The sequence below is a fragment of the Cellulomonas endometrii genome (assembly GCF_949769265.1).
Lineage (GTDB): Bacteria > Actinomycetota > Actinomycetes > Actinomycetales > Cellulomonadaceae > Cellulomonas > Cellulomonas endometrii.
The window spans coordinates 283024-393691 of record NZ_CATKPC010000001.1; the positions used below are offsets into that span (position 1 = coordinate 283024).

Genomic DNA, 110668 nt, shown 5'->3' on the forward strand with positions numbered 1-110668 from the left:
CGCGCAGCCGGCGGAGCCGCTCCTGGGCGACCTCGTCGTCGATCTCCGACCCGAGGGCGGTCAGCGTGGTGCCGGGCTCGACGTGCCGGACGCGCACCCCGCGGCCGGACAGCTCTGCTCGCAGGGTTCGGGCGAGGTGCGCGCGGGCGGCGGCCGTCGCGGCGTAGACGCTGAACTCCGGGAGCAGCAGGTGCGACGCCACCGAGCCGATGAGCACCAGGTCGGTCGGCAGGTCCTCGTCGGCCGCCCGCAGCAGGTCGTCGACGAAGACCCGTGCGGTGTTGACCGAGCCCACGAGGTTCACGTCGACCATCTGCGCCCACTGCGCCTCGGAGGCGCGCTCGAACGGGGCGCCGAACATCACGCCCGCGTTGGCGACGACGAGGTCGACGCGCCCCCAGGCCCGGTGCACGGTGTCGCGGGCGCGGTGCAGCGCCTGGACGTCGGTCACGTCCGCGACGATGCCCAGGGCGTCCGCGCCGGGGGCAGTGGTGGCCGTCCCGTCGGCCCGGAGCACGGACTCGCGGGTGTCGATCGACGCGACGCGGGCACCGGCGCGCCGCAGCGACCGGGCGATGGCCTGGCCGATGCCGCCGGCCGCGCCGGTCACGACAGCGGTCCGGCCGCGCAGCGGGAAGGGGTCGTCCTCCAGGCGGGCGTTCTGCACCAGCGACACGGTGGTCCTCCTCAGGTCCGGGCGAGATCGGGGTCGGGGTCGGGGTGCGGCTCGGCGGCAGGGCCGGCCGCGCGGTCCGCGGCGGGGTCCGCGGTGGTGTCGGTCGTGGGGGAGGCGGCGCCGGCCAGCAGCGCCGCCCGCAGCTCGTCCACGTCGACCGGGCCGTCGTAGCGCCGGTCGTCCACGAAGAACGCCGGCGGGCCCGGCAGGCGCATCGTCGCCGCGTCCGCGACGTCCTCCGTGACGCGGGCCAGGTGGGTGCCGCGCCGCAGGGCGTCGTCGAGGCGGTCCAGGTTCAGGCCGGCCTCGGCGCCGCACCGTCGCACCTCGCGCGAGGTGAGCCGTCCCGTGCGCGCGGCGAGCGCGTCGTGCATCGGCCAGAACCGGCCCTGCGCCGCTGCCTCCTCCGCGGCCTGCGCGGCCTCGAGCGCGACCGGGTCGTCGGTGGGCAGGTGCCGGAACGTGAACACCAGCCGGTCGCCGAGCTCGGACCGCAGCTCCTCGACGGTCTCCACCGCACGGCCCGCGTCCGGGAACGCGAACGAGGCGTAGACCGCGAGCCGGGTGGGCGCGCCGGGATCGCCGCGCAGGTGGTCCCGGGCGGGGTCGACCGGCCGGATCAGCGGGTCGGGCGCGGTGTGCCGGTGCCGGTCCGTCCTCGCGGCCAGCGCGAACGCCCCCGTGGCGAGCAGCGCGGCGAGCACCGAGGCGGCGAGCACCCCGATCCGCGCGTCGGCCCGGAGCACCGGGTCCGTCAGCGCCAGGTCGACGATGAACAGCGAGATCGTGAAGCCCATCCCCGAGACGAGCCCGCCCGCCACGAGGTGGCGCGTGTGCAGACCGGGGGCGAGCCGGCCGAGCCGCAGCGCGACGGCCGCGCGGGTGCCGAGGGTGATGCCGAACAGCTTCCCGCCCACGAGTCCCACCACGACGGCCCAGGTGACCGGGGAGACGGCCGCGGAGCGCAGGGTCGGCCCGTCCAGCGCGACGCCGGCGTTCGCCAGGGCGAACACGGGCACCACGACGAGGTTCACGTACGGCGCGTACAGGGTGTGCAGCCGCTCGTTCACCGACACGGCGCGCGCGATCCGCAGGGCGGCGTCGCGCCCTCGTCGCGGGTTCGGCGCCCGGGAGAACCGCACCGCGGCGTCCATCGCGGCCTCGACCTTCTCCCGGCGCGGCGGGTAGACGGGCATCGCCAGGCCGATCGCGACGCCCGCGATGGTCGCGTGCACGCCGGACTCCAGCACGGCGACCCAGGTGACGGCGGCCAGCACCAGGTACACCAGCCCGCGCCACACCCGCAGGTGCCGCAGCCCGGCGATGGCGAGGGTGGCTACTCCGGCGACGGCGAGCGGGCCGAGCCTCAGCTCGTCGGTGTAGGCGAGCGCGACCACCGCGAGCGCGCCGACGTCGTCGACGACGGCGAGGGTCAGCAGGAACAGCCGCAGGGCGGCCGGGGCGCGGCGGCCGACGACGGCCAGCAGCCCCAGCGCGAACGCCGTGTCCGTCGAGATGACGACGCCCCACGCGGAGACGGCCTCGCGCGGCGCGTCCGCCCAGGTGAGCAGCACGACGTACAGGCCGGCGGGGAGCAGCAGCCCGGTGACGGCCGCGATGACCGGGACCCGGGCGCGGCGCCGGTCGCGCAGCTCTCCCACGGCGAGCTCCCGCCGGGCCTCGAGGCTGACCATGAAGAAGAACAGCGCCATCAGCGCGTCGTTGACCCAGTGCCGCAGGTCCAGGGACACCCCGGCGCCGCCGACGGTCACCGCCGCCGGCGTGTGCCAGAAGTCCTCGTACGTCGAGCCGGGCAGGTTCGCCCAGACCAGCGCGGCGGCGGTCGCGGCGAGCAGGATCGCGGCGGCGGCGGCGGGGGAGGTGCGGAGCCGCGCGGGGACCGCACCCTCGCGGGTTCCCGCGCCGGTCACCGCAGGCTCCAGCGCCGGTGCGCGGGCTCGGGCGTGCCCTGCACCGTGGGCAGCGCCGCGTCCTGCCGGGTGGGCAGGACCACCATGTCGGTGACCGTCACGTGCGGCGGCTGGTCCAGCCCGAACAGGACCGCCCCGGCCACGGCCGTGGGGTCGACCGGGGGGAGGTCCCGGTGCAGGCTGCTCCACTCCCTGCGGGCCGCACGGTCGCTCATCGCCGACCCGAGCCGGGTTCCCGTGACCCCGGGCTGCACCTGGTGCACGCGGATCCCCTGGACGCCGAGCTCGGCGCGCAGCGTCCGGGCGAGCTGGCCGACGGCCGCCTCGACCGCCGAGTACACCGCGAACCGGGGGAAGCCCGCGGTGCCGGCGATGGCGCCCACCACGACCAGGTCGCTGCGCCCCTCGGCGGCCGCGAGCGCGAGGTCACGCACGAAGGTCTGCGCGGTCTGGAGCATCCCGGTGAGGTTGGAGTCGATCATGTCCGCCCACTCGCCCGGCACGCCCGCGGCGAACGCGCCGCCCGCCATGGTCCCCGCCCCGGCCACGACCGCGTCGACGGGCCCGGGCAGGCGCGCGGCGAGGTCGTCACGGGCCTCGCGGAGCGCGAAACCGTCCGCGACGTCGACCTCGGCGGTCGCCACCCGCTCCCCGGCGTGCGCCAGCTCGTCGGCCACCTCCCGCAGGGCGCGGCGGTCGCGGTCGACCAGGCCCACCGCGTCGCCCCGCTCGACGAGCAGGCGGGCGCAGGCCCGGCCGATCCCGCTGCCCGCGCCGGTGACGACGACCGTCCTCCTGGGGAGCAGGGTGCCCGTGCGGTCCATGGCTCGCGACCTCCTGTCTGGGGGGGTGATCTGTCAGTTGTGCGGGGCGTGCGGGGCGCCCGGCGCACCACCAGGAAACCGAGCCGCGCGCGGGCGTGCCTGGGTGCGTCACGGCCTGGTTGGCGGGGGGTCGCGGGGTGACGGTGGCCGCGGGGGAGCGGCTGCCCTGGCCCGCCCCGGCTCAGCCCGGACGAGAGGAACGCGATGGCACGGCAGGACGACCACAGTGGTGCGCCGGCGGGAGAGGCCGGTCGCTCGTCGGCGACCAGCGGGCACGCGTCCCGCGTCGTCCTGACCGGTGCGCTGGTCCGCACGCTCGACGACGCCGTCGGCGACCTGGCCGGCGGTGACGTGCTGGTCGAGGACGGCGTCGTGACGGCGGTCGGGCACGACCTCGTCGCCGCCGTCGGCCGCGGTGCCCGCGTCGTCGACTGCGCGGGCTCGACCCTGGTGCCCGCCGCCGGACCGGCCTCCCGCCGTGTGGGCGCGCTGACCCCCGGCAGCCCGGCGACGTTCGGCGTGCTGCCGACGCGGGCCGCGCGTCCCGGCCCGCTCGAGGAGGTCGTCTGGTGCGCCGACGAGGCGACGCTGTGGGTCGACGGCGCCCCCACTCGTCCGGGAGGTGGCCGCGGGCGGACGGATCGCGGTGCGGCGGCGCGGTTGGCCCGGTCCGTCGAGAGCCCGCTCGTCGGCGCCTGGTACGACGACCGGGCCGACGTCCTCCAGGAGCTCGGCGCCGACGGCCGGTACGACGAGACCCGTGGCGGGCGGCGGCACGCCTACCAGGGGTCCTACTGGGTGCAGGGCGACCGGGTGGTGTACCGGGATGACCTCGGGTTCTGGGCGTACGCGACGCTGCGCGGGGCCACGCTGCACCACGCGCACTTCCGGTTCCACCGCCGGGCCTGACGTCGAGCGCGCCGGCCCGGCCGGGGCAGGCCTGGTCAACGTGCGGGCGCACTGCCATGCTCGACGCAGGCTGTGCTGCCGACGGAGGTGCGTGGTGGGTCTCGATCCCTGTGCGACCGACCCGGACCACTACGCGGTGGTCTCCGAGAACGAGCAGGTGCGGGTGCTCGAGTACCGCGACCAGCCCGGCGTCCGGACCCATCCGCACGAGCACCCCGACAGCGTGATGTACGCGCTCAGCACCTTCCGGCGACGCCTGCACGCGCCCGGCGGCGGCTCGCGCGACGTGGCCGTGGAGGCCGGCAGCACCATGTGGCTGCCGGCGCAGCAGCACGCCGGCGAGAACATCGGCGACACCGACACCCACGTCGTCTTCGTCGAGCTGAAGGGCGCGGCGCGGCAGCCGGGCGCTCCGCTCGGGCCGGAGGCGCCCGGCTCAACTGCTAGGCGGTCCTGAGCACGTCGGGGAACCTGTCAGCCAGCGGTCTGGCGCTGAACCCGTGGACGAGGACGCTGACCAGGACGGTGAGCGAGATGACGGCGACGACCGGTTGGCCTTCGGTCCCGAGCCCTTCGAGGGCGACCAGCGCGAAGATGACCGAGGCGAGGCCACGGGGGCCGAACCATCCGATGAAGGCGACCGAGTAGCGGTCGAACCCGGCGCCGAGCAACGACACCGCGACGGGGAGCATCCGCACCAGCGTGAGGCTGAGGGCGACGTACGCGAGCACGGGCCAGCTCCACCGCTCGAGGATCACCGGCACGGCGAGCGCGCCGAAGACCAGCCAGCTGATCATCGACGCGAGGTCTCCCGACTGTGCGACGAGGGTCACCTCCTTCTCCCGCCGGTCTCCGGCGACGTTCCCGAAGACCAGCCCGGCGACGAACGCCGCGACGAAGCCGTTGCCGTCGACGAGCAGGGCGACGGCATAGGCCAGCAGGGCGAGGGCGAGGACGGCGATCCCGTCGAGCTCGTCGCCCAGCCATCCCCGCTCACGCGCGCGCTTGGTGCACCAGGCCCCGAGAGCACCGACCACCGCACCGACCGCGACGCCCACGATCAGCGACAGCACGGCGAGCCCGGGGCCTTCGATCCCGGTGATCCCCTCGTCCACCGCGGTTCCCGCGACGGCGACCAGGACGACCGGTGTCGCGATGCCGTCGTTGAGGCCGCTCTCGACGTTGAGGGCGCTGCGCACCTTGTCGGGCACGCGGGTGTTGGACATCACGCTCGCGCCCAGGGCGGCATCGGTGGGCGCGAGGGCAGCGCCGACCAGCAGGGCGGGCCACGGGTCCATGCCGAGGACCACCATCGCCGCGCTGGTGCCGAGTGCCACGGTGAGGGGTAGCCCGATGCCGAGCAGGCGGCCGTACGTGCCGAGATCGCGGCGGAACTCCCGCCACCGGACCCCGGACGCGTCCCCGAACAGCACCCAGACCAGCGTCACCTCGGCGATCAGCTTGACCAGCTCGGGCTCGGCACCGAGGTCCAGAGCATCGAAGACCTCGACCAGCACGAACCCCACCGCCACGAACACGATCGGGGCGGTCAGTCCGGTGCGTCGGAGACGACCGGCGAACGCGCACCAGGCGAAGATCGTGGCGAGGGCCACGGACACCGGCAGGACCTCCATGCGCGGCCTTCCCGTTGCCGTGACGCGGCCAGGGCCCGATCGACTCCATCAGACCGTCGCGAGCGCCGCGCTGGGCCACCCTGGACGGGTGAACCCACTGGGCGTCGGAGGGATCGCACCCGCGGCCGCCGTCATCGCGGCATGGCCGTTCGGTGGTGCCCGTACGGCCATCGAGGTGACTGGTACAGAGACGTATCGGCTCGAGACGCGTTGCCCCAGCGGGAGGCGTGCGTCCGCGGGTCGTCGGGCCGTTCCGGGCACGGTGCCGCGCGGCGCGCCGTAGAGTCCGCGCTCATGGGGGCGGAGCGCATGGCCGAGGTGCAGCTCGACGACCTGGCGCCGGTGCAGCCGCCGCGCGGGTCCGCGACGGCCGCCGCGATCGCGCTGCGTGTGCGAGCGTTGCTCCGGCGCTGGTGGCCGGTGCCCGTGGCGGTCGTCCTCGCCGCGGTGGCGTGGCAGGTGGTGTCCGACGGCCGGGCCGAGAGTCAGGCGGACCGGATCCGCACCACGCCAGGCGTGCTCGCGGAGACAGTGACAGCGCCGCTGGAAGCGACGCCCTGGGGCACGGGCGAGTCCATGGGCCTGCTCGTGTCGGCCACGCGGACCGCGGACGGCCGTCTCGCCGGCGTGGTCGTGCCGGGCACCGGATTGCCTGCCGCGGTGGTCGCGCTGGAGCCTGACTCCGGCGACGAGGCGTGGCGCGTCGAGATCGGGGAGCTGCCTGACGACCGCGGGTGGACCCGCGCCGCCGCGTGCACCGACGGGGGAGTGGAGCCGGCGACGACTCTGTGGTGCACCGTGACGGACGGCCCCGAGGGCGACGGCGGCCCCGTGACGACGCGGCTCGTCGAGGTGGACACCGCGGCGGGAGCCGTCGTCGGCTCTCATGAGCTGGCCCCAGGGTCCGAGGCCGTGGCGCTCGACGGCACGCTCGTGGTGGGCACCCCGCAGCCCGGCGCCGTCCTGCTGGTCGGCAGCGACCTGCCGAGTGGCACCGAGCGGTGGCGCACCGAGCTGCCGGACGCGGTCTCGTCGTCGTACTCGAGCGGGTGGCTCGGCTCCGCGAGCGGTCACGTGCTCATCCAGGGTGAGGGGGGCACCTGGGCAGTGGACCCGGCGGACGGCCGGGTGCAGGCCCATGACGACGGCGTGTACGTCGGTCGGGGCGCCGAGCTGGTCGACATCCCGACCGCAGGCGGCACGCGTACCCGGTTCCTGGGCGCGGACGGCTCGGGCACCGCTGAGGCGGAAGGATTCCCGATGTACGTGTGGCCCGACGACGGCTCGGCGCCGACCGTCCAGCCGATGACTGCGCCTGCCGGTTCCGACACAGTGCTGCGCGGCGTCGACACGGTGTCCGGTGACGTGCGATGGGAGCGTCCGGCCGAAACCGGGGCCCGGAGCGCCTCCATGGTGCTCGACGGTGTGCTCTACATCAGCGATCTGACCGCAGTGTCCGCCGTGGACCTCGAGACCGGCGCGGAGCTCTGGACCACGGCGGCTTCACCGGTGCTGGACAGCGGGGTGATGACCGACGGGCGGCACCTGCTGCGCTCCGAGACGGCCGGCCGCACGGAGGAGCTGGTGCTGTCCGCCTACACCTTGCACAACGGCAGCCTGGCGTGGTCGACCCCGGTCCCGGAACAGGTGACGCAGCTGTGGCCGATGGGCGGCGCGCTGTACGGGTACGCCCGCGACGGCTCGGAGATGTTCCTGGTCCGCTGACGTGTGCCGGACTGCGCCCGGGACTTCCTCGACGCCGACGCGTTGCTGGACGCGCTGGTCGTGACGCGGGCCTGGTTGGCACTCGCTCCAGTCGACTGGCACAGAGACGTATCGCGTTGAGACGAGCGTGGAACTGACTACGCCTCGGGCGGCCGTGGGTAGTTCCCCACGGACCAGGCTTCCCGTCGGTCGGATGAGTGCGTCCGGCGCTCACCCGCCCGTCGCGGTCGATCCGCTCCGCGCTCGCGTCACCGCTCCAAGGATCACCTTGATGCCGAGGCCGAGCACGACCAGGTTCAGGAGCATCTGCGCGGTGACGACCAGGCGGGCGGTCTCGGACTGGGCTGATATGTCACCGAACCCGACGGTGGTGAAGATCGTGACGGTGAGATAGATCCCGTCGGTCCGCGACAGCGCCTCGGTGAAGGACGCCGGATCGGTCTGGCTGAGGATGTAGTAGATGGCGGCGAACGAGAGCAGGTAGGTCGGCGTCGTGGCTGCCAGTGACTGGGTCGCTCGGATGGCGGGTTCCTTGGAGACGAGGATGGCTCTGACCTGCCACCCGATCATCGTGACCAGCACGGCGACGACCGCGACGAGTGCTGCGACGATCGAGTGGTCGGAGACTCGGCCGAGAGGTAGAAGGTAGTAGAGCGCGACCATCACCGCGGCGGTGGCGAGCGCGGACAGCAGGCCGCGTGCGATGAGCCGGCGGCGCTGCCGGGCGCTCGACTTGTCCGCGGGGTTCACGTGCGCGCCGTCACGCGTTGCTCCGGACCGAGGGCTGCCTGGGGCGCCAGTACCCAGAGCAGCATCCGGCCGGTGAGGGGCGTGGTCGCGATGAGCATCAGGTACACCTCTGCGACTGAGCCGTCGTGGCGGGCGAAGTCGGGTCTGCCGAGCCACGAGGACAGCAGGTAGAAGACGGCGTCGACGATGATCCAGGAGCCGATGTTGGCGAGGATCCACCAGGCCCAGCGGCTGGTGTGTGATCGAAGGGCCGCGGCCTGGGAGAGCCCGAGGAGCGGGCCGAGCGCCAGGGTCTGGCTGGCGGCGAGCAGGTAGGCGCCGTTGACGCTGGTGCCGGAGTCCTGCGCGGTGGTGACCGCGGGGATGATGACCAGCAGCCAGCCGAGGAGCGCTGGTCCGACGTTCGCCATGACCCATCGCCGGCGTGGGATCGGCGTGCGCTGCCGGATGACCTGCCACTGCAGGGCCCCGAGCACGTAACCGAACAGCAGCGCCCCGGCGGTGGCGATGAGCAGCGCCGCGATCCCGCCGCGATCGGCCCAGGACAGGTCGAGCACGTTCGTGCCGATCCACGACAGCAGTCCGACGGCGGTCAGCACCACCACGAAGGCGACGGTGTTGTTCAGGATCCACTGCCAGTACAGACGGGTGGACCATCCGGTCGACGGCGCGTTCATACGTGGCCTCCGAGTGAGCCTCGTGGGTGTGGCCGTGCCGCGCCGTCAGCTGCTGAGCACCGAGAGGCAGAAGCCCAGGGCGGTTGCGGCACCTGCCATCGCTCCGCCACGCTCGAACGAGAACGGCATGAGCGAGTTGGTCAGCATGGCGAGCAGGCCCCCCGCTGCGATCGCTGCGGCGCGGTCGCCGACGACGTCACTGGTGATGACGGTGCCGAGGTAGCCGATGACCGCGGCGACCCCGCACGCGAGGACTACGAGGGACCACAGGCCGGCGAGCTTGCGGGCGCTCCAACCGCTCTCCGCGAGGTCCGCCGAGGGCGCGATCGCCTGCGGGACGTTCGAGACGAACACGGCGACGACGAAGCCGAGACTGATCGTGATGCCGGTCCCGACCTGGATGCCCAGGATCGCGGACTCCGGAACGCCGTCGACGACCGAGCCGACGACGATGCCCATCGCACCGCCCGCGCCGGCGGAGCCGAAGCGCTTGTCGACGTAGGCGTCGGCCAGGAGGAAGACAGCGACGCCGATGAGCATCCAGAGGCCGGTCTGCCAGGACTCGATGTGCGCGGTCGCTTCCGGGAGCAGGTCGAACGAGACCGCAGCGATCATCGCGCCGGCGCCGAACCCGCCCAGGATGCCGATGATCTTCTTGGGGACCTTGATCCAGCAGACGATGACGCCGGCCACCAGCAGCGAGGACTGCGCGAGCAGTCCCCACCCGAACGCCTCGAGCACCTGGGGCACTAGTCCTCCGGCTCGATCTCACCCGGGCGCCAGGTCTTGGCGAAGAACGGCTCGAGTGGGCTGTAGAGACGCAGGATCGTCGACCACCCCTTGCCCGGAACCGTCTGGATCCAGTTGCCGTCGCTCACTCCCTCCGGCTTGGACGGGCCGAAGAACACGGTCGTCGACCCGTCGGGGTCCACTATCGCGGCGGGCGTCGGATAGCTCTGGCTGCCTGCGCGGGGGAACCGCTGCGGCGTGTCCAGCATGGAGCGCGACTGGTTGTCGTAGACGGTCAGCGACCAGAACCTGGCCGCCGGGATGTCGGGCGGAAGCGTCACCCTGTAGGTCGTGCTCCCATCGAAGTAGTCGCCGTTCACGTCGCGGAAAGCGCCGACGTAGGTCGACCCGATCCCCGTGAGCTTCATGACCATCGCGGGGGTGATCCCCGTGGCGTAGAAGAACATCGCGGTGCGCGCGTTGTGAACGCGATACCCGGTGGGGGCGTGTGGCGTGACGACACCTTCGGCGCTGACCTCCGGCGGCGGCGTCTCGAACTCGTAGCCACCGGCGAAGAGCATGTTCATCCAGGCGGAATCGGGGTAGTAGTAGAAGTTCTCCGATTCGCGCGCGTTCCAGTTCAGTGCTCGGCTCGTGGCGGTTCCGATCGCGGCCGCATCGGTCAGGATCCGCTTCATCCGCGCGTCGGGGCTGAACGGCCGGCCCTTGACGATGCCCACGGCTGCCAGCGATCCCATGATCTCCGGATCGAGGGACCCAGCCGGTTCGTGCTGGACCACGTCGTTGATCATGTCGAAGAAGCTGACGTCATTCGGCGGGATGGTGCTCATCACCTTGCCGCTGCCTTCGGTGAACGCTATCGGCTCAGCGGGCCGGAGAAAGCTCCAGTCCAGTTCGTGCTCGGGGGTGCGCCGCAGCGTCGCCTCGCCGGCGAGAGCCGAGGCGATGCTGGTGCCGTAGCCGCCGGGGAGGTAGGGGTAGGCCTTGAGCGTCTTCTTGATCAGCGCCACCGTGGGCTCGGGGTCGTCGTCCTGGAGGAAGGACCGGCCCAGCACGGTCGCGCGGGTCGCTCGCAGCCTGCACACGAAGAACCCGCCCTCGGGGAGCTCGCCGTCGTAGTCGGGGGGCACGAACAGGTACCGGCCACCTTCACCCCGGTCGGGGCCCGGCAGTCCGAAGTCCGTCACCCAGTGCCACCAGATGTCGTCGACGACACCCGGGGACATGGGCGGTGTCTCCAGCACCAGTGGTCCGTCGCCGAGGTCCAGGTTGATCCAGAAGTAGACGGTGTCGGCGTTCGCGGTCAGGAACTGGGACTTGCCGTCCATCATCTCCGACCAGATCAGGGCGGTGTTGTCGGGAACTCCGGCATCATGGAAGCCCTTGAACAGCGACGCCACCGACGCACCCTGGTAGGCGTTCAAGAATGCCTCGATGCCGTGCATCAGGTCGAGGTTGTCGTAGACCTTCGCGACGGTCTCCCTACTCGGCGCGCCGTCGGTGAACTCCAGGGTTCCGAGGCTGGTCTCGAGCCTGTCGGGGGTGGTGATGGCGTCGGCGAGCTCCCGGTCAGCGACCGCGCGTCCGGCATCTGCTACTCCTGCGCTTTCCACGGCGTGCTCCTTCAGTGGGGTGGGACGGTCGCCCGGGCGGGAATGTGCGAACTCGTCTCAGCGGGTCTCGACCGCCGGGGGAGCCCAGTCACCGGCCTCGATCGCGCCGCCGGGCCAGTACGCGCGAAGGAAGAGCTCGAACTCGGCCTCCGGCGCCGGGAGCCAGTTCGACAAGCGGTCCTCCTGGGGCCGTTCATGCTGGACGTAGATCGTGAGCGATCCGTCGTCGTCCAGTCGAAGGTCCTTGTTCTTCGTGCCGAGCGAGTAGCGGTCCAGCTCGTTGGGTGCGAAGAAGTGATGACGGTCGTAGAGAGTGAGTGACCAGAACCCGCGGACCGGCGGCAGCTGCCCTTCGTCGAACCGGACGGTGTAGGAGCTGCTACCCGAGAGGCGCTTCTCGTCCGCGTCGAAATCGGTGAAGAAGTAGGTCGACTCCTCGGGGCGGTTGGCGAAGATGTTGGCTTTCGCTGCCGCCGTCCGAGTGGTGTAGTCGGTGCCGAAGCGAGCGGCGTTCCGGAGGGTTCCCCAGCTGTGACCGACGTCGATGCCCTCGTTGCTGTACTGGAACAGCGGGCCGACGAGATCGCGGGCCGTGTCGACGGCGATCTGGCTGAGCGCGGCTCGGCGATCGGGATCGTCCCCGGCGTAGTCGAGCAGGGACTGCACCAGACGGTAGATCGCCTCCTCGCCCTCGAGCGGCGCGACCTCGCGAAGCACGTCGGGCAGGACGTCGAAGAACCGCTCCGGATCGACCCACTGGACCTCGGCGCCGTCGGCGTCCGCCGGCGGGGCGGGGAACGACGGGAGGTCGGTCCAGTCCGTCGTCCTCGGCTGTCCGGTGAACTCGCTCAACGGGTACGCGGTGACCTGCGACACGAGCGGGCGGACCGCCTCACGGTCGTCGCTGGTGTCGTCCATGAACACCCGGGGGATGAGGCAGCCGATGCTGGTCGGCGACCGAAAGACACCCTCGAAGCCGTCCGGAGCGTCCCCCAACCACCTCGGTCCGGCCAGGAGGTACAGGCCCGGCTTCGAGCCGTACATCTGGCCGAGGTCGCCGAATCCGTCGGTGCGCTGGTCACCGAGCTGGTACACCCAGAAGCGGTCGCCGAAGTCCGGGACCTGGACCACGACCGGGCCGTCGTCGAGCGACAGGATGCCGAACCCGTAGATGACGTCCTGGTTGGGGCTGGCGACGAAGCGCTGATCCGGGCGCGCGTAGTCCTGCAGCATCGTGATGTTGTTGAGTGGCGCGGCCGGCATCACGCCGCCGACGAGCCCATGCGACGGCACCTTGGCGAACGCCGCGTGGCGGTTGTGCATGTTGACCATCGGCCACGCCCACAGGACCGCGAACGAACCGACCTGGCGCAGAAGACCCTCGGTCCACCGGGTACGGGGGACCGGTCCTGGCACCACAGGGGAACTGCGTGTCGTCGCTGCTGGCTGAGCCATGGGTTCGACCTACCCGGGATCGCTTTCACGGACGTTCGGGCTCGCGATGAGTTCTGATCCGGCAGACCGTTGCGCGCGATGGCGAGTTCCGTGCCTGCGCGCGGTCGTCCTTGCAACGTAGGGACGCAGCCCGGGTGAGGCGTCACCCGCGACGGGTGCAGCCGGCACGGCATCGCCCACCGCGGGAACCCCCAGTGGACGTCGAGCGAACGCCGATAATGGACGTTATGTCAGAACGGAGTCTGCGCACTCTCCCGATCTCAGCTTCGCCCTCCGTACGCGTCGGCGGCCGTCCGCGCGGAACGTGGTCGGCCGCCGGGACCGCGTCAGCGGCCGATCGTTTCCAGGTCGGCGAGGTCCTGGTCAGACAATTCGATCGCCGCGGCGGCTATGTTCTCCCGCAGGTGCACCACCGACTTCGTTCCCGAGATGAGCAGGATGTTCGCCGATCGGCGCAGCAGCCAGCTCAGGGCCACGCCCATGGACGTGGTGCCCGTGCGCTCGGCGACGCGTGCGAGGGCGTCCGACTGCAGTGGCGTGAACCCGCCGAGCGGGAAGAACGGGACGTAGGCGATGCTGTCGCGCGCCAGGTCGTCGATCAGGTCGTCGTCGTGGCGGACGGCGAGGTTGTACATGTTCTGCACGCTGACGACGGGGGCGATGGCGCGGGCCTCGGCGACCTGCTCGGGCGTGACGTTGCTGACCCCGAGGTGGCGGATGAGGCCGTCCTGCTGCAGCTGCGCGAGGGTCTCGAACGCTTGGGCGATCGACCCGGGCTGCGGCCCGGTGGCGTCGCCCATGCGCATGTTCACGAGGTCGAGCGAGTCGACGCCGAGTGCCTCGAGGTTCGCCGTGACCTGCTGGCGAAGGTCCTCGGGGCGGCGCGCGGTCGGCCAGCCGCCCTCTGCGTCGCGCGCGGCGCCGACCTTGGTCGCCACGACGAGCGAGTCGTCGTACGGGTGCAGGGCCTCGCGGATCAGGTCGTTGGTGACGCGGGGCCCGTAGGCGTCGCTGGTGTCGATGTGGGTGATGCCGGCCGCGGCGGCCTCGCGCAGGACCGCCAGGGCGGCGTCGCGGTCAGTGGGTGGTCCCATCACCCAGGGGCCGGCGAGCTGCATGGCGCCGTAGCCGAAGCGGGTGACGGTCCGGTCCCCCAGGTTCCAGGTGCCGCCGGGAAGTGCGGTGGTGTTGCTCACGGTGCTGCCGTTTCTGTCGTCGGTCTGGCGCCGCGGCGGCGCCATGAGCCACACTCGCAAAGGTGCTCTCCGTCGGGAAGTAGGCACCTTCAAGTGCGTTACGCACCCAGCAACGGAGGCTCGATGACCACGACGGCGGCGAAGGCGCGCGCTCAGGCCAAGGTGGAGTACAACGCGTTCCTCGCGGGCTGCCCGAGTCGGCAGCTGCTGGACCGGATCTCCGACAAGTGGGTCACCCTCGTCCTGTGCGGGCTTGCCGGGGACAGCGCGGGCGGGCCGGACGCGCCGACAGGCGAGCCGCTGTCTATGCGCTACTCCGAGCTGTCCCGGCTCCTCGCCGGGGTGAGCCAGAAGATGCTGACCCAAACACTGCGCGGCCTGGAAGCGGACGGTCTCGTGACGCGGACGGTGACCCCGACCGTGCCGGTGACGGTCGCCTACGAGCTGACCGACTTGGGGCTGTCCCTGCACCGCACGGTCAGACCCCTCCGGATCTGGGCACAGGCGCACATGGATGAGGTTGCGGCTCGACGTGCCGCCGCCGCCACGGAGCCCTGATCACGCGAACGGATGCCCGCTCGACATCTCGAGTAGGACCCATCCTGATACGCAGGGGTGCCAGTAGTAGTTTGCGTATCGCTCTGACGTGCACGTTTACTGATCCGGCGCGCTCTATTCGGCTCGGAGCGATGCATCGCCGTCGGGGATCTCGTCTATCGCCGATGGGGCCCACGAGTCGGCGAGCCAATCAGCAACTGAGGGGTCGCATGCGTAGCGCGCTTCAGTGCAGCGTCACCTCTCGCCGGTGCGGGACGCCTAGACCGACGCCTCTGCGTCGTCGTAGGCGTCGGGTGTGACGTTCGCGATCAGGTCGCTGGCGACCGCCCGCAGCCGGGCGGCGTCCTCGGGGGCGGCCCCACCGTCCCGCTGGAGACCGAGCCGCATGGTGAGGTCGTCCCCCGACCAGGTGGCGTAGAGCTCCGATCCGGCGGCGTCGAAGGCGGTGTCCTGGCAGATGCTGCCGGTAGCGCCCTCGACGTCGAGCGGCTGAGGTGTCGCGCATCCCTCGGCCCACCGGGCGGCGGCCGCCGGGGCGTCGTCGTCCTGGGTGCGGGTGACGGTCACCGTGAGGGCGGTCCCGACCGCGGTTGTCCATCGACAGCCCAGCAAGTCGGGGGCGTCGGTGAGCCGGGTGGTGGCATCGGTGGGGTCGTTGACCGCGTCTCCGAGAGCCTCGCGGACCGTGGCGTCGTCGACGAAGCTGCACGCCGCGGGCTCTGTGGAGCGCACAGGGTCGGGTTCGTCCCCGGTGCAGGCACTCAGGGTCGTGACGCAGGCCATGCCCGCAACGATCGAGCGCACCACCACTCGCCAGGTACGGGGGGACCCCTTCGGGCAGCTATCGGTCGTGGGACAGTGCGCGGTACGGATCGACGTGCTCCCCTTCGATGAGGCCACCGGACGAGTCCGAGGGCCGACGCCCGTGGTGCAGACGGGAGGGATCAGCCCCCCGGCACACGAGACTAGGAGGTCCCAGGTGCAGCGGCCACCGCGTCGCATACGGGTTCGCTGCGCGAGCACGCACGCGAACTGGACCGATCGGTGCGGAGGTGCCGCGACCGAGTATGACCGAACGTGATACGCAGAGGTGCCAGTAGCAGTCTGCGTATGGCACCTGACGGAACACGCCACCAGGGCGGCATCTGGAACACGCAGCGGCCGATCGCAGGCTCGGCCCTCCCCGATCCGGGACCTGGCGCCCGCGCGGCGTCATGCCTCCAGCGAGCGCAGCGCCAGCTCGACGTACCGTCGCGAGGCGGCCTCCGCGAACGCCGCCGGCGTCGCTGCGATGACCCCGGCGTTCCCGGCAACCAGCAGCTCGAGGTCCGCGAGGCGGACGTCCGCCCGCACCGCACCGACGTCCCGGGCGCGCCGGATGAGCCCCGACAGCCGCTCGGCCTCGGCGGCGAACATCCCTGCAGTCCCCGGTGGTGCGTCGCCCGAGCACGCGCTGAGCACCACGCGGGCCGTGAACCCTCGGTCGCGCACCTGGTCGGCGCAGAACCGGCGGACGACCGCGCGCAGCGCGGCCCACGCGTCGGGGTGGTTGTCGGCGGCGGCGAGCAGCCGTGAGCACGCGGCGTGCTGCTCGGTGAAGGCTGCCGCGACCAGGTCCTCGCGGGTCGGGAACCGCCGGTAGAGGGTGGCCGGCGCGACGCCGGCGCGCCGGGCGACCCTCCTGATGGGGACGTCCGTGCCAGCCTCGGCGAACACGGCGCGCGCGGCGCTCACGATGGCGGTGCGGTTGCGCTCGGCATCCGCCCGCAGCCGCACCGGGGTGCCGTCGAGCAAGTGCGACGAAGTCACGCGGGCTCCTCCCACATCGCTCACGGTGGCCGTTCCCGAGGGCCGTGCCCTCGTACGTTCGAGATCCCACCGTACGTGTCCCACCTGGAGGTTCTCCCGTGCTCGCCGCCCGTTACCACCGCCCTGGTCCGCCCGATGTGCTCCGGCTCGAGGAGGTCCCGGACCCGGTGCCCCGTCCTGGCCAGGTGCTGGTGCGGGTGCGCGCCACGAGCGTGAACGGCGGCGAGGTCCACCTGCGGTCCGGCCGCATGCGGTTCGCGACCGTGGGGCGGCGGACGCTCGGCGTCGGCATGGACCTCGCCGGTGTCGTCGAAGCGGTGGGTGACGGCGTCACGGACCTCCGCAGCGGGCAGCGGGTGTGGGGCGTGCTGCCCGCCCTGGCGGCGCTCGCGCCGCTCGGTGCTGCCGCGGAGCTCGTCGTCGTGGACGCGGACCGGCTCGGGATCGTCCCGGACCTCCTGGACGACGCCGGCGCCGTCGCGCTGCTGGGTGGCGGGACCACCTCGATGACCGCCCTGTTCACGCACGGCCGGCTGCAAGAGGGCCACCGCGTCCTCGTCCGCGGCGCTGCCGGAGGGGTCGGTTACGTGGCCGTCCAGCTCGCCCACGCAGCGGGCGCACACGTCACCGCCGTGGCTCGGGGGTCGGCTGCCGGTCACGTCCGCGATCTCGGGGCCGACGTGGTGCTGGACTACCGCGCTCCCCTGCCGGTGCACCTGGAACGGTTCGACCTGGTGCTGGACACCGTCGGCGGCTCCGGGCTCGGACGGTTCCGGCGGCTGGTCGCACCCGGCGGTCGCATGGTGACGATCGCCGCCACCACCCTCCCTGCTGCCGCCGCCGTGGTCGCCTCTGCTGTGCACGGGTCGCGGCGGGTGCGGTTCTTCAGCGGCAACCCGACGCGCACCGATCTTGCAGCCTTGTCCGAGCACGTGCAGCAGGGTCACCTGCGACCCGTGGTCGCCACGTCGTGGCCCCTGGCGCAGATCGCCGACGCCCACCGGGCCATGGAGGCCGGCGGTGCGGTGGGCAAGCACGTCGTCATGGTCGCGTGACGCCCGCCGGCAGGACCGGGTTCAGCCGGGCTGTTCTGGGTCGGTCACGAGGCCAGGTGGGATAGGAGCGCGCGCCCCAGTGGCCGGCTGCGTGCCGATCTGCGCTCCTCTCCCCCGCCGCGGGCGTCCGCGCTGCTACCGGTGAGCGAGCAGTCCCAGGGCGAGCACCACGACCCCGATGAGTGCCTCCGCTGCGAGGATCACGATGCGGTGCCCCCGGGGCAGGTCGAGCCTGCGGACGGCCATGACACCGATGGTCGTCAACGTCGCCACGGTGAGCACCATCGCGAGCAGCAGTCCGGTCGACGTGTCGTAGATGCCGGTTCCTGCCAGCGCGATGCACCCGAGGGGTGGCATCGCCACCGCGCCGGCGCCCAGGGTGCTCGCGACCATGCGGCGGTGCTCGGGGTGCGCCGGCAGGTGCGCGTGCACGCTCATGTGGCTGAGCAGGTCGGCGAGGTAGACGGCGCAGACTGTCGACGCGACGGCGACGGCGAGGGTGCTCAGCGCCCCGTTGGTCGACGGGTGTGCGTCGTGGACCCGGAGCGTGATGATCACGGCCAGGGCCGTGAACGCCACGTAGATGCGCTCCCTGAGCGCCCCGGCCTGGTGTGTGCGGACGTCGGCGTCGCTCGCCGCCGGTGAGCCGGTCACGCGCCTGCGCCGCGCGCGCCGTAGGCGCGGATGAACGCCCGTGCGCCGTCGGTCATGATCTGGCGGACGTGCGCCTCCTCGGTGCGTCGGCGGGGCGGCTCGTTGAGCACGCGCAGCGCGGTCAGGGCGTGGAAGTGGGCGGCTGCGAGGCCGGGATCGCCGGCGTCGAGCAGGCCGGCGCGGGCGAAGTGGCTGACGCGGTCGGTGAGGACCTGCGCGTGGGCCACGTCGAGCGGATGGTCCTCGAGCTCCGGCAGCAGCGCCTCGTTCTCGTTGATCAGCCTGACCGCGGCCAGGTAGTCCGACGACAGCAGCAGAGATCGACCGAGGGCGGTGGCGAGCTCGGTGAGGGCCTGCCCGAGATCGTCGAGGTCTCGGATGTGTGCAGGGTCGAGGTGTTGCTCGACCAGCCCGCGCAACGTGGCCAGTGCCCTCTCCCCCGCGTCCTCCACGACGCCGAGCAGCAGGCCTCGCTTGTCCCCGTAGTAGTCGTAGACCGTCCGCTTCGACACCCCGGCGAGCGCAGCGACCGCATCCATGCTGGTGCGCTCCACGCTCGTCTGCACGAACAGCTCCTTCGCAGCCGTCAGGATGGCCGCGCGCTTGTGCGCCTGCCCCTGTCGCACGGTCCTGCTTCGTTCTGTCGCCATCGTTCTCCCCTGAGGTCTTCGGCGAGGCTACACCGCCCAGTGCAGATCTACACGACACGGTGTAGTTTACCGATGTGCACTCCTCGAATCCGGTGTTGTTGCAGGCTCACTCCCTGGTCAAGCGGTACGGACGACTCACTGCTGTCGACCGCTTGTCGTTCGCGGTCAGACCGGGCGTCGTCACCGGCTTCCTCGGCCCCAACGGGGCGGGCAAGTCCACGACGTTGCGCATGTTCCTCGGCCTGGACAGGCCGACCAGTGGTGCGGCGACGGTCGGTGGGCTGCGGCTCGCCGAGACGCCGCATCCCATGCGTGTCGTCGGCGCGATGCTCGACGCCCGGGCGGTCCACCCCCGGCGTACGGCCGGGGACCATCTCGCGGCGGTCGCACGTGCCGGAGGCGTCGCGCGGTCCCGGGTGGCTCCGATCCTCGAGCTCGTCGGCCTCGGTGATGTCGGGAACCGGCCGGCCGGCGACTTCTCCCTGGGGATGAAGCAGCGGCTGGGGATCGCCACCGCGCTGATCGGGAACCCGTCGGTCGTGATCTTCGACGAGCCGCTGAACGGCCTCGATCCCGAGGGGATCCGGTGGGCGCGCTCGCTCATGCGCGACCTGGCGGCGGAGGGTCGCACCGTCCTGTTCTCCAGCCACCTCATGGGTGAGATGGAGCTGACCGCGGATCACCTGGTGGTCGTGCACCACGGGCGGCTTCTGGCCGACCAGTCCCTGACCGCGTTCATCGCCGATCGCACCACCGAGCACGTCCGCGCGCGCACACCGGACCGGCAAGGGCTTCTTCGGGCGCTCTCCCGCGCAGGTGTGCACGCCGCACCCGACGCGGCGAGCACCGACGGGCTCGACGTCCGGGGCACCACGACGGACCAGGTCGGTCGCATCGCCGCCGGCGCCGCCATCGAGCTGTCCGAGCTGAGCTCGGTCCGCGACTCGCTCGAGGACGTCTTCCTCACCATGACATCGACCCAGAAGAGAGCCGCCTGACATGGACCTCCTCGCCTCGGAGTGGATCAAGGCCCGCAGCGTCCGCACGACGTGGCTCCTGGCGGCAGGCACCGTCCTGGTCACCGTGGTGGTCAGCCTGCTCGGCATCAGCGGGCTCATGGCCGACTGGCAGGCCGACCTGCCCGCATACTTCGACCCGGTGGGCGTCAGCTTCAAGGGCATCCTCGTCGGGCAGATCCTCATCGCGACCCTGGGGGCCCAGACGTTCACCAGCGAGTACGCCACGGGTCAGATCGTCACGAGCCTGACGATCGCACCCCGGCGCGCCGTCCTGCTGGCCACGAAGGTGGCCGTCACCGCGCTCGTCGCCCTCGCGACCGCGGTGCTCACCGTGGCGTGCAGTGTCGGCGCGAGCCAGGCGGCTCTCGCCGCCGCGGGTCTGCCGACGGCGGACCTGGCCGACGCCGGCAGCGTCCGGGCGATCCTGTGCGCGGCCGGCTACCTGGTCCTCACCGCCGTCCTCGGCGTCGCGCTCGGGGCCATCACGCGATCGTCCTCCGGCGCGCTGGCCGTCGTCGTGACCGTGGCGCTGCTCGTGCCGGCGCTCGCGCCCGGGCTGCCCGGGACCGTGGGGGATCTCGCCGGTACCTACTGGCCCACCACCGCCGGACAGGCCTCGTACACGACGGTCGGCACCGGCGGCCTGACCGGCCCGGGAGGGCTCGCCGTGATGGCGGTGTTCACCCTCTGGACCACACTCGCTGCTCACCTCACACTCAGGACCCGGGACGCATGACGCTCGGTGCCGGTCGCGGGTGGTCGACTGCCCCCGAGTACGACCGATCGTGAGACGCCGAGGTGCCATTACGCGTGACATGCAGTCGCCGACCTGCCACGACGGCGCCCTTCGCGCCCCTACTGCAACGTGACGGTGTAGGGCCCTCCGACCGCGATCCTCGGTGACGGTGATCCTCCGGGACCGTCGCTGGCCAGGATGACGCTGTAGACGTACAGGTCGTACGACCCGGATGCGACTGACTCGTACCTGCCGCTGTCCGGGCAGGATGCGAACCACTGGTACACCTCGGCGGAGAACGACTCACCCTCGCCCAGGTCGAACGTCGCGCCGGAGTCGTAGTCCTGCCGCGTCGGGTCGTACACCTGGCTGACGACGGTGCCGTCCTGGTCGACGAGCACCGCATGCAGTGTCTGCGGCACGATGCCGACGAGCCTCCCGTCGCGGGCCGCGGTCACCGTCGCTCGAGCTCGCAGCCCTCCCCGGACGTCGTCGAGTCTCGTGTCCGGGTGCAGGGTGACGTCGAAGTCTGCGGCGAAGCGTCCGGCGATCAGGTCATCGGGAGCGGGGCGCCCGCACGTCGGTACCAGGTCGGGCCACTGCCCCGCCTGCGGAGCAGCCCCGAGTGCGAAGCTGACGGCCGCAAGCTGAACCACCTCGGCCGAGCCCGTGGTCGGATCAGTGGCGAAGGTGAAGGCGCGGTAGGTCCCTTCGAGCGGTTCGCCGGTGCGGCAGTCGGCCGCGTCGTAGAGGCCGTCCGCAGCGACCGCTCCACTGCCGTCGGTCGCTTCGAGCTGAAGCTGCCGGTGCGAGCTTCTCCGCGCCTGTGCACGAGGTCCGCAGAGGCGCCGTCGGGTAGGCGTCCTTGCGCAGGGTCCGTCACGCTCTGAGCGAGCGGGCAACCAGGTCGATGCACCGGTGTGAGGCGATCGCCGCCGACTCCGCCGGCGTCGCCGCGCTGACCCCGTGCGGGTGGCGACGCGTCAGGGAGTACGGCCGATCGTGATACGCAGAGGCGCCAACGGCGCTGCTCAACACCTCCCCGGGCGCTCAGGGTCTGCGCGCGGCTGTCGGCGCGGCATCTCAGGCGGGGCTCGTGAGGACCTGCGCGCGGCCGATGCCGTTGCCCCCGTACTCGACCCACACCGTGCAGGTGCGGCCGGCAGCGGAGTCCTCAGCCCACTCCTGCAGTGCAGGCAGATCCGGCGCATCGAACACACGAAACTCCCCCGTGGAGGCTCCGGTACGTTCGAGGGATGCGTCTTGCCCTCGAACGTCACCAATCCACCCGTGCCCGCGTGCTGACGGCGGTGGTCACCGCCGCGCTCGCACTGACCGCCTGCTCTGGCGGCGAGGCCGGCCTCGCGCTCGGCGAGACCGCGCCGCTGGAGGCGGACGCTCCGCTCGCCGTCGGCGTCGCCGTTCTGTCAGTCACGCAGAGCACTCTGGAGGATTCCGGCCTCACAGGCCTGTTCGGGACGTCGATCGAGGGGGTCCCGTGGTTCGTCGGTTACCGCCTCGACCTCACCTCCGGCACGCGTGAGGACTTCTCCTGGGACGCCGTCACGGACATGACGACGCAGGCGTGGACGGCCGACGCCGACCGAGCGGGCGACATCGTCGCCACCAACGTCCAGGGTGGGGGCGCGCAGGAACTGCCATGCGCGGAGCGCGGCCAGGAGACACCCGAGGGGTCGATCGGCTACTACTGCCAGCTGTTCATGCTCCCGGAGGGCGCGTCGATCGACTCCATCCAGCTGGCCGACGTCGCGACGTGGTCGGTCGAGGGCAGCGAGGCCTAGCTCTGCTCCGCTGATCCACCCGAGCAACCTCGCTGCTCAGCTGGTTCAGCACGTGTCAGAGCCCGCGACACCAGGGGGTGTGTCGCGGGCTCTTGCCCAGAGCATCGGCATTCCATCCCGGTGGCTTGAGTCTCGGTGCCGTGACGGACCGATCGGCTTCGCCCCGGTTCTCCCGCCTCAGGCCACGCTGGGTTCGAAGGTCCCGTCCGACCGCAGCGGGCACGGTCGCGATACTCCTCCTGCACGCTGAGCGAGTTCCTGACGCCGGCGCCCTCTCCTCGACGTCGAAGGCGGAGGGGACGCCACCACGACGAGTAGGGCGTGCGACCGATCTTCATACGCAGAGGCGCCAGTGGCGGTCCGGGTGCCGCATCTGATGCAACCCGCGGTCCGCTCAGTGCCCGTCCACGCGGGCTGCGACCTGGTGCGCCCGGCCTCGGATCTCCTCGTCAACCCCCGGTTCGGTGTCGCTGCCGCGCAACGCGGGCTCCGCATCGCCGGGCTCGGACCAGGCCGAGACCGTCGTTGCCTGGAGAGCCTGTCGGCGCGCCCCATGCGGGTGCGGACTCGCGCCAGTCCGCAGCGCGAGCAGGAGCGCGTCGCGTCGCGCCAGCCGGGACACGTCGATCGACCTGTCCCCCGCAGGCAGCGGCACCGGCTCCTCTGAGGTCACGCGCGCACCGCCGGATCGGCCCTGTGGCCCGTAGCGACCTTCAGCAGCTCGGACCGCACGAGGTCGAGAAGCTCCTGTGCTGTGACACCCTCGCGCGCCGCGAGTGTCACGAGCTCACGCGCGGCGTCCCTGGTGCGGCCACCTGCTCGTGTCGCGGAGGTGACCACGGTGCCGACCCGGCGCCGCGTGGTGACGACTCCCCCCGCCTCCAGGTCGCGGTACGCACGCGCGACGGTGCCGGCCGCGATGCCGAGATCCGTCGCAAGAGCCCGAACCGTCGGGAGCCGGTCCCCTTCGGTGAGCTCACCAGACACGACGAGCGCGGCGATCTGCTGTCGCAGCTGCTCGTACTGCGGTGTCCCGCTGGCCAGGTCGACGGAGATCCTCACGGCGCCGCCGCCTCAGTCGCCGAGCGGACGGACGCGCGCCAGGTCTGGCGGCGCGGGACGCGCAGCTGTGCGGCCAGCGCGGCGAGCGGCACGACGGCCGCGGCCGTGAGCAGGATCGAACCGAGTGTCACCGGCCCGACCGATCGGTGCCCGAGGCCGGCGAGGACGAGCATGCCCGTCAGCATCACGGCGAGTGCGAGCTGGGCGCCGCCGACCAGGTGCCGAGCCGACCTGCGCCGCAGGTGCAGGTCCCACTCCCTGGAGACACCGAGAACCGCCGGGCGCAAGACGACCAGCCGGAGCGCGAGCTCGGTTGCGGCGACGACGACCACCGCGGCCACCGCTACCGGGACGGAGTAGTACAGCCCCGGGTAGGGACCCCAGGTCAGGCGCTCCACGCCGGTCCCCCCGGCGACGGTGCGCGGCCCGGCCGCCAGCCTCGCGAACACCGCGAGCGACACCACCAGGGAGGCACCCCAGGCGACCAGGAGCCGGTGGGCGCTGACGGGGACCACGTCCGCGCGGCTCCGCCGCGTCAGGTCTGCCTCCCGCAGTGCTCCCGTCGGGCGCGGCCACGTCACCTGTGTGAGCACCTGCGCCGACACCAGACACAGGCCCGCCACAGCAGGGAGGACCGCCACGACGCGGCCGTCGTCCACGATCGGAGCGAACAGCGAGGTGAACGCGAACCCGCAGAGCACGGCCACGAGCAAGGTGGCCCCGGTGACCGATCCCAGAGTCGCGTGGCGGTTGGCACGCGCGGCGGCTCCCGACGCGGTCGGGGTGCGCCGGCTGCTGACGAGGAGCGGCACGAGAGCGATCGCGAGGACGGCAGCGAAGAGCAGCAGCATGGTCGCGGCAGTCGACCACGGCACGCACATCGAGCCGTTCCCGACCGTCCGAACGCACACTCCGTCGGAGATGTACACGGCGCCTCCTGTTCATTGAGTACGTGCAATGAACAATGGATCACCGCCGACCTCACGTCAAGCGCCTCGAGGGCGAGACCCAGGAGGCTCCCGGAACGACCCACGACTGCGCTGTGGCCCTCAGACTCCCGAGTCAGCGCTGATCGACAGGTGTTCCTGGTGTTCCCGGGCCCTCCCACTCCTCGGCGAGCAGCGCGTAGACGACGCTGTCGAGCCACCGGCCGGAGCGGTGCAGGGAGTCGCGGACCGCGTGGGTCTCCCGACGCATCCCCACGCGTTCCATGAGTCGCCAGGAGGCGTCGTTGTCGAGGAAGCAGCTCGCGACGACACGGCGGACCCCCAGGGTGGCGAAGCAGTAGCTCAGGAGCGCGCGGACCGCTTCAGTGGCGAACCCGTGGGCGCTGTAGCCGGGGTCGAGGACCCAGCCGAGCTCGGCCTGGGTGCCCGCCGCCCGGTCGGTGACCTCGAGCTGAGCCCAGGCGTCCTCGCGGCGGAGCATGAAGTCGCCGATGACGGGGCCGTCGAGCAGCTCGACGACGACGGTGGTCGCCAGCCGCTCGGGGTCGGTGAACAACGCCCTGTAGCCGTCGAGGTCGGGCGGGCAGCCGGTGAGCCACTCGTTGACGGTCTCCAGCTGCCGGAAGGTCCAGGTGGCGTCGACGTCGCCGACGGTGGCCGGCCGCAGCCGGAGGCGCTCGGTGGTGAGTGCGTGGCCCAGGCCGCGAGTGGTGTCGCCGCGAACGGTGGTCATGCCGGTGCTCCTGCTGGGTGGGGTGACGGGCCGGTGGCTCGGGGACGATCTGCGGTCATCAATCGTGAGCGAGGGGTTCGACGCTCAGGCTCCGAGCGTCGCTCGGGGGCGGGTCGTCCGGGCGGCGCGCACCGCAGGCACGCCGAGTGCCCAGGCGAGCAGTCCCGCGCCGGCGAACACCGCGCCGAGAATGGCACAGCCGGCCCACCCTGCCGTGCCGTAGACCGCGGTCGTGCTCGCCGCGCCGGTCGCCGAGCCGAGCGAGTAGAAGACCATGTAGGCGCCGATCGTCGTGGAGACGCGGTCGGCGTGCCAGGCCACGAGGATGTGCTGGTTGCCGACGTGGACGGCCTGCACCGCGAAGTCGAGCACGACCACACCGATCGTCAGCAGGGTCAGCGTCCAGGGCAGCTGCCCGATCAGCATCCACGAGGCGAGCAGGACCGCCAGGGCGATGCCGCTGACCGCGTTCGCCTGCCCGGCGTCCGCCCGCCGGCCGGCACGGCTGGCACCGAGGGCACCGGCGAGGCCGGCGAGACCGAAGAGGCCGATCTGCACCTGGGTCAGGTGCCACGGAGCGCCGGACAGCGGCAAGGCCATCCCGCTCCACAGCGTCCCGAACGACGCGAAGAGGAAGAACGCGATCAGTCCTCGGCTCAGGAACGCCGGGTCGACGAACAGCCGGCCGGCCTCCCGGAGCAGGTCGGCGTACCGCCGCGAGGGTGACCGCACGTCAGCAGGGAGCAGGAGGAGTGCGGCCGCTGCCGACGACGCGGCCACCACCGACAGGGTGAGGTAGACGCTGCGCCACCCCCACAGGTCCGCCACTCCCCCGGCGAGCAGCCGGGAGCCGAGGATGCCGATGACGACTCCCGACGTCACGAAACCGAGGGTCCGGCCGCGCTCGCCCGGGGCGGATGCGGCGGCGGCATAGGCGACGGTGGTCTGCACGACCACGGCGAACAGGCCGGCCGACGCGAGGCCACCGAAGGCGACCCAGGCGACGGGGGCGACCGCGACCGTCAGCAGCCCGACCGCGACCACCACCAGGTGCACCGCGATCAGACGCCTCCGGTCGACGAGGTCGCCGAGCGGCACCAGGAGGACCAGGCCCAGCAGGTAGCCGACCTGCCCCGCGGCGACGAGCCAGCCGAGCGCGTCGGTCGGTACGCCGAGGCCGCGGCCCATGTCGGTGAGGATGGGCTGAGCCGCGTACACGGCCGCCACCGCGACGGCGCAGATGACGGCCAGCAGCGTCGTGGTCCTGAGCGTCACGGCACCTCTACAATGGTTGCACATCGATACTCAACGGACCGTAGGGCACGATGGTTGCGAATCGCAACTCTTGGGAGGTGTCATGGCCGAGCCGAGCGGCGGCGCGCGGTGGACCGACCCGGAGTGCCCCGTCGCCCGGGCGACCGACCTGGTCGGCGACCGGTGGAGCATCCTGATCGTCCGGGACGCGATGGCCGGCGCGCGCACCTTCACCGACTTCCAGAAGCGCACCGGCATCGCGCGCAACATCCTCACCGACCGCCTTCGCAAGCTGTCGGCCGCCGGGCTCATCGACCAGGTCGACGCGCCGCCCGGCAAGCGCAAGCACTACGAGCTCACGGCAGCCGGCGAGGACCTGTTTCCCGTCGTCCTCGCGCTTCGTCACTGGGGAGAGCGACACGCCTTCGCCGAGGGCGAGACCCACTCGACGCTCGTCGACGAACGCGGCACCCCGGTCGCCCACGCTGTGCCCGTCGGCGTCGACGGCACTCCCCTGACGAGCCGGAACACGCGCGTCGTCTCCGTCGCCGAGGAGACCGCGCGCGTCAGAGCGACCGCTGACCAACCGCGCGCAACCGTCAGCCGACCTGGGAGCCCGCTGCCGTGGCGATGACGCGGGCCAGGTCCTCCGGGCGGCTCCACATGGGCCAGTGGCCGGTCGGCAGATCGACGACGTCGACGTGCTCCAGCTTCGCGACCTCGGCGAACATCGGGTGGGCGGCGCCGGCCAGCTCCATCACCTGGGCACCCGGGATCGAGCAGCACACCAGCGTGGTCGGTATCCGCAGGCGGGCGTCGTCGGTCAGCTCCACCGGCTGGCGCAGCACCGGGCCCGGCTCCGGGACTGCTCGCGCGCGGAAGCGCTCGAGGTCGTCGGTGCTCAACCCGTCGAGGCTCGCCTGCTCCCGCAGCACCTCGAAGGGCGGCAGGGGCAGCTCGTCCAGGTCGTCCGGGGCGAAGACGGTCCCGGGCGCGACCGGCCCGCTGTCGACCCAGACCACGCGGCGCACGCGCGCGGGGTGGCAGTCGAGCGCGAGGCTGACCGGCGCGTTCGCTCCGCTGTGCGCCACGATCACCACCGGCTGCCCGGCCCCAGCGTCGTGGATGGCGTGCTCGATCGCCGCTGCCTGGTCGTCCAGCGTCCTGGACGCGCGCTCGGGGTCGGTCGGGTCGAGGCCGGGGAGCGTCATCGGGACCGCGCGCCTGCCGGCGGCTGTCATGTGCTCCACCACCTCGTCCCAGGCCCACGCCCCCAGCCAGTGGCCGGCGATGAGGAGGATGGTCGGTTCGCTCGTCGTGCTCGTCGTACTTGTCATGCGGCGATGCTCGCAAGCCCGCAGGACAGCGGTGTGTCACCATTTGTGACATGAATTCCGGAGGCCGGCCGTGAGGCGGGCAGAGCGGCTGCACGCGCTGTCCGAGATGCTGCGCCGTCACGGATCCCGCGGGTGCACCGCCGAGCGTTTGGCTGCGGAGTTCGGGGTGTCGGTGCGGACGGTGAAGCGGGACCTCGCGGCCCTCGAGAGCGCCGGTGCGCCGATCTGGTCGCGCCCGGGGCCCGGTGGCGGGTACGGTCTCGCCGCTCGGGCGAGCCTCCCGCCGATCAGCCTGTCTCCCGCGCAGGCGGTCGCCCTGCTCGCGGCCGTCTCCGCCGCCCCCGAGGCCCCGTACGCGGATCTCGCCTCGGCGGGCGTCCGGAAGATCGTGGACGTCCTGGACCCCGCCACCCGGACGAAGGCGGACGAGCTCGCGAGCCGCGTGTGGGTGGACGCGCCCCGGTCGTCGTCGCGCGCGGTCCGATCCGCGCTCGAGGAGGCGATGGCCGAGCAGCGCGTCGTGCGGATCCGGTACGTCGCGGGCGACGGCAGTGCGTCGACTCGTGACGTCGAGCCGGTCATGTTCGGCTCCAGGGGTGGCCGGTGGTACCTGATCGGCTGGTGCCGCCTGCGCAGCGACATCCGCTGGTTCCTCGTCACGCGGATCGAGCACGCCAGCGTGACCACGACCCCCTGCGGTGACCACGGCGTCGAGGAGGTCGGCACTCCCCCGCCGACGGCTCGCTCCGTGCAGACGGTCCGCTAGCGTCGGCGGCATGCTGCCGGAGGCACCGCCGAGCGACTACGTCCTGCTGACCTTGATCGTCGTCGTGACCGGGGTGGTGCCGTTCGTCGTGACCCTCGCGGCGCGTCGGGTCCAACGTCACCGCGGCGGGGGTGCCGACCGGTCCGCGCCTGCGTGGACCCCGTGGGCGGTACCCGTCGTCCTGGTGGCGTGGTGGTTCGCCGCGGCCTGGCTGTTCCTCAGGGACTGAGCTCGCGGCACGGCGCCGACCTGGCGGCGACGACGGCCGTGGCCCCGATCAACGGTGAGCACATGTCGGGCGCCGGCTCCGGTCTCCTGCTCGTCTCGCTCACGACGTTCCTGGATGAGGACGGGTTGCAGTCGGTGCCCTGGGGAGGTACCTCCCGGAAGGTGTCCGTCGATCTTGCCCCCGGCACACCCTGGATTCCTGCCCACGCGTTCACGCGTCGCCTCGCCGGCAGATGACGGCTCCGTGCGGCCGAGAGTCGCATCCGGTCCTGCGGTGCGACTCCACCACGTCGAATCCGTGGCGCCGCAACACCTCGTGCAGCGTGCGCATCGGCCATCGGTACGCCGGCGCTACCGCGTGGTCGAACTCCTCGATCGACGCGCCGCCGTCGAAATATCCGACGAGAAGCGCGCCCCCGGGGCGGATCGTGCGTGCGAACTCGGCGAGCGGCACCGCGATGCGACCCGGGGTGTGGTGGATGGTCGAGTACCAGGACAGGATCCCGCCGAGCGACGCGGTGGGCTCGTCGATCCGGTCGATGCTCGCTACGGCGAACGGAACATCGGGGTAGCTCGATCGGGCGCGCTCGATGAAGGCCGGCACGAGGTCGATCCCGCGGACGGCTTTCCCTCGACGCGCGAGGTGGTTCGTCCAGTGGCCCGGGCCGCATCCGGCGTCGAGGATGCGGCCATCCACCGTGTCGGCCCAGCTCTCGACAAGCTGCCTGTCCGAGGGGTGCACCGCCCTCATGGAGCCGAAAAGGTCGGCGTACTCCGCCGCCCTCCGGGAGTAGGCCTCGTCGACGGTGGTCACCACGTCGACGCTAGCGCCCCGGCCGCATGAGCGTCACGACACCGGCTCAGCTCGGCGACCCGGGGGCCTGGTCGTGCTGCTGCTCGGGACGCTTCAGACGCGACCACGGCACCAGGGCGATCCACGCGACCGACGCGATCGCGGCGCCCATGATCATCGACGCGATATCCATCCCGCCGACTCTAGAGGGGCCGGTCCCCCGGCTGCAGCGACCGACCCCCAGGCAGCAGCGACGGGTCGTCCAGGTCGATGCGCACCAGCGGGCTCCCGGCGATCCAGTCGTCTGCCGATCCGATGACGTCCTGCACGCCGCCGCGGTTGTCCGGGTGCCGGAGCTCGTCGACGATCTCGCGGAGCACCCGTGCGCGCTCAGCCGGGTCGGTGATGGCGACGCCCGTGGCCGGCAGGTCGGCCCGCACGCCGTTCTTCAGGTGCACGACGATCCTCGGGTCGGCGAGGATGTTGGCGTACCAGTCGCGCCGCGCGGGCGCGGTGCTGAGGTACAGCTCGTCGCCGGCCCGGTAGAACCAGATCTCGATCCTGCGCGGGCGCCCGGACCGGGCGCCGGTCGTGGTGAGGTCGATCGTGCGTGCCGCGGCGCTCGACGACCGGTCGAGGGACAGGGCTGCCGTGACGGCGGCGCGGTCAGCCACCGGAGCTCTCCCCTGCCGGCAGTGCGGGTCCGAGGAGCAGTCCGCCGTCGACCACGAACTCGGCGCCGGTGACGAAGGCGGCCTCGCGGGACGTCAGCCACAGCAGCATGGCGGTCACCTCGTGCGGCTCGCCCAGGCGCGGGACGGCGAAGACGTCCGGCGAGTAGGCGTCGGCGATCGCGATGTCGGACCCGGGGACGGGTGCGTGGACGAACGGCGTGGACACCACGCCCGGGTGCACCGCGTTCACCCGGATGCGGTCACGGCCGAGCTCCAGCGCGGCGGTGCGGGTCAGCCCTCGGACCGCCCACTTGGCGGCGGTGTAGGGCGCGAACAGGGCGGTGCCGACGTGGGCCATCGTCGAGACGATGTTGACGATCGAGCCGCCTCCGGCACGGCGGAGCGACGGCGCCACCGCCCGGATCCCGAGGAAGGCACCGGTGGCGTTGACCGCGAGCGCGCGCGACCAGTCGGCGGGGTCGGTGTGCTCGATCGGCGCCGGTGGCGTCTGCAGGCCGGCGTTGTTCACCAGGACGGAGATCGGCCCGAACTCCGCCTCGGCCGCGTCGACCGCGCGCGACCAGTTGTCGGGCTCGGTGACGTCGAGGTGGACGAACGCGGCGCGCGCTCCGAGCTCGTCGGCCAGGGCCTCCCCCGCGTCGTCGCGGCGGCCCGCGATCACGACGCGTGCGCCGTCGGCGTGGTAGCCGCGGACGTGGGACGAACCCATCCCGCCCGTGGCTCCGGTGACGAGGACGACGTCCTCGCTGTAGCGCGTTCCCATGCTGGTTCCCTCCACGTGCCGCGAGTCGGCCGACTCGCCTCATGAAGCGTGCACCGCCACGTGAGGCGAGTCAAGCGACTCGCGACCCGGTAGGCTGGCGCCCGTGCCGGGTATGTCGTCGTTCCACCAGCGCGTCGCCGCCGACAAGCGGGCCGCGATCCTCGCCGCCGCCACCACGCTCTTCGGGACGCAGGGGTTCGCGCGCACCTCCCTCGCGCAGGTCGCCACGGCCGCGCAGGTGTCGACGTCCACGCTGTTCAAGCAGTTCCCCACCAAGGACTCGCTGTTCGACGCCATCGTCGACGACGTGTGGACGCCCCGGACGCAGCTCACCGCAGACCTCGATCCCGCCGACCCGGAGGCGGGCATCCGAGCGCTCGGGACGGTGTACGCGGAGCTGCTGAGCCGGCCGGGGATGGCCGACCTGTTCCGGCTCGTCATCAGCGAGGCGCCGTCATCGCCGGAGCTCGGCCGCCGGCAGTTCGACCTCGGCAAGCTGCCGTTCTTCGAGGAGGTGCGCCGCTACCTCGAGGCCGCCGCGCGGGCGGGGACGCTGAGGGTCGAGGACCCCACCATGGCGGCCACCCACATGATGGGCATGATCTCGAACTTCGTGCTGTGGCCGCGGATGTTCCTGCTCGACTGGGACCCCGGGGCCGACGCGGTCGCCCGTGCGGTCGAGGAGGCGGCGCTGACCATGTCGGCGCGCTACGGGAAGCGCTGACGATCGCCTGACGTCGGCGCGCGGAGCGGCAGGGTGGGGTGGACACTGCGCCGGTGGGCGCTCAATGCGTCCGTCGGAGCCGAAGTCGTCCTCGTGAGCCCCCGGCGCCGCTAGCGTGCCCTCGTGACCTGGACGCGCGCCCGTGGATCGGTCCTGGGTGCCGCCCTGGTGGGCGGATCGGCCGACGTCCTGGACTTCCTGCTGCCGCTCTGGGCCGGGGCGGAGCTCGGTGGGACGTCCGCACAGGTCGGCGCGCTCGTCGCGCTCGAGCTCGTGTGCTCGTTCCTCGCCCGGCCCGTGGCTGGGCGGTGGGTGGACACGCAGGAGCGGACCCGAGTGGCCGCATCCGGCGCCGTCCTCTCCGCAGTCGCGTGCCTCGGGTACGCGCTCGCTCCGGGGCTCGGGGTCGCGTACGCCGCAGCAGTGGCGGGCGGGGTCGGCGGGGCGCTGCTCTGGGTCGCGGTCCGTGCGATCACCGCGGAGCGACTGGAGCACGACAGCGGTGCCTTCGCGGGGCTGTTCTCCTCCGTCGCCCTCGCGTCGTGGTTCTTCTGGGTCCCGGCCCTCGTGCTGCTTCCGGCGATCGGGTACCGCGGAGTGTTCGGGGCCCTCGGTGCGACCTGCTGCCTGGCGGCTGCGGCGCTGCTGAGGGCGCCCCGGGTCGCGCGGGCCGCGGGCGGACCCGCCGCCTCGGATCATCGCGCCGTCCGTCGTCTGGCGCCGCTGCTCGGGGTCGTCGCGCTGATGGCGGTCGCCGAGGCCGGTATCGGGCTCCTCCTGCTGCTGCACCTGCAGGCCGAAGGGCTCGAGGTCTACCAGATCGCCCTGGTCCAGATCCCTGCCGGCATCGCCCTGACCGTCCTCCCCCGCCCGCTCCACCGGCTCACCGCGCGCCGCGGACGCCGTCAGGTCTATGCGACGTCCGCGCTCGGGTCGGCCCTCTGCGCCGCGGGCCTCGCGTTCGCGCCCGCGCCCGCTGTGATCGCCGCGCTGTGGATTCTGACCGGCGTCGCCTGGGCGGCCGCGACACCGATCCACGAGGCCGCGGTCGCGCAGGTCAGCGGGAGCCGCGCGGGACGCGGGATGAGCGCGATCGGCAACGCCGGCCTCGCAGGCGCTGCCGTGGGCTCGGTCGCCGCCGGGGCGTTGTACGGGGCGGCGTCCTGGCCGCTGGTGTGCGGGGTGTTCGCGGGCGTCATCGCGCTCGGAGCGGTCGCCGGACCGGGAGCGCTCGCCCGGATGCGGATCGACGACCGGCCGCCGTCCCCGGCGCGGACGGATGCCGGCTGACCGGGAATCTCGCTCATCGCCGCAGGTCAGCGCGGTCCACGGTGCGAGACGGTCGCACGACCGGCCTGGTCGGCGCCCCGAGCTCGCCGCTAGGTTCGCGGCATGCGTCGCCCCCTTCGCGCCCCGCTCGTCGTCGTCCCCGTCGTGCTGCTCGCGCTCGCCGGGTGCACCGCGGACCCCGTCGCGCCCACCGCGTCGAGCACGCCGATGACCACCGCGTCGACAGATCCGTCGGCGTCGGCCGCTCCGTCCGGGCCGGGACCGGTCGTCGTCACCGCGCCGGCCGAGTGCGACGAGGTCGAGCTGGCCCCCGGCGCAACGGTGACCGGGACCGCGCTGGCCGCGTGCGTGGAGGGGTTCTCCCGCGCCGCCGGGTCCGGGCACGAGTACCTGCTCTCGGGGGACTCGTCGGGCGAGGTCGACTTCGTGTACGGCGACGCCTCGCAGATGGCGGGCACGATGACGAGCGCCGACGGCGAGACCTCGTTCGTGCTCACCGCCGACGACGCCTGGGTCACGATCGACGGCGCGTGGGTGCACGGCGACCCGACGAGCAGCGACCCCGAGGAGATGCTCGCCGGGACCATCGGCCAGGCCTACCGTGCCGCGTCGGACCCGTCGCTCGGCGCAGCCCTGATCGCGGCCGCCGCGACCTGGACGGTGCAGACCGACCAGGACGTCGTCACCCTGCAGGACGGCTCGGAGGTGCACGCGTGGCGGCTGCAGGCCGACGCGCCGTTCGCCGCCCTCGGTGGCGCACAGGTGCAGGAGATGATCGTGTGGCTGGCGCCCGGTCACGTCGTGGTCGGCAACCAGGCGACGGTCGACGTGGGCGGGGTGCAGACCACGACGCTGCAGCAGTACTCCGACTGGGGCGCGCCCGTCACCGTCACACCCCCGCTCGACTGAGTCGCGCCCTGCACGTGATGTCCCACCCCAGGTGGATGCACGTCTCCGCGGGTCACTGCGACGCTGGCTCGTCGTCGGGTCGTGCCGACGTGCCGCCGTCGCCCGCCCGAGAGGTCCATCCGCCCGTGTTCCGCCAGGTCCCCGTTCTCCCGGTCGTCGTCCCGCTGGCCGCGGCCACCCTGACGGCGCTGCTGTGGTCCCTGGCGCGGCGTGGGCGGTTCTCGGTCCCGCGCGCCGCGCTCGCTCTCGCGCTCTGCGTGTACGCGGCGGGGATCGTCGCGAACACGGTGTTCCCGATCTTCCTCGACAAGCCCGCCAGCAGCGCCGCCTGGGGCGACCACCTGGCCCTCGTGCCGCTGGCGGGGTACGAGGTGGCCGATGCGGTCATGAACATCGTGGTCTTCGTCCCGCTGGGGATGCTGGTGCCGCTGCTCATGGTCCGGCCCTCGTGGTCGCGGACCGTGGCGGTGGCGGCGTGCGTCAGCCTGGGGATCGAGGTGACGCAGCTCGTCACCGCGCACCTGCTGGGTGGCGGCCACCTCGCGGACGTCAACGACCTGCTCTTCAACGTCGTCGGCGGCGCGGTCGGCTACCTCGTGCTCGCCGCGGTCACGCGCGTCCCCCGGGCCCGCGCCCTCGTCGACCGGTTCCGCTGGCACGGCACCGGTGCTGAGGGCCCGGCCGCTCGGGACACCGTCGCTCCGGACACCGGGCCGACGCATGCACCGGCGTCCTCAGCGGCGCGGACGAGGGGCTGAGGCGCGGGTCGGCGCGCCGGCGCGGGGTCGGACGTCCCGAGCCGCTCCGGCTCATCGGATGAGCGTCTGGGCGTGCTGCTCGACCCACGCCGCGTCGCGCAGGTACAGGTCGGTGTGCCGCCGCAGCTCGGGGTCGCCGTCGGCTCGATCCCGCGTGAACCGCGCGAGCTCGCGCAGGCGCACGACGACGGTGTGGACGAGACCCGGCAGGTCGGCGGTCCCGTAGGCGTCGCACAGCAGCCTCGGGCGTCGTCGTACGGGGCTGCGTCGTTGTGGCACACCACCTCGGCGGGCTCCCGGGCCGGCAGCCGCCGCACGCCGCCGGCCCGGTCGAACGACGTGGAGGCGTCGTGCACGCGACGCAGCGGGACCTCGACGCCGTGCGCGACGCTGGATCGTGGGCCCCGTCAGCGTTGCGCGACGACCCGCAGGCGCCAGCCGACCACGGCGGCGACGACCGCCACCACCAGCAGGGCGAGCCCGCGCACCAGGGCGTCGTGCGCGTGCACGACCATCGCGTCGCCCCCGCCGGCATCCGTCCGCGCGAGCTGCGTGGCGACGTACCAGCGGTTGCCCCACCGGAACCCGTCCGCGACGGCGAGCACGAGCGCCACCACGGCGAGCACCCGTGCCGCCGCTCGGACGCGAGTCCGCACCGCCCGCTCCCCTGCCGCCGACCGCACGCCCACGACGTCCCCCTCGTCCGACCGGGGCCGTGCCCGGTGCTGCCGGCACCGTAGCGGACGACGGACTCCTCGCGAGGAAGGACGACCGACCCCGGTCGTCGGCGTGCGCTCGCGGCGGTCGTGGGCTCAGAGGAGCGTCGTGAGGACCCCTCCGTCGGCGCGCAGGGCGGCGCCGTTGGTGGCGGAGGAGACGGGGCTCGCCAGGTAGGTGGCGAGGCTGGCGATCTCCGCGGGGTCGATGAACCGCTGCAGGAGCGAGGTCGCGTTCCCGGCCGCGATCGCGCGCTTCATCTCGTCCACGGGCACGCCCTGTCCGCGGGAGATCTCCTCGACGGCGCGGGCGACGCCGTCGGAGTACGTCGGGCCGCCGAGGATCGTGTTGACGGTGACACCGGTTCCCCGGGTGAGCTTGGCCAGGCCGTTCGCGAGGGCGAGCGCCGCGGCCTTGGACACGCCGTAGGGCAGCATGTCGCCGGGCACGTCCACGCCGGACTCGCTGCTGATGAAGAGGATCCTGCCCCAGCCGCGCGCGAGCATGCCGGGGAGCACGTGCCGGGACAGGCGCACGCCGCTCATGACGTTGACGTCGACGTACCGCTGCCACTCCTCGTCGGCGACGTCCTCGAACGCGCCGACGCCGAAGACGCCCACGTTGTTCACGAGCACGTCCACCTCGCCGAGCGACCCCAGCAGCCGCCGGACCTGCGCGGGGTCCGCGACGTCGGCCGCGGCACCGGAGACCGTGGCGCCCGGGACGGACGCCTCGAGCGACCGCACGGCCGCCTGCACCCGCTCCTGGCTCCGCCCGTGGACGACGACCTCCGCACCCTCGGCCAGCAGCGCCTCGGCGATCGCGTAGCCGATCCCCTGCGTCGACCCGCTCACGAACGCGCGCTTCCCCACCAGATCCAGATCCACGACTGCTCTCCCCGTTCGTCGAGTCACGTGCTCAGGCAAGCGACAGCGAGGAACGTATCACTTTCCCGAGCAAGTGATAGTGGCGTGACCGGAGGCGGTGTCCGCGTAGGCTCATCGCCATGCCGGACCCCGACGCCCCCGCGAGCGCGCCCACGGAGCTGACGGGCGACGAGCTCGAGACGTGGGCCGCCCTGGCGACCGTCCTGGAGTGGCTCCCCGCTGCGCTGGACGGCCAGCTCCAGCGCGACGCGCAGCTCTCCCACTTCGAGTACGGCGTCCTGTACGCGCTGGCCACGGCGCCCGACCGCACGCTGCGGATGAGCGTCCTGGCGGGGTACGCCAACAGCACCCTGTCGCGGCTGTCCCGCGCGGCCACGCGGCTGGAGACGCAGGGCTGGCTGCGACGCACACCGGACCCCGCCGACGGGCGCTACACCCTGGCCGTCCTCACGGACCTCGGGGCGGAGAAGGTGCGGAGCGCGACCCCCGGCCACGCGGAGGTCGTCCACCGGCTCGTGCTCGACCGCCTGACGGCGCGGCAGGCCCGGCAGCTGCGCGAGATCAGCCAGCGGATCAGCCGTGCCGTCCGGGAGGACGGCGGCTGGCGACCGCGGTGAGGTGCCCGGTCGCGCAGGACGCGTCCCGACCCCGACACTCGACCCGTGGACCACGCACTGGTGACCTGGGCGCTGGCCGTCGTCGGCGGCGCGCTGCTCCTGTGGCTCGCGCTGGTCGTCGCTCTGTGGGTCGGGCGCCCCGAGGAGGGCACGGCGCGTGAGGCGCTGCGGCTGCTGCCCGACGTGCTGCGACTGGTCCGGCGGCTCGCCGGGGACCCCTCGCTCCCCCGCGGCGTCCGGGTCCGGTTGTGGCTGCTGATGGCGTACCTCGCCCTGCCGTTCGACCTGGTGCCGGACGTCATCCCGGTGATCGGCTTCGCGGACGACGCGGTGGTCGTCGCCCTGGTGCTGCGCGCGGTGGTCCGGCGCTCGGGCGCGGGGGCGCTGGAGCGGCACTGGCCGGGCAGCGCCGACGGGCTGGCGGCGGTGCGCCGGCTCGCGCGGCTGCCGGTCCCCGGGGCGCAGGCGCCCTCCTGACCACCGCGGGCACGGTCGTCAGGAGGGCCGCGCGGGCTCGGCCGGCGCCGGTCAGCCCGCGTCCGGGAGCACCGGCAGTCCCGCGAACCGCGGATCCGTGACGTCCGCGGGCACCGTGCGGCGGGCAAGCTCCGCGAGCTCCTCGACCGGCAGCGCGCCCGACACCGTGTAGCGGACACCGTCGGCCTGCCAGCTCAGCCACCCGCCCACGTCGGAGTCGGGGTCGCCCCAGGGGCTGAACACGGCCCGGTGACCGGCGACGTCGACCAGCACCGTCTCCTGCGCCCAGTAGCTCACCGCGACCTCCGGCGGTGCGGTCGCGAGCTGTGCCTGCAGCTCCACCCCGCCACCGAGGGGCGGCTCCGCCGTGCCGTCGGAGCTCTCGACGGACGCCGTGTCGCCGTAGGTGACCCACCAGGTGCGCGTGGTGCGGTCGGCGGGCCCGTCCGGGACCGGGACCGACTCGTAGGCGGCGGGTGCGGACGCGGCGTCGACGTGGACGCCGTCGACGGCGAGCCCGTCGACGACGGCGACCAGGTCGTCGGGGGTCATCCCGCTGCCGTTGACGAGCCACCGGACCCCGGCCTCGTCGACCCAGGTCATGAGGATCCCGGCGCCGAGGTCACGCAGCCGCCCGTCGACGCCTCGGACGCTGACGTCCGTGACCCCGTCGGTGCCGGCGGGGAACGGGTCCGCCACGTCGGCGTACACGGCGATCCCCCGCAGCGGGTCGGTGTCGAGCAGCACCGCGACGGGCACGGCGTCCGGGCAGTCCATCGTCTGGTCGTGCACGCCGACGCTCGCGAGCGGCCACGGGGCGTCCCCGAGCAGGGCCGCCGCGCGGGTGATGCGGCTGTCGGCGGCCCACTCGTCGGGGTCGGCCCACTCGGCGTAGCCGGAGCCGCAGCCGGTGGCAGCGTCCGACGCGCGAGCGGGTGCGACGCCCAGCGCCAGGGCGACGGCGGGCGCGCCGGGCACTCCGGGCGTCTGTCCGCCCAGCTGCGGGACGACGACGCCGCCGACCGTCAGCACGGCGGCGAGGCCGACCGTCCCCACGGTCAGGCGCGTGCGTCGGCGGGCCGTCCGCAGGGCCCGGGCACGGCGCTGCACCGCCGCGAGGTCGGGGACGGGGCTGACCGTCTCGAGGTCGGCGAGCCGGGACAGGGGGTCGGTGCTCATCGGGCGAGCTCCTCACGGGTGGGGCCGCACGTGGCGGCGAGCAGCGGCACCAGGACGTCGCTGATCGGCGTGGGGATGCCGAGCTCCCTGCCGCGTCGCTGGACGACGCCGTTGCGGATGTCCCACTCGAGCGGTCGACCGTTCTCGCGGTCGGCGAGGATCGAGGTCCCCCGGTCGGCCGGGGACGCCCGGAACGCGTCGAGGATCCGCTGGGGCTCGTCGTCCCCCAGCCGCGCGCCCTCGGCCCGCGCGACCGCGAGGCACTCGGCGAGGTAGGCGAGAGTCAGACCGCCCATGTCCTCGCGGCGGAACACGCCCGAACGCCGGCCCGTGATCGCCATGAGCCCGGCCGCCGCGTTCTGCAGGAGCTTCCGCCACGCCATCGTCGGGAAGTCGGCGGCGACCTCCACCGCGCAGCGGGTCCCGTCCAGCGCAGCGCCGATCGTCGCGGACCCGGGGGCGTCCGGCACGGTGAGGCGCGGGTCGGCCAGGAGGCGGACGGCGCCGCCGGGCTCGCGGACCGCCGGGAACCAGACCACGGCCGGCACGACGACGGCTCCGCGGACGAGCGGCGTCACGGTGCCGAGCTGCTCCACGCCGTTCTGCAGCACGCAGACGACCGTGCCCGGGCCGCACAGCGCCGCGAGCCAGGGCGCGGCGGACGCCGTCTGCGTCGCCTTCACCGCGAGGAAGACGACGTCGGCCGTCTCGGCGACGCCGTCCGGGTCGGTGCGGACCGGTCCGGGGACGACCACGTCCCCCTGGTCGGACTCGAGCCGGAGCTCGCGTGCCGGCGTGCGGCCGGCGACCAGCGGGGTGCGCCCCTGCTCGTGGAGCGCGGCAGCGATGGTGGTGCCGATCGCGCCGGGCCCGATGACCGCGAACCGCGACCGCCGTGGGGTCGTCATCCCGTCCTCCTGACGTGTGGTGACGCGCGGCGAGGCCTCGGACGCCGCCGTCTCCGCCCAGAGCCGAGCGTGCCCTACACCTGCTCGAGCATCACGGATGCCGCCCCCGGCGCGCCGCCGGAGCAGAGGGCGCCCGAGGCGCACCGGTCAGGACATCGTGGCCAGCAGGTCCCGACAGGCGCGCTCGCAGGCGCGGCACGCCTCGGCGCAGACCCGGCAGTGCTCGTGCATGTCCGCGTGCTGGGCGCACTCGTCGCCGCACGCCCGGCAGGCCGCGATGCACGCCTCCAGGTGGGCGCGGGTGGTGGTCGGGTCGTAGCCGGTGTGGCGCGACAGGATCCGGGCGGTGGCGCCGCAGCTGTCGGCGCAGTCCAGGTTCCTCCGGATGCAGGTGCGCAGGTCGGCGACCATCTCCTCGCTCAGGCACGCGTCCGCGCACGCGGTGCACGCCTGGGCGCACTCGGCGAGCGACTCGATCGCGTGCGCGAGCCTGTCGCGGTCGAGGTGCAGCGTGGCGGGGTAGGTCCGCAGCATGTCGGTGGTGCGCATCGCGTTCTCCCTCGAGCTCGGTGTCCGCAGGTCCGCCCGTGGTCCGGGCGTCCGACCACGCTAGGAGCGTGCCTGATTCCTCGCACGTGGCCACGAAAAGCGGGGGCCGTCCAGTCGGGCATAGGTTACGGTGGACGAATGACGGTGGAGATCTACGCACTCAGCGTGCTGCGGGGCGGGCCGGTCCACGGCTACGAGCTGAAGAACCGGATCCGGCGCCCCTCGATCGCACCGGTCAACAACAACGCGCTGTACCCCGCGCTGCGGCGGCTGGAGCGCGACGGCGCGGTGACCAAGGTCGTGGAGCAGCAGGAGGGCCGCCCGCCGCGCAACGTCTACACGATCACGGAGTCCGGCCGGGCGCTGCTGATCGACCTGGTGTCGACGCTCCCCCGCGACCTCGCGGACGACGACGAGGAGTTCCTGCTCCGCGTCAGCTTCTTCGACGAGCTCCCGGTCCCGGCGCGGCTCGGCGTCCTCGCCGTGCGACGCGGAGTCGTCGAGCAGGCGCTCGCGCAGGTGCAGGGCCTGCTCGCCGGGCCGGCGCCGGGACCCGGTCGACCCTGGCGCCGCCGCGCGCAGGAGCAGCTCGTCGACCGCCTGGAGCAGGAGCTGCGGTGGCTCGAGGCCCTGCGCTCCGAGGCGGAGCGGCCGTGACCGTCGCCGGCGAGGACGCACGCACCACCGGCACGACGCTCGGCACGGTCGCGCGCTACGGGCTGCTCGTCGGGCCCGCGCTGAGCATGCTGGACTCGAGCATCGTCAACGTCGCGGTGCCGGACATCGCGCACGACCTGGCGGTCGGGCTCGACACCGTCCAGTGGGTCGTGTCCGGCTACCTGCTGTCGCTCGCGGTGGGCCTCGCCCTCACGGCGTACGCCTCGCGCCGCTTCGGCACGATGCGGGTCTACCTGGTCAGCATGGCGTGCTTCGTCGTCGTGTCGGCGGTGTGCGCCCTCGCCCCGACGATCGAGCTGCTCGTCATCGCCCGGGTCGTCCAGGGCTTCGTCGGCGCTCCCCTGGTCCCGCTGGCCCTGAGCATCCTGCTCGGCAAGGACGGCGTCGGCGGCGGCAAGGTCCCCGTGTCGGCGGCCGTCGTGCTGTTCCTGGCCCCGGCGCTCGGGCCGTCGCTCGGCGGTCTCCTGATCGGCGCCGGCGGGTGGCGGTGGGTCTTCCTGGTCAACGTGCCGGTGGGTGCCCTCGGCCTGCTGCTCGCCCTGCGGCTGCGGGACGTCGGGGAGCGCGCCCGCAGCGGCACGCGCTTCGACCCGGCGGGGTTCGTCCTGCTCTCCGGCGGCCTGGTCGCGGTGCTTCTCGGCGCCACCCGCGGCGCGGCGGACGGGTGGAGTCGGGCGCAGCCCCTCACGCTGCTCGTCGTCGGCGTCCTCCTGCTCGCGGCCTACGTCCGGTGGGCGGTGAGCCGGGAGTCCCCCGCCGTGCGGCTCGACGTCGTCCGCGGCGGCCAGTCCGTCCTCGCCCTGGCGCTCCAGGTCCTCGCGTCGGTCATCGCCTTCGGCACCGTGTTCCTCATGCCCGTGTTCACCCAGCAGGTGCAGGGCCACTCGGCGCTGGCGACGGGGGTCGCCCTGCTCCCCCAGGGCGTCGTCATGGGGCTGGGGACCGCGCTCGGCCAGCGCATCTCGGCGCACATGCCGCTGCGGACCCTCGTCACGCTCGGGTTCGCGGTGCTGGCTGCGTCGAGCGCGGTCATGCTGCTGCTCACGCGGGACACGCCGCTGTGGGCCACCGCGATCATGCTCTGCGGCCGGGCGCTCGCCGCGGGGTTCGTGACGACGCCCCTGCTCAGCGCGTTCCTCGCACCGCTCCAGGAGCGCGAGCTCGCCGACGGCAACACGCTGTACAACATCGTCCAGCGGCTCGGCGGCGCGGTGGGGGTCAGCGTGCTCGGCTCGATCGCCGCGGCGGGCGGCGACGGGTCGGCCGCCCTCGCCGCGTTCCACCAGGTGGGCGCCGTGCTCGTCGGGCTCGCGGTCGCGGCGGGCGTCCTCGCCCGGGCGCTGTCGCGTGAGTGAGCTGTCGGGCGGCCGCAGCCGCCTCACCCCCGTGCGGCGCCCGGACCGTCGTCGTCGCCGGTGATGGCGACCCGCGCCCCGAGCGGCCGGCTGAGCCGCCGCAGCCACCACACCCCGGCCCCGGCGAGCGCGACCACGGCGCACGCGGTCCCCCCGTCCTTGGCGGCCGAGGACAGCGCGACCTCGAGGCCCGCGCCCGCCGAGCCGGCGGCGCCGACGACGGCACCCGCCACGCCTGCGCCGCCCAGGACCAGGACCGTCAGCAGCCGGGCCCGGTCGAGGACGAGGCGGCCGCCGCCGGCGTGCCAGGCGCCCACCCTCCGTGCGCCCCACACGGCGAGCGCGAGCAGCCCGACCGCGGTGCTCACGTGCTGCAGGACGCGCGCGGCGGTGACGTCCCCGACGAGCGGCTCGCGCAGCCACGCCATCTTCTGCACGACCGCTCCGTCACCGTGGGTGAACGCGTCCCACGCCACGTGCGTCAGCACGCCCAGGGTCAGCGACACGAGCACCCACGGGATCGCACGTGCCGGCTGACGCGACCGGGGAACCCGCCGCTGGTCCTGCCCCGTGGCGACGAGCGACCGCAGGGGTGCACGCACCACCCACCACAGTCCGAGCAACGCGGCTGCGAGGGGCACCGCCGCGGTCACCGCACCCGGCCACGAGTGGGTCGCCGTCGCGTTCACGAACGGCTCGTACCAGGAGCCCGCAGACCGCGGCACCGGGAGGAAGTACGGCACGTCCGGGCTCAGCGAGCCCGCGACGAGAGCCGACGGGACCAGGGGGCCGCGAGCGAGCGGGAGCACGGCGGCGGGGTGGGCGAGCGTGAACGGCACCGGACCACCGTGCCAGCCGCCCGGACCACCAGGCATCCACCCGCGGTCGGACCGTGACTCGCGTCCGGGGGCAGGCGTCGGCGTCGGGAGCGCCAGGACCGGCGTCGCGACGATGCCCCGCTGCCGATCCGGGCGGTCTGGCGCCGCGGGCACCTCCTGGAGAACGGGGGTACGCTCGCGGTCGTCTGAAGGAAAAACGCCGTCCCGTACGGGTCGGCGCGCGCACGCGGTCTCGGGTGAGTCGCCACTTCTTCCTCGAAGGAGTGCACCCCGTTGTCCGCACAGCAGCACCCGCGCGTCGCCGCGACGGCCACCCCCGATCGACCCCCGAGGAACCTGCGCGAGGCGTGGGTCGCCCTGCTCGGCCTGTCGGCCGTGTTCCTGGTCGAGATGCTCGACAACTCGATCCTGAACGTCGCGCTGCCGACCATCGGCCGCGACCTGCACGCCTCCGCCCCGTCGTTGCAGCTGGTCACCGGCGCCTACGCCGTGCTCTTCGGCGGCCTCATGCTCACCCTCAGCGCCCTCGCGGACCGTGCCGGACGGCGTCGGGTCATGCTGACCGGGCTGGTCCTGCTCGGGGTGGCCAGCCTGGCCACTGCGCTCGTCACGACGACCGGGCAGCTGGTCGTGGTCCGCGCCGGCATGGGGGTGGCCGCCGCCATGACCACGCCCGGCTCGCTGGCCCTCGCGTTCCGCCTGTTCGACGACGACGCGCTGCGGGTCCGCGCGACGACCGTCATCTCCACCGTGGGGCTGGTCGGCCTCGGCCTCGGTCCTGCTGCCGGGGGGCTGGCGCTCGCGTTCGCCCCGTGGCAGGCCCTGCTGATGGTGAACGCACCGGTCGCGGCCCTGGCGTTCGCCTGCATCCGCCGCGGTGTCGCCGCGGACGACCCCGCCGAGCTGCACCGCGCGGCCGTCGACGTCGCCGGCGGGGTCCTCGGGACCGCGGCGATCGTGCTCGCGCTCGTGACGCCGACGCTCTTCGTCGATGCGCACGGCGCAGCCTGGCTCCCCTGGGCGGCCGCCGGCGGCGCCCTCGTCGCCGGTCTCGCGTTCGTGGCGCGCGAGCGCTCGGCGCGCCACCCGCTGATCGACCTGCCGCTGATCGCGCGCCCCCTCGTGTCGTCCGGGCTCGCGTTCAAGGCCGCCACGGGCCTGGCGACCGCGGGCCTGGGCTACCTGGTGACGCTGCAGCTGCAGCTCGCCTGGGGCTGGACGCCGGCGCAGGCCGCCCTCGGCACGCTGCCGCAGGTGCTGGTGCTGATCGGCGGCGGCTTCCTCGTCCGTCCGGTCATGGAGCGGCTCGGCCTGGAGCGGGCGGCCTCGGTCAGCGCGGTGACCGTCGTCCTCGGGCTGGCCGTCTACGCCGCGCTCGGGACGGCCGGCTATGCGTGGGTGGCGGTCTCCCTCGTCCTCGTGGCCGCGGGCATGCGGGTCAACGGGGTGGTCGCGGGCACCAACGTCATGCGGGGCCTGCCGGAGAACCGGACGACGATCGGCGCCGCGCTGGTCGACACCGCGGGGCAGGTCACCACCGCGGCCGGCATCGCGGTGAGCGGGACCGTCCTGGCCACGCTCATGACGGGCGACGTCTCCACCGCGGCCTGGACGCGAGCGCAGGCCGCGCGGCTCGACCGCGTCGTCCCGGTCGCCGGCGGGGTGCTCGCCGCGCTCGCCGGCGCGCTGGTGGTCGTCGGCATCGCGCGCAGCCGCACCGGGCGGGGGGCACGCGGCTCGGTCAGTTGATGATCTCGCCGCGCTCGTCGTCCCGGAGCACGCGAAGGCGCTCCCGCCACGTCGCCAGCGCCTCGGGGGTCAGGCGCGTCCAGTCCGTGACCTCGCCGACCACCCGCAGCGGTGCGCTGCTGCGGTAGGAGCGGGTGGGGTTGCCGGGGAACTTCTTGTCGGTGACGTTCGGGTCGTCCTCGAACGGCCCGGTCGGCTCGACCACGTACACCCGCGGGGCGCCGTCGCCGGCGGCGAGCTCCGCGGCGAGCCCGGCCCCGTCGGAGAGGGCGGTGAAGTACACGTGGTTCATCACGACCTCGGGCCGGTAGTTGGACCGGAAACCCGCCGTGAGCAGGTCGCCGGTCCGCAGGTCGGCCTTCGTGCCGTGGAAGAAGGGCCCGTCGTCCAGCGCTCGGCTCATCCGGACAGCGTAGGGCGGGCGCGCGGGACGGGGCACCGGTTCAGCCGACCGAGCCCAGAGCGGCCAGCGTGTCCCGGTCCACCGGCGCGCGCGCCACGGCGGCGTCGACGACGGCCAGCGTCGCGGCAGCGGCCGTCGCCGGGCCGGCGCCCGCCCGCGCACCGAGCACGCCCGGCACCGGCGCCAGCACCAGGGAGGCGTCGGTGAAGCCGAGGTGCGCGACGCCGTCGACGGTGACGCGGGTCGCCCCCGCTGCCACCAGGGCGTCCGTGGCCCGCGCGTACTCGGGCATCGGGCCGGCGTCCCCCGCGACCAGCACGACCGCGGGGATCCCCCGGTCGACGGCCGGTGACCGGGGCATGCCGTCGATGTCGACGACGCCGTCGACCCGCGGGTCCGTGCTCGCGAGCAGCAGCGCGGCGGCGCCACCCGCCGAGTGCCCGGTCGCGACGACGTGCTCGAGGTCCGCGCCGGCGAGCGCGGGCGTCGCGGGCTGCGCAGCGGCGAGCGCGTCGAGCAGCGCCGCGAGGTCCGCCGCGCGGGTCCGCGCCCACTCCTGCGCGAGGCGGTCGTCGGTCTCCGCGTCCCCCGTCGCGACGAGCGCGCTCCTCGCGACGACGCCGTCGGCCGTCCGCACGGCGGCGGCGTCGAAGGGGTGGTCGAGCGCGACGACGACGGTGCCGTGGCTCGCGACCTCGGCCGCCCAGGACGCCGAGAGCCACCGGCTGCTGGTCAGCCCGGGTGAGAACAGCACCACGGGGAACGCGCCGTCGCGCGGGGTCGCGTCGGGGGTCGCGTGACCGTGCGCGTCCCGCAGCTCGGCCAGCACCCAGGCGGGCAGGCCGTACTGGTCGGCGAGCCCGCCGACCGTGGTCGCGGCGTCGTCGGCGAGCAGGGGCCCGCCCGGGCCGGCCTCCGACGGGTACCAGACCGTCACGGGGAGGGAGCGCGACGTGCCGTCCGGGGCGCCGCCGTGCGCGCTGCGCGCCGGGTCGGTGAACATCGCGGTGGAGACGCCGACGGCGGAGGTCCCGGTCGGCGCCGGGACGACCGCGGGCGGCAGCGCCCAGGCGGCGAGTGCGACCACCGCGGTCGCGGCCACGGCGCCGGCGGTCGCGAGCCCGCGCGACAGACGTCCCCGCACGCGCCGGTGGGACCAGGTGACCAGTGCGGCGACGACCGCGCCGACGGCCGTGAGGGCCAGGACCTGCCACCGGAGCCCCTCGAGCGCGTACGCCGTCACGGTCAGCGCGAGCGCCGCCGCCCCGGCCACGGCGAGCAGGGGCCGGGGCCGGCCGCGACGGGCGATCCCGGTGATCGCGACGGCCACCAGGACGGCCGCCAGGGCGAGGTCGATCCACCGCGTGAGCTGCTCCATGGTGACGATCGTCGGCGACCGGCCCTCGACCGCGCGTCCCCCTGGGGGCGCGGCCCGCGTCCGCCCACGGCATGAGGGGCGTGGTCGCCCCGGCGCCCTCAGGCGTCGTCGTCCATCAGCTCGCGGACCTCCTGCGCGCACCGGCAGGCCTCGGCGATCCGCGCCGCCCAGCGCAGCGCCTCGTCCCGCGTGGGGACGTCGACGACGGAGAACCCGCCGACGACGGCCTTGCGCTCCGGGTGCTCGCCGGTGGTCACCGACCCGTCGGTGCCGACGATGCTCGCCGCCCCGCCCACCACGCCGGCGCCGAAGACCCACACGCCCGCGCGCCGGGCGTCCTCGACGACCCGGTGGCTGACGTCGGACGCGACGGCCAGCTCCTGCGGCGTCAGCGACGCCATCGCGCCCTCGTCGAACGAGATCAGGTACTGCGTCATCGCCGCCTCCTCGTCTCCGCGGGCCGCGGTGCGCCGGGCGGCCGCCGCCCACTCTGGCACGCGCTCCCCCGCGCGGGGGAGCGATCCGGGCGGGGGTCTTGACGCGGCACTTGTCTTTCGCAAGTGTGAGGACGTCAGCACGTCGACCGTTCGAGGGAGAGCACGATGACCGCCATGTTCGTCAACCTGCCGGTGACCGACCTGGAGCGCGCGAAGGCGTTCTACGCGGGCGTCGGGTTCACCATCAACCCGCTCTTCACGGACCACAACGCGGCGTGCGTCGTCGTGGAGGACGACCACAGCTACGTCATGCTCGTGACCCGGGAGTTCTTCCAGACGTTCAGCGACCGGCCGGTCGGCGACCCGGCGACCACGGTGTCGGTGGCGACCGCGATCTTCCTGGACAGCCGCGAGGCGGTGGACGCCACGGTGGCCGACGGGCTCGCGGCGGGGGGCACCGAGGAGCGCCCCGCGTCGGACTACGGCTTCATGTACCAGCGCCAGCTGACCGACCCGGACGGCAACGTCCTGGAGTTCGGCTGGATGGACCCGGTCGCCGCCGCCGACGGCCCCCAGGCCGTGACGAACCAGCAGGCCTGACTCCGGTGGCAGCGCGCGACTACGGGCAGTACTGCGGGGTGACGCGCGGCCTCGAGCTCGTCGGCGAGCGCTGGGCCCTGCTCATCGTCCGCGACCTGCTCGTGGGACCGCGCCGCTACGGGGAGCTCGCCGCGGGGCTCCCCCGCATCCCCAGCAACGTCCTCGCGGCGCGGCTCAAGGAGCTGCAGGAGGCGGGGGTCATCCGGCGGGCGCCGCGCTCCCGGGTGATCGTCTACGAGCTGACCCCCTACGGGCGCGAGCTCGAGCCGGTGGTGCACGCGCTCGGGGCGTGGGGGTTCAAGGCGATGGGCGAGCCGCGCGAGGGACAGGTGATCACGCCCGACTCGATGACCGTCGCCCTGCGCACCGCGTTCCGGCCGCAGGTCGCGGCGGACCTGCCCCCGACCGCCTACGCGGCGCACCTGGGTCCCGCCGAGCTGCTGATCCGGGTGGACGGACCGGCGCTCGACGTGACGCCCGGGAGCGGGCCCGCGGACCTCGTGTTCGCCGCGGGCCCGGGGATCCGCCGGGTCATCTCGGGCGAGCTGCCCCCGGACCGGGCCATCGCCACGAGCGTGGTCGAGGTGCTGGACGGGCGCGGGGAGCTGCTCGACCGGTTCGCCCGGACGTTCCACCTGGCGGCCTAGGTCAGGCGGCGACCATCGCCGCGCGCACCTGAACCACCAGCTCGGCAGGCACCTCGGCCAGGCCGTGGTCGTGCCGGGCGTGCTGCGCCACCTCAGCGAGGATCTCGTCCTCGGTGCCGGTGAACGCGCGGGCGCACCCCGGGACGACGTCGCCGCAGCGGAAGGCCTTCATCTCGTGTCCTCTTCTCGATCTCGTGCCCCGACGGGGGCTGCCGTCCGGTCCATCGGCAGCGTCAGGTCCCGGATGAGTCGCAGAGGGCCAGCATCAGGGCGTCGACCGGGACGGTCCCGACGACGGCGCCGTTCGCGTCCGTGCACACCAGCGGGTCCCACCGGCGCCGCTCGTCCCGGAGCATCGCCCGGCGGGCCACGTCGACCACCGGCGCGCTGGGCGCGACCGTCATCGCCGGCGCCCACCGGCCGGACGCGTCCCGGACCTCCAGCACCATCCCGCTGGCGCCGAGCAGCACCTCGCACTGCTCGCGGTCCCGGCCGGCGCGGGCCGGCCGCACGACGCTCGCGACGTTGCCCGTCAGCGAGGCGCGCGACGCGGTGGCACGGATGTGTGCCGCGTCCTCGGCGGGCAGGGCTGCGAGCATGTCCGGCGCCGGGCGCCCGAGGGCCCACCCCTGGCCGAGTGGCACGCCGAGCCCGATCAGGGCGTCGAGCTCGCCTCGGGTCTCGATGCCCTCGGCGAGGATCCACGCGTCCATCCGGCCGACCAGGTCCCCGAACACCTGGACGAGCGCCCGCTTCACCGGATCGGCGTCGACGCCCGTCACGAGCGCGCGGTCGAGCTTGACGATGTCCGGCCGCAGCTCCAGGAGCAGCTGCAGGCCGGCGTAGCCGGTGCCGGCGTCGTCCATCGCGACCAGCGCGCCGGCCGCGCGGGCGCGGTCCAGCGCCGCCATCGCGCGCCCCTCGCCGTCCACCTGCGTGTGCTCGGTGAGCTCGAGGACGACGCGCGACAGGTCGGCGTGCCGGAGCAGCTCCCCGGCGACCAGGTCGTCGGCCAGCAGGTGCGGGTCCACGTTGACGGTCAGGAACGTGTTCGGGGGCAGGTCGTCCCGCGCCGCGACGGCCCTCTCGAGCACCCGCGCCTGCAGGGGCGGGTTGAGCCCCCACCGGTGCGCCGCCGCGAACCACACGTCCGGTGCCGCGCGCCACGGACCGTCGAACCGCGACAGCAGCTCGTACCCGGTGACGAAGCCGGTGGCCAGCTCGACGATCGGCTGGGCGTGCAGCGCGGGCCGCGCCGGGTCGCGCAGGACGTCCCGCAGCGCGGACCGCCACGCCGGGTCGTCCAGCGGCGGCGCGTCCCTGTCGGCGTCCGTGACGGCCCCCTCGGTGTGCGTCGGTGCCCGGCGGACCCGGGGCACGGCCTCCTCCCCATCGACGCGGGGGCGTGGCGGCTGAGCGGAAGCCCGGGCGCGGTTGCGGGGCCGGCGGCCGCGTGAGGGGATGAGCCGTGCCCGACCGAACGCTCGCCCGCGACCCCGCGCCGCTGCGGATCACCGTGGTCGTGCCCGCGCTCGACGAGGCCCAGCGGCTGCCCCGGTGCCTCGCCTCCCTCGCGGCGCAGACCCGGCCGCCGGACGAGGTGGTCGTCGTGGACAACGGCAGCGCGGACGCGACCGCGGACCTCGCGGCGGCGGCGGGGGCCCGCGTCGTGCACGAGCCGCGGCGCGGCATCTGGCCCGCCGCGGCCACCGGGTACGACGCCGCGACGGGTGACGTGATCGCCCGCGTGGACGCCGACAGCGTGCTGCCGCCGGGCTGGCTGGCCCGCGTCGACGAGCTGCTGCGGGACGACCCGTCGGCCGCCGCCGTCACGGGGCCGGGGCGGTTCCGCGGCATGCGGCTCGTCTCCCGGCACCTCGCGCACCTGCTGTACATGCAGACGTACTTCCGCCTGGGCGCGCTGGCGGTGGGCGGCACGCCGGTGTTCGGGTCGGCGTTCGCGATGCGCGCGTCGGCGTGGCGCGCGGCGCGGCCCTCGGTGCACCGCGACCACGACGTGCATGACGACCTGGACCTGAGCTTCCACCTCGAGCCGGGCTCCGTGCGCTACGACGACGCGCTGGCGGTGTCGATCTCGGCGCGGCCGTTCCGCTCCCCCGCGGGCCTGGCGCTGCGGCTGGCCCGCGGCTGGCGGTCGGTGGTGCTGCACTGGCCGCAGCAGGCGCCGTGGGTCCCGGTCCGCGAGCGGGTCCGGGCGCGCCTCGCCCGCGGCGTGGGCCGCGCCCGCTGACCCGTCAGCCCAGCGCGGCGATCTTCTGCTCCAGCAGCCGCCGCTCGGTGGCGTTGCCGCACAGCGCGACGGCGTCCCGGAGCGCCGCGCGGGCCTCCCCGGCCCGGCCGAGCCGCCGCAGCAGCTCCCCGCGCACGCTCGGCAGCAGGTGCGACCCGCCCAGCGCCCCGCCCCGCGCCAGCTCGTCGACGATGGGCAGCGCCGCGGAGGGCCCGCGGGCCATCGACACGGCGACGGCGCGGTTCAGCTCGACCACCGGTGAGGGGGCGAGCCGCCCGAGCGCCTCGTAGAGCACGACCACCCGGTCCCAGTCGGTGGCCCCGACCGACGGGGCGACGGCGTGGCACTCCGCGATGGCGGCCTGCAGCCCGTAGAAGCCGAGCCCGCGACCGGTCCGCCCGGCCGCGGCCAGCGCCGCGCGACCTCGCCGGATCGCCGAGCGGTCCCACCGCCGCCGGTCCTGGTCCTCCAGCAGCACGGGGGCGCCGTCGGGCCCCGTGCGGGCGCCGAACCGCGCGGACGTGAGCTCCAGCAGCGCGAGCAGGCCGAGCACCTCGGGCTCCGCGGGCTGGAGCTGCGCGAGCACGCGCGCCAGCCGCACGGCCTCGCCGGCGAGGTCCTGCCGGATCCAGTGGTCGCCGGACGTCGCGGTCGAGCCCTCGGTGAAGATCACGTAGACGACGCTGAGCACCGAGCCGAGCCGCTCCCGGCGGTCCTCGGGCGGTGGCACCGCGAACGGCACCTGCGCCGCCGACAGGGTCTTCTTCGCGCGGGTGATCCGCGCCTGGGCGGTCGCGGTCGGCACCAGCAGCGCCCGCGCGATCTCGTCGCTGCCGAGCCCGCCGACCACCCGCAGCGTCAGCGCGACCTGCGACTCCCGGGACAGCAGCGGGTGGCAGGCGACGAACATCAGGGCGAGGACGTCGTCGTCGACGCGGTCGGGGTCCCACAGCAGGTCCGCGTCTCCCGTCGCCGCCCGCGCCTCCTCCTCGCCGAGGTCCCGCGCGACCGCGGCGTACCGGTGGTCGAGGGCCGCGCGGCGCCGGTACGCGTCCACCGCCCGCCGGCGCCCCACCGTCACGAGCCAGCCCGCCGGGTTGCGGGGCGGGCCCTCGCGCGGCCACTGCACGAGCGCCTCCGCGAGGGCCTCCTGCGCCAGGTCCTCCGCGAGGGAGAAGTCACCGGTGGACCGGGCCAGGGTCGCGACGATGCGCGCGGAGTGCATCCGCCACACCGCCTCGACCGCGGCCCGGCCCGCGCGGGCCGGGGTCACAGCTGGCCGGTCGCCTCGCGCCACGCCCGCTCCCGCTGGACGAACTCGTTGTCCTGCGGGAACTCGTCGATCGACGCGATCCGCCGGATCTCGGCCTTCATCCCGGGCCCGGCCATCGGCGCCCGCTTCGCCCACTCGACCGCCTCCTCCTGCGACGCGACGTCGAGGATCCAGTAGCCGCCGAACAGCTCCTTGGCCTCGCCGTACGGGCCGTCGGTGACGATCGGGGGCGTGCTCGAGTAGTCGACGACCACGCCCTTGTCGGCGTCGTCGAGCCCCTCCGCGGCGACGAGCACGCCCGAGGAGATCAGCTCGTCGTTGAAGGCGCCCATCGTGTTCAGCACCTCGGTGAAGTCGACGTCCTGCATCGCGGCGTACGACTCCTCGGTGGCCCGCATGATCAGCATGTACTTCACGGTCGTTCCTCCTGGTTCCGGGGGTCCCCTCCGGACCCTCTCACCCCGGTGTCGAACGGGGGAACCTCCGGATCGACATCGGGCGTCAGCCGGGTGCCGCCAGGAAGTCGCCGACGTCGGCGACCTCGGCCGCGTCCATCGTGTGCGCGAGGCCGGGGTACCGGCGGACCGTGCCGCGGGTGCACCGGTCGACCCACGCCCGGAGCCGCGCGGCGTCCGGGGCCGGGATGACGTCGTCGCGGTCGCCGTGGCAGCACAGCACGGGCGGCCGCACCGCCGCGACGGCGGCGTCCCGGGCGTCCCGCACCGGCGCGAGGAACGACGACAGCGTCACGACGGACCGGAAGCGGGCGGGGTCCGCGCGCAACAGCTGGACGGCCACCGCACCGCCCTGCGAGAAGCCGACCAGCCCCACGGACGACCAGCCGTGCAGCCCGGTGAGCCAGCCCGCGACCGTGCGCGCGGACGTCTCGAACGCCGCGGTGTCGTACCGGTCGACGGGCGCCCACGCGTGCCTGTCCCGCACCGCCAGCCGGCCCGCGAGCGACACGCCCACGGCGCCGGGCGGCAGCACGTCGAACACCGGCACCATGTCGTGCGGCACCCCGCCGGCGCCGTGCAGCAGCACGACGAGGTGCCGCCCGCCCGGGTCGGCCGCCGCGTCCGGGTCGGACCACACCGCGCCCGGCCACGCCGCACCCGGCCACGCCGCGCCGGGCCACGCCGCCCCGGCGTCCGCTCCCACGGCCCTACCTCGCCGGGCGCCGGGCCAGGACCACGTGCTCGAGGCCCGGCCGGTCCGGCGCGTCGCGGACGTCGACGGTCCGCAGCCCGGCCGCGGCCAGCGTGTCCCGGACCTCGTCGAGCGAGCGGAACCGCAGGGTCGACGTCGACGTGACCTCGGCGCCGTCCGCCGCGAACCGGAACGTCGACCCGAACGAGACGAGCGGCAGCGCCACTTCGGTCACGTCGAGCCGCTGCTCCACGCGCCCGACCCCGGGGACGTCGACGACCTCGACGCGTCCGGCCGCCGCGGCCCAGCCCTCCCACGCGCGGCGCTCCGGACGGCGGGTCTCCAGGACGACGTGCCCGCCCGGGGCGAGCGCCCGGTGGACGCCGCGCAGCGTCGCGAGCCAGTCGTCGTCGGTGAGGAAGATCTGCGCGACGTTGCCGGTCATCGTCACCAGGTCGACCTGCAGCGGCGGCAGCGTCGTCGCGTCGCCGTGCAGCCACGTCACCGCCGACGCGCCGGGCTTGCCGCGCGCGACGTCCAGCGACGCCGCGGCCGGGTCGACGCCGGTCACCTCCAGCCCGTCCGCGGCGAGCAGCAGCGCCAGCGTCCCGGTGCCGCAGCCGACGTCCAGCGCGGCGCGGGCGCCGAGCTCCCGCGCGACGGACCGGTACAGCGCCAGGTCCGACCGGTCGGCGTCGAACGCGTCGTAGACGGCGGCCAGGCGCGGGTGGGCGAACAGGGCGTCGGGCACCGCGGACGTCCGGGTCAGCCGTGCGACGGCTCGTCGACGTTCGTCACGGTGGTCAGCAGCAGGACGGCGTCGCTGAGCGCCTCCACCCCGTGCCGGTCGTGCGTGAGGGTCACCAGGTACCCGGCGGGGAGGGTGTCGACGCGCTCCCCCGTGCTCACGCCCACCGTGCCGCGCAGCACCTGGATGCTCCCGGCGGGCGGCGAGTTGTGCTCGGCGAGGCGGGTGCCGGTGGTCAGGGCGATCACCGTCTGACGCAGCGGACCGTCGTGCACCACGATCTGGGCGCTGCGTCCGTGGGCGTCCTGGTGCGCGAGGGCGAGCTGGTCGTGGGCGAGCTGCTGGATGTCCATGCCGGTCCTTCCGTCGTCGTCGGCGGGCGTCCCCATCGTGCCGCACCCCCGCCGGTCAGTGGCCCTCTGCGGTCTCGGGTCTCTTCTGCCGCGCGGGCCGTGCTGGTTCGTGCTCCCCGTTCCACACCTGGACGGCGCCCCAGATCGACGCGGCGATCGGCACCGCCAGCACCGCACCCGTGATGCCGGCCAGCACCGTCCCGACGGTCAGGGCGACGAGGATGACCAGGGGGTGCAGCCGGAGCGAGCGCCCCATGACGATCGGCTGCAGCAGGTCGCCCTCGAGCTGGTTCACCACCACGACGATCGCGACGACGATCAGCGCGTCGACCCAGCCGTTGGCCACCAGGGTGACCAGCGCGGCCAGGATGCCCGCCAGCGTCGCGCCGACCAGCGGGATGAAGGCGAGCAGGAACACCAGGACGGCGAGCGGGATCGCGAGGGGCACGTCCACGATGACGAGGCCGATCCCGATGCCGATCGCGTCGACCGCGGCGACGATCGCCGTCCCGCGGACGTAGCCGCCCAGCGTGCTGACCGTGCGGGACCCGACGCGCTTGCCGCGCGCGTAGCTCTCGCCCTCGAACGGGCGCAGCAGGAACTCCCAGATCTTCGGGCCGTCCTTCAGGAAGAAGAACAGCACGATGATCATGAGGAAGAAGCCGGTGAGGAAGTTCGCCGTGGCCGAGAACCCGGCCGCCGCGCTCGCGCCGAAGCTGCTCGACGTGAGGAAGTCCGTCACGCTCTCCCGGGCGCCGGCGATCTGCTCCTCGTCCACCTGGAACGGCAGCGCGGTGAGCGAGTCCTGCAGCTGCGCGAACCCCTCGACCGCCTGGTCGGCGAGCTCGTCCCACTGGTCGATGACGGCGCGCACCACGAGCGTCAGCACGCCCGCCAGCACGGCGACGATCAGGACGAGCGCCACCCACGTCGCCAGCAGCGAGGGGAACCGGTGCCGCCGCAGCCACGAGACCAGCGGGTGGATCGCGGCGGCCAGCACCAGCGCGATGAGCACCGGGATCACCACGAGGGTCAGGCGCGTGATCGCGAAGGTGAAGATCGCCACCACGGCCAGCAGCGCCAGGATCTGCACCGAGCGGGTGCCGATCCGCCCGAAGCTGTCCGCCCAGAGCGAGCCGCTGGTCCGGGCGCCGGGCCGCGTGCTCGACGCGGTCGTGACCTCCCCCGGCGGGACGGCCCCCGTCCGGGCGGCCGCGCCCGGCAGCCGCTCGCCCGCTCCTCGTCGTGCCCCGCGCATCCCTCGCCCGCCTCCTGCCGCACCGTGCCTGGACTCGGACGCTACGGTCAGGGCGGCACCTCCGCGACCTGGGAGTCCACCTTCGGGTGGACGTGGATCTCCGTCGGAGGGCCGACGACGCGGCACGGTCCCCGGCGGCACAGTGGTGGCATGGCGCACGACACGGCACACCTGCTCCCCGACACCCGGGCACGCGAGCGCGCCGCCCTGCTCGCCCGGCGCCGGCGGGCGCGGACCCGGCTGCCGCTGGACGTGGCGCTGCGCCTCGCGATGGACCCGGCGATGGACCCGCGCAGGGGGCGGGTCCCCCGGTGAGCGCCACGCCGGCCGCGTATCGTTATCGATAACGTTTTCGGCGCGCTACGATCTCGGCATGGGGCAGCGAGTGACCATCTCCGACGTCGCGCGGACCGCCGGCGTCTCCGTCGCGACCGTGTCGAAGGTGCTCAACGGGCGGTACGGCGTCGCGCAGGCCACGTCGTCCCGCGTCATGGAGGTCATCGACGACCTCGGGTACGAGTCGAGCCTCGTCGCCCGCAGCCTCCGCTCGCACCGCACGCACGTCATCGGGATCCTCGTCGCGGAGTTCGAGCCGTTCTCCGCCGAGATCCTCAAGGGTGCGGCGAGCGCGCTGTCCGACACGGGCTACGAGCTGCTCGCCTACACCGGCGGCCTCCAGGGGCGCGGCGCCGGCTGGGAGCGGCGGTACCTCTCCCGGCTCAGCGGCACGCTCATCGACGGCGCGGTCCTGGTGACCCCCACCGTCGTCGAGGCGGACGCCGGCGTCCCCGTGGTCGCGATCGACCCGCACACCGGCCCCACCGGGCTCCCGACCGTCGACTCCGACAACCTCACGGGCGCCGTGCTCGGCACCGAGCACCTGCTCGCGCTCGGCCACCGGCGCATCGGGTTCCTGGGCGGCCGCTCCGACCTGGAGTCGTCGCGGCTGCGCGAGCAGGGGTTCCGGCAGGCGATGGCGGCGGCCGGCGTCCCGGTCGACGAGGCCCTGGTCCGCGCCGGCGACTACCGCAAGGAGTCGACCCGCGAGCCGGCGCGCGAGCTGCTGTCCCGCGCGGACCGGCCGACGGCCGTCTTCGCCGCGAACGACCTCTCGGCCATCGCCACCATCGAGGTCGCCCGCGACCTGGGGCTGTCCGTGCCGGAGGACCTGTCCGTGATCGGCTTCGACGACATCCCGGAGTCCGCCCAGACGGACCCGCCGCTGACGACCGTCCACCAGCCGATCCCGGCGTGGCGGTCAAGGGCCACCCGCTCGCCTGGCACACCCTCGCGCCGGAGTGGCTGGTGGACCTGCCGGAGGACGAGGTCGCGGCGGCGGTGCGCGAGCGGATCACCCGCGACGTCACCGCGTTCCGCGGCGTGGTCGACACCTGGGACGCCATCAACGAGGTCGTCATCATGCCGGTGTTCGACAAGGAGCCGAACGGCCTGACCCGGCTCGCCGCGCGGGACGGCCGGGTGCCGACGGTGCGGCTCGCGTTCGACGCCGCGCGCGCCGCGAACCCCGGCGCCACGCTGCTGCTCAACGACTTCGACCTGTCCCCCGCCTACGAGCGGCTGATCGAGGACTGCCTGGCCGACGGGATCCGGATCGACGCCATCGGCCTGCAGACCCACATGCACCAGGGCTACCGCGGCGAGGAGTGGACGCGGGCGGTGCTCGACCGGTTCGCGCGGTTCGGCCTGCCCCTGCACCTGACCGAGACGACGCTCGTCTCCGGCGACCTCATGCCGCCCGAGATCGAGGACCTCAACGACTTCCAGGTCCCGTCCTGGCCGTCGACGCCCGACGGCGAGGCGCGCCAGGCCGACGAGGTCGAGCGGCACTACCGGACCCTGTTCGGGCACCCGGCGGTGCGGTCCGCGACCTACTGGGGCCTGTCCGACGCGGGCGCGTGGCTCGGCGCGCCGTGCGGTCTGGTCCGCGCGGACGGCACGCCCAAGCCGGCGTACGACGCGCTGCGGGCGCTGGTGCGGGACGAGTGGTGGCTGGCGCCGGCGACGGTCCGCACGGACGAGTCGGGCCGGTTCGCGATCGACGCGTTCCGCGGCGACTACCGCGTGACGACCCCCGCCGGCGCGGCCGCGCTGACGCTGGGGGCCGACACCCCGGCGAGCACGACCGCGCCCGTCGCCGCCTGACCTGCCCGCCCGGGTTCAGCGTGCCGGGGCCTCCCACCGGTACGGCTCCCCGGGGACGAGGCGGCGGTACTCCCCCGCGCCGCCGAGGCCCCCGACCATCCGGTCGGACAGCGCCCGCCCGCGGTCGCTGAGGATCGCGTCGTGGATCGGCACCGCGACCCGGGGCCGCACGGCGCGCACGTAGTCGATGGCCTCCGCGAGCTTCATCCACGGCCCGGCGACGGGGACGAGCAGCAGGTCGACCTCCACGCCGGCGGGCGGCGGCGTGAACGAGTCGCCGGGGTGCACGACGGCGCCGTCGACCACGTAGGCGACGTTCGCGGCGGTCGGCACGTCCGGGTGCACCACGGCGTGCCGCTCGCCGAACACGCGGACGTCGAACCCCGCCGCGGTGAAGGCGTCCCCGGCGGCCACGGCGTGCACCCGGTCGGCGGGGGCGCCGGCCTCGACGAGCTGGGCGACGACCGGCGCCGGCGCCCGGACCTCCAGGAGCGGGCGGGCCCGCAGCGCCGCGACGAGGCTCGGCGGGTCCACGTGGTCGACGTGCTCGTGCGTGACCAGGACCGCGTCGGCGTCGTCGAGCACGGCGAGGTCCCCGAAGGCCCCCGGGTCGACGACGAGGCGCCGCCCGTCGCGCTCGAGGCGGATGCAGGCGTGGCCCCAGCTGGTGATCGTGATCGCGTCGGTCATGGGCGTCAGCATCGCCCCAGGTGGGCGCGCACGTCGACCGGGGGCAGGGCCGCGGGCGGGTGCGATTCCGCGAACCGCCGGGGTGCGGCTACCGTGTCCGCGTGCTGGTGCTGGGAGTGTGCTCGCTCAAGGGCGGCGTGGGGAAGACCTCGGTGACCCTCGGGCTCGCCTCGGCGGCGCTGGAGCGCGGGCTCCGCACGCTGGTCGTGGACCTCGACCCGCAGGGCGACAGCACGCTGGCGCTGGCCACCGGGCCCGCCGCCGGTGACGTGGCCTCCCTGCTCGACTCCCCCACCGCGGAGAGCCTCGCCGCCGCGACCGCGCCCAGCGCGTGGGCGGAGGCCGGCCTGGACGTGCTGGTCGGCTCGGCCGCCTCCTCGCGGCACGACGCGTACGACGGGGCGGTCGCCGACGTCGACCGCTTGCGGTTCGCCCTCGCGTGGGTGCACGACTACGACCTCGTGCTGGTCGACTGCCCGCCGTCGCTCGGCGGCCTCACCCGCACCGGCCTGACCGCCTGCGACCGGGCCGTCGTCGTGACCGAGCCGGGGCTGTTCTCCGTGACGGCCGTCGGCCGGGCGATGCGGACGATCGACGAGCTGCGCCGCGGGCCGGCCGGTCAGCTGCAGCCGCTCGGCGTCGTGGTGAACCGGGTGAAGGCCCGGTCGATCGAGCAGGCGTTCCGGCTCGAGGAGCTGCGCGGCCTCTACGGGCCGCTCGTCCTCACCCCGTTCGTGCCGGAGCGCGCGGCGCTGCAGCAGGCCCAGGGCGCGGCGCAGCCGGTGCACGCCTGGCCGGGCGCCGGTGCCCGGGAGCTGGCCGGCGTGTTCGAGGAGCTGCTGGACCGGGCGCTGCGCGCGCCGCGGACCTGACGGGACCCGGCTAGGCCCCGACCGGGTCGTCGCAGCCGCAGCTCCCGCGCGTGACGAGCCGCGTGGGCAGCGTCCGGAACACCGTCGCGCCCTCGGGGTCCGACAGCCGGTCCGCCAGCAGCCGCACCGCGATGCGGCCCATGTGCTCGAAGGGCTGGCGCACCGTGGCCAGCGTGGGCGTCGAGAGCCGGCCGGCGAGGATGCCGTCGAACCCGGTCACGCGGACCCGGCCGGGGACGTCGACGCCGTGCTCGGCGAGCAGGTCGAGGGCGACGAGGGCCACCTGGTCGCTCTGGCAGACGAGCGCCCCGGGCAGGCGGTCGGCGAGGGCGAGGTCCCGCAGCGCGGTGGCCCACTCCGTGGTCTCCAGCCCCTCGCGGCCGGGCGGGCTCGCGGGGCGGTCCGGCAGCAGCGCGTCGACGGCGTGCCGGAACCCCGCGAGCCGCTCCGCGAAGTCGTACATGGACCCCTCGCCGACGAACGCCAGGTCCCGCACCCCGTGGGCCTGCACGAGGTGCTCGACGATCTGCGTCACGCCCTCGCGGTTGTCGACGGAGACGTGGCTGAACGACGCGTCCGTCCCGGGCGTGTTGAACGCGACCAGCGGGATCGACTGCGCGATGGCGTGCACCGCGTCGAGGCTGTGGGTGCCGGGGAAGATCGCGAGCCCGTCGACCCGGCCGGCGATGTCGTACACGGCCGAGCCGCTGGGGGCGCCCGAGGCCAGGAGCAGCGCCCGGCCGGTCTCGCGGCACTCCAGGGCGAAGCCGCGCTCGACCTCGTCGACGTAGAGCGGGAAGACGCGGGGGTCGCCCTCGCTCACCTCGGACGCGTCGGCGGGCACCGCCGTGGTGCGCGGGTCGGCGTCGGCGAGCATGAGGTCGAACGCGTACAGCCCGAAGGCGCCCGTGCTCCCCCGCGCCAGGCCCCGGGCGCTCCCGGACGGCACGTAGCCGAGCTCGCGGGCGGCCTCCATGACCGCCTCGCGGGTCGCCGCCCGCACGCGCCCGGGCTGCCGGAAGGCGAACGACACGGTGGTGATGGACACCCCGGCGCGCTCGGCGACGTCGTACACGGTGGGGCGGCGTGCCACGCGAGGCTCCTCGACGACGAGTGGCTCCCACGCGGCGGTGCACGTGGCGAAGACCGGGTTGACACCGGGAGTCTACACGCTTAGATTCCCCGTGTTGTAAAGCGCATTACAAGCAATCTCCGAACCGATCGTGCAGGTGAGGGCGCCGACGGTCGGACTGGCGAAGACATCGTTCAAGGAGGAACACATGACTCGTCGTACGTTCCGGCGCGCCTTTGCGGCCGTCGCCGTGTCGACCCTGGCGCTCGCGCCGCTCGCCGCGTGCGGGCGTTCGGACGACGGCGGTGGTGCCGGTCAGGCCGGCGCCGGCACCGTCGCCGACGAAGCCACGGGCGAGATCGAGATCTGGGCGGCCGCCGGCAACGGCGACGCGCTCACCACGCTGGGCGAGCAGTTCACCCAGGACAACCCCGACGTCACGATCAAGGTCACGGAGATCCCGTGGGGCGAGATCATCACGATGAACCAGACGGCCGTCGCCTCCGGCACGGGGCCCGACATCGTCATGACCGGCGCCGACCAGACGGCCTCGGTCATCGCCATGGGCGGGCTCGCGCCCGTCCCGGACGACGTGTTCGACGCCGACGAGTTCTACCCCGCGGCGGTCGCGTCGGTGGAGGGCGAGGACGGCCGGTACGCGGTGCCCTGGTACGTCGAGACGCGGTTCCTGTTCTACCGGGCCGACCTCGCGGCCGAGCTCGGGTTCGACGCCCCGACGACGTGGGAGGAGCTCGAGGAGCTGAGCGCGGCGTTCGCGGCGCGCGAGGGCGACGCGTACGGGCTCGGTCTGCCCCGGCCGATCGAGAACCCGGCGCAGGTGATCATCCCGTTCCTGTCCCAGGCCGGCGGCGAGGTCACCGACGGTGAGAAGTGGACCTTCGACACCCCGGAGTTCGTCGAGGCGCTCGACTTCTACCAGGGCTTCTTCTCGCGCGGCGAGGCGCCGCTGTCCGAGTCCGAGGCGACGTTCGAGAACGGCGCCCAGCCCCTGCTGATCTCGGGCCCGTGGATGGTCGGCACCTACCAGGAGCTCATCGACACCGGCGCCGCGCCCGAGGGCTTCACCGAGGAGTCGGTGGCGTACGTGCCGCTGCCCTCCGGCCCCGCCAACAACGACTCGTACATCGGCGGCGGCAACCTCGGCGTGTTCTCCTCGTCGGACAACCAGGAGTCCTCGTGGCTCTTCCTGCAGTGGCTCCTCGAGGACGAGCAGCAGAAGGCGCTGTTCGACATCGCGGGCTCGTTCCCGTCGCGCGTCGAGTCGGCCGAGTACCAGCCGATCCTGGACAGCCCGGTGATGTCGCTGCTCAAGGAGCAGATGCCGCACACGGTCGAGACCCCGAGCTACCCGTCGTGGTCGCAGATCGCCGAGCAGATCGGCATCTACAGCGAGCGGGTCGCGCACGGCGAGCTGACCTCCGAGGAGGCGGCGAAGGCGATCCAGGCCGAGGCCGACCAGATCGGCTTCGGCTGGTGACCAGCACCACCACCGAGCGGCGCACGCCGCCCGCGACGCCGCGGCGGTCGGGGAAGCCCGTCTCCCTGACCGCCCGGCGCCGCCGGACCGCCCTGGTCGCCTGGCTGTTCGCCGCGCCGTTCGTGCTGTCGTTCGGCGTGTTCGGGCTCGTCCCGCTGGTGAGCTCGTTCGGGATGGCCTTCACCGACCTGCGGGTCAACGACATCCGGAACCCGTTCGCGGTCGACTTCATCGGCTTCGGCAACTTCGCGACGGTGCTGAGCGACACGACGTTCCTGCGGGCCCTGCGCAACACCCTGGGCTTCGTCGTCGTCGGCGTGCCGCTGTCGCTGTTCTCGGCGCTGGTGCTCGCGGTCATGCTCAACGCGCTCGGCCGCCGGGCCGCCACGTTCTTCCGGGTCGGCTTCTACACGCCGGTCGTCACCACGATCGTCGCCGTCGCGGTGGTCTGGCGGATCATGTACCAGCCGAACGGCCTGATCAACTCGCTGCTCGCGGACATCGGCGTCGACGGCCCGAACTGGCTCGGCGACACCCGCACCGCCCTGCCCGCGCTGACCCTCATGGCCGTGTGGCGCAGCATCGGGTCGAGCATGGTCATCTTCCTCGCGGGGCTGCAGGCCATCCCCTCCGAGGTCAAGGAGGCCGCGATGGTCGACGGCGCCTCGACGGTCCAGCGGTTCTTCCGCATCACCATCCCGATGATGATGCCGACGATCCTGCTCAACGCGATCCTCACGACCACCGGGTTCATGCAGTTCTTCGACGAGCCGTTCGTGATGACCAACGGCGGTCCGCTGCAGTCCACGACGTCGATCGCCCTCTACGTGTTCAACCAGTTCCAGTGGGGCAGCTACTCGGTCGGCGCGGCCGGCGCGTACGTGCTCTTCGCGATCATCAGCATCTTCGCCATCATCCAGTTCCGGTTCTTCCGGCAGAGGACATGACCATGACCACCTCGACCCCTCTGGCGCCGGCCACCACCGCCGTGCCGATCGCGCCCGTCGTCCGCCGCCGCCGCAAGCGCCTGACGCCCGGACGGATCGCCCTCGTCGTCGTCCTGTCCGTCGGCCTCGCCGGCACGCTGCTGCCGTTCGCCTGGATGCTGCTCGGCGCGTTCAAGACCAACGCCGAGATCATGCGGCGGCCCATCACGTGGTGGCCGCAGGCGCCCACGCTCGACAACTTCCGCGCGTGGTTCTTCGAGTTCGACATGACGCGGTACTTCCTCAACTCGGTGTTCCTGGCCGTCGTCGCGGTCGCCACCACGCTGCTGTTCTGCTCGATGGTCGGCTGGGCCCTGGCGAAGCTGGAGTTCCCCGGCAAGAAGGTGCTCATCACGGTCGTCCTCGGGACGATGTTCGTGCCGGGCATCGTCACGCTCATCCCGCAGTTCGTGCTGGTCGCGAACCTCAACATGGTCGGCACCTACTGGGGCATGATCCTGCCCGGCATGGTCGGCGCGTTCGGCGTCTTCCTCATGCGGCAGTTCATGCTGGAGATCCCGGACTCCCTGCTCGACGCGGCGCGCATCGACGGCGCCGGCGAGTTCCGGATCTTCGCCCGCATCGTCCTGCCGCTGTGCCGGGCGCCCCTGGCGACGCTGGCGATCTTCACCTTCATGGGCTCGTGGAACGGGTTCCTGTGGCCGCTGATCGTCTCCCAGCGCGACTCGCTCTACACCCTGCCCGTCGCGCTGGCGCTCTACACCAGCCCCACGGGCGACAAGGGCGCCGAGTTCGGGCTCCAGATGGCCGGCTCCGTCCTGATCATCGTGCCCGTGCTCGTGGTGTTCATCGCCATGCAGAAGCACTTCGTGCAGGGCATCGCGATGACGGGGATCAAGTGATGACGGACTACCTCGACGCGACGCTGCCCGTCGCCGACCGGGTCGCCGACCTCCTGGGGCGCATGACGCTCGAGGAGAAGGTCGGCCAGATGATGCAGCTGTCCGCGCCGGACGGGCTGGCCGAGCAGGTGCTGGAGAAGCACGTCGGCTCGATCCTGCACGCCTCGCCCGAGCTGGTCCTCGAGGCGCACGACCTGACCGACCGCACCCGGCTCCGGATCCCGCTGCTCGTCGGCGAGGACGCCATCCACGGCCACTCGTTCTGCGACGGCGCCACGATCTTCCCGACCCAGCTCGCGATGGCGGCCTCCTGGTCGCCGGAGCTCGTCGAGCGGATGGCCCGCGCCACCGCCGTCGAGGCCGCGGCGACCGGCCTGCACTGGACCTTCTCCCCCGTGCTCTGCGTCGCCCGCGACCTGCGCTGGGGCCGCGTGGGCGAGACCTTCGGCGAGGACCCGTTCCTCATCGGCGAGCTCGCCAGCGCGGCGGTCCGCGGGTACCAGGGCCAGGGCCTCGCCGACCCGACGGCGGTGCTCGCGACCGCGAAGCACTTCGCCGGGTACTCCGAGACCCAGGGCGGGCGGGACGCCTCCGAGGCGGACCTGTCCCCCCGCAAGCTGCGCTCCTGGTTCCTGCCGCCGTTCGAGCGGGTCGCGCGCGAGGGCTGCGGCACCTTCATGCTCGGCTACCAGACCATCGACGGCGTCCCCATCACGGTCAACGACTGGATCCTCACCGACGTGCTCCGCGGGGAGTGGGGCTACGAGGGCATGCTCGTCACGGACTGGGACAACGTCGGGCGCATGGTCTGGGAGCAGCACCTGCAGCCGGACTACGTCGCCGCGTCCGCCGCGGCGGTCAAGGCCGGCAACGACATGATCATGACGACCGCGCGGTTCTTCGAGGGAGCGCTCGAGGCGGTGGCCCGCGGGCTCGTCGCCGAGGCCGACCTGGACGTCGCGGTCGCCCGCATCCTCACGCTCAAGTTCGAGCTGGGGCTGTTCGAGGACCGCCGGCGCCCCGACCTCGCCTCCATGGCCTCGGTCGTCGGCTCGCACCAGGACCTCAACCTCGAGATCGCCCGGCGCTCCCTCGTCCTGCTCCGCAACGAGGGCGTCCTGCCGCTGGCCACCGACCGGCCGGCGACCGTCGCGGTGGTCGGCCCCCTCGCCGACGACCCCCAGAACCAGCTGGGCGACTGGGCCGGGTCCTCCGGGCAGGTCGCCGCCATGGCGCACGGGCAGCCGCGGGAGATGATCACGACCGCGCTCGACGGCATCCGCGCGGCGGTCCCGGCCGGCTGGACCGTCACGCACGCGCGGGGCGCCTCGATCGTCACGCACGAGGAGGACCCCGAGGGCCCGTTCTTCCCCGACGGGCAGCCGCGCCCGCACGTCGCGGTCCCCGCCCCCGTCGACGCCACCGAGCTGGAGGCGGCCGTCGCCGCCGCGCAGGCCGCGGACGTCGTGGTCGCGGTGGTCGGCGACCAGATCGAGCTCGTGGGCGAGGGCCGGTCGACGGCGACCCTGGAGCTGCTCGGCGGGCAGGTCGCCCTGCTCGACGCCCTCGCGGCGACGGGCAAGCCGCTCGTCGTGGTGCTCCAGGCGTCGAAGCCCCTGGTGCTGCCGCCCTCGGCGATGACCGCCGACGCGATCGTGTGGGCCGCTAACCCGGGGATGACCGGCGGCCGCGCGCTGGCGGAGCTGCTGCTCGGGCTGATCGAGCCGAGCGGCCGCCTGCCGATCTCGTTCGCCCGGCACGCCGGGCAGCAGCCGACCTACTACAACCAGGTGCGCGGGCAGCACGGCGTGCGCTACGCCGACCTCACCCAGGAGCCCGCCTTCGTGTTCGGGCAGGGCCTGTCCTACACGACGGTCGAGTACGCGGACCTGGTCGTCGAGACGCCCGTCGTGACCGAGGCGGACACGGTCCGGGCCCAGGTCACGCTGGCGAACACCGGGCGGCGTCCCGCCCTCGAGACGGTGCAGGTCTACATCAGCGACCTCATCACCTCGGCGTCGTGGGCCGACCGCGAGCTCAAGGCCTTCACGCAGGTCGAGCTGGCGCCGGGCGAGCGGACCCGCGTCGACCTGCACCTCCCGGTGAGCGCCTGCACGATCGTCGACGCCGCCGGCCGGCGCGTCGTCGAGCCGGGCGACGTCGACCTGCTGGTCGGGCCCAGCAGCCGCCCGCAGGACCTGCTGCGCGCCGGGTTCCGGGTCGTGCCGGGCGGGGACTCGTGACCGCCTCCCCCGTCGGGGCCGGCGCCGTCGAGGCCGGCCGCGTCGAGCCGGGCCCCGTCGACCCGACGACCTTCCCGGCCCGGCCGCGCGGCTGGGCCGAGGAGCTGGGCGGCCCCCGCCCGGGCGACGAGGTGGGTGACGGCCCGTTCGGCCGCGCGGTGACCGCCTTCGTCTGGGGCACGGGCCTGACCGCGCTGCTGACGGTGGCGAACCTGCCGCTGGTCCTGCTCGCGCTCCTGCTCCGCCCGGACCCGTCGCTCGCCTGGCTGGTCGTCCTCGCCGCGGTCCCGGCGGGTCCGGCACTGTCGGCCGGGCTGTACGCCGCGCGGGAGCACTACGTGGACCCGGACGTCCCCGTCGCGCGGGCGTTCCTGCGCGGGTACCGCCTCGGCTGGCGGGACGCAGCGGCCGTCTCGGTGCCGGTCTGCGTCCTGGTCGGCGTCGTCGCCCTCGTCGCGGCGGCCGGCCGCGGCGCCGGCGTCCCGCCCGTCGCCGCGGGCCTCGCCCCCGGGGCCGGCGTCCTGCTCGTGGTCCTCGCGCTGCACGCCCTGGCGCTGCGGACGTTCTTCCACCTCTCCCTGGCCGACGCCGTGCAGGCGGCCGCGTTCTACGTGGTCGCGCGGTGGCGCACGTCGCTGGGGACGCTCGTGCTCGTCGTCGGCGCGGTCGCGGTCGCGACCGCCACGTCGGACCTCCTGCTCGCCCTCCTCGCCGGCGTGTGGGTGTGGCTCTGGTACCGGACCGCCGCCCCGATGCTGCGCGACGCCGCCGGCCGCTTCCTCGCGGACCGCCCCGCCACCCTCGCCCGCCCGACCCCTGGGACCCCACCATGACTGACCTCTCGACGCGCATCCACCCCGACCGCACGGACCGCACGCACCTCGTCGACGCCGGCGGCGGCCTCACCGTCCGGCTCACCGCGGCGGGCGACGTCGCGGAGGTGGGCGCCCCCGGCGGCCACCTCGTCAACCAGTACCGGATCGGCGACCACGACGCCGGGATCGCGGGGCTCTTCCTGCGCCGCACGGCCGCGGACGGCACCGTCGACCACGTCCCGCTGACCGGCGGCAGGTCGGGCACCACCTGGCAGGCCGGTGACGGGGTCGTCCGCTGGACCGGTTCCGGGCTGGGCGCCGATTGGACGGTGCACCTCGTCCTCGACCCGTCCCGCCCGGCGCTGGTCTGGCGGGTGGAGCTCTCCGCCGCCGGCGCCGCGGCCCCCGGAACCCGGTGGGACGTCGCCGCCGTCCAGGACCTGTCGCTCGCCCCCGCGCAGGCCGCGTCGTCCTCCGAGCCCTACGTCTCGCAGTACGTCGCGCACCGGCTCGCGGAGTCGGCCCGGCTCGGCACGGTCGTGCTGTCCCGGCAGACCATGGCGTCGGCCCCGGTGCTCCCGCTCTTCGCCTACGCCGTCGCCGAGGGCGCCGTGGGCGCGGGGACGGACGGGTTCGACCTCTACGCCCCGCCGGCCCGCGCCGGCCGCACCCCGGCCTTCCTCACGGGCGCGCCCTGGCCCGGCCGCGTGCGCCAGCACGAGATGGCGATGGCCGGGCTGCTGTCGCGGCCGACCACCCTGGCGGAGCCGGCGGTCCTGCACGTCGCCGGCCGGTACTGGGCCGACCGCCGCGGCGCCCTGCTGGACGTGCTCCCGGACGTCGAGGAGGACGTGGCGCGCCTGGTCGCCCTGGCGGACGCGACCGCCGCAGCGGTGACCGCCGCCCCCCACGCCGGCCCCGCCACGAGCTCCGTGCACGAGCGCTCCCTCCTGGCCACGGCGCCGCTGCTGGGCGGCCGCCCGCTGAGCGACGACGACCTGCTGCGGCTCGGGGCCGGGGCGCGGTACGTCGAGCGCGACGAGTCCGGCCGGGTCCTGTCCTTCTTCACCGACGACGGCATCCACGTGGTCCGCGGCGAGAAGGACCTGGAGCTCGTGCGCCCCCACGGCCACGTCCTGCTCGCGGGCGACTCGCTCACCCCGGACCGGCCCGTCCTGTCGACGACGGTCTTCGCGCACGGCGTGTTCGGGTCGCACACCGTGCTGGGCAACACGACGTTCGACACCCTCACGACGGTGCACCGCAACCACCTCAACCTGCTGCGGTCCAACGGCGTCCGCGTCCTGGTCCGCACCGACGGGGACTGGGCGATGCTGGGCGCGCCCTCCGCGTTCGTCCTCGACGTCGGCGAGGCCCGGTGGATCTACGTGCTCGACGGGCAGCGCGTCGAGGTGCGCACCGTCGCCGACGCGTCCCGCGACGGGCTGCTGCTCGACATCACGGCGACCGCGCCCGTCGACCTCCTGGTGACCACCGCCGTCGAGCTCGGCGGCGGCAGCTGGGAGGCCCGCGACCGGGACGGCGTCGTGGTCCTGGCGGCCGACCCGTCCAGCCCCACCGGCCGGCACCACCCCGACCTCGCCTACGTCCTCGCCGCCACGCCCGGCGCGCGGGTCGACGGCGACGCCCCGCTCTTCGCGGACGGCGCGGCGCGCGGAACCTCGGTCGTCACGGTCCGGGCGACCGCGACCACCGCGCTGCGGGTCGCCACCACGGCGGACCGCGCCGGGGGCGCCTCCGCGGACCTCGCGCGCGAGCTCGTCGCCGCCGGGCTCGACGCGGCCCGCGAGGCGGCCGGGCACCGCGCCACGCTCGCGCGGCTCACGCGCGGGCTGGACGTCGCCGCGGGCTCCCGCCTCGCGGAGCTCGAGACCCTGCTGCCCTGGTGGGCCAACGACGCCCGCGTCCACTGGCTCGTCCCGCACGGCCTCGAGCAGTACCAGGGCGCGGCGTGGGGGACGCGCGACGTGTGCCAGGGACCGTTCGAGCTGCTGCTGGCCGCGGGCCTGCTCGACGCCTGCCGCGACATCGTCCTGCGCGTGCTGGCCGCGCAGGCCGTCGACGGCACGTTCCCGCAGTGGTTCATGTTCGACGCGTACGCCGAGATCCTGCAGCCCGAGGCGCACGGCGACGTCATCCACTGGCCGCTGTTCGCGCTCGGCCAGTACCTGCGCGCCTCGGGCGACGTCGCGGTCCTCGACGCGGTCGTGCCGTTCCGCACGGGCGAGCCCGCGACGGTGGCCGAGCACCTGGACGCCCTGGTCGCGCGCATCGAGACCGACCGCGTCCCTGGCACGGCGCTGCCGGCCTACGGCGAGGGCGACTGGGACGACACGCTGCAGCCGGCCCGCTCCGACATGCGGGAGTCCATGGCGTCGACGTGGACGACCGCGCTCGCCGCGCAGGCCCTCGGCCTCGCCGCGGAGCAGCTGCGCCCCGTGCCGGAGGCCGCCGCGCTCGTGGCGCGCATGGTGTCGGCCGCCGCCGCGATCACCGCCGACCTCCGCCGGCTCATGCTCCCGGACGGCGTGGCGGCGGGCTTCGTGACGGTCACCGACGGCGTCGCGACCCCGGTGATCCACCCCGCCGACACGGCGACGGGGCTGACCTACCGGCTGATCCCCATGACGCAGCTCGTGCTCGCCGGGATCCTCGACCAGGACGAGGCGGACCGCCACGAGGCGATCGTCCGGGAGCACCTCCTGTTCCCGGACGGCGTGCGCCTCACCGACCGGCCGACGCGGTTCGCGGACGGCGAGACCGAGTCGTTCCGCCGCGCCGAGCAGGCGGCGTTCTTCGGCCGCGAGGTCGGCCTGATGTACGCCCACGCCCACATCCGCTGGGCCGAGGCGCTGTCCGCCCTCGGCCGCGCCGACGTCGGCGACGAGCTGCTGCGGCTGTCCCCCATCACCATGGGCACGCGCGTCCCGAGCGTGATGCGCCGCCAGCGCACCTGCTACACGTCGTCCTCGGACGCCGCCTTCCCGGACCGCTACACCGCCGCCCGCGACTTCGAGCTGCTCCGCACGGGCCAGGTCCCGACGGCCGACGGGTGGCGCGTCTACTCCTCGGGTCCCGGGATCTACCTGCGCCAGGTCGTGCACGGGCTGCTCGGCCTGGAGGAGCGCCACGACACCCTCGTCGTCGGTCCCACGCTCGCGCCCGAGGACGACGGCCTCGAGGTCGCGCTCGTGCTCGGCGGTGCCAGGCGCTCCGTGCGGTACCGCGTCGACCCGGCCGCGACGGGCGTCGAGGTCCGGGTGGACGGCGAGCTCGCCCCGACGACGCCGGTCCCGCACCCCTACCGGTGGGCGAGCGCCGCGCTCGACCTGGCCCTGCTCGACGGCGCCCAGACCCTGGAGGTCCGGACGCCCGCGGGGTCCGCGCGGTGAGCGCGCCGCCGCTCCGGGTGGGCTCGTACAACCTCTGGGTCGCGCACTGGCCCGCGACCGCGACGTACGACCGGTCGGCGCTGGTGCGGGCCGCGCTCGACCACGTCGACGTGCTGGGCACGCAGGAGGGCACCCGCGCGCACCTCGACGTCCTGACGGCGGGCACCGGGTTCGCCGCCCTCGGGCGGTCGCGCGACGGCGGGACGACCGGGGAGCACTCCGCGATCCTGTACCGCACCGCGCGCCTGGCCGTCGTGGACTCCGGCGACTTCTGGTTCTCGCCGACGCCCGACGAGCCGAGCGTCGGCTGGGACGCGCCCGGGTACCGCCGGCTGTGCACGTGGGCCCGGTTCCTGGACCTCGACACCGGTGCGACGTTCGTGGTGCTCAACGCGCACCTCGACCACGAGGGCACGCGGGCGCGGCTCGAGTCGGCCCGGCTGCTGCTCGCCCGGATCCGCACGGTCGCGGGCACCGGTCGCGTGGTCGTCACCGGCGACCTCAACGCCGAGCCCGGCTCGGAGCCGCTGCGGGCGCTGCTCGGCGGCGGGCTCGTCGACGCGCGCGCCGTGAGCGTCACGCCGCCGTCCGGCCCGGAGACGACGTTCACGCCGCTGGCCGACCCCGACCGTCCCGTCCCCGGCGCGCGACGGCGGATCGACTACGTGCTCGTCAGCCCCGACGTGGTGGTGGACGGTTACGCGGTGCTCGACGCGCGGCCCGGCGGCCACTTCCCGTCGGACCACGACCCGGTCGTCGCGACGCTCCGCCTGAGCGGCGGCGCGGCACACGGGTCCCCCTGACGCCCGCCGCACGGGCGCGCGCGGACGACGGACGGCCGGGACCCTGCGCGGGTCCCGGCCGTTGGTCGTCGTGCGGGGTTCAGCCGGCGGTGCGGGCGCGGCGCCGCTCGGCGAGCTCGTCGTGGCCCGTGCCGACGGGCGCGTCGTCCTCGGCGCGCTCGGTCGGCAGCTCGGCGAGCGTGCCCTCGACCTCGCGCCACACCCGGCCCACCGCGATGCCGAACACGCCCTGGCCGCCCTGGACCAGGTCGATGACCTCGTCCGCGGAGGTGCACTCGTACACGGACGCGCCGTCGGACATCAGGGTGATCTGCGCCAGGTCCTCGACGCCGCGCTCGCGCAGGTGGCTGACGGCGGCGCGGATCTGCTGCAGGGAGACGCCGGTGTCGAGCAGCCGCTTGACCACCTTCAGCACGAGGATGTCGCGGAACGAGTAGAGGCGCTGCGTGCCGGACCCCGTCGCGGGGCGCACGGACGGCTCGACCAGGCCCGTCCGGGCCCAATAGTCGAGCTGGCGGTAGGTGATCCCGGCCGCGCGGCAGGCCGTGGGTCCGCGGTAGCCGGTGGTGACGTCCAGGTCGGGGAGGTCGTCGCCGAACAGCAGGCCCTGGGCACGCTGGGGGATGCCGCCGGCAGCCGGGGCTGTCTGCTCGGTGCCGGTCACGGGGGTCCTCCACTCGTCGCGACCGTCGTCGCCGGGGCGGCGTCGCGGTCTCTGCTGTTCTGGGTGCAACGCTATGGCCGCCACCAGGGGCGGTCAACGACCGCGGCACCCGCGGTTTCCGGCGTGTCGCGCACGGCGTGTCTTAACCTCCACCTGAGGTTGAACCTCGGTCCTGCCCGCCGGGCCCCGGCTGCTCGAAGTCGTCCGGCGAGACGTGGTCCAGGAACTCGCGGAACTGGGCCACCTGCTCCTCCGGCGTGTCGTCCGACGCGGCCGCCTCCGCCTCCTCGGGGGACACCGGCGACGCCTCGACGCCGACCTCCGCGAGGACGTCCGTGGCGCACAGCACCGGGCACCCCACCCGCACCGCCAACGCGATCGCGTCCGACGCCCGCGCGTCCACCCGCAGCCGGCGGTCGCCCAGGACCAGGGCCGCGTGGAACACGCCCCCGACGAGCTCGGTGATCTCGACCTGCTGCACCCGGACCTGCAGCGTCGCCAGCACGTCCCGCAGCAGGTCGTGCGTCATCGGTCGCGGCGGCACCACCCCGGCCTGCGCGGTGGCGATGGCACCCGCCTCGCTCGGGCCGATCGCGATCGGCACGATCAGCTCCCCCACCGGCTCCAGGAGCAGCACGACGAGCTCGTCGTCGCCGGGGTGCCGGCGCACGCCGAGCACCTCGAGCTCGACCAGGTCGTCCTCGTGCATGTCGCCCACGCTACGTCCGCGGGCGGGTCCGTGCACCGGTGGGACGCGACACGCCGCCTACGGCGCGAGATCCGCGACGCCGGCCCGCACCAGGGCGGTGTGCAGCCGGGTGCAGAGCTCGCCGACCTCGGCGGCGACGGTGCTCGCGCGGCCCCGCGCGGACGGCGACGACTGGCCCCGCCACGGGGCCACCACGGTCTCGACCATGTCGATCTGCCGGTCCGCGGCGCTGCGGAAGCTGCGCAGGTGGCGGGCCTCGATGCCGTGCTCCGCGAGGGCCGCCGCGGCGAGCACGACCTCCTTCGCCCACGCGTCCAGGTGCCCCGAGGCCGACGGTCGCAGCACGCCGGCCTGCACCAGGTCGACCACCACCTGCTCGTCCACCGCGGCCTCACGCGCCAGGGCCGCCGTGGTGTACCGGGCCTCGACGGGACCGGACCGCGGGACGCCGTCCTCCGTGACGATCAGCGCGGGCGACAGCGCCTCGGTGCCGACGCCGGCGTCCAGGGCCGCGAGCCGCTCGCCGATGACCTTGAGCGGGACGTACCGGTCGCGCTGCTCGCGCAGGATGAACCGGAGCCGCTCCAGGTCCGCCGGGCTGTACTGCCGGTAGCCGGACGGCGTGCGCACCGGCTCGACCAGGCCCTGCTCCTCCAGGAACCGGAGCTTGGAGTTCGTCACCGCCGGGAACTCGATCCGCAGCGCGGTCAGCACGTCCGAGATCCGCATGGTCGCCTGCCGGGACAGGCCCCGGGGCCAGGGCCCGGGCTCGCCGGCGGCGGCCTCGTCGCGGGCGGCGTCCTCGGCCGCGCGGGCGGCGTGCGGGGAGGTCGCGTCGTGCGGGCGGGGGGGGGCCGCCGGCGGGGGGTCGCCTGCCGGCCGGCCGGGGCGGGCCGCGGGGCTCGGGTGGAACGTCATGCGGAACTTGCCGATCTGGACCTCGTCGCCCGCCCGCAGCACGGTGGCGTCGATCCGCTCCCGGTTCACGTACGTGCCGTTGAGGGAGCCGACGTCCCGGACCACGAAGTCGTCGAGCTCGCGGACGAACTCGGCGTGCTTGCGGGAGACGGTCACGTCGTCCAGGAAGATGTCGGCGCTCGGGCTGCGGCCCGCGACCGTGCGGTCGGCGTCCAGGAGGAACCGCGCGCCGGAGCTCGGCCCGCGCTGCATGACCAGCAGCGCCGAGGTGCGCGGGAGGGCCTGGACGGCGGCGGCCTGCTCGGCGGTGAGCCCGACCGGGCCGCCCGCGTCGTGCTCCAGCCCGCCCAGGGAGCCGAAGCTGATGGTGGTGTCCGGGGTCGCGGGCACCGACGCCCCGTCGGGCGCGGGGCGGCTCCCGCCGCCCGGCACCTGCTGCTCGTCGCTCATGACACCCTCCCAGACCTGCTGTGCGCACCGGCCCCGACCTGCACCGGGGTCCCGGACAGCCTATGCGCCCGGGCGCTCCGAGCACAGTCCGCCGGCCGGGTGGCGGATGCGCCCGGGCCGTCGGCGGCCGCCGTCAGCCGTCGTCGGCGGTCCGCGGCGTGGCGTGCTCCGGCTCCGGCACCGCGCGCGTCGCGGTGACCTCCACCCGGTCCTGCGTCTGCACCGAGGACGTCCCGCCGTCGATCTGCACCTTGGCGAGCGCGCCGCCGGGGATCGCCAGCGCCGTCGCGATCGTGTCGGGGTCCCCGATGGCCACCCAGCGGTACGGCGGCGACACCACCGAGCCGTCCACCTCGATCCCGGCGTCCGTGCCGAGCACGTAGCTGGAGGCCGTCAGGCGCTGGTCGTTCAGCTGCACGGCCTCGGCCCCGGCGTTGCGCAGCTCCTCGAGCAGGTTCAGCAGCGTGAGCGCGGAGACCGACCCGCCCGGGTCGCCGACCGTCACCGTGACGCCCGGGCCCTCGGCGGGCAGCCGGCCGGACAGGATGCCCTGCGCGGCGGCGCTGCGGGTCGCGGCCTCCAGCGCCGCCTCGCGGCTGGTCGAGCCGGACTGCAGCTCCTGGTGCGTCCGCTCCAGCTCGGACACCTGGTCCTGCAGCTCGTCGGCCTGGCGGGTGGTCTGGTCGAGCAGGGACACCAGCTCGGTCTCGCGCATCGTCGACAGGGTCGTCGTGTCGGTCTGCCGCACCTGCACGGCGATCGCGAAGCCGAGCAGCACGCACAGCACGCCGGTGAGGACCTGCGCGCGCGTCGCGCGGGGTCGCAGGGCGCCGGCGAGCGCGCGCCAGCCGACGACCGGGGTCGGCGCGGCGGGCTGCGCCGGCGCGGCGGGCTGCGCCGGCGTCACGTCGTCCTCCCCGGGCCCGGGCTCGCTCGCGCTCGACATCGCCGTCACGCCTTGAACAGGTGCCGTCGGATCGCGGCGACGTTGGAGAAGATCCGGATGCCCAGCACGACGACCACGCCGGTGGACAGCTGCGAGCCGACGCCGAGCTGGTCGCCGAGGAACACGATGAGGGCCGCGACCACGACGTTGGACAGGAACGACACGAGGAACACCCGGTCGTCGAACAGCCCGTCCAGCACCGCCCGCAGGCCGCCGAACAGCGCGTCCAGCGCGGCGACCACCGCGATCGGCAGGTACGGCTGCAGCGCCGCCGGCACGGTCGGCTCCAGCACGAGGCCGGCGATGACGCCGACCACCAGCCCGATCACCGCGATCACAGGTCCCCCTCGCTGTCGTCCTGCCCGGCGGACCCGGGTGCGGGGGCGGCGCGCGGCGCCGTCCCGGAGGACAGTGTGCCCGACGGCGCGGCGAGGCCGGTCTCCCCCGCGCCCCGCGTCTCGGGCACCACCGGCACCCCGTCGGGCAGCTCCGCCGAGCGCAGCGTCACCGTGGAGGCGGCCGGGAGCTCCATGTCGCGCTGCGCGGACACCTGCGTGCGGATGCCGTACGTGGACTGCAGGACGGCGAGCAGCTGGCCGCCGGACGTCCGGGTCATCCGCGTCTGCATGTCCTGCGGGTCGCCGACCGCCCGGATCGTGTACGGCCCGACCAGGGGCACCACGTCGACCAGGATCGCGTCGCCCGCGGTGCGGATGGCGGTGGTGGGGCCGAGCCGCTGGCCGTTGACGGCGACCGCCTCCGCGCCGGAGGCCCACAGGCCGTTGACGACGATCTGCAGGTCGGAGTCGCGCACGCGCGAGTCGGGGTCGTCCTCGCCGTCCACCTGCTCGGCGTCCTCCAGGGTGATGCTCAGCCCGTCCCCGACGACCGCGGACGCGCCGGACAGCACGGAGTCCCGGGCGAGCTGGTCGAGCAGCGGCGAGTCGGCGGCCGACAGGGCCGCCTCCTGCATCGCGGCGTTCTCCTCCGCCAGGGTGGCGCTGCGCTCGCGCAGCTCGTCGAGCTCGGCGGTGCGCTCCGCGATCTGCCCGGCCAGCACCTCGCGGGCGGCCAGGGCGGACGGCTGCGGGGCGCGCAGCGCGACGACGGACCACGTGGTCGCCGCGCCCAGGGCGACGGCCAGGACGGCGACGGCCGCGGTGCCCGCCCCGCCGCGGCGACGGGTGCGGCCGGCCCGAGCGCGCCGTGCCGCGGCGTCGGCGTACTCGGGGTCCAGCGGGTGGGTGGTGACCTCGGTCAGCAGCGACATCGAGGCGTCCGGGCGCCGCCACACGGCCGGGCCGCCCGGCGACCTCGCGGGGTCCCGGCCGGGGCGGCCGGCGCCGCGTGCGCTCACACGGCCACCGTGCGGGGTTCGCCCGCGTCCGCGTCACCGCGGCGGCCGAGCAGCGTCCAGGCCTGGCGCACGTACAGCGCGCCCGCGAACCAGTAGAGGGCCACGCCCCACCACGCGCACGCCCAGCCGAGGACCGACGCGGTGGCACCCGTGATCCCACCCCAGTGCGCGAGCAGCAGCAGCGGGAACGCGTACAGCAGGGCGAAGGTGCCGGCCTTGCCCGCGAGGTGCACCTGGAGGGGGCCGTAGCCGTGCCGGGCGAGCACCATGAGCATGACGAGCAGCATGACCTCGCGGGTGAGCAGCACCGCGACGAGCCACCACGGCACGACGCCGCGCGCGGCCAGGCCGAGGAGCGTCACGAGGATGAACAGCCGGTCCGCCGCGGGGTCGAGCACCTGCCCGAGCCGCGAGACCTGCCCGAGCCGCCGGGCGAGGACGCCGTCGAGCCAGTCGCTCGCACCGGACACCGCGAGGACCCCGAGGGCCCAGCCGTCGTGCCCCTGGGCGATCAGCACCGCGAACACCGGCACCATCAGCAGCCGCACCAGGCTGATCACGTTCGGCACGGTGAGGACGCGGTCGGTCACCACGTCCTGCTCCGCCACGGCTCTCCCACCTCGTCAGTCCTGATCAACGCCCCATCCTACGCACCCGGGTCCCACCCTCAGATCACCACGCAGCCACCACGCAGCCACGGCGCAGCGACCACGCAGCCGCCGCTCACCCGGCCCCCGGCGTCTCCGGGCGCCGGGCGGTCCGCTGTGCTTCGCTGACCCCATGGCCCACGTCAACGACCCCGCCGTGATCCGTCGCCTGCTCACCACGCCCGGGACGTGGGCCGTGGTGGGGCTGTCGACGAACCGGGCACGCGCCGCCTACGGCGTGTCGGCGTACCTAGAGCAGCTGGGCCACGGGATCGTCCCCGTGCACCCGCGGGCCGAGACCGTGCACGGCGCGGCCGGGGTGCGGCGCCTGGCCGACCTGGACGGCCCGCCCGACGTCGTCGACGTGTTCGTCAACTCCACGCTGGCCGGTGACGTCGTCGACCAGGCCGTCGCGTCCGGCGCGCGCGCCGTGTGGCTCCAGCTCGGGGTGGTGGACGAGGAGGCCGCCGCGCGGGCGACCGCCGCGGGGCTGGACGTCGTGATGGACGCCTGCCCGGCGATCGAGGGCCGCCGGCTCGGTCTCGGCTGAGCCCGGCGCGTTCCCCCGGGCGGCGCTGTGCCCGACGTCACCGCGCGCCTCCCCTGCGTCCGGGCCGACCGGGCGGTAGGCTGGGACCACTTCGGAGTTCGTCGCAGTGTCCCGTGATGTGCGTGCCGAGGCCCCACCCCCCTTCTTCGTGATGCGGTGCGGCCTCGTGATGTGTGGGTGTGGGAGTGCGACCGCGTAGCCGACCGGACCGGTCGGCCCAGCAGCTCCCCCCAGCGACACGAAACGGTGCTGACCCGATGACGTCTGTGCTCGACCCCGCCATGCCCGAGACCACCCAGCCGACTGCGACCGCCGAGCCCGCCGGGCTCACGTTCGCCGACCTGGACCTCCCCGCCCCGCTGCGCGAGGCCGTCCTCGGGCTCGGCTTCACCACCCCGACCGCGATCCAGGCCGAGGCGATCCCGGCGCTGCTCGCCGGCCGCGACATCACCGGTGTCGCGCAGACCGGCACCGGCAAGACCGCCGCGTTCGGCCTGCCGCTGCTCGCCGCCGTCGACCCGGAGCTGCGCGAGGTCCAGGCGATCGTCCTGGCGCCGACCCGCGAGCTCGCCATGCAGGTGGCCGAGGCGCTCGAGTCGTTCGCCTCGCGGATGCCCGGCCTCGAGGTCGTGCCCGTGTACGGCGGCTCCCCCTACCTGCCGCAGCAGCGGGCGATCCGCGGCGGCGCGCAGGTGATCGTCGGCACCCCGGGCCGCATCATCGACCACCTGGACCGCGGCAGCCTCAAGCTGGACTCCGTGCGGTTCCTCGCGCTGGACGAGGCCGACGAGATGCTCCGCATGGGCTTCGTCGACGACGTGGACCGCATCGCGTCCGCCACGCCCGCGGGCAAGCAGGTCGCCCTGTTCTCCGCGACCATGCCGCCCGCGATCCGCCGGGTCGCGTCGCAGCACCTCGTGGACCCGGTGGAGATCACCGTGTCGCGGCAGTCGTCGACCGTCACGAGCGTCAGGCAGACCTACGCCGTCGTGCCGTTCCGCCACAAGGCCGGCGCGCTGGCCCGCGTGCTCGCGGTCTCCGAGGCCGACGCCGCCATCGTGTTCGTCCGGACCCGCAGCGCCGCCGAGGACGTCGCCGTCTCGCTCGTCGAGCGCGGCGTCGCGGCCGCCTACATCTCCGGCGACGTGGCCCAGGGCGACCGCGAGAAGATCGTCGAGCGGGTCCGCTCCGGTGCGATCAACGTGCTGGTCGCCACCGACGTCGCGGCCCGCGGCCTCGACATCGACCGCATCGGCCTGGTCGTGAACTTCGACGTCCCGGGCGAGCCCGAGGCGTACGTGCACCGCATCGGCCGCACCGGCCGCGCCGGACGCACGGGCGAGGCGCTCACCTTCGTCACGCCGAACGAGCAGGGCAAGCTGCGCGCCATCGAGCGCACCACCCGCCAGCAGCTCGAGCAGATCCAGATCCCCTCCCCCGCCGACGTCTCGGCGCACCGGGTGACGCAGCTGCTCGGCCGCGTGCCCGCCCGCAGCGAGCTCGGCCGCCTGGACCTCTACCGCACGGCGGCCGCGGAGTTCCTCGCCGCGCACCCCGAGGTGGACACCGCCGAGCTCGTGGCCGTGCTCGCGGCGCTGGCGGTCGGCGACGAGGGCCCCGCGCCCCGTCCGACCGAGGGCGACGACCTGGACGACGCGCTGTCCCGCGCCCACCTCACCCCGGAGCGCGGTGGCGCCCCGCGCGGCCGCGACTCCGCCGGTGACGGGCGCCGCAGCGCCGCCCGCACCAGCGGCACCGGCCCCCGGTACCGCCTGGCGGTCGGCCAGCAGCACGGGGCCCAGCCCGGTGCGATCGTCGGGGCGCTCACCAACGAGGGCGGCCTGACGGGCAAGGACCTCGGGAAGATCGACATCTTCTCGACGTTCTCCCTGGTCGAGATCCCCGGCGGCCTCTCCACCGAGGCGTTCGACCGGATCGGCCGCGCCCGCGTCGCCGGCCGCCCGCTGCGCATCCGCGTGGACGAGGGCCCGCGGGCCCCGCGCCCGAGCACCGGCGCCTCGCGGCCCCCGCACAGCGGCACGAGCCACCACTCGGCCGGCCGCCCCGCCGGTCGCGACGGCGGCTACCGTGACGGCGGCCGCGACGCGCGCCCCCGTCACACCTCGACGCCGCGCTGACGGCGCCCCGCGCCACGCACGACAGCACCGCCCCGTCGACCCTCGAGGCCGGCGGGGCGGCGCCGTCTCCGGCGGCGGGGGTCAGGCTGTGGGGTCAGGCCGCGGCGGTGACCGCGCGGCGGACCGCGGCGACGAAGTCGTCCACGTCCTGCTCGCGGGTGTCGAACGCGCACATCCAGCGCACCTCGCCGGTGGCGGCGTTCCAGTCGTAGAACCGCCGCACCGCGCGCAGCTCGTCCGCGACGCCCACCGGGAGCGCGGCGAACACCGCGTTCGCCTGGGTCGGCTGGGTGACCCGCACCCCGGGCACCCCCTCGACGCCGGCGCGCAGCCGGGCCGCCATGGCGTTCGCGTGCCAGGCCGAGCGCAGCCACAGGTCGCCCTCGAACAGGGCGATCAGCTGCGCGGACACGAAGCGCATCTTCGACGCGAGCTGCATGTCGACCTTGCGCTGGAACTCGATGCCCGGGGTCGACCCGGGCGTCAGCTCGACGACCGCCTCGCCGAACAGCGCGCCGTTCTTGGTGCCGCCGAGCGACAGGACGTCGACGCCCACGTCGGTGGTGAGGGCGCGCAGCGGGAGGTCGAGCGACGCCGCGGCGTTGACCAGCCGGGAGCCGTCGAGGTGCACCCGCATGCCGAGGGCGTGCGCGTGCTCGGTGATCGCGCGGATCTCGTCGGGTGTGTAGACGGTGCCGAGCTCGGTGGCCTGCGTGATCGACACGACGCCGGGCTGGGCGCGGTGCTGGTCGCCGAACCCGTGCGCGTGCCGGGCCACGAGCTCCGGGGTGAGCTTGCCGTCGGGCGTCGGGACCGTCAGCAGCTTGAGGCCGCCGACGCGCTCGGGCGCCGCGTTCTCGTCCGTGTTGATGTGCGCCGTCTCCGCGCAGATGACGGCCCCCCACCGCGGGAGCATCGTCTGCAGCGCGAGGACGTTCGCGCCGGTGCCGTTGAACACCGGGTACGCGGTCGCGCCGGGGCCGAAGTGCGCCCGCAGGACCTCCTGCAGGTGCGCGCTGTACGGGTCGGCGCCGTACCCGGGGACGTGCCCCTCGTTGGCGGCGGCCAGGGCCGCGAGGATCTCCGGGTGCACCCCGGCGTAGTTGTCGGAGCCGAGCTCGCGTCGGTCGGGGTCGTGCAGTCTGTCCACGCCGACCATCCTGCCGCAGCCCGGGGGGTGCGGCGTCCGGCCGTCCGCCGGTCAGCCGGCGCGCAGGGCGCGGCACTCCGCGCAGGTGCCGAGCAGCTCGATCGTGTGCTCGACGTCGGAGAAGTCGTGCGCGGACGCGACCTGCGTCGCCCACGCCTCGGCGCCGGGCCCGTCGATCTCGACGGCCTTGCCGCAGTACCGGCACACGAGGTGGTGGTGGTGGCTGCGCCGGACGCAGCGGCGGTACACGGCCTCGCCGTCGGGCGAGCGCAGCACGTCGACCTCGCCGGCGTCGGCCAGGGTCTGCACGGCCCGGTACACCGTCGCGAGGCCGGTGGTGGAGCCGCGGCCGCGCAGCATGTCGTGCAGCTGCTGGGCGCTGCGGAACTCGTCGAGGTCGTCGAGGAGGGACAGGATCTCCGTGCGCTGCCGGGTGGTGCGCTGCGTGACGGCCATCGTGCGTGCTCCCTTCGCCCCGCCCACCAGGGTCTGGTGCGGGCGGCTGACCATCTTAGGCCACGAGCCGGGGACCCGGTGCGGGTCCCCGGCTCGCGGGGGTCACGGGCGCGGGGCCCGCGGTGCTGCGTGCGTCGTCAGCTGGCGACGGCGCGCTTGAGGGCGCTGCCGGCGGTGAGCTTCACGCGGAAGCCGGCGGGGATGTCGAGCTTCTCGCCGGTCTGGGGGTTGATGCCGGTGCGCGCGGCACGGTCGGCGCGGGACACCGCGAGCAGACCCGGGATGGTCACGCTCTCGCCGGCGCTGAGCTGCTCGACGAGGACCTCCTGGAAGGCCTTGAGGGCCGCGTCGGCAGCGGTGTTGGTGAGCCCGGCCTTGGCGGCGATGGCCTGGACGAGCTCGGTGCGGTTCACGCTCACGGATGTGCTCCTTGTGGATCGAACTTGGCGTGCGGGCCGCTCGTGGCCCCGGTTCGGGGCGTCAGCATCCGGCGGACCGACGCGGACGACCATAACGGCAGGTGGGCCGCTTCCTGCAACGCGACACCCCCGCGTGTCGGGCGGCGTGTCGGGCCGCGTGTCCCGCGAGTGGCCCGCCCGGCTCCGCTCAGCGACCGGTGCGGCGGCCGTCGAGGTGCTCGCGCAGGCGGTCCAGCGGCCACGCGTCGAGCACCCGGTCGGGGCCGATGCCGTGCGCCGCGGCGCGGTCGCAGCCCACCGCCTGCCACGAGAGCTGACCCGGCGCGTGCGCGTCGGTGTCGACCGTGAACAGGCAGCCGGCGGCCACCGCGACGTCCAGGAGGGCGTGCGGCGGGTCGAGCCGGTCGGGCCGGCAGTTCACCTCGACCGCGACACCGTGCTCCGCGCAGTCGGCGAACACGGCCTCGGCGTCGAACTCGCTGGGCGGGCGCTGGCGCCTGCCGGTGAGCTGCCGGCCGGTGCAGTGCCCCAGCACGTCCACCAGCGGGTTCGCGACCGCCGCGCGCATGCGGCGGGTCATCGCCGCGGCGTCCATCCGCAGCTTCGAGTGCACCGACGCGACCACCACGTCGAGCCGGTCCAGCAGCTCGGGCTCCTGGTCCAGCGCGCCGTCGTCGAGGACGTCGACCTCGATGCCGGTCAGCACCCGGAACGGCGCGATCGCGCGGTTCAGCGCCTCCACCTGGTCGAGCTGGGCCCGCAGCCGGGCGGGCGACAGGCCGTTCGCGACGGTCAGGCGCGGCGAGTGGTCGGTGATCGCCAGGTACTCGTGGCCGAGGTCCATGGCGGCCAGCACCATCTCCTGGATCGGCGTCGACCCGTCACTGGCCTCGCTGTGCGCGTGCAGGTCCCCGCGCAGCGCCGCGCGCAGCTCCGCGCCGGGTCCGGTCGCCTCCGCCGCGGGGTACCGCTGCTCCAGGTCCGCCAGGTACGGGACCGGGCCGCCCTGCGCCGCGGCGGTCGCCACCTCGGCGGTCCGCGCCCCGACGCCCGGCAGGTCGGTCAGCGTGCCCGCGGCGAGCCGCGCCTCCACCTCGGCCGCGCCGGTGCGCTCCAGGGTCCGGACCGCCGCGCGGAACGCGTCCGCCCGGTAGGAGGTCGCCCCGCCGCGCTCCAGCAGGAACGCGGCCCGCCGGAGCGCGGCGACGACGTCGGCCTGCACCCGGGCGGCGTCGGCGCCGGTCGTGCCCGCCACGCGTCAGGACGCCCGCTTGCGGCGGGGGCGCGCGGGCTTCTCCTCCGGCGCCTCCTCCGGCTCGGCCTTCTTCGCGCGGGACGCGCTGCGGGCGGCGGGCTTCTTGGCGGGCGCCTCGTCCGCGTCGTCGTCCGCGGCCTTCTTCCGGCCGGAGGACCGGCGCGCGGCGGGCTTCTCCGGCGCGGCGTCGGCGGACTCGTCTGTGCTGTCGCCGCGGCCGGCCCGCGCCTTCTCCACGCTGCGCTGCAGGGCGGCCAGCAGGTCCACGACCTCGCCGCTCTTCCCGGCCTCGCCGTCGTCCTCCTTCTGCGGGACCTCCTGGGTCCTGCCGGTCGACACCTTCGCCTCGATCACGGACTCCAGCGCGGCGCGGTAGCGGTCCTCGAACCCGGACGGGTCGAAGTCGCCGGCGAGGGACTCCACCAGCGACGACGCCATCGCCAGCTCCTGGGGCCGCACGGTGACGTCCTGGTCGAGGATCGGGAAGTCGGCCTCGCGCACCTCGTCCGGCCACAGCAGCGTCTGCAGGCAGATGACGTCGTCGCGCACCCGCAGCACCGCCATGGACTCGCGCTGGCGCAGGGCGACCTTGACCACGGCCATCCGCTCCGTGCTGGTCAGCGCCTCGCGCAGCAGCGCGTACGGCTTGGCGGCCGTGCGGTCCGGCTCCAGGTAGTACGTCTTGCCGAGCAGGATCGGGTCCACCTGGTCCCCGGGCACGAACTCGATGACCTCGATCTCGCGCTCCGTGGCGAGCGGGAGCTGGTCGAGGTCCTCGTCGGTGAGCACCACCAGCCGGCCGTCGTCGGTCTCGTACCCCTTGGCGATCTCGGAGTACTCGACGGGCTCGTCCTCGATGCTGCAGAACTTCTTGTAGCGGATGCGGCCGCCGTCCTTCTTGTGCACCTGGTGCAGCGGCACCTCGTGCTCGCCCGTCGCGGCGTACAGCTTGACCGGCACGTTGACCAGCCCGAACGCGACGGCGCCCTTCCAGATCGCGCGCACAGCTACCACCTTCCCGGCGGGGCCGTCCCCCGCGACGAAACGTCGTGCTCTGGGCAGGATGGACCCGTGCTGCCCATGCTCGCCACCCCTGTGCCCGTTCCGGGGCACCTCCCCGACGGCCCGGAGTGGCTGTTCGAGGTCAAGTGGGACGGCGTCCGCATCCTGGCAGACACCACGGGCGACCGCCTCCGGCTGCTCGGGCGCAACGGACGGGACGCCGCGATCGCGTACCCCGAGCTCGGCGGGCTGGCGGACCTGCCGGCCGGCACGGTGCTCGACGGCGAGGTGGTGGCGATGCGGGACGGCGTCCCGTCGTTCCCGGCCCTCGCCGAGCGGATGCACGTGCGCGACCGGACGCGGGCCGCGGCGCTGGCGGCGCGCTCCCCCGTGAGCTACCTGGTCTTCGACGTGCCGGCGCTGGCGGGCGAGGACCTGTCGCGGCTGCCGTTCACCGAGCGGCGCGACGCGCTGGAGGGGCTGGAGCTGCCCGCCCACGTGCAGCTCTCCCCCGTCTACGCCGACGGGGGCCTGATCTGGGAGGCCACCCGCGGGCAGGGTCTGGAGGGCGTGGTGGCGAAGCGGGCCCGGTCGACCTACCAGGCGGGGCGGCGCTCGGCCGACTGGCTCAAGGCCGTGCACCACACCACCCGGACGGCCGTCGTCGGCGGCTGGCGGCCGGAGACCACCGGCAGCGGGCGGCTCGGCGCGGTGCTGCTCGGTGCGCCCGACGCGCACGGCGACCTGCACTTCCTGTGCCGGGCCGGCAGCGGCCTCGCCGGGGCGACCGCGCGCGAGCTCACGGCGCTGCTCCGGCCGCTGGAGCGCGCCACCTCCCCGTTCGCCGACCGGCTGGAGCCGGTCGACACCCGCGGCACCGTGTGGGTGGAGCCTGAGATCGTGCTCGACGTCCGCTACCTCACCCGCACGCCGTCCGGACGGCTGCGCCAGCCCGTGATCCGTGGGCGGCGCGAGGACGCCGGCGTCGACCCCTGGGAGGCCTGATGACCCCGCCCACCACGCCGAGGGAGCCGCCCCAGCGCGTGCGGATCGACGGCCGGGACGTGCGGCTGACGCACCTGGACCGGGTGCTCTACCCGTCCACGGGGATGACGAAGGCCGAGGCGATCGACTACGTCGTCCGGGTCGCGCCCGCCCTGCTCGCGCAGCTCCACGACCGGCCGGTGACCCGCATCCGGTTCCCCGAGGGCGTCGGCGGCGAGACGTTCTTCGAGAAGAACACCCCGCGCGGCGCCCCGCCGTGGCTGCGCCGGCAGACCCTGCCCGCCGCCCCGGGCAACGAGGACGACGAGGGCAAGGAGCTCGACCTGCCGTTCCTCGACGACGTCGCGTCGCTGGTGTGGGCGACCAACGCCGGCGCCATCGAGCTGCACACCCCGCAGTGGACCGTGGGGCCGCGCGGCGGGGTGCGGAACCCCGACCGGCTCGTGATCGACCTCGACCCCGGCGCGCCGGCGGGGCTGGACGAGTGCGCCCGCGTCGCGCACCTGGTGGCCGACCGGCTGCGCGAGGACGGCCTGTCGACCGTCCCGGTCACCTCGGGCAGCAAGGGCATGCAGCTGTACGCGCCGCTGCCCGGGCGGCGGACCGCGATGGAGGTCCGGCAGTACGCGCGCGACCTGGCGCACGAGCTCGCCGCCGCCCAGCCGGACCTCGTGGTCGCGGTCATGCGCAAGGAGCTCCGCGGCGGCAAGGTGCTGCTCGACTGGAGCCAGAACCACCCCGCGAAGACGACGATCACGCCGTACTCGCTGCGCGGGCGGGAGCAGCCGGCGGTGGCGGCGCCGCGCTGGTGGGACGAGATCGGGCCCGGGCTGACGCAGCTGCCGCCCGCCGACGTGCTGGACCGGCTCGAGACCGAGGGCGACCCCTTCGACCAGGCCTGATGCCGCCGCGACCAGCGATTGCGGCGGGGCGCGGGTTGCGGCAGCGTGGGGTGCGGCCGGCGTCGTCGGACGCCGAGACTCACGAGGAGGACACGACATGGCTCGCCGCACCGAAACGCCGAAGTACACCGTCCCGACGCTCTCCGTCGAGGACGGCGGAAAGGTCGCCGCGGTCCTGCAGCAGCGCCTCAACGCCCTGAACGACCTGGCGCTGACCCTCAAGCACATCCACTGGAACGTGACCGGCCCGCACTTCATCGCGGTGCACGAGATGATCGACCCGCAGGTCGACGCCGTGCGCGCGATGGTCGACGCCATCGCCGAGCGCATCGCCACCCTCGGCGTCGCGCCCGTCGGGACCCCCGGCGCCCTGGTCCAGGACCGCACCTGGGACGACTACTCCATCGGCCGCGCCGGTGCGATCGACCACCTCGGCGCGCTGGACGAGGTCTACGTCGGCATCATCGAGGACCACCGGGCCGCGGCCGACGAGACCGAGGACCTCGACACCGTCACCAACGACCTGCTGGTCGGGCACCTGCACGAGCTCGAGCTGTTCCACTGGTTCGTCCGGGCGCACCTCGAGTCCGCGGGCGGCGAGCTGTCCACCCACGCCGCGCACGGCGAGAAGGAGGCGGCGCGCCAGGCCGGCGCCGCGGCGAAGGGTGCGGCCTCGCGCTGACGCCCCCAGGACCCCCAGGGACCGCCGAGGCCCCGGTCACCGCAGGGTGACCGGGGCCTCGTGCTGCCCGGCGGAGTCCGGTGCCCGTCAGAGGCGCTCGGCCTGGTCCCAGTCGTCCGAGGCGGCGATCGCCTCGTCGTCGGGGACGAGCTCGCTGTCGCGCAGGGAGCGCGGTGCGCGGCGCGGGTCGCCGCCGGAGCGCGCGTCGGCGGCGCGCAGCTCGGCCTCCGACGTGCGGGGCTCGGCCAGGTGCTCGGCGGCGGGGTCGGAGGTGAGGTTGCGGGGGCGCGAGGTCATGCTCCGGTTGTACCCCGTCGGGGCGCGCGGGACCAGTGCGGCGCACGGTCGCGACACCTCCGGGCCGACACCTGCATCGGACAGACACTTCTCCCGCCGAGCCCTCACATCCCCCCGCGGTCAGCCGATGGGCTGGGCGTGACCCTCCTGTCCGCCCCGGAGCGCCCGCGCCGCCTCCCGGTCCCGGAGCTGCTGCGCACCGGCGGGGGGAGCTGCGCGTACCAGCCGGTGGTCGAGCTCGCCACGGGCGAGGTGCTCGGGCGGGAGGCGCTGCTCCGCACCCCCGAGGGCTCCGGGTGGGCGTCACCCCTGGACGTGCTCGACGCCGCCGAGGCAGACGGCCTGCTGGGCGAGCTGGAGCAGGCGGCGATGTCCCGGGCGCTGGCCGACGCCGCGGACGCGTCGGGCGGCGCCTCGCACACGCTGTTCCTCAACATCGAGCCCCGCACGCTCTCCCGGCACCTCCCCCTGGTGCTCGCGACGCTCGCCCAGCGCGGGCCGCAGGTCCGCGTGGTCGTGGAGATCACCGAGCGCGCGCTCGCGCTGGACCCCGCCGGCATGCTCGACGCCGCCGGCCGCCTGCGCGCCGCGGGCTGCGCGATCGCCCTGGACGACGTCGGCGCCGTCCCCGAGTCCCTGGCGTTCATCCCGCTGCTGGCGCCCGAGATCATCAAGCTCGACCTCCAGCTCCTGCGCACCCTGGAGGACCCGGAGACCATCACGGTCGCCGGCGCGGTCCGCGCACGGGCCGAGGCCACCGGCGCGCGGGTCGTCGCGGAGGGCATCGAGACGCGCGAGGACCTGACGCGCGCCCTCGTCCTCGGCGCCGACCTCGGGCAGGGCTGGTACCTGGGCCGGCCCTCGCGGGAGCTCCCGGCGGGTGAGCGGCACGGCGGGCGCCTGCCCCGGCCGCACGCCCCCCTCGGCGGGAGCGCGACGCCCTACGAGATCGTCGCCTCCCGGCGGGCGGTGCGGCTCGCGCCCAAGCACCTGCTGCTGCCGCTGTCCCGCACGCTGGAGCAGGCCGCCCTCGCGCACCGCGTCCCGCCGCTCCTCCTCGGCGCGTTCCAGGACGAGCGGTTCTTCACCGGCCGCTCGGCGGACCGGTACGGCCGCCTCGCGCAGCGGCTGCCCTTCGTCGGGGCGCTCGGCACCGGCCTGCCCGCCGCGGTCCCGGACGGGGTGCGGTGGGCGACCGTCGGCGCGGACGAGCAGCTCGCGCGCGAGTGGGCCGTCGTCGTCCTCGGCGCGCACGAGTCCGTCGCGCTCGTCGGGCGGGAGGTCGCCGCGACCCCGTGGACCGTCCCGGGCGACCGCGCCGACGGCGCGCGGGAGTTCGAGTTCGCCGTCACGCACGACCACGGCCTGGTGGCCGAGGCGGCGCAGTCGCTCCTGCGGCGGTTCGGGGCGGAGTCGCGGGGCTGAGCCCGCGCGGGTCGAGCCGCCGGCACCGGCTCGCGGGGACCGGGTCGCGGGCCTAGCGTCCCGTGCATGACGGACCGCCCCGGCGTCGATGACGGGCCCGCCGGGCTCGCGGCGCTCCCCCGCGCCGCGCGGGACCGGCTGCCCGCCGACGTCGAGCGCCTGCTGCGCTACGTGGCGCTGGAGACCCCGACGGGCGACGTCGCCGCGCTGGACGCCCTCGCGGACCTGGTCGTCGCGGACGGCGCGGCGACGGGCCTGGCCGGCGGACGGGTGCCGACGGCGCGGTCGACCGCCGACGCCGTCCGCCTCGAGCTCCCGGGCCGCGGCGCGCGGGCGGGCGACTCCCCCGCGCTGCTGCTCGCCCACCACGACACCGTGCACCCGGCCGGCTCGGTCCCGGTCCGCCGCGGCGGCGACGGGGTGCTGCACGGGCCCGGGACCTACGACATGAAGGCCGGCATCGTCGTCGCGCTGTCCGCCGCGGCGCTGCTCCGCGGGCTCGGGCTCGACCACCGTCCCGTGCGGCTGCTCGTCACCCCCGACGAGGAGGTCGGCTCCCCCGCGTCGGCCGACCTGGTCCGCGCGGCCGCCGCCGGTGCGGCGTACGCGCTCGGGCTCGAGGCGCCGACCCCGGACGGCGGGCTCAAGACCGCCCGCCGGGGCTCCACCCGGCTGCGGCTCGAGGTCACGGGCAGAGCCGCGCACGCCGCGGTCGACCCGGGGGCGGGCGTGTCCGCCACCGACGAGCTGGTGGACCAGCTCCTCGCCGCGCGCCGGTACCTCGCGGGGCACCCGTCCGTGCTCGTCAACGTCGGGACCCTGCAGGGCGGCGGTCGCACCAACGTCGTCGCGGCGCACGCGCACGCCGACCTGGGACTGCGGTTCGTGACGGCGGCGTCCGAGCGCGCGGTGCTCGCCGGCCTCACCGCGCCGGAGCCGGTGCGGGCCGGCGCGCGGGTGAGCGCCCGGGTGCTGTCCCGCCGGCCCCCGTGGGAGCCCGGCCCGGCGTCCGACCGCCTGCTCGCGGAGGTCACGGCGGCGGCCCGGGCGATCGGCCAGCGGGTCACCGGCGGGCCCGCACCCGGCGCCGCGGACACCAACCTCACCGCGGCGGCCGGGGTGGCGACGCTCGACGGCTTCGGGCCGCTCGGCGGCGGCGCGCACGCGGCGACCGAGCACGTGCTGCTGGGGTCGGTCGCCGAGCGGTCCGCCCTGCTCGCGGCGGTGCTGCACCGGGTGTGAGCGGCGGGGCCACCGGCGCGGCTCAGGGGTCGGTGCGCTCCCGCTGCCGCTCGGCGAAGACCGCGGCCGCGGCCCGGGTGACCGGGCCGGGCGCACCGCCGCCGACGGGCACGCCGTCGACCGCGACCACCGGCTGCACGTCCCGGCCGGTCGACGTGAGGAACACCTCGTCCGAGGTGGTCAGCGCGTCGTACGGCAGGTCGACCTCGCGGCCGCCGTACCACTCGAGCACGAGCGCCCGGGTGACTCCCGCGAGGCAGCCGGACGACAGGGGCGGCGTCAGCAGCTCGCCGTCCCGGACGACGAAGACGTTCGTCCCCGTGCCCTCGCAGAGCTGCCCGCGGGTGTTCGCGAAGACCGCCTCGCTGGCACCGGCGGCGTGGGCCTGGGCGAGCGCGAGCACGTTCTCCCCGTAGGAGGTCGTCTTGAGCCCGGTGAGCGCGCCGACGTCGTTGCGCCGGTACGGCACGGTGATCACGGAGGTCGCCGGCTCCGGGTCGTGCCCCGGGGTCACGCCCAGCACCAGCGTCGGCGGACCGTCGACGCGTCCGCTGCCGAGCAGCCCGGGGCCGCCGGTGAACGTGATCCGCAGCAGGTCGAAGGCGCTGGTCAGCAGGTCGCGGTTCGCGTCGACCACCTCGTGCGCCGCCCGGCGCACCGTCTCGACGTCGAACCCGGTCAGGCCGATCCCGGCGGCCGAGCGCGCCATCCGCTCCAGGTGCCGGGACAGCGCGAAGATCTGGCCGTGGTCGATCTTCACGGCCTCGAACACGCCGTCGCCCACCACGAAGCCGTGGTCGCGGGCCGAGGTGGTGGCCCGGGCCTCGGGGACCAGGCTGCCGTTCACCCAGAACTGCGTCGACGTGACGTCCTTCACCGCTGCGCTCCTTCTCGTCCGTGCCCTCCGCGCAGCGTACGCGCGGGGTCAGCCGGGCAGCGCCGTGCGGGCGACCCCCCCGGCCCACGCCTCCGCCCGGTCGAGCTCGCCGTCGACCAGCGGACCGTGCATGCCCGCGACGTGGAACCCCTCCGGCGGAGCGGCCAGGAGGCACCCCGCGGCGCGCAGGCGCTTGGCCATGCCCGAGGCGGCGCGCTTCGGGAGCGGCCGGTCCACCCGCGTGTCGAAGGTGGCCGCGGGGACCCCGTCGAGGCCGGTCAGCTGCTCGAGCCACTCACGCACCCCGCGGCCGGTGTCCGCCCCCGGCAGCGACTCCGCGCGCTCCCGGGCCTCCGGCGTCGTCAGGTGCTCCGGCCGGCTCGACCGGGTCTGCGGCCGGCTCATCCCGAACGCGTGCGTCGGCCCGCCCACGACGAGCAGGTCGGTGAGCAGGGCGTCCGGGGCCTCGAGGACGTTCACCACCTCGACCGTGAGGTGCGGCGACGCCGCGCGCAGCCCCCGGGCCACCGCCTCGGCGACCGCCTGGCTGTTGCCGAACATGCTCTCGTACACCACGTGCGCCCGCATGGCGCCTCCCGCGTCGCGCTCCGGCCGGGTGCGCCGTCGCACCGGCTCCGCTCAGGACGCTAGGCCCGGCTGCGCCGCGCGACCTGGGTCGACGGTCCCGGGTGAGGAGGGGCCCGCTCAGTCCGCCGCGGGGACCGGCCGGCCGCCGACCTCGTGCACGGTCCGGGCGACGACGGCCGCCGCGACGACGTCGAGCGGCCGGCCCTGCGCGCGCTGCAGGGCGCCGAGCACGCGCCGCGCCTCGCCCTCGTCGCAGCCGCGCATCTCCATCAGGACGCCGACGGCGTGCTGCACCGACGCGCGGGTGCGCCGGGTGGCCGCGGACGCGGGCGGCACGGGCTCGCGCGCCGGGATCGTGCTGTGCAGGTCGATGAGGGACGCGATCTGCTGGGCGAGCCCGTCGACGCGGCGCACCACCTCCGGCCCGGAGCTGCCGGGCTCCTCCAGGTACAGCGACAGCGCCGCGTGCCCGCCCCGGGCGAGCGGCGCCGGCACCGCGACGACGCAGCCGAAGCCCTCGCCCAACGCGGTGCGGCGCCAGGCGTGCCACTCCTGCGACGCGCGCAGGTCGGGCACCACCACGGGGGTCGCCGTGTCCAGCACCGCCCGCCACGGCCCGTCGGACCCCACGACGACCGCGTCGCACCGGTCCGCGCGCTCGCCGGAGCTGGTGATGAGCCAGTCCGTCCCGCGCCGTCTCGCCCAGGCGGACGCCTCCACGCCGCTCCCGGTCCGACCGGCCACGATCTCCACCAGGTCGTCCAGGAGCGCCTGGACGCTCCTCGCCGGTTCCGTGCCCGGCCACACGTCGCACACCTCGGCCATGTCGTACGCCCCCTGAGCGGCAGCAGGTGCGGGCCTCCTCGCCGAGGGCCGCTGCAGATGCGTGCGCTGCCGGCACGCATCGCCATGGTGGCACGGGGGAGGCGTCGCCAACCACGGTTCGACCCGCGACGTGCCCGCGGGCCGCGCCGTGTCGCCCGGTGGGGTGACGCCCCGCGGTCAGCCCGCGGGCCGGTCCGGGCCGTCCGGCCGGGGGAACGTGACACGCCGGTCGAGCACCTGCCGCACGACGTCGGCGAGCCGCTGGTCCTGCGACCAGGCGCGCCCGCGGAGCAGCGCGTGCGCGTCCTCGGGGGGCAGCCCGGTCTGCCCGACGACCATCCCGATCGCGAGGTGCAGGTCCGCGCGGTCGCTCGCACCCAGGGCCGCCACGCCGAGCAGGACCGGGGCGAGCGCGTCCGCGAGGACCTGCCCGTCCGCCACCAGGTCCGTGCCGCGCTGCGCGGGCACCCCGTGCACCGTGAGGACCGCGACGGGTTCCGGCGTGCCGTGCGCAGGCCAGGCGGGGGACGGCCACGCGCGGACCGGCCAGGCGCGCACGCGGACCCCGCCGGGGGTCACCTCGCCGGCCAGGACCTCGAAGACCGGGAGGTCCTCGACGCCTCCCCCGCTCCCGCTGCCGCCGCCGGACGCGGGCCCGCGCCCGAGCACCGCGCCGACCGCTGCTCCCGGAACGCGCGCAGGCCGGGGCCGTCGCCGACGACCTCCTCGGCCGCGTCCAGGCGGGCCGCGAGCTCGTCCGTCGCGCACGCCGTGAACCGGGTCGGCTCCGTGGGTGAGCACGTCAGGGCCCCGCCGTCCCCGTCCAGCAGCTCGACCGCCGCGCGGCACATCCGCGCGGCGACCGGACCCGCGCCCTGGTCGGCGACGGCCCGCGCCAACGCCCGCAGCAGGTGCACGCGCTCGGTCACGGGGCCAGTCTCGGGTCGCTCGCCGCCGCCCGCACGCGGGCGCGCCCGTGCGGGCCGGGCTGCGGTCCGGGCCAGCGGGTCAGGCCAGCGCGTCCATCGCCGCGCGGAGGTTCCCCGCGCAGGTCGCGCGGTGCGCGTCGGCCCCGGCGCCGGTGTACCCGCGGGGCGCGATCTCGACGAGCATCACGAGCGCCAGGTACAGGCGGGCCAGCAGCAGCCGCGCCTCGCCCGACGCGGTCCCGAGCGCCAGCGCTCCCCCGGCCTCGGCGTACCCGGCCAGCAGCCCGGCGGGCACCGGGCCCCGGCCCGTCTGGTCGGCGCCGGCGAGCTCCAGGAGCGGGTCGCCCCACACCGCCCGCTCGGGGTCGATGACGCCCGTGAGCGCGAGCGTCTCGGGGTCGACGAAGAGGTTGCCCGCCCAGAGGTCGGTGTGCACGAGGACCGGCCGCTCCACCTCCGCGAGCGCGCCCTCGTGCCGGTGGAGCGCCGCGCGGACCTCGTCCGCCGGGACCTGCGTGCCCCACCGGCCGGCGTCCACCAGGAGCGCCTGCACCATCCGGCCGAACGCCTCGGGCCAGGTGCTGCCCACGAGCCCGCTGTCGGCGTTCGGGTAGCCGAACCGCTCCCCCGGAACGGTGTGCAGGCGGGCCATGAGCGCGCCCAGCTGCGGCTGCACGCGCTGCCGGACCGCGTCGGGGAGCCGGCCGTCCTCGGCGAGCGCGGTCAGCGGGACGCCGTCGAGGTGGCTCGCGACCACGACGTCGGACGGGACCGCGGTGCGCGTGAAGTCCGTGAGGAGCAGCCGCGGCATCAGGAGGTCGGGCCGGTCCGCGGCGCGGCGGTAGACCTCGGCCTCGGTGCGGAGCAGGTCGCGCTCGTAGGTCAGCAGGCGTTCGGTGGCCGTGGGCGCCGTCTTGGCGACGACGCGGGTGCCGTCGCGCAGCGTCGCGCGGTAGGTGGTCGCGAACAGGCCGCCGGTGAGCGGCTCCAGCTGCACGACCTCGCCGATCGGCGCGAGGACCGCCGGGAGGGCGTCGCGCAGCAGCTGGTCGTGGTCGACGGTGACGGGAGACATGCAGGTCACGCTAGCGGCGGCGTGTCGGTGGGGGCGGGCAGACTCGCGTCATGGACGACAAGGCGACCCTGCACCACTACCTGCGCCGGCAGCGCCAGGACCTGCTGGCCAAGCTGGACGGCCTGGGCGAGTACGACGCCCGCCGCCCCATGACGGCGAGCGGGACCAACCTCGCCGGGCTCGTCAAGCACGTGGCGAGCGTGCAGCTGGACTACCTCGGCGTGGTGTTCGGGCGGCCGTCGGGGCGGGACCTGCCCTGGTTCGCGGACGACGCGGAGCCCGAGGCCGACATGTGGGTCCCGGCGCACGAGTCGCTCGCGTCCGTGCGGGAGCTGCACGCGTTCTCCGCGGCGCACGCGGACGCGACGGTCGAGGCGCTGCCGCTCGACGCCCCGGGGCACGTGCCGTGGTGGCGGCCGGAGAACGCCGACGTGACGCTCCAGCGGGTGCTCGTGCACCTGATCGCCGAGACGGCCCGGCACGCCGGGCACGCGGACATCCTGCGCGAGACGATCGACGGCGCGATGGGGAACGGCCCGCAGGACCCGAACATGCCGGGCCGGAGCGCGGCCGCCTGGGCCGCCCACCGCGCCCGGATCGAGGCGGCGGCGCGGGAGGCCGCGGCGCAGGAGCAGGCGACGCGGGAGCACGAGGGCTGAGCGGTCACGGAGCGCGTCAGACCAGGGGGTCGGCGGCCACCATCGCGTGCCCGAGCACGCCCTCCGGGCCGTCGTACGGCTCGACGTCGTCGGCGAACGCCTCGCCGTCGTCCTCGGGCACGTACCCGAGCGCCCGCGCGGTGGACAGGTCCCACCACGCCCGGGTGTTGCCGGAGATGCCGTACGCGACCGTCGGCCCGGTCACCGCGCCGCGCAGCGCCGCGTCGGTGAGCCGGACCGCGTCGCCGGGGCTCAGCCAGATGCCCAGGTCGAACGTCGTCCGCGGCCGCTCGTCGCACAGGCCGATCCGCAGGGACACGACCTCGAGCCTGTACTTGTCGGCGTACAGGCTGCCCAGCGCCTCGCCCGCGACCTTCGACACGCCGTAGAACGAGTCGGGACGGGGCGTGCGGTCGACCGGCGCCTCCTGCCCGGTCGGGTAGTAGCCGACCGCGTGGTTGGAGCTGGCCAGCACGACCCGGCGCACGCCCGCCCGCCGGGCGGCCTCCAGGACCCGGTACGTGCCGTCGACGTTGGCGCGCCGGATGCGGGTCCACGTGTCCTCGCTCGGGATGCCGGCGAGGTGCACGACCGCGTCGGCGCCGGCCATCGCGGGAGCCAGCCGGTCGAGCGCGTCCTCGTCGGTGAGGTCGGCGGCGGTGAACGTCTCGTCCGGGCCCGGCGCGGGATCCGGCCGGTCCGCGTCCACCAGGCGCAGGCGCCACCCGCGCGCCGCCAGTCCCCCGTCCGCCGAGCGGAGGTAGCCGCCGATCCGCCCGGCACCGCCGGTCACCACGATGTCCCGCTGCTCCATGCGTCGCAGTCTGCGGTGTGCGGGCGCGGTGCGCCCGCCGGGGCAGGTCCTCGGCGCCGTCGGTCAGGGCCGGTCGTCGGGCTCGGCCGTCGGCGTGGTTCGTCCGGCCCGGACGTCAGGGCAGCGGGCCCGCCACGCAGACGCGGTCGCGGCCGTCCGCCTTCGCGCGGTAGAGCGCGGCGTCCGCCCGCGCCAGCGCGCCGGCCACGGGCTCCCCCGGCTGCCGGACCGCCACGCCGACGCTGACGGTCAGCCCGCGACCCGGCATCAGGTCGTCCCAGAGCAGCCCGGCCACCGTGGCCCGCAGCCGCTCGCAGACGTCCGCGGTGGTCGCCCCGCCCACGCCCGCCAGGAGCACCGCGAACTCCTCGCCGCCGTAGCGCGCGGCCAGGTCGTCGCGCCGCAGGGCCCGCTGCAGGGCGTCGGCGACCCGAGCCAGGACGGCGTCGCCCACCTGGTGCGGCCAGGTGTCGTTCACGTGCTTGAAGTGGTCGATGTCGAGCAGGGCGACCGCGAAGGTCGGGCGCTCGACGGACCAGCGCTCGAGCTCGACGTCGAGCGTGCGCCGGTTCGCGAGCCCCGTGAGGGCGTCGTGCGCCGCCTCGTGCGCGAGCCGGGCGTTGCTCTCCTCCAGGGCCTCCGACCGCCGGCGCTCCGCCTCCGCCTGGCGCTCCGCCTGCTCCACCTCCATCCGGGCCCCGAGCAGCGCGGCGCGGCGCTCCGCCTGCGCGTCCCCGAGCCGCGACGTCAGGGCGTGCAGCTCCCGCAGGGCGGCGAGGGCCGCCACCGGGTCGCCCAGCGCCTCGTGGGCGTCCGCCAGCACCCGCAGCAGCTCCATCCGCTCCGCCGGCCGCCGCAGGCCGTCGCACAGCACCATCCCGGCGCGCGCCTCCGCGACCGCCTCGTCGAAGCCGCCCGACGCGGCCAGCAGGACGGCGCGGATGCGGTGCAGGGTCAGCTGCTGGCCGGTCGACGGGAACCGCGCCAGCATCAGCGCGGCCGCGTCAAGCACGGTCCAGCAGGCGTCGGCGTCCCCGGCGAGGGCGTGCGCGACCGCCGCGGTGAACCGGGCGTCGAGCGCCGTGCGGCTGAGCCCGGCCGCGTCGGCCTCGTCCACCGCCTCCAGGGCCAGCGCGAGCGCGCGCCGCGCCGACGCCCGCGCCCCGCGGGGGTTGTCGGCCGCGAGGCGGCGGCTCGTCTCCACGAACGTCCGCGCGAGGTTCGCCAGCGCGATCGAGGCGCGGTCGGGGTCGCCGGCCTGCAGCCAGAGCCGCCGCGCCTGCGTGAGCACCCCCGCGGCCTGCGGGGCGAAGTGCGGCATCGCGGTGTAGACGGAGCCGAGCACCGTGAGGACGTCCGCGGTGCCCGCCACGTCGTCGGCCTCCCGCCGCAGCTCGGCGGCCCGGGTGAGCAGGTCGACGGCGTCCTCCACGTGCCCGAGGTCGTGGTGGACGACGCCCTGCCGGGACAGGGCTCGCGACTCCCAGACCAGGGCGCCGCGCTCGCGGGCCAGGTGCTCCGCCCGCCGGGCGTGGTCGAGGGCGCGCCGGTCGTGGCCGAGGGCGTGGTAGGCGACGGACGCGTGGTAGCTCAGGCGCATCTCCGCACCGGCGGCGCGCTGGGCCACGGCCACCGGGAGCAGCTGCTCCGCGCGGCGGACGCACGCCTCGGCGTCGGAGTCGGCCAGGAGGGCGAGCCGGTCCACGGCCGCCTCCCAGTCGGTGGGTGCGGCGGTGCCCGTCTCGATCGCGTCGGCCGTCATGGTCCTTCGTTCCTCGCCCGCGGTCCGTCGCGGGGTCGATCACCTCATCGGGCCGCGGACCAGCGCAGATGAGCCCGGCACGCGCTCTTCACCCGGACCTGTGGCACGGTGTCCGGCGTGAGCACCCCCGACCCGCAGTCCCTCTTCCCGGGCAAGCAGTTCATCAGCACCGCGCTGGAGGTCCTGGAGACGAAGACGACGATGTCCGGCGGCCTCGCGCGCCGGTACCTGCAGCGGGCCGCGATGGCCGGCGTGCTGATCGGGCTGCTGTACGCGACGTTCTACGCGGTGCTCGCCGCCTTCTCGGCGGTGGAGGTCGGGGACTCCAGCCTGCGCCCGTTCGGCCGGCTCGTCGGCGCCGTCGCGTTCGGCTGGGCGCTGGTGTTCATCTACTACTCGCGGTCCGAGCTGCTCACCTCGAACATGATGATCGTCTCGATCGGCGCCTACCACCGCCGCACCTCGTGGGTGCGGGCGCTGCGGCTGCTGGGCCTGTGCTACCTCGGCAACCTGCTGGGCGGGCTGTTCGTCGCGGTGCTGCTGCGGTTCTCCACCCTGGTCGAGGGGGCGCCGCTGGACGAGATGGTCGACTCCGTCGCGCACAAGCTCGCGTACGTCACGGACGGCCCGGCCGGCTGGGTGGACCTGCTGATCCGGGCGGTGCTGTGCAACTTCTGCATCAACGTGGCGATGCTGCTGGTCTACAACGGCCTCATCAAGGACGACGTGACCAAGTGCCTCGTGATGATCACGTCGGTGTTCATCTTCGCGTTCCTCGGGCTGGAGCACTCCGTCGCGAACACGGTGCTGTTCTCGATCGTCGGCCTGCGCGAGGGCCTGGACCTGGCGGCGGCCGCAGGCAACGTCGGCATCGCGCTGGTCGGCAACTTCATCGGTGGCGGGCTGCTGATCGGGCTCTACTACGCGTACGTCAACGACGACTCCCAGTGGCTGCGCAGCGGCGGGGCGGGGACGAGCACCCCGGGCTCGCCCCGGGCGCAGGCGACGCAGGAGCCTCAGGGGTAGCTGGGTCCGCCGGGCAGGCCGAACAGCTCCTCGAGCGTCGTCACGCCCCGCCGCTGCATCTCGGCCAGCAGGTCCGTGCCGACGTACCGCAGGTGCCACCCCTCGGGCGCGTAGCCGGTGACGGCCTGGTTCGCCGCCGTGTACCGGACGAGGAACCCGAACTCCGTCGCCCGCGCCGCGACCCACTGCCCCTCGGGCGTCTGGTCGAAGCACGCCTGGAAGTCGCAGTCCGGCCGGGTCCCGCTGCCCACGTCGACCGCGAGGCCCGTCTGGTGCTCGCTGTGCCCGGGGCGGGCGGAGACCTCGTCGGCGCGCGGCTGCCCCACACGCGCCGCCCAGTCGGCGTGGACGGCACCCTGGTACGCGTACGAGCGGAACCCGCTGCGCAGCTCCAGCCGGACGCCGTCGGCCGCGGCGGCGGCGAGCATGCGGCTCAGCGGGTCCTGCAGGGCGGCCCGCACCTCGTACCCCGCGACGGCGACCAGGTCCGCCGGGGCGTACTCCGCCGGTGCGAGCGGGAGCGCCTTGTTGACGACGACCCAGGGGCTGGCCGGGTCCGAGGTCGACTGCTGGGTGAGGTCGAGCCCGGCGACGGCGGGTGGGGTGAGCGGCGTGGCGGGCGCGCTCGGTACGACGAGCGCGGGCGCCGGACCCGCGAGCCGGTCCCGCGCCGGGTCGACGGGCCCCGTGGGCTGCGGCACCGGTCCCAGGCTCGCGGAGGCCTCGGGCGACCGCGTCGGTCCGGGGGTGGCAGGCGCCGCGGCGACCGGGGCCTCGGCGGCCGAGGCCGGCGCCTGACGGTCGGGCTCGTCCGCCGGGGCGCCCTGCAGCGCGAACCCCACGGCCAGGACGCCGACGACGACCGTGGAGGCGACCTGACCGGCCCGGGCGACGGCGCGCGGCGCGCCCTGGTGCCTCCGGTGCGCGCCCGCGACCCGTCCGCGGGCGTGCTGCGGGCGCGAGGTCACGGCGGTGCTCCTGGTCACGGGCGGGCGGGGTCGACCCCAGTGTCCGTCGGAACGGGTGCCGATGGCCAGCCCACCCCTGCGGCCGCCGCCGCGCGGTCAGAGCCGCGGTCAGAGCTGGAGGTCGCGGGCCAGCGCGTCCAGAGCCGCGCTGCGGCGGCGACCGTCGAGCGCCAGGCCGCCCCCGGCGGTGCGCCGGACCGAGCCCGCGGCGAGCAGCGCGTCGACCGCGGCGACGCCGTCGTTCCGCCGCACCCACCGGTCCACCTCCTCGCCCGGCATCGGCCCGGCGAGCAGGGCCGCCAGCAGGCGGGCCTGCGTGAGCGGGGCGGCGGAGCCCGCCAGGACGGGCGACGTGCCGGGCCGTGCTCCCATGGGGCGCTCCCGGGTGGGTAGGGGGTCGGCCGCCCAGCGGCCGCGGGTCGCCGTCCATCGTGGTCGCCGCACGGGTGGCTGAGTGCTCGCCGACCCCGGTCCCGAGTGCTCTCGGGGCGCCCTCTGAGTGGTCACTAGGGGGCCGGATTCGGGATCGCGTGAGTGGTGCCGGGTCCGCGACTGGGTGGCGACCGGGTCGTGGCCCGCGCCGGTCAGCCGGACGCGCGCAACACGTCGCCCAGCCGGTGCGTCCCGCCCCGGACCTGCTCGACGGCGACGACGGCCAGCGCAGCGGCGGCCCCCACGGTCACCGGCAGCGCGGCCCACGCCCACGCGACCTCCGGTGCCGCGCCGGTGCCGTTCCCGACGACGAACGCCGACACGCCCGCCCCCACGAGGGCCCCGGCCAGCGTCGCCACGAGGACGCCCGGCAGCACCTCGCCCGCCGCCACGGCGGCCGCCTCCCGGTCGGTCAGGCCCACGGTGCGCAGGGTGTCGAGCGCCCGCCGGCGCCCCGGGCCCCCGCGGGCCGACGAGACCAGCACCGCGAGCCCGACGAGCACGAGCAGCAGCACCGCCGTCAGCCGGCCGGCGACGACCAGCGCGCGCGGCAGCACCTCCGACGCCAGCCCGGCGAGGACGGCGGACCGCTGCACGACCTCCGCCTCGCCGTCCGCCGGCTGCGCGCGCACCGCCGCCGCCGCACCGGGCCCGGCCAGCCAGACCGTGTCCGGGGCGGCCTGCTCGGCGCCGCCGAGCTCCGCGATGTCGACGACGAGGACCGGACGGTCCCCCGCCGCGCCGGCGACGGCGTCCCAGCCGGGCGCCCCGACGCCGGCCAGCGGGTGCACGGTGCGGCCCTGCCCGTCCCACGTGACCTCGACGGCCCCCGCGCCCGTCGCCTCGGGCGCGGCGCCCGCGCCGGTCGACGGGTCCCCGATGAGCGCCGCGAGGTGCCGGAGCGCGGCCGGGTCCGCCGCGACGAGGCGCACCCGCGTGCGGCCGGCCTCCGTCACGGCGGGCACGTCGTCCGCGACCCTCCCGGCCACGACGGCGGTGACGCCCGCCGCCCGGGACCAGGCGTCGGCGGACGCGGCCAGCCCGGCGTCGGGTGCACCGTGCACGAGAACGTCGGCCCCCACGGCCCCGAGCGCCGCCGCCTGCTGGTCGCGTCCCACCTGCTGCGCCCCGGACGCGGCGACCACGACGAGGGCGGCGGCCGTGGCGAGCGCGAGGAGGGGCAGCGCGCCCGGGCCGTCCGACCGGGCGCGGGCGAGCGCGAGCACCGGCACGGCGCCGCGGGCCCGCCGCACCACCGGGGCCAGCCGCCGGAGTGCCAGGGGCAGCAGTCGCGCCACGACCAGCGCCCCCCCGACGGCCGTCGTGACGGGCGCGGCGGACGCCAGCGGGTCCGGGGCGCCGCCCGGCTCGCGGCCCCGCAGCGCGACGAGCGCCCCCGCCGCCAGCGCGACGAGGGCCAGCTCGGCCGCCGCACGCCGCGCGCCGCGACCGTCGCGCGGACCGCCGCCGCCGGCATCGGCGCCGCGTCCTCTGCCGCCGCCTCCCCTGCCGCCGTGCGCTCGGCCGACGTCGTCCTCCCGGCGCGGCACCGGGTCGGCGGCGGATCGGGCCCGGTGCAGCACCGCGACGGGGAGGGCCACCGCCGCCACGGCGGCGACGGGCAGCACCTGCGCCAGGACCACGGGGCCGGGGACCACCACGTGCGCGAGGAGCACGCCCGCGACCCCGCCGGCCGCGGCGACGACGACGGCCTCGACGGTGTGCTCGACGGTCAGCGCGGGCAGCGTGGCGCCGCGGGTGCGCCGCGCCGCGAGGTCGTCGGTGCGGCGCCGCGCCAGGAGGCCGGCCGTGAGGGCGAGCAGCAGCGCCGTGACCGTCGCGGCCCCGATGACCAGGCCCGCGGTCGCGTCCCGGGCGTCGTCGACGGCCGCGAGGGCCGCGGCCAGCGTCCCGTCGAGGTCGGTGTGGACGCTCGCGCGCGCGGCGGCGTAGCCGAGCACCGCCGGGGCGGCCTGCACCGCGGGCAGCTCCCGCAGCGCGAGCCGGGCCTCCGTGGTTCCGATCCGTGCGGGCAGCGGCGCGAACCGCACGGTGCGGACGACCGTGCGCGGGTCGAGCGCCGCCAGCGCGCCGGGCAGGGACGCGTCCGACAGCAGCGCCGCGACCGCGGTGCTGGTCGCCGGACCCACGACGGCGGTCCTCGGTGAAAGGAGGTCGCCCAGGTCGGTCCACCGCGGGTCGTCCGGCTCCGGTGCACGGAACACCCCGCTGACAGCGAGCGTGACGGTGCGGCCGTCGGCGTCGCTGACCAGGAGGGTGCTGCCCGGGCCGGCGTCGACGGCCTCGGCGACGGCCTCCGACAGCCCGACCTGCACGGCGTCGTCCTCGTCCTGCGGGGCGGTGCCGGCGGTCCACCGGACGTCACCGGCGCCGTGCGCCCACGCGAGGCGCACCGTGGTGGACCCGGTGGCGGCCGCGCCCGGCGTGCTCGGCCCGCTCAGCGCGAGCGGCACGGACGCGGTGACGGCGACCGGCGGCGCCAGCACGTCGCCGAGGCGCGCGCGCAGGCCCGCCTCGAGCTGGCTCGCGGCGGTCGTCGCGTCCGCCGCCGCGTCGGGGTTCGTCGCGCTGGCGGTGTCCTCGTAGCCCGTCGCGGCGGTGACGACGACGTCCGCGCGGGTGCCCGCGCGCTCGACCGCGGACGCGACAGCGTCGTCCGCCACCCGGGTGACCGCGCGCGGGGCGGCCGAGCCCAGTGCGGTGGCGATCGCGACCAGCACGGCGACGAGCGCGAGCGGACCGGCGTGCGCCGCAGCGCGGCGCGGGAGCGTCGCCAGGTCCAGCCCGGAGACCGGCCCGCGCGCGCCGGACGCCGGCCTGCGACGGTGCCGCCCGGTCACTCGGCGTCCCCGAGCCGCAGGTGCGACGCGGTCGCCCGGCGCACGAGGCCGAGCACGACCGGGAGCACCACCACCGTCGACCCGGCCAGCACGACCGCGAGCACGCCGGCCTCCACCGGCCACGGCCACACGGGCAGCGCGCCGGGGACGGGCGCCGCACCGGTGTCCGACACCGTGAGCGCGGGGGCGAGCGCGCGGGCGACCACCGCTCCCGCGCACGCCCCGGTGGCGACGGCGAGCAGGTCCACCGCCGCGTGCTGGACCAGGTGCACGCCGACCACGGACCGCGGCGACGCCCCGAGCGCCAGGAGCCGCGCCACCTCCGGGCCCCGGTCGTCGGCCGTCCCGGCGGCGTGCAGCACCGCGCCCACCAGGGCGAGGGCCACCGCGGCGGTCACCAGGAGCCCGAGGGCAGCGAGCACCCCGACCCGCAGCGGGCCGTCCCGCAGGTCCGCGGCGACCTCCGCGCGCGCCGTGACGGTCGCTCCCGCGTCCCGCAGCTCGGCGGCCGCGGCCGCCGGTCGCGTCCCGTCCAGCCACCAGCGGTCGACCAGCGCGGACGCGTCGGCCTGGGTGAGCGCGGCGCGGGACAGGGCGTCGAGGTCGGCGAGCAGCGCCGGACCGCGCGGGACCCCCGGCACGTACGGCGCGACGCCGGCGACCCGTGCCGGCAGCGCCGCGGTGCCCGCGAGGACGTCGAGCGCGTCGCCGACCTCGAGCGACGCGGCACGCGCGAGGTCGGCGCTGACGAGGACCGGCAGCGAGCCGGGGCGCCCGAGGCCGGAGACCACGAGGTCGGCGGGTGCGAGCCCGGCGCGGGTGACGTCCACCGTGGTCGACGCGGTGACGCCCGCCGCGTCGACGTCGGCCGCCACGGCCTCGAGCGTCTCCGACGCCGCCGTCGTCGGGACGCCGGACCAGCCGGCAGGCCCGTCGCCGGACCCGGGAGCCGGCCGCCAGGACACGGTCACCGTCGCGTCCGCGGGCGCAGCCCCGTCGTCGCCGGGCGGCACGTCCGCGGTCACACGCAGCAGCACCGCCACGACGTGGACCGTGCCCGGGGCGTCGCTCGCGCCCGGCAGCACCGCGTGCAGCGGGTGGGTGGCGCCGTCCAGCGGGACCGGGTCCCCGGCGGCCGCCACGCGCGCGCCGTGCCCGTCGTCCAGCACCACGGTCGGGGTGACGGACAGCGGGACCGCACCGGTCGCGGACCCCGTCACCTCCAGGGGCACGCCGTCGGCGTCCCGGAGCACGGGCACCGCGTCGGCGGGACCCTGCGGCGCGAGCCCCGCGGTGAGCCCGGCCCACGTCTCGCCGGCCGGCAGGCGACCGGCCGGGTCGGCCGTCGTGGTGTCGACGGCGACGAGCCGGGTCGCGGCCTCCCCCGACCCGGCGCCGACGAGCGTGCCGAGCGCGGTGACGCGGTCCGTGGCGGGCAGGGCGGACCCGTCGACGGACCGCGCGAGCGCGCCCTGGTCGAGCAGCGTCCCGGGGACGTCTGCGGCGACCACCGCGGCGGCCACCCCCGCGTCGGCCTGCTCCTGCTGCGACCGGTCCCACGTCGCCGCCCACGACGCACCGAACGTGGCGCCGGCGGTGGCCAGGACGGTGAGCAGCAGGGCGGTCGCCGCCCGGGGCCGCCGGGCGACGTCCACCGCCGCGACCGGCAGCACGAAGCCCCGCGACGCCCGCGCCCGGCGCTCCGCCCCGCGGGCCAGGACCGGGAGCAGCCGCAGCCCGAGGGCGGACACCGCGACGAGCGCCAGCACCGGGGCGAGCACCCGCACCGCGTCGCTCGAGCCGTCAGCGGCGCGCAGCCGGAGCCCGGCGAGCACCGCCAGGGCCAGCAGGAGCACGTCGCCCCCGGACCGGGCGAACCGCCGCCCCGCCCGCGCGGCTCCCCGCCGGCCGCCCGGGGTGCGGGTGGCGGGCGCGACGAGGGCGACGCCGAGCGCCACGGCGCCGCACGCCACGGTGCCCAGCAGGGCCCCGGTGGGCGCGTCGACCGGCCGCAGCCCGGCGTCGGCGAGCACGGGCAGCGCCGTGAGCGCGCGGTACGCACCCAGCGCCGCCGGCACGGCGAGCAGCGCCGCCACGAGCACGAGCGCGCCCGCCTCGACCACGGCGAGCAGCGCCACCTGACCGGACCCGGCGCCGCGGTCGAGGAGCAGCGCGCGCTCCGCCGACCTCCGGACGGCCAGCAGCCGCCCGGCCAGCAGCAGCGCCGCCGCGCAGAGCGCCGCGCACACCAGCCCGCCGACGAGCACGGCCGCGCCGGTGACGCGGTGCTGCGCCGCCGCCGCGGTGAGCTCCGCCGGCAGCGACGTGCGCACGACGACGCGCGTCGCGCGCTCGGCCAGCCGCTCGGACAGCAGCGCGCGCAGCCCGGGCGCGCTGCGGGCGACGTCCGCGAGGGCGGCGGTCGACGCGCCGACGGCGTCGGGCCGCGCGAGCACGCTGACCGCGCCGACGCCCGTCCCGGGCCCCGGGCCGGGTGGCGCGCCGGGTGCCGAGGCGGGCGCCGCCAGGGATCCCTCCGGCAGCACGAACGGCCCGGTCGCGGGCGACTGCCGGCGCCCGGAGGTGCCGGGGCGGTCGTGGTCCGGGTCCACGCCCGCGCCGCCGAGCAGGTCGCGCTCCCACGGCGAGGTGCCGCCGCCCGGAGCCACCGGCACGAACACCCCGGTCACCCGCACCGTGGTCGCGGCCAGGGCGCCCGGGCCGGAGTCGGCCGACGCGGCGAGCGTCAGCGTGTCGCCGACCCGCAGCCCCAGCGCCTGTGCGGTGGCCGCCGGCACCGCGACCGGCCACGGCTCCCCGGCCGCGGAGGGCCACGCGCCGTCGACCAGCCGGGCGACGTCCTGCACCCCCGGTGCGTCCACCAGGTACGCGAACGCCTGCTCGCCGCCGGTGCCGGCCACCGTGCCGGGAAGCGCGAGCAGCGGCGACTCCGTCCAGGTCGACGTGCGCGCCGGCAGCGGCGCGAGGACGTCCGCGACGACGGCGCCGGCGTCGGCCGCGAGCCCGGCGGCGGCCACCGGGTCCGACCCCGCCGGCGCGGGCACCAGGCGCGCGACCACGTCGGTGCGGCCCGACCCGGCCTCGGCCAGCGCCGCGTCGAGGGCGTCCCGGCGCCCGGCGGTCAGCAGCAGGCCGCACGTCGCCAGCACCGTGAGCGCCACCAGCGCCGTCGCCGTCATGGCGAGCAGCACCCCGCGCTGGGACCGGGCGCGCCGCAGCACCGTGCCGGGGGCGGCGGCCGCCCACGCCGCGCTCATGCGGGCAGCACGTGCCCGTCGACCAGGCGCACGGCTCGGTCGGCGAGGTCGATCATCACCGGGTCGTGCGTCGACACGACCGCGGCCATCCCCTCCGCCTCCACGACCGCCCGGATGAGCGCCATGACCGCCAGGCCGGTCTCCGTGTCGAGCTGGCCGGTCGGCTCGTCCGCGATGAGCAGCCGCGGCGAGCCCGCCAGCGCGCGGGCGATGGCGACGCGCTGCTGCTGCCCGCCGGACAGCTCGTCGGGGCGCAGGCCGGCGTGGTGCTCGAGGCCGACGAGCCGGAGCAGCAGCGCGACGCGGCGCTCCCGGTCGGCCACGGGCAGGGAGCGCAGCCGCAGCGGGACGGCGACGTTCTCGGCCGCGCTGAGCACGGGCACCAGGCCGAACGTCTGGAACACGAACGCCAGGACGTCGCGGCGCAGGCGCACCTGACCGGCCCGGTCCAGCGTCGTGACGTCCGTGCCGTCGACGTGCACCGTCCCCGCGTCCGGGCGGTCGAGGCCGCCGACGACGTTCAGCAGGGTGGTCTTGCCGGAGCCGGACCGGCCGACCAGGGCCACGAGCTCGCCGGGGGCGACGTCGAGGTCGACGCCGCGCAGGGCGTGCACCGCGGACCGTCCCGACCCGAAGGTGCGCGTCACGCCGCGCACGCGGACCAGCGGCGCCGTCCCGGCGGGGACGGGTGCCGCGGCCGACGGGGCCGGGAGCAGGGGCGCCGGGCCGGTCACGCGGCGCCTCGGCGGCCGCGGCGGCGGCCGTCGCGCGGGCGGCGCTCCCCCGGGGCGGTGGGTGCGGCGGGCCCGTCGCGGTGACCCGGGTCCCGGTGCCCCGACCCGTCCGGCCGCACCTCGACCCGGTCCGCCTCCAGGGCCAGCCGCACGCGGCGCGTCAGGTCCAGGGCCTCCCGGTACTCCCGCGGCACCTGGACCCGGCCGGCGCGGTCCATCACCGCGTACTCCTCCGCGACGACGCCCCGCACGCCGTCCTCGGCGACGTGCTCCCGCCGCAGGACCTCGCTGCTGGTGCGACCGTCGCGGATCGCCACCGTGCGCTCCACCTGGCCGCTGACCGCGGGGTCGTGGGTGACGACGACGACGGTCGTGCCGGTCTCGCGCCGGGCGGCGCGCAGCGCGTCGAACACCTGCTGCCCCGTGGCGGTGTCGAGCTCGCCGGTGGGTTCGTCCGCCAGGAGCAGCCGCGGGGCGTTGGCCAGCGCCACGGCGATGGCCACGCGCTGCTGCTCGCCGCCGGACAGCTCACCGGGCCGGCGCTCCGCGGCGTCCGCGAGCCCCACGAGCTCCAGCAGGTCGGTGACGCGGTCCCGGGCCGCGCGCCGCGACCGGCCGGCGAGGGTCAGCGGCAGCGCGACGTTCTGCCGGGCGGTCAGGTACGGCACGAGGTTCCGCGCGGTCTGCTGGCGGATCGAGCCCACGACCGTCCGCCGGTACGCCACGCGGTCGGCGGCGCTCAGCGCGCCGAGGTCCCAGGGGCCGACGCGCACCCGCCCGGCGCTGGGCGCGTCGGCCGCCGACAGGATCCGCAGGAGCGTGGACTTGCCGGACCCGGACGCCCCGACGACGGCGATCATCTCGCCCGCCTCGACCAGCAGGTCCAGGCCCTGCAGCGCCTGCACCTCGACCCCGCCCGAGCGGAAGATCCGCACCACCGCGTCGCACACGACCAGCGCCTCGCGCCCGAACTCGGCGGGAGCGGCCAGGCCCGCGCCCAGCCGCTCCACGACGCTCTGCTGCACGGTGCCCTCCATCGACGCGACGCCGCGGACACTACCGCCCGGCGCGCGCCACCGGCAGGGTCAGCCGGGCATCCGTCCGGCGTCGAGGGCCGCGTGGTACTCGCGCACCGCCTCCTCGACCAGCGGGAGCGCCAGCCGGGCGACGGGGTGCACGTCGGTCACGAGCGGCTCGCTGTCCGGCCCGCGGCCGACCTCCCGGCCCGTCAGCACCCACGGGTACCGCTCGCCGCCGGCCAGGTGCACGTACTGGCAGATCTGCCGCGCGACCCACTGGCGCACCGGGCGCTGCCACCAGGGTTCCGGGGTCAGCCGGTTCACGCTCAGCCCGGGCAGCGTCGCCCCGCTCTCGCCGTCCGTGCTGGGGCTGCCCGCGTCCGCCTCGGGGCCCGCGCTGACCCGCACGTACGCCGTCGTCCCGAGCACCTCGACCAGCTCGACGAGCTCGTCGAGCCGCTGCACCAGAGCGAGGTCCGCCCCGCCCTCGACCGTCATGCCGCACCTCCTCCTGGGGGACGCCGACGCCCCGCCGGACAGCTGCTCCGGCGGGGCGTCGGTGTCGTGGCTCAGCCCTGCTGCGGGGCCTCCCGGACCGTCTGCGCCGACGACTGCGCCTGGTCGCGCAGGTCGGACGCGGCCTCGGTGCCGTGCTCCTTGACCGTTCCGGCCGCCTCGGTGGCGCGGTCCTTCACGGCCTGCACCGCCTGCTGGGCCGGCTCGCGCAGGTCGTCGGCGACGCTCTGCGCGGCCTCCTTGACCTGCGGGACGGCGGCCTGGGCCTGGTCCTTGACCGCCTGCGCCGCCTGCTGCTCCTTCTGCGAGGAGGGCAGCAGCGAGGAGACCAGCAGACCCACCCCGAACGCGACGAGCCCGGCGGCGAGCGGGTTGCCCTCCGCCTTCTGCGCCACCGTCGACGGGGCGCCCTTCACACCGGCCGCGACGGAGCCCGCCGCGGACCGGGCGGAGTCGACCGCCGACTGCGCCGAGCCCTGCACGCCGTGCGCCGCGCCGTGCGCGCTGCCGGAGACCGACTCGCGGGTGTCCTGCACGGTGCCCATCACCCGCTCCCTGACGGCGCTGACGCGGCCCTTGACCTTGTCGGCCTGGCGCTGCGCCATCTGCCGCGGGTCGAGCGCGTCGCCGACCGCGTCCACGTTCGCCGACAGGTCCGCCCGCGTGGCCTCGATCCGCTGGCGGATCTGCTCCGGGTCCTCACTCATGGTTCGCCTCCTCGTCACCCTTCAGGGCGTTCGGGATCTTCTTGACGGTGTCTGCGGTGCGGGGCGCGCCCTTCACCCGGCGGAGCTCGCCGCGCCCCCGCAGGGCGAGGACGGCGGCGATGATGCCCCAGATGACGGCGACGACCACGGCCGACCAGGCCTTGCCGATCGGCAGCCCCCACCACAGGGCGACGGACAGGAACAGCAGCACGAAGTGCCCTGCCACCCCCGCGCCCGCGAGCAGGCCGCTGCCGGTCCCGGCGCGCTTGGCGCTCTGCGTGAGCTCGGCCTTCGCGAGCTCGACCTCCTGCCGCACGAGCAGGGACAGGTCCTCCGTGACCGCGCTGATGAGGTCACCGATCGACGGGCGGTCGTCGGTCGCGTCCGGGCCCGGTCCGGCGGGCGGGACGGTGCCGGCGGCACCGGTCGCACCCGTCGCACCCGCTGCGCCGGTCGTGCCGGTCGCGCCGAGGGGGTTGGCCCCCGGGCTCGCCGCGACGGTCGGGTCCCCCGGCCCGGTCATGGCTGGTCCTCACGACGGACGCCCGCGAGCGGGTCGCCGCCGGCCGTGCCCGCGTCGTCGGCGTCCGGGAGGTACCCGGGCGTCGTCGCGACCGGGGCGTCGCCGCCGGCGGCCTCCCACGCCTGCTCCTCGCTCGGTGCCACGGGCGCCCAGGTGTCGCCGAGGGCCGGGCCGGGCTCGCGGTGCTGCCCGCCGGACTCGGCGTCGATGTCCGAGACGACCGCCGTGCCGCCGGCCACCACGCCCGGGCCGCCGGCGGCGCCGAGCGCCCCCGACAGGTCCTGCGTCGTCGCCGCGGGCGAGCCGCCGGGGTAGCCGCTGACGCGCGCCGGGGTGCCGGTGCCGCCCGTCGTGCCCGTGCTCCCGCCGGAGGACGCGTCCTTCAGGCCCCGGGTCAGGCGACCCGCGAGCACGCCGGCCCCGGCGGCCAGGACGAGGAACGTGCCGGGCTTGCGCCGCGCGTAGTTCGCGACCTCGCTCAGCAGGTCACCCGGCTCGCGGTCCTCGAGCCAGGTGGCCACGGTGCCCGTGCGCCCTGCGACCTGGCGCACGAGGTCGGCGGCCAGGCCGCCCTGCTCCGAGCTGTCGGCCATCCGCCCCAGCTCGTCGCCCAGGGAGCGCAGGCCCGCTGCGGCCTTGGCCTGCTGGCTCGAGGCCTGCCCCTGGAGGCCCGCGCGGGCCTCGCCGAGCAGGTCACGCGCCTGCCCCGTCGCCTCGGAGACGACGTCGCCGGCCTGTCCCTTCACCTCGTGCAGCAGGTCCTGGCCGCTGCCCGCGGCGGCGTGGGCCAGGCCCGACGCCTCGTCGCGGGCGGTGCCCGCTGCCGCGGCGGCTCGTCCGCCGGTGTCGTTCGTGCTCATCGTGTTACTCCCCTTCACTCGCTCTTGAGGGTGTCCTTGAGCTTGCCCGCGACCTTCTCCACCGGGTTCGGCTTGGCAGTCGTGCCGTACAGGCGCGGGTCCGGCTGCGTGGGCGGCGGCATCGGCACACCGGCCGGCGGCTCCGCCACGTAGGTGAACTCGCCCAGCCCGTCCGGGGTGGGGCCGGATGCCCACGAGCCCTTGTCGGCGTCCGGGCCGTCCGAGAAGTTGATGTACTGGTAGGACACGTCGCGGTCCTCCTGCCCGACCGGGAAGTTGCTCGGCACGGGGATGCCCTCGTGGCCCTCCTCCTGCAGCTCCCGGGCAGCGGCGATCCACTGGTTCTGGTGCATCGTGTCGCGCGCCAGCAGGAACGCGAGCAGGTCGCGCACACCGTGGTCGTCGGTCATGTGGTAGAGCCGCGCCACCTGCACGCGGCCCTGCATCTCGGCGTTCGCGTTCGCGGTGAAGTCCGCCAGGAGGTTGCCGCTCGCGGTGATGTAGCCCGCGCTCCACGGGTTGCCCATCGAGTCCACCGGGCGCGCGCCGGCGCCCGCCACGATCGCGTGCTGCAGGTCGGTCCCGCCGATGACCGCTGCCACGGTCGGGTCCTTCTGGACGGCCTCCTCGGTGATGCCGATCGGGGCCTTCTCCAGGAGCTGGGCGATCATCTTCGCCAGCATCTCGACGTGGCCGAACTCCTCCGCGCCGATGCCGTACAGCAGGTCCTTGTACTTGCCCGGGATGTGGATGTTCCAGGACTGGAACCCGTACTGCATGGCGACCGTGATCTCGCCGTACTGCCCGCCCAGGACCTCCTGGAGCTTGCGGGCGTACACCGCGTCCGGCTTGTCGGGGCTGGCCTTGTGCTGCAGCTCTTGACGGTGGAAGAACATCGCGACCTCCGCGCCCCGTCGACCGAGGCATCGTTCTGGTTCTGCGAGCGCCCGGTGGTGTCCGGGCAGGCGCCTCCTCGGCGTCCGCCCTCGTCACCGGGGGTGGCGCCGACGGGCTTCTTCCGTCGGTGCGATCGGCCGGGGCACGAGGGCCCCGCCGTGTTCGACGCTAGGTCCGAACGGGGGAACGCGCCACGTGAACGGTTCGCGAAGCGTTCGCCATCGGCCTGCTCAGGCCGTCGGGCGCGCCTCGTGGCCCGGCAGGCCGTGGGTGCGGTTCTTCTCCTTCAGCTGCGACTCGTAGACGTGCCGGCGACCCGCCACCAGACGCTCCCGGGTGCGGCGCTCGGCGTCCGCGAAGGCGCGGTAGTAGCCGTCGTCGAAGTCCTCCACGATCTGGAACGTCCAGCGCCCCTCGAGCACGTTGCGCCCGACGATCTCGGCACGCAGCTCGTCGGCGAGCTCCGGGTGGCCGGCCGCCTCGAGCCGGTCCAGCGCCTCGGCCAGCTCCGCGTCCGCCCGCCCGACCAGGCGGTGGAACGCGTAGAGCATG

The 110668-nt window shown here is 75.2% G+C and carries 119 protein-coding genes and 2 pseudogenes (2 of these 121 running past the window's edge); 43 read left to right on the plus strand and 78 right to left on the minus strand.

Annotation, left to right across the window (positions count from 1 at the left end; all coding sequences use genetic code 11):
- The 3 genes in view from QNH85_RS01340 to QNH85_RS01350 are tightly spaced (at most 11 nt apart) and all read right to left on the minus strand, a layout consistent with a single transcriptional unit that may run on beyond the window.
- A protein-coding gene (locus QNH85_RS01340) for an SDR family oxidoreductase (RefSeq protein WP_282944084.1) crosses the window boundary here: on the minus strand, window positions 1-676 show its 5' portion. 116 nt of this gene lie to the left of the window's left edge; only the first 676 of its 792 coding nucleotides appear in the window; it begins with the start codon at window positions 674-676; its stop codon lies beyond the left edge, outside the window.
- A gap of 11 nt (window positions 677-687) precedes the next feature.
- A complete protein-coding gene (gene nhaA, locus QNH85_RS01345; protein ID WP_282944085.1) occupies window positions 688-2607 on the minus strand; it encodes a Na+/H+ antiporter NhaA in 1920 nt (639 codons plus the stop codon).
- Window positions 2604-3431 (minus strand): SDR family oxidoreductase, encoded by an 828-nt coding sequence (locus QNH85_RS01350; RefSeq protein WP_282944086.1) that lies wholly within the window; start codon window positions 3429-3431, stop codon window positions 2604-2606. Before QNH85_RS01350 ends, nhaA begins: the two co-directional genes overlap by 4 nt.
- Before the next feature lie 204 nt (window positions 3432-3635).
- On the opposite strand from QNH85_RS01350, the gene QNH85_RS01355 reads away from it, so the two are divergent.
- Together QNH85_RS01355 and QNH85_RS01360 are read left to right on the plus strand one after the other, a co-directional pair.
- On the plus strand, window positions 3636-4340 hold the full coding sequence (locus tag QNH85_RS01355) for an Atu4866 domain-containing protein (protein ID WP_282944087.1): 705 nt from the start codon (window positions 3636-3638) through the stop codon (window positions 4338-4340).
- A gap of 94 nt (window positions 4341-4434) precedes the next feature.
- The gene (locus QNH85_RS01360) at window positions 4435-4797 is read left to right on the plus strand and encodes a cupin domain-containing protein (protein WP_282944088.1); all 363 of its coding nucleotides are present in this window, start codon (window positions 4435-4437) and stop codon (window positions 4795-4797) included.
- Here the strand turns inward: QNH85_RS01360 and QNH85_RS01365 are convergent.
- Entirely contained in the window at window positions 4784-5974 is a 1191-nt protein-coding gene (locus QNH85_RS01365) for a cation:proton antiporter (protein ID WP_282944090.1), read from the minus strand. The genes QNH85_RS01360 and QNH85_RS01365 overlap by 14 nt on opposite strands.
- Before the next feature lie 294 nt (window positions 5975-6268).
- On the opposite strand from QNH85_RS01365, the gene QNH85_RS01370 reads away from it, so the two are divergent.
- On the plus strand, window positions 6269-7699 hold the full coding sequence (locus QNH85_RS01370; RefSeq protein ID WP_282944092.1) for an outer membrane protein assembly factor BamB family protein: 1431 nt from the start codon (window positions 6269-6271) through the stop codon (window positions 7697-7699).
- Between the two features lie 210 nt (window positions 7700-7909).
- On the opposite strand, the gene QNH85_RS01375 is transcribed toward QNH85_RS01370, so the two are convergent.
- The 6 genes from QNH85_RS01375 to QNH85_RS01400 form a co-directional block, all read right to left on the minus strand.
- Window positions 7910-8449, minus strand: coding sequence for a potassium channel family protein (locus QNH85_RS01375; protein ID WP_282944093.1), 540 nt, complete (start codon window positions 8447-8449; stop codon window positions 7910-7912).
- Entirely contained in the window at window positions 8446-9126 is a 681-nt protein-coding gene (locus QNH85_RS01380; RefSeq protein WP_282944094.1) for a hypothetical protein, read from the minus strand. Before QNH85_RS01380 ends, QNH85_RS01375 begins: the two co-directional genes overlap by 4 nt.
- Before the next feature lie 45 nt (window positions 9127-9171).
- Window positions 9172-9876, minus strand: coding sequence for a ZIP family metal transporter (locus tag QNH85_RS01385; RefSeq protein ID WP_282944095.1), 705 nt, complete (start codon window positions 9874-9876; stop codon window positions 9172-9174).
- Entirely contained in the window at window positions 9876-11489 is a 1614-nt protein-coding gene (locus QNH85_RS01390; protein WP_282944096.1) for a DUF1254 domain-containing protein, read from the minus strand. The genes QNH85_RS01385 and QNH85_RS01390 overlap by 1 nt, the downstream gene beginning before the upstream one ends.
- Before the next feature lie 57 nt (window positions 11490-11546).
- Window positions 11547-12821, minus strand: coding sequence for a DUF1254 domain-containing protein (locus tag QNH85_RS01395; protein ID WP_282944097.1), 1275 nt, complete (start codon window positions 12819-12821; stop codon window positions 11547-11549).
- A gap of 449 nt (window positions 12822-13270) precedes the next feature.
- On the minus strand, window positions 13271-14140 hold the full coding sequence (locus QNH85_RS01400; protein WP_428830336.1) for an oxidoreductase: 870 nt from the start codon (window positions 14138-14140) through the stop codon (window positions 13271-13273).
- Window positions 14141-14263: 123 nt separating this feature from the next.
- On the opposite strand from QNH85_RS01400, the gene QNH85_RS01405 reads away from it, so the two are divergent.
- Window positions 14264-14698, plus strand: a complete 435-nt coding sequence (locus QNH85_RS01405) for a winged helix-turn-helix transcriptional regulator (protein WP_282944099.1) — start codon at window positions 14264-14266, stop codon at window positions 14696-14698.
- A gap of 258 nt (window positions 14699-14956) precedes the next feature.
- On the opposite strand, the gene QNH85_RS01410 is transcribed toward QNH85_RS01405, so the two are convergent.
- Both QNH85_RS01410 and QNH85_RS01415 read right to left on the minus strand, forming a co-directional pair.
- Window positions 14957-15430, minus strand: a complete 474-nt coding sequence (locus QNH85_RS01410; protein ID WP_282944100.1) for a hypothetical protein — start codon at window positions 15428-15430, stop codon at window positions 14957-14959.
- Between the two features lie 480 nt (window positions 15431-15910).
- On the minus strand, window positions 15911-16507 hold the full coding sequence (locus QNH85_RS01415; RefSeq protein ID WP_282944101.1) for a TetR/AcrR family transcriptional regulator: 597 nt from the start codon (window positions 16505-16507) through the stop codon (window positions 15911-15913).
- Between the two features lie 98 nt (window positions 16508-16605).
- Here QNH85_RS01415 and QNH85_RS01420 point away from each other — a divergent pair, with 98 nt between their 5' ends.
- The gene (locus tag QNH85_RS01420) at window positions 16606-17562 is read left to right on the plus strand and encodes an NAD(P)-dependent alcohol dehydrogenase (RefSeq protein ID WP_282944102.1); all 957 of its coding nucleotides are present in this window, start codon (window positions 16606-16608) and stop codon (window positions 17560-17562) included.
- 135 nt (window positions 17563-17697) lie between these two features.
- Here the strand turns inward: QNH85_RS01420 and QNH85_RS01425 are convergent, their stop codons facing one another.
- Together QNH85_RS01425 and QNH85_RS01430 are read right to left on the minus strand one after the other, a co-directional pair.
- On the minus strand, window positions 17698-18216 hold the full coding sequence (locus QNH85_RS01425) for a hypothetical protein (protein WP_282944103.1): 519 nt from the start codon (window positions 18214-18216) through the stop codon (window positions 17698-17700).
- Window positions 18213-18842 carry a TetR/AcrR family transcriptional regulator gene (locus QNH85_RS01430; RefSeq protein ID WP_282944104.1) on the minus strand — a complete coding sequence of 210 codons (630 nt, stop codon included), beginning with the start codon at window positions 18840-18842 and terminating at the stop codon, window positions 18213-18215. Before QNH85_RS01430 ends, QNH85_RS01425 begins: the two co-directional genes overlap by 4 nt.
- A 116-nt stretch (window positions 18843-18958) precedes the next feature.
- Here QNH85_RS01430 and QNH85_RS01435 point away from each other — a divergent pair, with 116 nt between their 5' ends.
- Both QNH85_RS01435 and QNH85_RS01440 read left to right on the plus strand, forming a co-directional pair.
- Window positions 18959-19864: an ABC transporter ATP-binding protein gene (locus QNH85_RS01435; RefSeq protein WP_282944105.1), complete on the plus strand. Its 906-nt coding sequence runs from the start codon at window positions 18959-18961 to the stop codon at window positions 19862-19864.
- 1 nt (window position 19865) lies between these two features.
- Entirely contained in the window at window positions 19866-20621 is a 756-nt protein-coding gene (locus QNH85_RS01440) for an ABC transporter permease (RefSeq protein WP_282944106.1), read from the plus strand.
- Between the two features lie 119 nt (window positions 20622-20740).
- Here the strand turns inward: QNH85_RS01440 and QNH85_RS01445 are convergent, their stop codons facing one another.
- Complete coding sequence (locus QNH85_RS01445; protein WP_282944107.1) at window positions 20741-21079, minus strand: hypothetical protein; 339 nt, start codon at window positions 21077-21079, stop codon at window positions 20741-20743.
- Window positions 21080-21919: 840 nt separating this feature from the next.
- Between QNH85_RS01445 and QNH85_RS01450 the strand changes: the two genes are divergently transcribed.
- Window positions 21920-22423, plus strand: a complete 504-nt coding sequence (locus QNH85_RS01450; protein ID WP_282944108.1) for a hypothetical protein — start codon at window positions 21920-21922, stop codon at window positions 22421-22423.
- 669 nt (window positions 22424-23092) lie between these two features.
- Here the strand turns inward: QNH85_RS01450 and QNH85_RS01455 are convergent.
- The 4 genes from QNH85_RS01455 to QNH85_RS01470 all read right to left on the minus strand — a co-directional run bounded on the left by QNH85_RS01455 (window position 23093) and on the right by QNH85_RS01470 (window position 26440).
- Window positions 23093-23485: a GntR family transcriptional regulator gene (locus QNH85_RS01455; RefSeq protein WP_282944109.1), complete on the minus strand. Its 393-nt coding sequence runs from the start codon at window positions 23483-23485 to the stop codon at window positions 23093-23095.
- On the minus strand, window positions 23482-24414 hold the full coding sequence (locus QNH85_RS01460) for a hypothetical protein (protein WP_282944110.1): 933 nt from the start codon (window positions 24412-24414) through the stop codon (window positions 23482-23484). The genes QNH85_RS01455 and QNH85_RS01460 overlap by 4 nt, the downstream gene beginning before the upstream one ends.
- A 133-nt stretch (window positions 24415-24547) precedes the next feature.
- The gene (locus tag QNH85_RS01465) at window positions 24548-25165 is read right to left on the minus strand and encodes a GNAT family N-acetyltransferase (RefSeq protein WP_282944112.1); all 618 of its coding nucleotides are present in this window, start codon (window positions 25163-25165) and stop codon (window positions 24548-24550) included.
- Between the two features lie 84 nt (window positions 25166-25249).
- Window positions 25250-26440 (minus strand): MFS transporter, encoded by a 1191-nt coding sequence (locus QNH85_RS01470; RefSeq protein ID WP_282944113.1) that lies wholly within the window; start codon window positions 26438-26440, stop codon window positions 25250-25252.
- Here QNH85_RS01470 and QNH85_RS01475 point away from each other — a divergent pair.
- Window positions 26406-27053, plus strand: a complete 648-nt coding sequence (locus QNH85_RS01475) for a winged helix-turn-helix transcriptional regulator (RefSeq protein ID WP_282944114.1) — start codon at window positions 26406-26408, stop codon at window positions 27051-27053. The genes QNH85_RS01470 and QNH85_RS01475 overlap by 35 nt on opposite strands.
- Here the strand turns inward: QNH85_RS01475 and QNH85_RS01480 are convergent.
- Window positions 27019-27756, minus strand: a complete 738-nt coding sequence (locus QNH85_RS01480; RefSeq protein WP_282944116.1) for an alpha/beta fold hydrolase — start codon at window positions 27754-27756, stop codon at window positions 27019-27021. The genes QNH85_RS01475 and QNH85_RS01480 overlap by 35 nt on opposite strands.
- Before the next feature lie 70 nt (window positions 27757-27826).
- Here QNH85_RS01480 and QNH85_RS01485 point away from each other — a divergent pair, with 70 nt between their 5' ends.
- Both QNH85_RS01485 and QNH85_RS01490 read left to right on the plus strand, forming a co-directional pair.
- Window positions 27827-28522 carry a helix-turn-helix transcriptional regulator gene (locus QNH85_RS01485; RefSeq protein WP_282944118.1) on the plus strand — a complete coding sequence of 232 codons (696 nt, stop codon included), beginning with the start codon at window positions 27827-27829 and terminating at the stop codon, window positions 28520-28522.
- 10 nt (window positions 28523-28532) lie between these two features.
- Window positions 28533-28751 (plus strand): hypothetical protein, encoded by a 219-nt coding sequence (locus tag QNH85_RS01490; protein ID WP_282944119.1) that lies wholly within the window; start codon window positions 28533-28535, stop codon window positions 28749-28751.
- Window positions 28752-28961: 210 nt separating this feature from the next.
- On the opposite strand, the gene QNH85_RS01495 is transcribed toward QNH85_RS01490, so the two are convergent.
- From QNH85_RS01495 to QNH85_RS01510, 4 genes are read right to left on the minus strand one after another with little or no spacing between them, the layout of a single operon-like run.
- On the minus strand, window positions 28962-29564 hold the full coding sequence (locus QNH85_RS01495; RefSeq protein WP_282944121.1) for a class I SAM-dependent methyltransferase: 603 nt from the start codon (window positions 29562-29564) through the stop codon (window positions 28962-28964).
- Between the two features lie 46 nt (window positions 29565-29610).
- Entirely contained in the window at window positions 29611-29736 is a 126-nt protein-coding gene (locus QNH85_RS01500; protein ID WP_282944123.1) for a hypothetical protein, read from the minus strand.
- Window positions 29737-29746: 10 nt separating this feature from the next.
- Entirely contained in the window at window positions 29747-30217 is a 471-nt protein-coding gene (locus QNH85_RS01505) for a nitroreductase/quinone reductase family protein (RefSeq protein ID WP_282944124.1), read from the minus strand.
- Window positions 30210-31001, minus strand: coding sequence for an SDR family oxidoreductase (locus QNH85_RS01510; protein WP_282944126.1), 792 nt, complete (start codon window positions 30999-31001; stop codon window positions 30210-30212). The genes QNH85_RS01505 and QNH85_RS01510 overlap by 8 nt, the downstream gene beginning before the upstream one ends.
- A 112-nt stretch (window positions 31002-31113) precedes the next feature.
- Between QNH85_RS01510 and QNH85_RS01515 the strand changes: the two genes are divergently transcribed.
- The 4 genes from QNH85_RS01515 (at window position 31114) to QNH85_RS01530 (ending at window position 34682) form a co-directional block, all read left to right on the plus strand.
- Window positions 31114-31725, plus strand: coding sequence for a TetR/AcrR family transcriptional regulator (locus QNH85_RS01515; RefSeq protein ID WP_282944338.1), 612 nt, complete (start codon window positions 31114-31116; stop codon window positions 31723-31725).
- Between the two features lie 123 nt (window positions 31726-31848).
- Window positions 31849-33015, plus strand: a complete 1167-nt coding sequence (locus QNH85_RS01520; protein WP_282944127.1) for an MFS transporter — start codon at window positions 31849-31851, stop codon at window positions 33013-33015.
- A gap of 102 nt (window positions 33016-33117) precedes the next feature.
- Window positions 33118-33924, plus strand: a complete 807-nt coding sequence (locus QNH85_RS01525; RefSeq protein WP_282944129.1) for a hypothetical protein — start codon at window positions 33118-33120, stop codon at window positions 33922-33924.
- Between the two features lie 125 nt (window positions 33925-34049).
- Window positions 34050-34682 (plus strand): VanZ family protein, encoded by a 633-nt coding sequence (locus QNH85_RS01530; protein ID WP_282944131.1) that lies wholly within the window; start codon window positions 34050-34052, stop codon window positions 34680-34682.
- Window positions 34683-34733: 51 nt separating this feature from the next.
- Here the strand turns inward: QNH85_RS01530 and QNH85_RS01535 are convergent, their stop codons facing one another.
- From QNH85_RS01535 to QNH85_RS01545, 3 genes are all read right to left on the minus strand, one after another.
- Window positions 34734-34961: a hypothetical protein gene (locus QNH85_RS01535; protein WP_282944132.1), complete on the minus strand. Its 228-nt coding sequence runs from the start codon at window positions 34959-34961 to the stop codon at window positions 34734-34736.
- Between the two features lie 128 nt (window positions 34962-35089).
- Window positions 35090-35338 carry a hypothetical protein gene (locus tag QNH85_RS01540; RefSeq protein WP_282944134.1) on the minus strand — a complete coding sequence of 83 codons (249 nt, stop codon included), beginning with the start codon at window positions 35336-35338 and terminating at the stop codon, window positions 35090-35092.
- Window positions 35339-35494: 156 nt separating this feature from the next.
- Window positions 35495-36286: an SDR family NAD(P)-dependent oxidoreductase gene (locus QNH85_RS01545; protein ID WP_282944135.1), complete on the minus strand. Its 792-nt coding sequence runs from the start codon at window positions 36284-36286 to the stop codon at window positions 35495-35497.
- A 119-nt stretch (window positions 36287-36405) separates the two neighbouring features.
- Between QNH85_RS01545 and QNH85_RS01550 the strand changes: the two genes are divergently transcribed.
- Window positions 36406-36903: a MarR family winged helix-turn-helix transcriptional regulator gene (locus tag QNH85_RS01550; RefSeq protein ID WP_282944137.1), complete on the plus strand. Its 498-nt coding sequence runs from the start codon at window positions 36406-36408 to the stop codon at window positions 36901-36903.
- Window positions 36904-36948: 45 nt separating this feature from the next.
- Entirely contained in the window at window positions 36949-37380 is a 432-nt protein-coding gene (locus QNH85_RS01555) for a YkvA family protein (protein WP_282944138.1), read from the plus strand.
- A gap of 51 nt (window positions 37381-37431) precedes the next feature.
- On the opposite strand, the gene QNH85_RS01560 is transcribed toward QNH85_RS01555, so the two are convergent.
- The 3 genes from QNH85_RS01560 to QNH85_RS01570 form a co-directional block, all read right to left on the minus strand.
- Entirely contained in the window at window positions 37432-38559 is a 1128-nt protein-coding gene (locus QNH85_RS01560; RefSeq protein WP_282944139.1) for a hypothetical protein, read from the minus strand.
- A complete protein-coding gene (locus tag QNH85_RS01565; RefSeq protein WP_282944140.1) occupies window positions 38556-39467 on the minus strand; it encodes an oxidoreductase in 912 nt (303 codons plus the stop codon). Before QNH85_RS01565 ends, QNH85_RS01560 begins: the two co-directional genes overlap by 4 nt.
- Window positions 39468-39614: 147 nt before the next feature.
- Window positions 39615-40016: a four-helix bundle copper-binding protein gene (locus QNH85_RS01570; protein ID WP_282944141.1), complete on the minus strand. Its 402-nt coding sequence runs from the start codon at window positions 40014-40016 to the stop codon at window positions 39615-39617.
- A gap of 138 nt (window positions 40017-40154) precedes the next feature.
- Between QNH85_RS01570 and QNH85_RS01575 the strand changes: the two genes are divergently transcribed.
- Complete coding sequence (locus QNH85_RS01575; protein WP_282944143.1) at window positions 40155-40673, plus strand: PadR family transcriptional regulator; 519 nt, start codon at window positions 40155-40157, stop codon at window positions 40671-40673.
- The gene (locus QNH85_RS01580; RefSeq protein WP_282944145.1) at window positions 40670-42049 is read left to right on the plus strand and encodes a DHA2 family efflux MFS transporter permease subunit; all 1380 of its coding nucleotides are present in this window, start codon (window positions 40670-40672) and stop codon (window positions 42047-42049) included. The genes QNH85_RS01575 and QNH85_RS01580 overlap by 4 nt, the downstream gene beginning before the upstream one ends.
- A 23-nt stretch (window positions 42050-42072) precedes the next feature.
- Here the strand turns inward: QNH85_RS01580 and QNH85_RS01585 are convergent, their stop codons facing one another.
- Complete coding sequence (locus QNH85_RS01585) at window positions 42073-42888, minus strand: DUF4184 family protein (RefSeq protein ID WP_282944147.1); 816 nt, start codon at window positions 42886-42888, stop codon at window positions 42073-42075.
- A 273-nt stretch (window positions 42889-43161) separates the two neighbouring features.
- On the opposite strand from QNH85_RS01585, the gene QNH85_RS01590 reads away from it, so the two are divergent.
- Entirely contained in the window at window positions 43162-44637 is a 1476-nt protein-coding gene (locus tag QNH85_RS01590) for an MFS transporter (RefSeq protein WP_282944149.1), read from the plus strand.
- Here the strand turns inward: QNH85_RS01590 and arr are convergent.
- The 3 genes from arr to QNH85_RS01605 all read right to left on the minus strand — a co-directional run bounded on the left by arr (window position 44630) and on the right by QNH85_RS01605 (window position 46855).
- Window positions 44630-45040 (minus strand): NAD(+)--rifampin ADP-ribosyltransferase, encoded by a 411-nt coding sequence (arr, locus tag QNH85_RS01595; RefSeq protein ID WP_282944151.1) that lies wholly within the window; start codon window positions 45038-45040, stop codon window positions 44630-44632. The genes QNH85_RS01590 and arr overlap by 8 nt on opposite strands.
- Before the next feature lie 40 nt (window positions 45041-45080).
- Complete coding sequence (locus QNH85_RS01600; RefSeq protein WP_282944152.1) at window positions 45081-46418, minus strand: alpha/beta hydrolase; 1338 nt, start codon at window positions 46416-46418, stop codon at window positions 45081-45083.
- A 98-nt stretch (window positions 46419-46516) separates the two neighbouring features.
- Window positions 46517-46855: a YciI family protein gene (locus tag QNH85_RS01605; protein ID WP_282944154.1), complete on the minus strand. Its 339-nt coding sequence runs from the start codon at window positions 46853-46855 to the stop codon at window positions 46517-46519.
- A gap of 165 nt (window positions 46856-47020) precedes the next feature.
- On the opposite strand from QNH85_RS01605, the gene QNH85_RS01610 reads away from it, so the two are divergent.
- A complete protein-coding gene (locus tag QNH85_RS01610) occupies window positions 47021-47455 on the plus strand; it encodes a VOC family protein (protein WP_282944155.1) in 435 nt (144 codons plus the stop codon).
- 5 nt (window positions 47456-47460) lie between these two features.
- A complete protein-coding gene (locus QNH85_RS01615; RefSeq protein ID WP_282944156.1) occupies window positions 47461-48102 on the plus strand; it encodes a winged helix-turn-helix transcriptional regulator in 642 nt (213 codons plus the stop codon).
- 1 nt (window position 48103) lies between these two features.
- On the opposite strand, the gene QNH85_RS01620 is transcribed toward QNH85_RS01615, so the two are convergent.
- Together QNH85_RS01620 and QNH85_RS01625 are read right to left on the minus strand one after the other, a co-directional pair.
- Entirely contained in the window at window positions 48104-48274 is a 171-nt protein-coding gene (locus tag QNH85_RS01620) for a DUF1059 domain-containing protein (protein ID WP_282944157.1), read from the minus strand.
- Window positions 48275-48335: 61 nt separating this feature from the next.
- A complete protein-coding gene (locus tag QNH85_RS01625; RefSeq protein WP_282944158.1) occupies window positions 48336-49481 on the minus strand; it encodes an EAL domain-containing protein in 1146 nt (381 codons plus the stop codon).
- 89 nt (window positions 49482-49570) lie between these two features.
- Between QNH85_RS01625 and QNH85_RS01630 the strand changes: the two genes are divergently transcribed.
- Window positions 49571-50353 (plus strand): glycosyltransferase family A protein, encoded by a 783-nt coding sequence (locus tag QNH85_RS01630; protein WP_282944159.1) that lies wholly within the window; start codon window positions 49571-49573, stop codon window positions 50351-50353.
- Window positions 50354-50357: 4 nt separating this feature from the next.
- On the opposite strand, the gene QNH85_RS01635 is transcribed toward QNH85_RS01630, so the two are convergent.
- From QNH85_RS01635 to QNH85_RS01660, 6 genes are all read right to left on the minus strand, one after another.
- The gene (locus QNH85_RS01635) at window positions 50358-51578 is read right to left on the minus strand and encodes an RNA polymerase sigma factor (protein ID WP_282944340.1); all 1221 of its coding nucleotides are present in this window, start codon (window positions 51576-51578) and stop codon (window positions 50358-50360) included.
- A 44-nt stretch (window positions 51579-51622) separates the two neighbouring features.
- Window positions 51623-52033, minus strand: coding sequence for a YciI family protein (locus tag QNH85_RS01640; protein WP_428830343.1), 411 nt, complete (start codon window positions 52031-52033; stop codon window positions 51623-51625).
- Window positions 52034-52127: 94 nt separating this feature from the next.
- Window positions 52128-52787, minus strand: coding sequence for an alpha/beta hydrolase (locus QNH85_RS01645; protein ID WP_282944161.1), 660 nt, complete (start codon window positions 52785-52787; stop codon window positions 52128-52130).
- 4 nt (window positions 52788-52791) lie between these two features.
- Window positions 52792-53526 carry a class I SAM-dependent methyltransferase gene (locus tag QNH85_RS01650; RefSeq protein WP_282944162.1) on the minus strand — a complete coding sequence of 245 codons (735 nt, stop codon included), beginning with the start codon at window positions 53524-53526 and terminating at the stop codon, window positions 52792-52794.
- A gap of 14 nt (window positions 53527-53540) precedes the next feature.
- Window positions 53541-53876 carry a cupin domain-containing protein gene (locus QNH85_RS01655; protein ID WP_213283730.1) on the minus strand — a complete coding sequence of 112 codons (336 nt, stop codon included), beginning with the start codon at window positions 53874-53876 and terminating at the stop codon, window positions 53541-53543.
- 55 nt (window positions 53877-53931) lie between these two features.
- Window positions 53932-55134, minus strand: a complete 1203-nt coding sequence (locus tag QNH85_RS01660) for an AI-2E family transporter (protein WP_282944163.1) — start codon at window positions 55132-55134, stop codon at window positions 53932-53934.
- 150 nt (window positions 55135-55284) lie between these two features.
- Between QNH85_RS01660 and QNH85_RS01665 the strand changes: the two genes are divergently transcribed.
- The 3 genes and pseudogenes from QNH85_RS01665 to QNH85_RS01675 all read left to right on the plus strand — a co-directional run bounded on the left by QNH85_RS01665 (window position 55285) and on the right by QNH85_RS01675 (window position 57297).
- Entirely contained in the window at window positions 55285-55449 is a 165-nt protein-coding gene (locus tag QNH85_RS01665; RefSeq protein ID WP_282944164.1) for a hypothetical protein, read from the plus strand.
- A 58-nt stretch (window positions 55450-55507) separates the two neighbouring features.
- A pseudogene (locus tag QNH85_RS01670) lies at window positions 55508-56407 on the plus strand (LacI family DNA-binding transcriptional regulator); the annotation flags it as partial.
- Between the two features lie 32 nt (window positions 56408-56439).
- On the plus strand, window positions 56440-57297 hold the full coding sequence (locus tag QNH85_RS01675) for an endo-1,4-beta-xylanase (RefSeq protein ID WP_282944165.1): 858 nt from the start codon (window positions 56440-56442) through the stop codon (window positions 57295-57297).
- Window positions 57298-57312: 15 nt separating this feature from the next.
- Here QNH85_RS01675 and QNH85_RS01680 read toward each other — a convergent pair whose 3' ends face one another.
- The gene (locus tag QNH85_RS01680; RefSeq protein ID WP_282944166.1) at window positions 57313-57987 is read right to left on the minus strand and encodes an MBL fold metallo-hydrolase; all 675 of its coding nucleotides are present in this window, start codon (window positions 57985-57987) and stop codon (window positions 57313-57315) included.
- Between the two features lie 101 nt (window positions 57988-58088).
- Between QNH85_RS01680 and QNH85_RS01685 the strand changes: the two genes are divergently transcribed.
- Window positions 58089-58859, plus strand: coding sequence for a ParA family protein (locus QNH85_RS01685; RefSeq protein WP_282944167.1), 771 nt, complete (start codon window positions 58089-58091; stop codon window positions 58857-58859).
- 10 nt (window positions 58860-58869) lie between these two features.
- Here QNH85_RS01685 and QNH85_RS01690 read toward each other — a convergent pair whose 3' ends face one another.
- Window positions 58870-59952 carry a LacI family DNA-binding transcriptional regulator gene (locus QNH85_RS01690; protein ID WP_282944168.1) on the minus strand — a complete coding sequence of 361 codons (1083 nt, stop codon included), beginning with the start codon at window positions 59950-59952 and terminating at the stop codon, window positions 58870-58872.
- A 187-nt stretch (window positions 59953-60139) separates the two neighbouring features.
- Between QNH85_RS01690 and QNH85_RS01695 the strand changes: the two genes are divergently transcribed.
- Genes QNH85_RS01695 through QNH85_RS01725 form a run of 7 tightly spaced genes read left to right on the plus strand, consistent with a single transcriptional unit; the run spans window position 60140 to window position 70552 of the window.
- Complete coding sequence (locus QNH85_RS01695; RefSeq protein ID WP_282944169.1) at window positions 60140-61429, plus strand: extracellular solute-binding protein; 1290 nt, start codon at window positions 60140-60142, stop codon at window positions 61427-61429.
- Window positions 61426-62376, plus strand: a complete 951-nt coding sequence (locus QNH85_RS01700) for a carbohydrate ABC transporter permease (RefSeq protein ID WP_282944170.1) — start codon at window positions 61426-61428, stop codon at window positions 62374-62376. Before QNH85_RS01695 ends, QNH85_RS01700 begins: the two co-directional genes overlap by 4 nt.
- Window positions 62373-63278, plus strand: a complete 906-nt coding sequence (locus tag QNH85_RS01705; protein ID WP_282944171.1) for a carbohydrate ABC transporter permease — start codon at window positions 62373-62375, stop codon at window positions 63276-63278. The genes QNH85_RS01700 and QNH85_RS01705 overlap by 4 nt, the downstream gene beginning before the upstream one ends.
- A complete protein-coding gene (locus QNH85_RS01710; protein WP_282944172.1) occupies window positions 63278-65521 on the plus strand; it encodes an exo-beta-d-1,3/1,6-glucosidase in 2244 nt (747 codons plus the stop codon). Before QNH85_RS01705 ends, QNH85_RS01710 begins: the two co-directional genes overlap by 1 nt.
- Window positions 65518-66354: a glycosyltransferase gene (locus QNH85_RS01715; RefSeq protein ID WP_282944173.1), complete on the plus strand. Its 837-nt coding sequence runs from the start codon at window positions 65518-65520 to the stop codon at window positions 66352-66354. Before QNH85_RS01710 ends, QNH85_RS01715 begins: the two co-directional genes overlap by 4 nt.
- Window positions 66351-69749, plus strand: a complete 3399-nt coding sequence (locus tag QNH85_RS01720; protein ID WP_282944174.1) for a GH36-type glycosyl hydrolase domain-containing protein — start codon at window positions 66351-66353, stop codon at window positions 69747-69749. Before QNH85_RS01715 ends, QNH85_RS01720 begins: the two co-directional genes overlap by 4 nt.
- Window positions 69746-70552 (plus strand): endonuclease/exonuclease/phosphatase family protein, encoded by an 807-nt coding sequence (locus QNH85_RS01725; RefSeq protein WP_282944175.1) that lies wholly within the window; start codon window positions 69746-69748, stop codon window positions 70550-70552. The genes QNH85_RS01720 and QNH85_RS01725 overlap by 4 nt, the downstream gene beginning before the upstream one ends.
- Window positions 70553-70631: 79 nt before the next feature.
- Here QNH85_RS01725 and QNH85_RS01730 read toward each other — a convergent pair whose 3' ends face one another.
- The 8 genes and pseudogenes from QNH85_RS01730 to clsA all read right to left on the minus strand — a co-directional run bounded on the left by QNH85_RS01730 (window position 70632) and on the right by clsA (window position 76204).
- Entirely contained in the window at window positions 70632-71216 is a 585-nt protein-coding gene (locus QNH85_RS01730; RefSeq protein WP_282944176.1) for a MerR family transcriptional regulator, read from the minus strand.
- 142 nt (window positions 71217-71358) lie between these two features.
- Window positions 71359-71925 carry a bifunctional nuclease family protein gene (locus QNH85_RS01735; protein ID WP_282944177.1) on the minus strand — a complete coding sequence of 189 codons (567 nt, stop codon included), beginning with the start codon at window positions 71923-71925 and terminating at the stop codon, window positions 71359-71361.
- A gap of 57 nt (window positions 71926-71982) precedes the next feature.
- Window positions 71983-72843, minus strand: coding sequence for a transcriptional regulator FtsR (gene ftsR, locus QNH85_RS01740; RefSeq protein ID WP_346016286.1), 861 nt, complete (start codon window positions 72841-72843; stop codon window positions 71983-71985).
- Window positions 72817-73293: pseudogene (locus QNH85_RS01745) on the minus strand (FHA domain-containing protein); the annotation flags it as partial. The pseudogene QNH85_RS01745 and the gene ftsR, both read right to left, overlap by 27 nt.
- Window positions 73294-73426: 133 nt before the next feature.
- Window positions 73427-74239 (minus strand): DUF881 domain-containing protein, encoded by an 813-nt coding sequence (locus QNH85_RS01750; RefSeq protein ID WP_282944178.1) that lies wholly within the window; start codon window positions 74237-74239, stop codon window positions 73427-73429.
- Window positions 74240-74244: 5 nt separating this feature from the next.
- Window positions 74245-74577 carry a small basic family protein gene (locus QNH85_RS01755; protein WP_213282098.1) on the minus strand — a complete coding sequence of 111 codons (333 nt, stop codon included), beginning with the start codon at window positions 74575-74577 and terminating at the stop codon, window positions 74245-74247.
- Complete coding sequence (locus tag QNH85_RS01760) at window positions 74574-75596, minus strand: DUF881 domain-containing protein (protein ID WP_282944179.1); 1023 nt, start codon at window positions 75594-75596, stop codon at window positions 74574-74576. Before QNH85_RS01760 ends, QNH85_RS01755 begins: the two co-directional genes overlap by 4 nt.
- Window positions 75593-76204 carry a cardiolipin synthase ClsA gene (gene clsA, locus QNH85_RS01765; RefSeq protein WP_213282099.1) on the minus strand — a complete coding sequence of 204 codons (612 nt, stop codon included), beginning with the start codon at window positions 76202-76204 and terminating at the stop codon, window positions 75593-75595. Before clsA ends, QNH85_RS01760 begins: the two co-directional genes overlap by 4 nt.
- 172 nt (window positions 76205-76376) lie before the next feature.
- On the opposite strand from clsA, the gene QNH85_RS01770 reads away from it, so the two are divergent.
- Together QNH85_RS01770 and QNH85_RS01775 are read left to right on the plus strand one after the other, a co-directional pair.
- Window positions 76377-76793: a CoA-binding protein gene (locus QNH85_RS01770; protein ID WP_282944180.1), complete on the plus strand. Its 417-nt coding sequence runs from the start codon at window positions 76377-76379 to the stop codon at window positions 76791-76793.
- 281 nt (window positions 76794-77074) lie between these two features.
- Window positions 77075-78931, plus strand: a complete 1857-nt coding sequence (locus tag QNH85_RS01775; RefSeq protein WP_428830344.1) for a DEAD/DEAH box helicase — start codon at window positions 77075-77077, stop codon at window positions 78929-78931.
- Window positions 78932-79025: 94 nt separating this feature from the next.
- Here the strand turns inward: QNH85_RS01775 and QNH85_RS01780 are convergent, their stop codons facing one another.
- The 5 genes from QNH85_RS01780 to ku form a co-directional block, all read right to left on the minus strand.
- Entirely contained in the window at window positions 79026-80090 is a 1065-nt protein-coding gene (locus QNH85_RS01780) for a threonine aldolase family protein (protein WP_282944182.1), read from the minus strand.
- A 42-nt stretch (window positions 80091-80132) separates the two neighbouring features.
- On the minus strand, window positions 80133-80537 hold the full coding sequence (locus QNH85_RS01785) for a Fur family transcriptional regulator (protein WP_213282103.1): 405 nt from the start codon (window positions 80535-80537) through the stop codon (window positions 80133-80135).
- 137 nt (window positions 80538-80674) lie between these two features.
- Entirely contained in the window at window positions 80675-80956 is a 282-nt protein-coding gene (locus tag QNH85_RS01790; RefSeq protein WP_179686257.1) for an HU family DNA-binding protein, read from the minus strand.
- Window positions 80957-81143: 187 nt separating this feature from the next.
- Window positions 81144-82211, minus strand: a complete 1068-nt coding sequence (locus QNH85_RS01795) for a PHP domain-containing protein (protein ID WP_282944183.1) — start codon at window positions 82209-82211, stop codon at window positions 81144-81146.
- Window positions 82212-82214: 3 nt separating this feature from the next.
- Window positions 82215-83216: a non-homologous end joining protein Ku gene (gene ku / locus QNH85_RS01800; RefSeq protein ID WP_282944184.1), complete on the minus strand. Its 1002-nt coding sequence runs from the start codon at window positions 83214-83216 to the stop codon at window positions 82215-82217.
- A gap of 75 nt (window positions 83217-83291) precedes the next feature.
- Here ku and QNH85_RS01805 point away from each other — a divergent pair, with 75 nt between their 5' ends.
- From QNH85_RS01805 to QNH85_RS01815, 3 genes are all read left to right on the plus strand, one after another.
- The gene (locus QNH85_RS01805; RefSeq protein WP_282944343.1) at window positions 83292-84218 is read left to right on the plus strand and encodes an ATP-dependent DNA ligase; all 927 of its coding nucleotides are present in this window, start codon (window positions 83292-83294) and stop codon (window positions 84216-84218) included.
- Entirely contained in the window at window positions 84218-85120 is a 903-nt protein-coding gene (ligD, locus tag QNH85_RS01810; protein WP_282944185.1) for a non-homologous end-joining DNA ligase, read from the plus strand. The genes QNH85_RS01805 and ligD overlap by 1 nt, the downstream gene beginning before the upstream one ends.
- Window positions 85121-85217: 97 nt before the next feature.
- A complete protein-coding gene (locus QNH85_RS01815) occupies window positions 85218-85802 on the plus strand; it encodes a Dps family protein (RefSeq protein WP_282944186.1) in 585 nt (194 codons plus the stop codon).
- A gap of 87 nt (window positions 85803-85889) precedes the next feature.
- Here the strand turns inward: QNH85_RS01815 and QNH85_RS01820 are convergent, their stop codons facing one another.
- A complete protein-coding gene (locus QNH85_RS01820) occupies window positions 85890-86099 on the minus strand; it encodes a hypothetical protein (RefSeq protein WP_213282108.1) in 210 nt (69 codons plus the stop codon).
- Between the two features lie 138 nt (window positions 86100-86237).
- Between QNH85_RS01820 and QNH85_RS01825 the strand changes: the two genes are divergently transcribed.
- Window positions 86238-87524: a sensor domain-containing phosphodiesterase gene (locus QNH85_RS01825; RefSeq protein WP_282944187.1), complete on the plus strand. Its 1287-nt coding sequence runs from the start codon at window positions 86238-86240 to the stop codon at window positions 87522-87524.
- A 66-nt stretch (window positions 87525-87590) separates the two neighbouring features.
- Window positions 87591-88766 carry a M20/M25/M40 family metallo-hydrolase gene (locus tag QNH85_RS01830; RefSeq protein WP_282944188.1) on the plus strand — a complete coding sequence of 392 codons (1176 nt, stop codon included), beginning with the start codon at window positions 87591-87593 and terminating at the stop codon, window positions 88764-88766.
- 22 nt (window positions 88767-88788) lie between these two features.
- Here QNH85_RS01830 and QNH85_RS01835 read toward each other — a convergent pair whose 3' ends face one another.
- The 6 genes from QNH85_RS01835 to QNH85_RS01860 all read right to left on the minus strand — a co-directional run bounded on the left by QNH85_RS01835 (window position 88789) and on the right by QNH85_RS01860 (window position 93060).
- On the minus strand, window positions 88789-89643 hold the full coding sequence (locus tag QNH85_RS01835; protein WP_282944189.1) for an aminotransferase class IV: 855 nt from the start codon (window positions 89641-89643) through the stop codon (window positions 88789-88791).
- Between the two features lie 48 nt (window positions 89644-89691).
- Complete coding sequence (locus QNH85_RS01840) at window positions 89692-90231, minus strand: flavodoxin family protein (protein ID WP_282944190.1); 540 nt, start codon at window positions 90229-90231, stop codon at window positions 89692-89694.
- A gap of 117 nt (window positions 90232-90348) precedes the next feature.
- Entirely contained in the window at window positions 90349-91056 is a 708-nt protein-coding gene (locus QNH85_RS01845; protein WP_282944191.1) for a GAF and ANTAR domain-containing protein, read from the minus strand.
- A gap of 177 nt (window positions 91057-91233) precedes the next feature.
- Window positions 91234-91524, minus strand: coding sequence for an ANTAR domain-containing protein (locus QNH85_RS01850; RefSeq protein WP_282944192.1), 291 nt, complete (start codon window positions 91522-91524; stop codon window positions 91234-91236).
- Between the two features lie 107 nt (window positions 91525-91631).
- The gene (locus tag QNH85_RS01855) at window positions 91632-91985 is read right to left on the minus strand and encodes a hypothetical protein (protein WP_282944193.1); all 354 of its coding nucleotides are present in this window, start codon (window positions 91983-91985) and stop codon (window positions 91632-91634) included.
- Window positions 91986-92064: 79 nt separating this feature from the next.
- On the minus strand, window positions 92065-93060 hold the full coding sequence (locus QNH85_RS01860; protein ID WP_282944194.1) for a phosphotransferase family protein: 996 nt from the start codon (window positions 93058-93060) through the stop codon (window positions 92065-92067).
- 50 nt (window positions 93061-93110) lie between these two features.
- Between QNH85_RS01860 and QNH85_RS01865 the strand changes: the two genes are divergently transcribed.
- Window positions 93111-93719 carry a DinB family protein gene (locus tag QNH85_RS01865; RefSeq protein WP_282944195.1) on the plus strand — a complete coding sequence of 203 codons (609 nt, stop codon included), beginning with the start codon at window positions 93111-93113 and terminating at the stop codon, window positions 93717-93719.
- Between the two features lie 16 nt (window positions 93720-93735).
- On the opposite strand, the gene QNH85_RS01870 is transcribed toward QNH85_RS01865, so the two are convergent.
- Together QNH85_RS01870 and QNH85_RS01875 are read right to left on the minus strand one after the other, a co-directional pair.
- A complete protein-coding gene (locus QNH85_RS01870; RefSeq protein WP_282944196.1) occupies window positions 93736-94533 on the minus strand; it encodes an NAD-dependent epimerase/dehydratase family protein in 798 nt (265 codons plus the stop codon).
- 115 nt (window positions 94534-94648) lie between these two features.
- Window positions 94649-96295: a GGDEF domain-containing protein gene (locus tag QNH85_RS01875; RefSeq protein ID WP_282944197.1), complete on the minus strand. Its 1647-nt coding sequence runs from the start codon at window positions 96293-96295 to the stop codon at window positions 94649-94651.
- A gap of 117 nt (window positions 96296-96412) precedes the next feature.
- Between QNH85_RS01875 and QNH85_RS01880 the strand changes: the two genes are divergently transcribed.
- Entirely contained in the window at window positions 96413-97321 is a 909-nt protein-coding gene (locus tag QNH85_RS01880; protein WP_282944198.1) for a formate/nitrite transporter family protein, read from the plus strand.
- Here the strand turns inward: QNH85_RS01880 and QNH85_RS01885 are convergent.
- The 12 genes from QNH85_RS01885 to QNH85_RS01940 form a co-directional block, all read right to left on the minus strand.
- Window positions 97312-98289 carry a D-alanyl-D-alanine carboxypeptidase family protein gene (locus QNH85_RS01885; protein ID WP_282944199.1) on the minus strand — a complete coding sequence of 326 codons (978 nt, stop codon included), beginning with the start codon at window positions 98287-98289 and terminating at the stop codon, window positions 97312-97314. The two genes, QNH85_RS01880 and QNH85_RS01885, sit on opposite strands and share 10 nt — an antisense overlap.
- 108 nt (window positions 98290-98397) lie before the next feature.
- On the minus strand, window positions 98398-98661 hold the full coding sequence (locus tag QNH85_RS01890) for a hypothetical protein (protein WP_282944200.1): 264 nt from the start codon (window positions 98659-98661) through the stop codon (window positions 98398-98400).
- 212 nt (window positions 98662-98873) lie between these two features.
- The gene (locus QNH85_RS01895; protein WP_282944201.1) at window positions 98874-101582 is read right to left on the minus strand and encodes an FtsX-like permease family protein; all 2709 of its coding nucleotides are present in this window, start codon (window positions 101580-101582) and stop codon (window positions 98874-98876) included.
- The gene (locus tag QNH85_RS01900; protein ID WP_282944202.1) at window positions 101579-104860 is read right to left on the minus strand and encodes a hypothetical protein; all 3282 of its coding nucleotides are present in this window, start codon (window positions 104858-104860) and stop codon (window positions 101579-101581) included. The genes QNH85_RS01895 and QNH85_RS01900 overlap by 4 nt, the downstream gene beginning before the upstream one ends.
- Complete coding sequence (locus QNH85_RS01905; RefSeq protein ID WP_428830337.1) at window positions 104857-105594, minus strand: ABC transporter ATP-binding protein; 738 nt, start codon at window positions 105592-105594, stop codon at window positions 104857-104859. Before QNH85_RS01905 ends, QNH85_RS01900 begins: the two co-directional genes overlap by 4 nt.
- Window positions 105591-106619, minus strand: a complete 1029-nt coding sequence (locus tag QNH85_RS01910) for an ABC transporter ATP-binding protein (RefSeq protein WP_282944203.1) — start codon at window positions 106617-106619, stop codon at window positions 105591-105593. Before QNH85_RS01910 ends, QNH85_RS01905 begins: the two co-directional genes overlap by 4 nt.
- A 60-nt stretch (window positions 106620-106679) precedes the next feature.
- A complete protein-coding gene (locus QNH85_RS01915) occupies window positions 106680-107111 on the minus strand; it encodes a DUF6098 family protein (protein ID WP_282944204.1) in 432 nt (143 codons plus the stop codon).
- A gap of 71 nt (window positions 107112-107182) precedes the next feature.
- Window positions 107183-107836 carry a DUF3618 domain-containing protein gene (locus tag QNH85_RS01920; RefSeq protein WP_282944205.1) on the minus strand — a complete coding sequence of 218 codons (654 nt, stop codon included), beginning with the start codon at window positions 107834-107836 and terminating at the stop codon, window positions 107183-107185.
- On the minus strand, window positions 107829-108359 hold the full coding sequence (locus QNH85_RS01925) for a phage holin family protein (RefSeq protein WP_282944206.1): 531 nt from the start codon (window positions 108357-108359) through the stop codon (window positions 107829-107831). The genes QNH85_RS01920 and QNH85_RS01925 overlap by 8 nt, the downstream gene beginning before the upstream one ends.
- Entirely contained in the window at window positions 108356-109219 is an 864-nt protein-coding gene (locus QNH85_RS01930; protein ID WP_282944207.1) for a hypothetical protein, read from the minus strand. Before QNH85_RS01930 ends, QNH85_RS01925 begins: the two co-directional genes overlap by 4 nt.
- A gap of 14 nt (window positions 109220-109233) precedes the next feature.
- Entirely contained in the window at window positions 109234-110115 is an 882-nt protein-coding gene (locus QNH85_RS01935; protein ID WP_282944208.1) for a manganese catalase, read from the minus strand.
- A 231-nt stretch (window positions 110116-110346) separates the two neighbouring features.
- On the minus strand, window positions 110347-110668 hold the 3' portion of the coding sequence (locus QNH85_RS01940) for a hypothetical protein (protein WP_282944209.1). The gene runs 131 nt beyond the window's last position; the window shows 322 of its 453 coding nt (coding positions 132-453); its start codon lies beyond the right edge, outside the window — the gene reads right to left on this strand; it ends in the stop codon at window positions 110347-110349.

Bases quoted from the DNA above. Each gene is read 5' to 3' on its own strand.
- QNH85_RS01350 (WP_282944086.1), bottom strand. From the start codon at position 3,431: ATGGACCGCACGGGCACCCTGCTCCCCAGGAGGACGGTCGTCGTCACC.
- QNH85_RS01355 (WP_282944087.1), top strand. From the start codon at position 3,636: ATGGCACGGCAGGACGACCACAGTGGTGCGCCGGCGGGAGAGGCCGGT.
- QNH85_RS01365 (WP_282944090.1), bottom strand. From the start codon at position 5,974: ATGGAGGTCCTGCCGGTGTCCGTGGCCCTCGCCACGATCTTCGCCTGG.
- QNH85_RS01370 (WP_282944092.1), top strand. From the start codon at position 6,269: ATGGGGGCGGAGCGCATGGCCGAGGTGCAGCTCGACGACCTGGCGCCG.
- QNH85_RS01380 (WP_282944094.1), bottom strand. From the start codon at position 9,126: ATGAACGCGCCGTCGACCGGATGGTCCACCCGTCTGTACTGGCAGTGG.
- QNH85_RS01395 (WP_282944097.1), bottom strand. From the start codon at position 12,821: ATGGTCAACATGCACAACCGCCACGCGGCGTTCGCCAAGGTGCCGTCG.
- QNH85_RS01405 (WP_282944099.1), top strand. From the start codon at position 14,264: ATGACCACGACGGCGGCGAAGGCGCGCGCTCAGGCCAAGGTGGAGTAC.
- QNH85_RS01440 (WP_282944106.1), top strand. From the start codon at position 19,866: ATGGACCTCCTCGCCTCGGAGTGGATCAAGGCCCGCAGCGTCCGCACG.
- QNH85_RS01465 (WP_282944112.1), bottom strand. From the start codon at position 25,165: ATGACCACCGTTCGCGGCGACACCACTCGCGGCCTGGGCCACGCACTC.
- QNH85_RS01475 (WP_282944114.1), top strand. From the start codon at position 26,406: ATGACGGCCAGCAGCGTCGTGGTCCTGAGCGTCACGGCACCTCTACAA.
- QNH85_RS01480 (WP_282944116.1), bottom strand. From the start codon at position 27,756: ATGACAAGTACGACGAGCACGACGAGCGAACCGACCATCCTCCTCATC.
- QNH85_RS01490 (WP_282944119.1), top strand. From the start codon at position 28,533: ATGCTGCCGGAGGCACCGCCGAGCGACTACGTCCTGCTGACCTTGATC.
- QNH85_RS01500 (WP_282944123.1), bottom strand. From the start codon at position 29,736: ATGGATATCGCGTCGATGATCATGGGCGCCGCGATCGCGTCGGTCGCG.
- QNH85_RS01510 (WP_282944126.1), bottom strand. From the start codon at position 31,001: ATGGGAACGCGCTACAGCGAGGACGTCGTCCTCGTCACCGGAGCCACG.
- QNH85_RS01515 (WP_282944338.1), top strand. From the start codon at position 31,114: ATGTCGTCGTTCCACCAGCGCGTCGCCGCCGACAAGCGGGCCGCGATC.
- QNH85_RS01525 (WP_282944129.1), top strand. From the start codon at position 33,118: ATGCGTCGCCCCCTTCGCGCCCCGCTCGTCGTCGTCCCCGTCGTGCTG.
- QNH85_RS01550 (WP_282944137.1), top strand. From the start codon at position 36,406: ATGCCGGACCCCGACGCCCCCGCGAGCGCGCCCACGGAGCTGACGGGC.
- QNH85_RS01560 (WP_282944139.1), bottom strand. From the start codon at position 38,559: ATGAGCACCGACCCCCTGTCCCGGCTCGCCGACCTCGAGACGGTCAGC.
- QNH85_RS01565 (WP_282944140.1), bottom strand. From the start codon at position 39,467: ATGACGACCCCACGGCGGTCGCGGTTCGCGGTCATCGGGCCCGGCGCG.
- QNH85_RS01570 (WP_282944141.1), bottom strand. From the start codon at position 40,016: ATGCGCACCACCGACATGCTGCGGACCTACCCCGCCACGCTGCACCTC.
- QNH85_RS01575 (WP_282944143.1), top strand. From the start codon at position 40,155: ATGACGGTGGAGATCTACGCACTCAGCGTGCTGCGGGGCGGGCCGGTC.
- arr (WP_282944151.1), bottom strand. From the start codon at position 45,040: ATGAGCCGAGCGCTGGACGACGGGCCCTTCTTCCACGGCACGAAGGCC.
- QNH85_RS01600 (WP_282944152.1), bottom strand. From the start codon at position 46,418: ATGGAGCAGCTCACGCGGTGGATCGACCTCGCCCTGGCGGCCGTCCTG.
- QNH85_RS01605 (WP_282944154.1), bottom strand. From the start codon at position 46,855: ATGACGCAGTACCTGATCTCGTTCGACGAGGGCGCGATGGCGTCGCTG.
- QNH85_RS01610 (WP_282944155.1), top strand. From the start codon at position 47,021: ATGACCGCCATGTTCGTCAACCTGCCGGTGACCGACCTGGAGCGCGCG.
- QNH85_RS01620 (WP_282944157.1), bottom strand. From the start codon at position 48,274: ATGAAGGCCTTCCGCTGCGGCGACGTCGTCCCGGGGTGCGCCCGCGCG.
- QNH85_RS01635 (WP_282944340.1), bottom strand. From the start codon at position 51,578: ATGCACTCCGCGCGCATCGTCGCGACCCTGGCCCGGTCCACCGGTGAC.
- QNH85_RS01640 (WP_428830343.1), bottom strand. From the start codon at position 52,033: ATGCTGATCATGCGGGCCACCGAGGAGTCGTACGCCGCGATGCAGGAC.
- QNH85_RS01655 (WP_213283730.1), bottom strand. From the start codon at position 53,876: ATGGACATCCAGCAGCTCGCCCACGACCAGCTCGCCCTCGCGCACCAG.
- QNH85_RS01660 (WP_282944163.1), bottom strand. From the start codon at position 55,134: ATGCGCGGGGCACGACGAGGAGCGGGCGAGCGGCTGCCGGGCGCGGCC.
- QNH85_RS01665 (WP_282944164.1), top strand. From the start codon at position 55,285: ATGGCGCACGACACGGCACACCTGCTCCCCGACACCCGGGCACGCGAG.
- QNH85_RS01680 (WP_282944166.1), bottom strand. From the start codon at position 57,987: ATGACCGACGCGATCACGATCACCAGCTGGGGCCACGCCTGCATCCGC.
- QNH85_RS01695 (WP_282944169.1), top strand. From the start codon at position 60,140: ATGACTCGTCGTACGTTCCGGCGCGCCTTTGCGGCCGTCGCCGTGTCG.
- QNH85_RS01705 (WP_282944171.1), top strand. From the start codon at position 62,373: ATGACCATGACCACCTCGACCCCTCTGGCGCCGGCCACCACCGCCGTG.
- QNH85_RS01710 (WP_282944172.1), top strand. From the start codon at position 63,278: ATGACGGACTACCTCGACGCGACGCTGCCCGTCGCCGACCGGGTCGCC.
- QNH85_RS01720 (WP_282944174.1), top strand. From the start codon at position 66,351: ATGACTGACCTCTCGACGCGCATCCACCCCGACCGCACGGACCGCACG.
- QNH85_RS01735 (WP_282944177.1), bottom strand. From the start codon at position 71,925: ATGCACGAGGACGACCTGGTCGAGCTCGAGGTGCTCGGCGTGCGCCGG.
- ftsR (WP_346016286.1), bottom strand. From the start codon at position 72,843: ATGACGTTCCACCCGAGCCCCGCGGCCCGCCCCGGCCGGCCGGCAGGC.
- QNH85_RS01750 (WP_282944178.1), bottom strand. From the start codon at position 74,239: ATGTCGAGCGCGAGCGAGCCCGGGCCCGGGGAGGACGACGTGACGCCG.
- QNH85_RS01770 (WP_282944180.1), top strand. From the start codon at position 76,377: ATGGCCCACGTCAACGACCCCGCCGTGATCCGTCGCCTGCTCACCACG.
- QNH85_RS01775 (WP_428830344.1), top strand. From the start codon at position 77,075: ATGCCCGAGACCACCCAGCCGACTGCGACCGCCGAGCCCGCCGGGCTC.
- QNH85_RS01780 (WP_282944182.1), bottom strand. From the start codon at position 80,090: ATGGTCGGCGTGGACAGACTGCACGACCCCGACCGACGCGAGCTCGGC.
- QNH85_RS01785 (WP_213282103.1), bottom strand. From the start codon at position 80,537: ATGGCCGTCACGCAGCGCACCACCCGGCAGCGCACGGAGATCCTGTCC.
- QNH85_RS01805 (WP_282944343.1), top strand. From the start codon at position 83,292: ATGCTCGCCACCCCTGTGCCCGTTCCGGGGCACCTCCCCGACGGCCCG.
- ligD (WP_282944185.1), top strand. From the start codon at position 84,218: ATGACCCCGCCCACCACGCCGAGGGAGCCGCCCCAGCGCGTGCGGATC.
- QNH85_RS01815 (WP_282944186.1), top strand. From the start codon at position 85,218: ATGGCTCGCCGCACCGAAACGCCGAAGTACACCGTCCCGACGCTCTCC.
- QNH85_RS01820 (WP_213282108.1), bottom strand. From the start codon at position 86,099: ATGACCTCGCGCCCCCGCAACCTCACCTCCGACCCCGCCGCCGAGCAC.
- QNH85_RS01830 (WP_282944188.1), top strand. From the start codon at position 87,591: ATGACGGACCGCCCCGGCGTCGATGACGGGCCCGCCGGGCTCGCGGCG.
- QNH85_RS01840 (WP_282944190.1), bottom strand. From the start codon at position 90,231: ATGCGGGCGCACGTGGTGTACGAGAGCATGTTCGGCAACAGCCAGGCG.
- QNH85_RS01845 (WP_282944191.1), bottom strand. From the start codon at position 91,056: ATGGCCGAGGTGTGCGACGTGTGGCCGGGCACGGAACCGGCGAGGAGC.
- QNH85_RS01860 (WP_282944194.1), bottom strand. From the start codon at position 93,060: ATGTCTCCCGTCACCGTCGACCACGACCAGCTGCTGCGCGACGCCCTC.
- QNH85_RS01865 (WP_282944195.1), top strand. From the start codon at position 93,111: ATGGACGACAAGGCGACCCTGCACCACTACCTGCGCCGGCAGCGCCAG.
- QNH85_RS01870 (WP_282944196.1), bottom strand. From the start codon at position 94,533: ATGGAGCAGCGGGACATCGTGGTGACCGGCGGTGCCGGGCGGATCGGC.
- QNH85_RS01875 (WP_282944197.1), bottom strand. From the start codon at position 96,295: ATGACGGCCGACGCGATCGAGACGGGCACCGCCGCACCCACCGACTGG.
- QNH85_RS01890 (WP_282944200.1), bottom strand. From the start codon at position 98,661: ATGGGAGCACGGCCCGGCACGTCGCCCGTCCTGGCGGGCTCCGCCGCC.
- QNH85_RS01900 (WP_282944202.1), bottom strand. From the start codon at position 104,860: ATGAGCGCGGCGTGGGCGGCCGCCGCCCCCGGCACGGTGCTGCGGCGC.
- QNH85_RS01915 (WP_282944204.1), bottom strand. From the start codon at position 107,111: ATGACGGTCGAGGGCGGGGCGGACCTCGCTCTGGTGCAGCGGCTCGAC.
- QNH85_RS01920 (WP_282944205.1), bottom strand. From the start codon at position 107,836: ATGAGTGAGGACCCGGAGCAGATCCGCCAGCGGATCGAGGCCACGCGG.
- QNH85_RS01925 (WP_282944206.1), bottom strand. From the start codon at position 108,359: ATGACCGGGCCGGGGGACCCGACCGTCGCGGCGAGCCCGGGGGCCAAC.
- QNH85_RS01930 (WP_282944207.1), bottom strand. From the start codon at position 109,219: ATGAGCACGAACGACACCGGCGGACGAGCCGCCGCGGCAGCGGGCACC.
- QNH85_RS01935 (WP_282944208.1), bottom strand. From the start codon at position 110,115: ATGTTCTTCCACCGTCAAGAGCTGCAGCACAAGGCCAGCCCCGACAAG.